This is a genomic window from Lysinibacillus composti, assembly GCF_016908465.1.
GTDB classification, from domain to species: Bacteria; Bacillota; Bacilli; order Bacillales_A; family Planococcaceae; genus Ureibacillus; species Ureibacillus composti_A.
Genome location: NZ_JAFBDY010000001.1, coordinates 576,714 through 692,056, shown reverse-complemented (window position 1 = coordinate 692,056; position 115,343 = coordinate 576,714). Strand labels below are relative to the sequence as shown.

118 protein-coding genes, 1 other RNA gene and 2 pseudogenes (1 of these 121 only partly in view) are annotated in these 115,343 nt (G+C 35.0%); 38 read left to right on the top strand and 83 right to left on the bottom strand.

What is annotated here, in order from left to right:
• Window positions 1–290: 290 nt before the first annotated feature.
• On the bottom strand, window positions 291–1,139 hold the full coding sequence (locus tag JOD29_RS03410; protein ID WP_124761399.1) for a sialate O-acetylesterase: 849 nt from the start codon (window positions 1,137–1,139) through the stop codon (window positions 291–293).
• Window positions 1,140–1,586: 447 nt separating this feature from the next.
• Window positions 1,587–2,564 (bottom strand): DUF4145 domain-containing protein, encoded by a 978-nt coding sequence (locus tag JOD29_RS03405; protein ID WP_124761401.1) that lies wholly within the window; start codon window positions 2,562–2,564, stop codon window positions 1,587–1,589.
• A gap of 243 nt (window positions 2,565–2,807) precedes the next feature.
• On the opposite strand from JOD29_RS03405, the gene sspO reads away from it, so the two are divergent.
• Window positions 2,808–2,963 carry a small acid-soluble spore protein O gene (sspO, locus tag JOD29_RS03400; protein WP_240033572.1) on the top strand — a complete coding sequence of 52 codons (156 nt, stop codon included), beginning with the start codon at window positions 2,808–2,810 and terminating at the stop codon, window positions 2,961–2,963.
• A 252-nt stretch (window positions 2,964–3,215) separates the two neighbouring features.
• Here sspO and JOD29_RS03395 read toward each other — a convergent pair whose 3' ends face one another.
• From JOD29_RS03395 to JOD29_RS03380, 4 genes are all read right to left on the bottom strand, one after another.
• A complete protein-coding gene (locus JOD29_RS03395) occupies window positions 3,216–4,400 on the bottom strand; it encodes a Bcr/CflA family efflux MFS transporter (RefSeq protein ID WP_124761405.1) in 1,185 nt (394 codons plus the stop codon).
• Window positions 4,401–4,933: 533 nt separating this feature from the next.
• Window positions 4,934–5,653, bottom strand: a complete 720-nt coding sequence (nagB, locus tag JOD29_RS03390) for a glucosamine-6-phosphate deaminase (RefSeq protein WP_124761407.1) — start codon at window positions 5,651–5,653, stop codon at window positions 4,934–4,936.
• Window positions 5,654–5,874: 221 nt separating this feature from the next.
• Window positions 5,875–6,237, bottom strand: a complete 363-nt coding sequence (locus JOD29_RS03385) for a hypothetical protein (protein WP_124761409.1) — start codon at window positions 6,235–6,237, stop codon at window positions 5,875–5,877.
• 310 nt (window positions 6,238–6,547) lie between these two features.
• Complete coding sequence (locus tag JOD29_RS03380) at window positions 6,548–6,931, bottom strand: ORF6N domain-containing protein (RefSeq protein WP_124761411.1); 384 nt, start codon at window positions 6,929–6,931, stop codon at window positions 6,548–6,550.
• A gap of 251 nt (window positions 6,932–7,182) precedes the next feature.
• Here JOD29_RS03380 and JOD29_RS03375 point away from each other — a divergent pair, with 251 nt between their 5' ends.
• On the top strand, window positions 7,183–7,395 hold the full coding sequence (locus tag JOD29_RS03375; protein ID WP_124761413.1) for an alpha/beta-type small acid-soluble spore protein: 213 nt from the start codon (window positions 7,183–7,185) through the stop codon (window positions 7,393–7,395).
• Window positions 7,396–7,713: 318 nt separating this feature from the next.
• On the opposite strand, the gene JOD29_RS03370 is transcribed toward JOD29_RS03375, so the two are convergent.
• Window positions 7,714–7,905: an ABC transporter permease gene (locus tag JOD29_RS03370; RefSeq protein WP_124761415.1), complete on the bottom strand. Its 192-nt coding sequence runs from the start codon at window positions 7,903–7,905 to the stop codon at window positions 7,714–7,716.
• 230 nt (window positions 7,906–8,135) lie between these two features.
• Window positions 8,136–8,957 carry a methyl-accepting chemotaxis protein gene (locus JOD29_RS20570; protein ID WP_124761417.1) on the bottom strand — a complete coding sequence of 274 codons (822 nt, stop codon included), beginning with the start codon at window positions 8,955–8,957 and terminating at the stop codon, window positions 8,136–8,138.
• Between the two features lie 280 nt (window positions 8,958–9,237).
• Between JOD29_RS20570 and JOD29_RS03360 the strand changes: the two genes are divergently transcribed.
• Complete coding sequence (locus tag JOD29_RS03360) at window positions 9,238–10,161, top strand: cation diffusion facilitator family transporter (RefSeq protein WP_124761419.1); 924 nt, start codon at window positions 9,238–9,240, stop codon at window positions 10,159–10,161.
• A 368-nt stretch (window positions 10,162–10,529) separates the two neighbouring features.
• Here the strand turns inward: JOD29_RS03360 and JOD29_RS03355 are convergent, their stop codons facing one another.
• Window positions 10,530–10,940 (bottom strand): hypothetical protein, encoded by a 411-nt coding sequence (locus tag JOD29_RS03355; protein ID WP_124761421.1) that lies wholly within the window; start codon window positions 10,938–10,940, stop codon window positions 10,530–10,532.
• Between the two features lie 291 nt (window positions 10,941–11,231).
• Between JOD29_RS03355 and ssrS the strand changes: the two genes are divergently transcribed.
• The 3 genes from ssrS (at window position 11,232) to JOD29_RS03340 (ending at window position 13,380) form a co-directional block, all read left to right on the top strand.
• A non-coding RNA gene (gene ssrS, locus JOD29_RS03350) (6S RNA) lies at window positions 11,232–11,422 on the top strand.
• A gap of 150 nt (window positions 11,423–11,572) precedes the next feature.
• A complete protein-coding gene (locus JOD29_RS03345; protein ID WP_124761423.1) occupies window positions 11,573–11,800 on the top strand; it encodes a hypothetical protein in 228 nt (75 codons plus the stop codon).
• A 206-nt stretch (window positions 11,801–12,006) separates the two neighbouring features.
• The gene (locus tag JOD29_RS03340; RefSeq protein WP_124762639.1) at window positions 12,007–13,380 is read left to right on the top strand and encodes an amino acid permease; all 1,374 of its coding nucleotides are present in this window, start codon (window positions 12,007–12,009) and stop codon (window positions 13,378–13,380) included.
• Here JOD29_RS03340 and JOD29_RS03335 read toward each other — a convergent pair.
• Window positions 13,377–14,003, bottom strand: coding sequence for a LysE family transporter (locus JOD29_RS03335; protein ID WP_124761425.1), 627 nt, complete (start codon window positions 14,001–14,003; stop codon window positions 13,377–13,379). The genes JOD29_RS03340 and JOD29_RS03335 overlap by 4 nt on opposite strands.
• A gap of 200 nt (window positions 14,004–14,203) precedes the next feature.
• Between JOD29_RS03335 and JOD29_RS03330 the strand changes: the two genes are divergently transcribed.
• On the top strand, window positions 14,204–14,539 hold the full coding sequence (locus JOD29_RS03330) for a hypothetical protein (protein ID WP_124761427.1): 336 nt from the start codon (window positions 14,204–14,206) through the stop codon (window positions 14,537–14,539).
• Between the two features lie 150 nt (window positions 14,540–14,689).
• Here the strand turns inward: JOD29_RS03330 and JOD29_RS03325 are convergent, their stop codons facing one another.
• The 6 genes from JOD29_RS03325 to JOD29_RS03300 all read right to left on the bottom strand — a co-directional run bounded on the left by JOD29_RS03325 (window position 14,690) and on the right by JOD29_RS03300 (window position 20,599).
• On the bottom strand, window positions 14,690–15,403 hold the full coding sequence (locus tag JOD29_RS03325; protein WP_124761429.1) for an RraA family protein: 714 nt from the start codon (window positions 15,401–15,403) through the stop codon (window positions 14,690–14,692).
• A gap of 45 nt (window positions 15,404–15,448) precedes the next feature.
• A complete protein-coding gene (locus JOD29_RS03320) occupies window positions 15,449–16,486 on the bottom strand; it encodes a tripartite tricarboxylate transporter substrate binding protein (RefSeq protein WP_158610491.1) in 1,038 nt (345 codons plus the stop codon).
• A gap of 49 nt (window positions 16,487–16,535) precedes the next feature.
• A complete protein-coding gene (locus JOD29_RS03315) occupies window positions 16,536–18,044 on the bottom strand; it encodes a tripartite tricarboxylate transporter permease (protein ID WP_124761433.1) in 1,509 nt (502 codons plus the stop codon).
• Between the two features lie 39 nt (window positions 18,045–18,083).
• A complete protein-coding gene (locus JOD29_RS03310) occupies window positions 18,084–18,533 on the bottom strand; it encodes a tripartite tricarboxylate transporter TctB family protein (protein WP_158610492.1) in 450 nt (149 codons plus the stop codon).
• A 37-nt stretch (window positions 18,534–18,570) separates the two neighbouring features.
• Complete coding sequence (locus JOD29_RS03305; protein ID WP_158610493.1) at window positions 18,571–19,224, bottom strand: GntR family transcriptional regulator; 654 nt, start codon at window positions 19,222–19,224, stop codon at window positions 18,571–18,573.
• Between the two features lie 244 nt (window positions 19,225–19,468).
• Entirely contained in the window at window positions 19,469–20,599 is a 1,131-nt protein-coding gene (locus JOD29_RS03300) for an alpha-hydroxy acid oxidase (protein ID WP_124761439.1), read from the bottom strand.
• A gap of 252 nt (window positions 20,600–20,851) precedes the next feature.
• Between JOD29_RS03300 and JOD29_RS03295 the strand changes: the two genes are divergently transcribed.
• Together JOD29_RS03295 and JOD29_RS20790 are read left to right on the top strand one after the other, a co-directional pair.
• Window positions 20,852–21,646: a sugar phosphate isomerase/epimerase family protein gene (locus JOD29_RS03295; RefSeq protein ID WP_124761441.1), complete on the top strand. Its 795-nt coding sequence runs from the start codon at window positions 20,852–20,854 to the stop codon at window positions 21,644–21,646.
• A 212-nt stretch (window positions 21,647–21,858) separates the two neighbouring features.
• A pseudogene (locus JOD29_RS20790) lies at window positions 21,859–21,984 on the top strand (HIG1 domain-containing protein); the annotation flags it as partial.
• 10 nt (window positions 21,985–21,994) lie between these two features.
• On the opposite strand, the gene JOD29_RS03285 reads toward JOD29_RS20790, so the two are convergent.
• Window positions 21,995–22,837 carry an aldo/keto reductase gene (locus JOD29_RS03285; protein WP_124761443.1) on the bottom strand — a complete coding sequence of 281 codons (843 nt, stop codon included), beginning with the start codon at window positions 22,835–22,837 and terminating at the stop codon, window positions 21,995–21,997.
• Window positions 22,838–22,910: 73 nt separating this feature from the next.
• A complete protein-coding gene (locus JOD29_RS03280; protein WP_124761445.1) occupies window positions 22,911–24,104 on the bottom strand; it encodes an MFS transporter in 1,194 nt (397 codons plus the stop codon).
• A gap of 182 nt (window positions 24,105–24,286) precedes the next feature.
• On the opposite strand from JOD29_RS03280, the gene JOD29_RS03275 reads away from it, so the two are divergent.
• On the top strand, window positions 24,287–24,649 hold the full coding sequence (locus JOD29_RS03275) for a winged helix-turn-helix transcriptional regulator (protein ID WP_124761447.1): 363 nt from the start codon (window positions 24,287–24,289) through the stop codon (window positions 24,647–24,649).
• A gap of 377 nt (window positions 24,650–25,026) precedes the next feature.
• Here the strand turns inward: JOD29_RS03275 and JOD29_RS03270 are convergent, their stop codons facing one another.
• Both JOD29_RS03270 and JOD29_RS03265 read right to left on the bottom strand, forming a co-directional pair.
• Entirely contained in the window at window positions 25,027–26,451 is a 1,425-nt protein-coding gene (locus JOD29_RS03270; protein WP_124761449.1) for an NAD-dependent succinate-semialdehyde dehydrogenase, read from the bottom strand.
• A 259-nt stretch (window positions 26,452–26,710) separates the two neighbouring features.
• The gene (locus tag JOD29_RS03265; RefSeq protein WP_124761451.1) at window positions 26,711–27,082 is read right to left on the bottom strand and encodes a cytochrome-c oxidase; all 372 of its coding nucleotides are present in this window, start codon (window positions 27,080–27,082) and stop codon (window positions 26,711–26,713) included.
• A gap of 290 nt (window positions 27,083–27,372) precedes the next feature.
• Between JOD29_RS03265 and JOD29_RS03260 the strand changes: the two genes are divergently transcribed.
• Complete coding sequence (locus JOD29_RS03260; protein WP_124761453.1) at window positions 27,373–27,927, top strand: metal-dependent hydrolase; 555 nt, start codon at window positions 27,373–27,375, stop codon at window positions 27,925–27,927.
• A gap of 226 nt (window positions 27,928–28,153) precedes the next feature.
• Here the strand turns inward: JOD29_RS03260 and JOD29_RS03255 are convergent, their stop codons facing one another.
• The 6 genes from JOD29_RS03255 to JOD29_RS03230 all read right to left on the bottom strand — a co-directional run bounded on the left by JOD29_RS03255 (window position 28,154) and on the right by JOD29_RS03230 (window position 35,441).
• Window positions 28,154–28,906 carry an SDR family NAD(P)-dependent oxidoreductase gene (locus JOD29_RS03255; protein ID WP_124761455.1) on the bottom strand — a complete coding sequence of 251 codons (753 nt, stop codon included), beginning with the start codon at window positions 28,904–28,906 and terminating at the stop codon, window positions 28,154–28,156.
• Between the two features lie 320 nt (window positions 28,907–29,226).
• Complete coding sequence (locus tag JOD29_RS03250; RefSeq protein ID WP_124761457.1) at window positions 29,227–30,429, bottom strand: MFS transporter; 1,203 nt, start codon at window positions 30,427–30,429, stop codon at window positions 29,227–29,229.
• 98 nt (window positions 30,430–30,527) lie between these two features.
• Window positions 30,528–31,691 (bottom strand): acyl-CoA dehydrogenase family protein, encoded by a 1,164-nt coding sequence (locus tag JOD29_RS03245; RefSeq protein WP_124761459.1) that lies wholly within the window; start codon window positions 31,689–31,691, stop codon window positions 30,528–30,530.
• Window positions 31,692–31,817: 126 nt separating this feature from the next.
• Window positions 31,818–32,813 (bottom strand): VOC family protein, encoded by a 996-nt coding sequence (locus tag JOD29_RS03240; protein WP_124761461.1) that lies wholly within the window; start codon window positions 32,811–32,813, stop codon window positions 31,818–31,820.
• A 176-nt stretch (window positions 32,814–32,989) separates the two neighbouring features.
• Complete coding sequence (locus JOD29_RS03235) at window positions 32,990–34,561, bottom strand: MFS transporter (protein WP_124761463.1); 1,572 nt, start codon at window positions 34,559–34,561, stop codon at window positions 32,990–32,992.
• 10 nt (window positions 34,562–34,571) lie between these two features.
• Window positions 34,572–35,441 carry an alpha/beta fold hydrolase gene (locus JOD29_RS03230; protein ID WP_124761465.1) on the bottom strand — a complete coding sequence of 290 codons (870 nt, stop codon included), beginning with the start codon at window positions 35,439–35,441 and terminating at the stop codon, window positions 34,572–34,574.
• A gap of 183 nt (window positions 35,442–35,624) precedes the next feature.
• Here JOD29_RS03230 and JOD29_RS03225 point away from each other — a divergent pair, with 183 nt between their 5' ends.
• A complete protein-coding gene (locus JOD29_RS03225) occupies window positions 35,625–37,430 on the top strand; it encodes a V4R domain-containing protein (protein WP_124761467.1) in 1,806 nt (601 codons plus the stop codon).
• Window positions 37,431–37,552: 122 nt separating this feature from the next.
• On the opposite strand, the gene JOD29_RS03220 is transcribed toward JOD29_RS03225, so the two are convergent.
• From JOD29_RS03220 to JOD29_RS03170, 11 genes are all read right to left on the bottom strand, one after another.
• The gene (locus JOD29_RS03220; RefSeq protein ID WP_124761469.1) at window positions 37,553–38,542 is read right to left on the bottom strand and encodes a zinc-binding dehydrogenase; all 990 of its coding nucleotides are present in this window, start codon (window positions 38,540–38,542) and stop codon (window positions 37,553–37,555) included.
• A 228-nt stretch (window positions 38,543–38,770) separates the two neighbouring features.
• Window positions 38,771–40,087, bottom strand: coding sequence for a TRAP transporter large permease (locus JOD29_RS03215; RefSeq protein WP_124761471.1), 1,317 nt, complete (start codon window positions 40,085–40,087; stop codon window positions 38,771–38,773).
• Window positions 40,084–40,659, bottom strand: coding sequence for a TRAP transporter small permease subunit (locus JOD29_RS03210; protein WP_124761473.1), 576 nt, complete (start codon window positions 40,657–40,659; stop codon window positions 40,084–40,086). Before JOD29_RS03210 ends, JOD29_RS03215 begins: the two co-directional genes overlap by 4 nt.
• A 97-nt stretch (window positions 40,660–40,756) precedes the next feature.
• Window positions 40,757–41,791, bottom strand: a complete 1,035-nt coding sequence (locus JOD29_RS03205) for a zinc-dependent alcohol dehydrogenase (protein WP_124761475.1) — start codon at window positions 41,789–41,791, stop codon at window positions 40,757–40,759.
• A gap of 102 nt (window positions 41,792–41,893) precedes the next feature.
• Complete coding sequence (locus JOD29_RS03200; RefSeq protein ID WP_124761477.1) at window positions 41,894–42,883, bottom strand: alpha-ketoacid dehydrogenase subunit beta; 990 nt, start codon at window positions 42,881–42,883, stop codon at window positions 41,894–41,896.
• A gap of 24 nt (window positions 42,884–42,907) precedes the next feature.
• Window positions 42,908–43,849 carry a pyruvate dehydrogenase (acetyl-transferring) E1 component subunit alpha gene (pdhA, locus tag JOD29_RS03195; protein ID WP_124762641.1) on the bottom strand — a complete coding sequence of 314 codons (942 nt, stop codon included), beginning with the start codon at window positions 43,847–43,849 and terminating at the stop codon, window positions 42,908–42,910.
• Window positions 43,850–44,126: 277 nt separating this feature from the next.
• Window positions 44,127–45,248 (bottom strand): TRAP transporter substrate-binding protein DctP, encoded by a 1,122-nt coding sequence (gene dctP / locus JOD29_RS03190; RefSeq protein ID WP_158610494.1) that lies wholly within the window; start codon window positions 45,246–45,248, stop codon window positions 44,127–44,129.
• 38 nt (window positions 45,249–45,286) lie between these two features.
• A complete protein-coding gene (locus JOD29_RS03185) occupies window positions 45,287–46,051 on the bottom strand; it encodes an SDR family NAD(P)-dependent oxidoreductase (protein ID WP_124761481.1) in 765 nt (254 codons plus the stop codon).
• Window positions 46,052–46,220: 169 nt separating this feature from the next.
• Entirely contained in the window at window positions 46,221–47,612 is a 1,392-nt protein-coding gene (gene lpdA / locus JOD29_RS03180; protein WP_124761483.1) for a dihydrolipoyl dehydrogenase, read from the bottom strand.
• Between the two features lie 12 nt (window positions 47,613–47,624).
• The gene (locus JOD29_RS03175; RefSeq protein ID WP_124761485.1) at window positions 47,625–48,980 is read right to left on the bottom strand and encodes a dihydrolipoamide acetyltransferase family protein; all 1,356 of its coding nucleotides are present in this window, start codon (window positions 48,978–48,980) and stop codon (window positions 47,625–47,627) included.
• A gap of 821 nt (window positions 48,981–49,801) precedes the next feature.
• A complete protein-coding gene (locus JOD29_RS03170) occupies window positions 49,802–49,972 on the bottom strand; it encodes an aspartyl-phosphate phosphatase Spo0E family protein (protein WP_124761487.1) in 171 nt (56 codons plus the stop codon).
• A gap of 381 nt (window positions 49,973–50,353) precedes the next feature.
• Here JOD29_RS03170 and JOD29_RS03165 point away from each other — a divergent pair, with 381 nt between their 5' ends.
• Window positions 50,354–50,575 (top strand): hypothetical protein, encoded by a 222-nt coding sequence (locus JOD29_RS03165; RefSeq protein WP_124761489.1) that lies wholly within the window; start codon window positions 50,354–50,356, stop codon window positions 50,573–50,575.
• Between the two features lie 73 nt (window positions 50,576–50,648).
• Entirely contained in the window at window positions 50,649–51,251 is a 603-nt protein-coding gene (locus JOD29_RS03160) for a class I SAM-dependent methyltransferase (protein ID WP_124761491.1), read from the top strand.
• On the opposite strand, the gene JOD29_RS03155 is transcribed toward JOD29_RS03160, so the two are convergent.
• The 4 genes from JOD29_RS03155 to JOD29_RS03140 all read right to left on the bottom strand — a co-directional run bounded on the left by JOD29_RS03155 (window position 51,243) and on the right by JOD29_RS03140 (window position 58,066).
• The gene (locus JOD29_RS03155) at window positions 51,243–51,863 is read right to left on the bottom strand and encodes an HAD hydrolase-like protein (protein ID WP_124761493.1); all 621 of its coding nucleotides are present in this window, start codon (window positions 51,861–51,863) and stop codon (window positions 51,243–51,245) included. The genes JOD29_RS03160 and JOD29_RS03155 overlap by 9 nt on opposite strands.
• Before the next feature lie 550 nt (window positions 51,864–52,413).
• Window positions 52,414–55,008: a cation-translocating P-type ATPase gene (locus JOD29_RS03150; protein WP_124762643.1), complete on the bottom strand. Its 2,595-nt coding sequence runs from the start codon at window positions 55,006–55,008 to the stop codon at window positions 52,414–52,416.
• A 599-nt stretch (window positions 55,009–55,607) separates the two neighbouring features.
• Complete coding sequence (epsC, locus tag JOD29_RS03145) at window positions 55,608–56,495, bottom strand: serine O-acetyltransferase EpsC (RefSeq protein WP_124761495.1); 888 nt, start codon at window positions 56,493–56,495, stop codon at window positions 55,608–55,610.
• 323 nt (window positions 56,496–56,818) lie between these two features.
• Window positions 56,819–58,066 (bottom strand): MFS transporter, encoded by a 1,248-nt coding sequence (locus JOD29_RS03140; protein WP_124761497.1) that lies wholly within the window; start codon window positions 58,064–58,066, stop codon window positions 56,819–56,821.
• 513 nt (window positions 58,067–58,579) lie between these two features.
• Between JOD29_RS03140 and JOD29_RS03135 the strand changes: the two genes are divergently transcribed.
• The 4 genes from JOD29_RS03135 (at window position 58,580) to JOD29_RS03120 (ending at window position 61,275) form a co-directional block, all read left to right on the top strand.
• Complete coding sequence (locus JOD29_RS03135; protein ID WP_124761499.1) at window positions 58,580–58,990, top strand: MerR family transcriptional regulator; 411 nt, start codon at window positions 58,580–58,582, stop codon at window positions 58,988–58,990.
• A 36-nt stretch (window positions 58,991–59,026) separates the two neighbouring features.
• On the top strand, window positions 59,027–60,337 hold the full coding sequence (locus tag JOD29_RS03130) for a hemolysin family protein (protein ID WP_124761501.1): 1,311 nt from the start codon (window positions 59,027–59,029) through the stop codon (window positions 60,335–60,337).
• 319 nt (window positions 60,338–60,656) lie between these two features.
• The gene (locus JOD29_RS03125) at window positions 60,657–60,839 is read left to right on the top strand and encodes a hypothetical protein (RefSeq protein ID WP_124761503.1); all 183 of its coding nucleotides are present in this window, start codon (window positions 60,657–60,659) and stop codon (window positions 60,837–60,839) included.
• A 283-nt stretch (window positions 60,840–61,122) separates the two neighbouring features.
• Complete coding sequence (locus tag JOD29_RS03120; RefSeq protein WP_124761505.1) at window positions 61,123–61,275, top strand: BH0509 family protein; 153 nt, start codon at window positions 61,123–61,125, stop codon at window positions 61,273–61,275.
• 133 nt (window positions 61,276–61,408) lie between these two features.
• Here JOD29_RS03120 and JOD29_RS03115 read toward each other — a convergent pair whose 3' ends face one another.
• The 5 genes from JOD29_RS03115 to JOD29_RS03095 form a co-directional block, all read right to left on the bottom strand.
• On the bottom strand, window positions 61,409–62,953 hold the full coding sequence (locus JOD29_RS03115) for a histidine kinase N-terminal 7TM domain-containing diguanylate cyclase (protein ID WP_239585523.1): 1,545 nt from the start codon (window positions 62,951–62,953) through the stop codon (window positions 61,409–61,411).
• Window positions 62,954–63,541: 588 nt separating this feature from the next.
• On the bottom strand, window positions 63,542–63,910 hold the full coding sequence (locus tag JOD29_RS03110; RefSeq protein ID WP_124761509.1) for a YhjD family protein: 369 nt from the start codon (window positions 63,908–63,910) through the stop codon (window positions 63,542–63,544).
• A 140-nt stretch (window positions 63,911–64,050) separates the two neighbouring features.
• Window positions 64,051–64,722, bottom strand: coding sequence for a protein kinase family protein (locus JOD29_RS03105; RefSeq protein ID WP_124761511.1), 672 nt, complete (start codon window positions 64,720–64,722; stop codon window positions 64,051–64,053).
• A gap of 210 nt (window positions 64,723–64,932) precedes the next feature.
• Complete coding sequence (locus JOD29_RS03100) at window positions 64,933–65,181, bottom strand: TetR/AcrR family transcriptional regulator (RefSeq protein WP_240033578.1); 249 nt, start codon at window positions 65,179–65,181, stop codon at window positions 64,933–64,935.
• 397 nt (window positions 65,182–65,578) lie between these two features.
• Window positions 65,579–67,081, bottom strand: coding sequence for a malate:quinone oxidoreductase (locus tag JOD29_RS03095; RefSeq protein WP_124761513.1), 1,503 nt, complete (start codon window positions 67,079–67,081; stop codon window positions 65,579–65,581).
• Between the two features lie 1,078 nt (window positions 67,082–68,159).
• Between JOD29_RS03095 and JOD29_RS03090 the strand changes: the two genes are divergently transcribed.
• From JOD29_RS03090 to qoxD, 5 genes are all read left to right on the top strand, one after another.
• Window positions 68,160–69,119, top strand: a complete 960-nt coding sequence (locus tag JOD29_RS03090) for an aldolase catalytic domain-containing protein (protein ID WP_124761515.1) — start codon at window positions 68,160–68,162, stop codon at window positions 69,117–69,119.
• A gap of 596 nt (window positions 69,120–69,715) precedes the next feature.
• A complete protein-coding gene (gene qoxA, locus JOD29_RS03085; protein WP_124762645.1) occupies window positions 69,716–70,609 on the top strand; it encodes a cytochrome aa3 quinol oxidase subunit II in 894 nt (297 codons plus the stop codon).
• Window positions 70,610–70,664: 55 nt separating this feature from the next.
• Complete coding sequence (gene qoxB, locus JOD29_RS03080; RefSeq protein WP_124761517.1) at window positions 70,665–72,647, top strand: cytochrome aa3 quinol oxidase subunit I; 1,983 nt, start codon at window positions 70,665–70,667, stop codon at window positions 72,645–72,647.
• A complete protein-coding gene (qoxC, locus tag JOD29_RS03075; RefSeq protein ID WP_124761519.1) occupies window positions 72,613–73,209 on the top strand; it encodes a cytochrome aa3 quinol oxidase subunit III in 597 nt (198 codons plus the stop codon). The genes qoxB and qoxC overlap by 35 nt, the downstream gene beginning before the upstream one ends.
• Window position 73,210: 1 nt before the next feature.
• Complete coding sequence (gene qoxD / locus JOD29_RS03070; protein WP_124761520.1) at window positions 73,211–73,492, top strand: cytochrome aa3 quinol oxidase subunit IV; 282 nt, start codon at window positions 73,211–73,213, stop codon at window positions 73,490–73,492.
• 103 nt (window positions 73,493–73,595) lie between these two features.
• Here the strand turns inward: qoxD and JOD29_RS03065 are convergent, their stop codons facing one another.
• On the bottom strand, window positions 73,596–73,808 hold the full coding sequence (locus JOD29_RS03065) for a hypothetical protein (RefSeq protein WP_124761522.1): 213 nt from the start codon (window positions 73,806–73,808) through the stop codon (window positions 73,596–73,598).
• A 367-nt stretch (window positions 73,809–74,175) separates the two neighbouring features.
• On the opposite strand from JOD29_RS03065, the gene JOD29_RS03060 reads away from it, so the two are divergent.
• The 3 genes from JOD29_RS03060 to JOD29_RS03050 all read left to right on the top strand — a co-directional run bounded on the left by JOD29_RS03060 (window position 74,176) and on the right by JOD29_RS03050 (window position 76,156).
• Window positions 74,176–75,099 (top strand): carbon-nitrogen hydrolase family protein, encoded by a 924-nt coding sequence (locus JOD29_RS03060; protein WP_420844537.1) that lies wholly within the window; start codon window positions 74,176–74,178, stop codon window positions 75,097–75,099.
• Between the two features lie 165 nt (window positions 75,100–75,264).
• Complete coding sequence (locus tag JOD29_RS03055; RefSeq protein ID WP_124761526.1) at window positions 75,265–75,510, top strand: YkuS family protein; 246 nt, start codon at window positions 75,265–75,267, stop codon at window positions 75,508–75,510.
• Window positions 75,511–75,952: 442 nt separating this feature from the next.
• Window positions 75,953–76,156 (top strand): alpha/beta-type small acid-soluble spore protein, encoded by a 204-nt coding sequence (locus tag JOD29_RS03050; protein ID WP_124761528.1) that lies wholly within the window; start codon window positions 75,953–75,955, stop codon window positions 76,154–76,156.
• Between the two features lie 113 nt (window positions 76,157–76,269).
• Here the strand turns inward: JOD29_RS03050 and JOD29_RS03045 are convergent, their stop codons facing one another.
• From JOD29_RS03045 to JOD29_RS20565, 8 genes and pseudogenes are all read right to left on the bottom strand, one after another.
• Window positions 76,270–76,626 carry a hypothetical protein gene (locus JOD29_RS03045; RefSeq protein WP_124761530.1) on the bottom strand — a complete coding sequence of 119 codons (357 nt, stop codon included), beginning with the start codon at window positions 76,624–76,626 and terminating at the stop codon, window positions 76,270–76,272.
• A 93-nt stretch (window positions 76,627–76,719) separates the two neighbouring features.
• Complete coding sequence (locus tag JOD29_RS03040) at window positions 76,720–77,295, bottom strand: DNA-3-methyladenine glycosylase I (protein ID WP_205101617.1); 576 nt, start codon at window positions 77,293–77,295, stop codon at window positions 76,720–76,722.
• A gap of 188 nt (window positions 77,296–77,483) precedes the next feature.
• Window positions 77,484–77,774: a hypothetical protein gene (locus JOD29_RS03035; protein WP_124761532.1), complete on the bottom strand. Its 291-nt coding sequence runs from the start codon at window positions 77,772–77,774 to the stop codon at window positions 77,484–77,486.
• 193 nt (window positions 77,775–77,967) lie between these two features.
• Window positions 77,968–78,414 carry a hypothetical protein gene (locus tag JOD29_RS03030; RefSeq protein ID WP_205101615.1) on the bottom strand — a complete coding sequence of 149 codons (447 nt, stop codon included), beginning with the start codon at window positions 78,412–78,414 and terminating at the stop codon, window positions 77,968–77,970.
• A gap of 20 nt (window positions 78,415–78,434) precedes the next feature.
• Complete coding sequence (locus JOD29_RS03025; protein WP_124761536.1) at window positions 78,435–78,581, bottom strand: hypothetical protein; 147 nt, start codon at window positions 78,579–78,581, stop codon at window positions 78,435–78,437.
• 21 nt (window positions 78,582–78,602) lie between these two features.
• Window positions 78,603–78,764, bottom strand: a pseudogene (locus tag JOD29_RS20785) (DUF4085 family protein); the annotation flags it as partial.
• A 1,105-nt stretch (window positions 78,765–79,869) separates the two neighbouring features.
• Window positions 79,870–81,594, bottom strand: a complete 1,725-nt coding sequence (locus tag JOD29_RS03015; protein ID WP_158610496.1) for a WG repeat-containing protein — start codon at window positions 81,592–81,594, stop codon at window positions 79,870–79,872.
• Between the two features lie 215 nt (window positions 81,595–81,809).
• Entirely contained in the window at window positions 81,810–81,935 is a 126-nt protein-coding gene (locus JOD29_RS20565) for a hypothetical protein (RefSeq protein WP_275579628.1), read from the bottom strand.
• Window positions 81,936–82,154: 219 nt separating this feature from the next.
• Here JOD29_RS20565 and JOD29_RS03010 point away from each other — a divergent pair, with 219 nt between their 5' ends.
• Window positions 82,155–82,334 (top strand): small acid-soluble spore protein H, encoded by a 180-nt coding sequence (locus tag JOD29_RS03010; RefSeq protein WP_124761540.1) that lies wholly within the window; start codon window positions 82,155–82,157, stop codon window positions 82,332–82,334.
• 224 nt (window positions 82,335–82,558) lie between these two features.
• Here the strand turns inward: JOD29_RS03010 and JOD29_RS03005 are convergent, their stop codons facing one another.
• From JOD29_RS03005 to JOD29_RS02990, 4 genes are all read right to left on the bottom strand, one after another.
• Window positions 82,559–85,087 carry an S-layer homology domain-containing protein gene (locus JOD29_RS03005; protein WP_124761542.1) on the bottom strand — a complete coding sequence of 843 codons (2,529 nt, stop codon included), beginning with the start codon at window positions 85,085–85,087 and terminating at the stop codon, window positions 82,559–82,561.
• 719 nt (window positions 85,088–85,806) lie between these two features.
• Window positions 85,807–86,493 carry a hypothetical protein gene (locus JOD29_RS03000; RefSeq protein ID WP_124761544.1) on the bottom strand — a complete coding sequence of 229 codons (687 nt, stop codon included), beginning with the start codon at window positions 86,491–86,493 and terminating at the stop codon, window positions 85,807–85,809.
• 75 nt (window positions 86,494–86,568) lie between these two features.
• Entirely contained in the window at window positions 86,569–86,844 is a 276-nt protein-coding gene (locus JOD29_RS02995) for a CC/Se motif family (seleno)protein (RefSeq protein WP_124761546.1), read from the bottom strand.
• 130 nt (window positions 86,845–86,974) lie between these two features.
• On the bottom strand, window positions 86,975–87,847 hold the full coding sequence (locus tag JOD29_RS02990; protein WP_124761548.1) for a YitT family protein: 873 nt from the start codon (window positions 87,845–87,847) through the stop codon (window positions 86,975–86,977).
• A gap of 254 nt (window positions 87,848–88,101) precedes the next feature.
• On the opposite strand from JOD29_RS02990, the gene JOD29_RS02985 reads away from it, so the two are divergent.
• Window positions 88,102–88,320 (top strand): hypothetical protein, encoded by a 219-nt coding sequence (locus JOD29_RS02985; RefSeq protein ID WP_124761550.1) that lies wholly within the window; start codon window positions 88,102–88,104, stop codon window positions 88,318–88,320.
• Between the two features lie 104 nt (window positions 88,321–88,424).
• Here the strand turns inward: JOD29_RS02985 and JOD29_RS02980 are convergent, their stop codons facing one another.
• The 5 genes from JOD29_RS02980 to nirB all read right to left on the bottom strand — a co-directional run bounded on the left by JOD29_RS02980 (window position 88,425) and on the right by nirB (window position 93,615).
• Entirely contained in the window at window positions 88,425–89,165 is a 741-nt protein-coding gene (locus JOD29_RS02980; RefSeq protein WP_124761551.1) for a sirohydrochlorin chelatase, read from the bottom strand.
• Window positions 89,166–89,936 (bottom strand): uroporphyrinogen-III C-methyltransferase, encoded by a 771-nt coding sequence (gene cobA, locus JOD29_RS02975; RefSeq protein ID WP_124761553.1) that lies wholly within the window; start codon window positions 89,934–89,936, stop codon window positions 89,166–89,168.
• Window positions 89,937–90,788, bottom strand: coding sequence for a formate/nitrite transporter family protein (locus tag JOD29_RS02970; RefSeq protein WP_124761555.1), 852 nt, complete (start codon window positions 90,786–90,788; stop codon window positions 89,937–89,939).
• A gap of 69 nt (window positions 90,789–90,857) precedes the next feature.
• Window positions 90,858–91,178, bottom strand: coding sequence for a nitrite reductase small subunit NirD (nirD, locus tag JOD29_RS02965; protein ID WP_124761557.1), 321 nt, complete (start codon window positions 91,176–91,178; stop codon window positions 90,858–90,860).
• Between the two features lie 22 nt (window positions 91,179–91,200).
• Window positions 91,201–93,615 carry a nitrite reductase large subunit NirB gene (gene nirB / locus JOD29_RS02960; protein ID WP_124761559.1) on the bottom strand — a complete coding sequence of 805 codons (2,415 nt, stop codon included), beginning with the start codon at window positions 93,613–93,615 and terminating at the stop codon, window positions 91,201–91,203.
• A gap of 290 nt (window positions 93,616–93,905) precedes the next feature.
• Here nirB and JOD29_RS02955 point away from each other — a divergent pair, with 290 nt between their 5' ends.
• Window positions 93,906–94,730, top strand: coding sequence for a uroporphyrinogen-III synthase (locus JOD29_RS02955; protein ID WP_124761561.1), 825 nt, complete (start codon window positions 93,906–93,908; stop codon window positions 94,728–94,730).
• 97 nt (window positions 94,731–94,827) lie between these two features.
• Here JOD29_RS02955 and JOD29_RS02950 read toward each other — a convergent pair whose 3' ends face one another.
• The gene (locus JOD29_RS02950) at window positions 94,828–95,187 is read right to left on the bottom strand and encodes a DUF378 domain-containing protein (protein WP_124761563.1); all 360 of its coding nucleotides are present in this window, start codon (window positions 95,185–95,187) and stop codon (window positions 94,828–94,830) included.
• Window positions 95,188–95,427: 240 nt separating this feature from the next.
• Between JOD29_RS02950 and cbpA the strand changes: the two genes are divergently transcribed.
• Complete coding sequence (cbpA, locus tag JOD29_RS02945; protein WP_124761565.1) at window positions 95,428–96,075, top strand: cyclic di-AMP binding protein CbpA; 648 nt, start codon at window positions 95,428–95,430, stop codon at window positions 96,073–96,075.
• Between the two features lie 65 nt (window positions 96,076–96,140).
• Here the strand turns inward: cbpA and JOD29_RS02940 are convergent, their stop codons facing one another.
• Window positions 96,141–96,950, bottom strand: a complete 810-nt coding sequence (locus JOD29_RS02940; RefSeq protein WP_124761567.1) for a carbonic anhydrase — start codon at window positions 96,948–96,950, stop codon at window positions 96,141–96,143.
• Window positions 96,951–97,138: 188 nt separating this feature from the next.
• Between JOD29_RS02940 and JOD29_RS02935 the strand changes: the two genes are divergently transcribed.
• A complete protein-coding gene (locus JOD29_RS02935) occupies window positions 97,139–97,375 on the top strand; it encodes a hypothetical protein (protein WP_124761569.1) in 237 nt (78 codons plus the stop codon).
• A 55-nt stretch (window positions 97,376–97,430) separates the two neighbouring features.
• On the opposite strand, the gene JOD29_RS02930 is transcribed toward JOD29_RS02935, so the two are convergent.
• From JOD29_RS02930 to JOD29_RS02865, 14 genes are all read right to left on the bottom strand, one after another.
• The gene (locus JOD29_RS02930) at window positions 97,431–98,855 is read right to left on the bottom strand and encodes a vWA domain-containing protein (protein WP_239585550.1); all 1,425 of its coding nucleotides are present in this window, start codon (window positions 98,853–98,855) and stop codon (window positions 97,431–97,433) included.
• Between the two features lie 175 nt (window positions 98,856–99,030).
• Window positions 99,031–99,570, bottom strand: a complete 540-nt coding sequence (gene resA, locus JOD29_RS02925) for a thiol-disulfide oxidoreductase ResA (RefSeq protein ID WP_192894171.1) — start codon at window positions 99,568–99,570, stop codon at window positions 99,031–99,033.
• Window positions 99,571–99,603: 33 nt separating this feature from the next.
• Complete coding sequence (locus tag JOD29_RS02920) at window positions 99,604–100,020, bottom strand: disulfide oxidoreductase (protein ID WP_239585522.1); 417 nt, start codon at window positions 100,018–100,020, stop codon at window positions 99,604–99,606.
• Complete coding sequence (locus tag JOD29_RS02915) at window positions 99,998–100,639, bottom strand: DsbA family protein (RefSeq protein WP_124761577.1); 642 nt, start codon at window positions 100,637–100,639, stop codon at window positions 99,998–100,000. Before JOD29_RS02915 ends, JOD29_RS02920 begins: the two co-directional genes overlap by 23 nt.
• A 51-nt stretch (window positions 100,640–100,690) precedes the next feature.
• Entirely contained in the window at window positions 100,691–101,539 is an 849-nt protein-coding gene (locus JOD29_RS02910; RefSeq protein ID WP_124761579.1) for a M56 family metallopeptidase, read from the bottom strand.
• 3 nt (window positions 101,540–101,542) lie between these two features.
• The gene (locus tag JOD29_RS02905; RefSeq protein WP_124761581.1) at window positions 101,543–101,962 is read right to left on the bottom strand and encodes a BlaI/MecI/CopY family transcriptional regulator; all 420 of its coding nucleotides are present in this window, start codon (window positions 101,960–101,962) and stop codon (window positions 101,543–101,545) included.
• Between the two features lie 154 nt (window positions 101,963–102,116).
• On the bottom strand, window positions 102,117–103,181 hold the full coding sequence (locus JOD29_RS02900) for a branched-chain amino acid aminotransferase (protein ID WP_420844536.1): 1,065 nt from the start codon (window positions 103,179–103,181) through the stop codon (window positions 102,117–102,119).
• A 576-nt stretch (window positions 103,182–103,757) separates the two neighbouring features.
• On the bottom strand, window positions 103,758–104,618 hold the full coding sequence (locus JOD29_RS02895) for an LppY/LpqO family protein (RefSeq protein ID WP_476738491.1): 861 nt from the start codon (window positions 104,616–104,618) through the stop codon (window positions 103,758–103,760).
• A 131-nt stretch (window positions 104,619–104,749) separates the two neighbouring features.
• Complete coding sequence (locus tag JOD29_RS02890; RefSeq protein WP_124761587.1) at window positions 104,750–105,517, bottom strand: YqhG family protein; 768 nt, start codon at window positions 105,515–105,517, stop codon at window positions 104,750–104,752.
• 100 nt (window positions 105,518–105,617) lie between these two features.
• Window positions 105,618–107,144, bottom strand: coding sequence for a DEAD/DEAH box helicase (locus JOD29_RS02885; RefSeq protein ID WP_124761589.1), 1,527 nt, complete (start codon window positions 107,142–107,144; stop codon window positions 105,618–105,620).
• Between the two features lie 294 nt (window positions 107,145–107,438).
• Entirely contained in the window at window positions 107,439–108,746 is a 1,308-nt protein-coding gene (locus JOD29_RS02880; RefSeq protein WP_124761591.1) for a hemolysin family protein, read from the bottom strand.
• A 38-nt stretch (window positions 108,747–108,784) separates the two neighbouring features.
• Window positions 108,785–109,204, bottom strand: a complete 420-nt coding sequence (locus tag JOD29_RS02875; protein ID WP_124761593.1) for a MerR family transcriptional regulator — start codon at window positions 109,202–109,204, stop codon at window positions 108,785–108,787.
• Between the two features lie 203 nt (window positions 109,205–109,407).
• Complete coding sequence (locus tag JOD29_RS02870) at window positions 109,408–110,136, bottom strand: YczE/YyaS/YitT family protein (protein WP_239585521.1); 729 nt, start codon at window positions 110,134–110,136, stop codon at window positions 109,408–109,410.
• A 53-nt stretch (window positions 110,137–110,189) separates the two neighbouring features.
• On the bottom strand, window positions 110,190–110,654 hold the full coding sequence (locus tag JOD29_RS02865) for an SRPBCC family protein (RefSeq protein WP_124761595.1): 465 nt from the start codon (window positions 110,652–110,654) through the stop codon (window positions 110,190–110,192).
• A gap of 217 nt (window positions 110,655–110,871) precedes the next feature.
• Here JOD29_RS02865 and JOD29_RS02860 point away from each other — a divergent pair, with 217 nt between their 5' ends.
• From JOD29_RS02860 to JOD29_RS02845, 4 genes are all read left to right on the top strand, one after another.
• Window positions 110,872–111,027: a hypothetical protein gene (locus JOD29_RS02860; protein ID WP_158610497.1), complete on the top strand. Its 156-nt coding sequence runs from the start codon at window positions 110,872–110,874 to the stop codon at window positions 111,025–111,027.
• A gap of 38 nt (window positions 111,028–111,065) precedes the next feature.
• Entirely contained in the window at window positions 111,066–111,233 is a 168-nt protein-coding gene (locus JOD29_RS02855) for a hypothetical protein (RefSeq protein ID WP_192894172.1), read from the top strand.
• A gap of 335 nt (window positions 111,234–111,568) precedes the next feature.
• Window positions 111,569–111,769 (top strand): hypothetical protein, encoded by a 201-nt coding sequence (locus tag JOD29_RS02850; protein WP_124761597.1) that lies wholly within the window; start codon window positions 111,569–111,571, stop codon window positions 111,767–111,769.
• Window positions 111,770–111,851: 82 nt separating this feature from the next.
• A complete protein-coding gene (locus JOD29_RS02845) occupies window positions 111,852–112,058 on the top strand; it encodes a hypothetical protein (RefSeq protein ID WP_124761599.1) in 207 nt (68 codons plus the stop codon).
• Between the two features lie 89 nt (window positions 112,059–112,147).
• Here JOD29_RS02845 and JOD29_RS02840 read toward each other — a convergent pair whose 3' ends face one another.
• A complete protein-coding gene (locus JOD29_RS02840) occupies window positions 112,148–112,903 on the bottom strand; it encodes a GTP cyclohydrolase II (RefSeq protein WP_124761601.1) in 756 nt (251 codons plus the stop codon).
• Between the two features lie 319 nt (window positions 112,904–113,222).
• Here JOD29_RS02840 and JOD29_RS20560 point away from each other — a divergent pair, with 319 nt between their 5' ends.
• Both JOD29_RS20560 and JOD29_RS20555 read left to right on the top strand, forming a co-directional pair.
• Window positions 113,223–113,351 (top strand): hypothetical protein, encoded by a 129-nt coding sequence (locus tag JOD29_RS20560; protein WP_275579627.1) that lies wholly within the window; start codon window positions 113,223–113,225, stop codon window positions 113,349–113,351.
• A gap of 83 nt (window positions 113,352–113,434) precedes the next feature.
• On the top strand, window positions 113,435–113,557 hold the full coding sequence (locus tag JOD29_RS20555; protein WP_275579626.1) for a hypothetical protein: 123 nt from the start codon (window positions 113,435–113,437) through the stop codon (window positions 113,555–113,557).
• A 140-nt stretch (window positions 113,558–113,697) separates the two neighbouring features.
• Here the strand turns inward: JOD29_RS20555 and JOD29_RS02835 are convergent, their stop codons facing one another.
• Window positions 113,698–114,072 carry a VOC family protein gene (locus JOD29_RS02835; RefSeq protein WP_124761603.1) on the bottom strand — a complete coding sequence of 125 codons (375 nt, stop codon included), beginning with the start codon at window positions 114,070–114,072 and terminating at the stop codon, window positions 113,698–113,700.
• Between the two features lie 215 nt (window positions 114,073–114,287).
• On the opposite strand from JOD29_RS02835, the gene JOD29_RS02830 reads away from it, so the two are divergent.
• On the top strand, window positions 114,288–114,677 hold the full coding sequence (locus tag JOD29_RS02830; protein ID WP_124761605.1) for a hypothetical protein: 390 nt from the start codon (window positions 114,288–114,290) through the stop codon (window positions 114,675–114,677).
• A 47-nt stretch (window positions 114,678–114,724) separates the two neighbouring features.
• Here JOD29_RS02830 and JOD29_RS02825 read toward each other — a convergent pair whose 3' ends face one another.
• Window positions 114,725–115,343: the 3' portion of a GNAT family N-acetyltransferase gene (locus JOD29_RS02825; protein WP_124761607.1), read on the bottom strand. The gene runs 56 nt beyond the window's last position; only the last 619 of its 675 coding nucleotides appear in the window; the start codon falls outside the window, past its right edge; it ends in the stop codon at window positions 114,725–114,727.

The following is a 115,343-nucleotide window of genomic DNA, read 5'->3' as shown; positions in this document are numbered from 1 at the left end:
ACTGACTATTTAAATGGAACACACCGAAAATAATTGAGTCAATATTTAGAATATTTATAAAATATAATTTGATGTGTGGTTATCCACCCACCTCAATTGAATACGCTTATCGAAAATGTAACGTAGTAAGAGTAAGTTGCACGCTTTTAAAATTAGTTGCGTGAAACAACTTTAAAAGCCTATTCGAATCATATGAAAATGTGTATTTTCCCCTCCTTTGTAGTCTTCCCTAAAAGCAAAAAGAACGCCAATTCCTTGAAGAATGGCGCCCTATGGTTTAACAATTTTATTTATTTGCTTTCATTAATATTGGAGATATTAATAGAAAATTCCTCAAAACTCAATTGTCCTAAAGCAAACATCGTACTTTGAACAAATATACGTTCTTTTTTCGTTAGTTCACGTTTTGGAGCCTTTTCAATCCATTCATCTTCCATGTCTAAAATATCTAAAACATGCTTTTGTTTTGAGAAAGCTTCATAGTATCTTAATCCAAATTTCCTTTGCGACATCGCATTAATATGTATGCCATCTGGATTGGCAGTTAGGCCTTTTGCTGTGACAAAATAGCAATTTTCTTCGGTTTGAGCAACTTTAGATAAGATCTCGTTTATTTGTTTATATTCTACAGCGCTTTTTCCAAATCCGACCTCTCCCAGATAATGTCCCAACTCACCGATTATAATTGGGATATCTGGTGCATTCAATTCTTCTCTCAAGTGTTTTAATAATGAAAGTAATTTATCTTCATATGTTTTATATCGTTCTCCGTAGCTGTCGCTTTCTCCTTGATGCCATAGTATTCCGACTAATTCACTTGTTTCCATAGCAAATTTTGCTTCAGAAATCGCATGTCTTGTTAATAGTCCATCAATTGCCCATTCATCAATAGAGCTTCCTCCCTCTGCACATGGTATGATCCCAATGGACTCACCCGGATGATCCGCCGTCCACGCCTGTGCAAAAGAGGCTGCCGGCCCAATACCAGATACGTGTCGATCAAAATTAATGGGCTCAGCCATCATTTGCCATCTACCGTTTCGCAACATATTGATATGCTCATTATAAATGGGTGATACATCCTCAATAAAACCTCTGCCTGCCATATTTGATTGTCCGATTAATAATATAGATTTCATAGAAAAACCTTCTTTCTTCATTTTCAAAGGTCTAATTAGATAAAAAAATGGTACGAACTTTTGTTGAGAGACCTCCAAATTATGTGTCTAGACCAAGTAGTCGGAGTTTAACGATAAGTAAAAGTGCCCCGACTCAGCAATGCAAATAATCTTTCTTCGTCTACACATTTTTTGAAAAGTCTTCTAAGACGACCAATTTTGTGAATTAACTCTAGAATTTTTAACTCCTAACACTATTTGGTATCACATTATTTACCCATAATAGTGTCTTTATAATAACTTATATACGTGGTTATTTTACAGGAACCCAGATTTCTGATTGGGCTTTGGGACTGTTTGGATCGTGGCTTTTGTGGACTTCCAGTGATGGATCGCCTCTATGTACAAAATCCTCAAAAATCTTGTTGAATTAGACCCACGCCTTTTAAACAAGATAAATCACATTTATTATTTTTCTAATTCACAGTTTCTAGACTGTAGTACTTCTACAATTCGAACTAATAACGATTCTAGCTCGCCTTTAGTTTGGAATGTGTATGTATAGCCGTAATTCGATTTAAGTGTGTTCTCCTCAACCTTTCTCGGAAACCTTCTTAAAGCCGTACTCTTAAGTGGTTTAGATGTCACGTCCACCCACTTCATTGTCTGTTCAATCAACGTAGGATGAACAGCTATTGTAGGAGTTACGTTATCTAACAGATAGACGTATGCCTCAGTGTCTTCTTCCTCAAACTCCTTATATTTGAATTCTGCAGCCTTTTTCGATAAATTTTTCCATTCAAAATTTGCTGTTTCAAATGTAACTTGAAATCTTTCAATCGGGACACTACGTTCACTATTATTAGTAGAGTTGGTGCTTATTCGAGAATTCATTTTCCGTTCTTCTTTGACTGAGATTTGTTGTTGCTTCTTTTCTTGCTTTAGTTGTTCCAGTTGTATTTCAATCTCGGCAATCCTGTCTTGATATTCTTCCATCCATTTCTTCACAATTTGTGGATCTTGAATTTGTTTAGATGGCAATTCATACTCTGGTGCAGTAAATGTATGGCTAACATAAACTTCCGCATACCAAACACTTAGATCAAAAAGGACTTGGTGGGCTTGTTTTGCCACTTCTAGATCCATTTCTGAAACTTGATGCACAGCAATATTACCATTTTTTCTTATGTATTCGAACTTTTTATACATGTCATCTTGAATTATGTCATGTCTATACAATCTATCTATCTTTTCCCATTGTTTCAGAGGGTACACTTCATTCATATTTTCTTGCTCAAAAATCATTGAGACTAATGTTTCCCCAAACAAGCGTGCCTTCATCATGGCTTCTTGTGGTTGGTCCCATAAAAGGTCCTCTACACGTAACGCTAGCTCTTCAAGCGTACTAGAAAATTCCCCAAGAAAATTAAATATACTAGCCTTCATTCACTTTCTACATCCTTTCCTTTAACCATCTATTCGTTTATCATTTTTATTTTATTGGAATCATTTTGAAATGACAAACTGATATGTTTCTTTTCGTTTATGTGCAAGATGCAAAAATATTTCAACAAATAAAACAAAAGAAATTCTCAAAGAAATCCTTCATGACATCTTTCCATTCATAATGTAACCAAAATGCATACTAAGAACACCACGTGGCAAACTAAAATCATGGAGGTGTTTAAAGTGACTAACAACCGGAAGAGCAATGTAAGTGATACTATTAGTGATAAACAAGCGGTAAGGAAGAATTTACCGAGGGAGTTTGATCATGAATTAGCAAACGATCCTTTGTCAGCCGCAGAGAGAGCTAATAATAAGAAAACTAAGAAGCGACAATAATACCACTGATAAATTGATGCAGTGGTCAACAACATACTAAATGACACCACGCCCCCATCTAGTATGGTGGGGGTTATTTTTCATCTAAAAATGCCCTATACTAGCGCAATAAAAAATCTATGATCCATTACATACTTTTCACCATCAGCTTTTCTTACTACTTGAATCATATAGAAAATATTATTTTCAAGATAAAAAAATATATACCAAGATTAAAAAACGAGCAGACGTATACTGAACTGCTCGTTTTTATTATATAGAAATCCAACTACGAGATTTTGAAATCAATAAAATAATGAGTGAAATAAGTGCGAAGCTTAAAATCGTGATGGCAATTCCATTTACATAGCTAGCCCATTCTAACGATCCTATTAGCATTGCTAAACTTCCAACAATGGTAAAACCGAAGTTCATCATTGCCGCAGCCGCACCAATATTTGTCGATTGCGACTGTAAAATTATCCCTGATATCATCGGGCGGAAGAACATAGATGCCATTGGAAATGGAACGAAACTTATTAGGAATAGGATGGGACTAATTTTACCAATTGTTAATAATAAGATGCCCACGATCATAATGACTGTAAAAATAATACTGTAGGTTTTCTTAAAAGATTGCGAACCAATCTTCATATACAATAGTGGACCCACTACTGCTAGTGCAGAAGTAATTGCAAAGTAAATACTAAATGCTGTTTCTGATATACCAAAGCCCTTCACGTAGACATAAGATGCAACTGCGATATAAGCCATAAACGGTGCCGTTAATATACTTCCGATCAGTAAATAGCTCGTAAACGTTTTGTTTTTCAACACTTTTGTAATACTCCAAATGGATTGAAAAATACCATCATTTGTACGTTTTTCTTGAGGAAGTGTTTCCTTTAGTAAAAGTGCAGCAACAAAAGAAATAGAGTTCAATAAAGCAAGTGCAATAAATGTCTTTCTCCAATCAAAATACGTTAATATTAAAGCACCTAAAAGTGGCGCAAGCATCGGTGCTAACATCCCTAACGATTGTGTGATTGATAACACTTGCGACATCTCCTTGCCGTCAAAGCTATCCTTGATGAGTGCAGATGCAATCGAAACCATCCCACCCGCACCAAGTGCTTGAATGGCCCTCGCAATAATTAAAAACGTAATTGTTGGCGCAAACGAACATGCCACACTAAATAAAAATGTTAATAAAATGGCATTGATCAACATAGGTTTACGCCCGAATTTATCGCTTAATGTACCGAATAGTAAAATACCAATGGCCATACAAACGAAGAAAATTGTCATCGTCAACGAGGTCATTGTCGTTGTCGTGTTAAAAACCGTCACCATTTCTGGCAATGCCGGCATGTATAAATCGGTAGCAAGTGGCGGAATCATCGATAAACTCGTAATAAAGGCCACAAAACCCCATTTTTTTAAATATGGTTGCGTCATAGTTTTCTCCTTATTTATTTTTTCACTATAATAATAGATTACAGAATTTTGCCCGATAATCGAATAATGTTTACCTTTTATTAGCTTTTAGTTAAACGAGAACCCCCATCTTACAAATGTTATTTTAGAATCCTTTCCTCTTCCAAAATCCATTTATTCTTATGTAATTCAAAAGATTTAATATCATCGTGGAAACAAAAATAAAGGAGATAGCAAAAGTAGTTCTTAGGCATCTCCTAAAAAAAATTTATGTACTAATATAGCATACTTTTTAGACACCTCATTCTAGCGTTTTTATTGTTAGAATAGTCAATTAATTATACAAAATTTCATTTCAATTATGCTAGCTATTTTTTTAAATAGTCTATCAACTATACAAAATTTTATTTCTAATATGCTTGCTTGTACTAATGAAAGTACTACAAAAATATCCCTTTAGATTGCAACGTCCAAAGGGGTATTTTTTCTTTTATAATCAAGCATCTAGAATCCAAACAGATTTTTTTATGGCTCAGTACCAAGATCTCAATCTATTAATTGACATCAGCAGCGTCAGCAATAACCGTAACTTTCTTATGTCTATGTAAAATGGATGCTGGAAACTCTTCACTTATTTCTCCATTTAACAATCGATTTAATGCAGCAGCTTTTTGTTCACCTGAAGCAAGTAGTAGTATTTCTTCGCTTTCCATAATCGTTTCAATCCCCATTGTAATGGCATGAGTTGGAACATCATCTATTGATGGGAAAAATTTTGCGTTCGCTTCTCGTGTTGACTCATCCAATGCTATGACATGAGTTCGACTTGTAAATGCTGTACCAGGCTCGTTAAAACCTATATGTCCATTTAAGCCGATTCCTAATATTTGAATATCGATTTTCCCCACTTGTTTAATTTTATTTTCATAATCTAGACACTCTGCCTCCAAATCTTGCGCTTTACCATTAGGAAGATGAATCTGTTCTTTTGGAATATCGATCCAATCAAATAAATGCTTTTTCATATAATAATAGTAGCTATTTGGATTCGTTTGATCGAGATGAATATACTCATCTAAATTAAAAGTTTTTACATTTTTAAATGATAGACTTCCATTTTTATATGCCTCAATCAATTGCCGATATAAGCCTTCCGGTGTTGATCCTGTAGCTAATCCAAGGACAGGTTGCTCAATGTTTCCCACTTTCTTTAATAAGTAAAAACATGCTGTTTTACTCATCTCTTCATAATCTTTTACTTGTATAATTTCCATCTACTTACTTCCTTTTTAGTAATTTTCTTATTTCTAATCCTTTTTACAACGGACTAGAAGTCATAAAAATATTAAATATCAACCCATTATACAATAATTTTCATTTTTCCAAATACTTCCATCAATTGTTACAATATTTAGGTAAACATGTTTCTTCTTATCCGATCTAGGAACATACCATGAAAAATATTTTGTTGGAGATTGTGGAAATAAAGCTTCATTCACGACTGACCCGCGTCCCTTGCCACCTCACAAACATAACAAGGAAATTGATGGGTTTCTTTTAGAAGGTCTCGAAAGGTTTTTGTTTGTTTTGTTTCTGGGAAATAATATAGAGATTTGTCCATCATTTGGTTATGACAGTTTGTTAGTTTTCTTACTTTTTGTCCGTAAAGCCTTTCATGGTAGGTTGCAACTTCAATTGCATTGTGGCCGAAATAAAATATGTAGTTGTTTTGTTGTTTCACCGTGTAGAGTTGAATTTGTCTTAACTTTAAGAAATCCTGTGTTCGCATTTGGTCGAACTCTATTTGTTCGCTTGAGGAAAGTTCTATGGTATCTAGTCGTTCATCTGAGTCATTCATGTTTAACTTCCCTTTTTGAACTACGTAATAGATGAAATAAGCAAGATAAAAGCCTTGGCAACGCAATTAACCAAATCCAAAAAGCAAACGAAAACCATACAAGACTTTTTCAGTTTGTTTTAGTCTTTTGAAGAGATAAAATATCCTTCTTGTTCCAGCTTGGTAATAATTCGAATAATCGTTCGCTCCGACCAAAATGGAAATTGTTTTTGCCACTGTTGAAACGTATGAAAAAACCAATTGTGACCGTCACATAGGATTGATGATTTTTGTAATAGATAGTGTAATTGCTGCAATACAAGTGCTTCGTTCAATCGTTTATGTTTTGTTTTAACTGTTCTATTTTTTGATTCAGTTCGTTAATGTAAGTTTTAATTAATTCTTCTGTACCATAAAAATAATCAATACACGAACAAAAACCTTTCCAGGCTTGATCACCTTTTAGGTTCTGTACTTGCAAATAGGCGCCATATTTTGTCCAAAGATAAAGTACCGATGTATGTTTCAAATCAATTTTGTTGGAAAACAGGCATTTAAGTTCGTCTAATTTCTCACCAGAACAGACAAAGTAATGGTGCCCGAGTTCATACTGATGTTTCCTTTTTACAAAATTTTGATTGATTCTTACGGATGTGGTACCAAACATGGCTGCTAATTTCTTTGTTGTCACTACTTGCACACCGTTATATTCCATTTCATCCCTCCTTTTATCCAGAGGACATTCTTTTCTATCCTCTTCACTTACTTATATAGGTTTTAAAATCCAAAAAAGAGACATCGATTTTAAAAAATTTTTTAAAAAAGAAAAAAGCTCTACTTCACAACGAAGTAAAGCCTTATATTATGTATATTTATCACTTAGGAATTGAAGAAATTTACCACTTAATTTTTGCGTATGAAAAATCTAATAAAGTGCATTCTATATTTCACAAGGAGGTGATAGACATGGCATCTAACAACAACGGTAACTCAAACAAACTTTTAGTACCTGGCGCAAACCAAGCTTTAGATCAAATGAAGTATGAAATCGCACAAGAGTTTGGTGTTCAACTCGGACCTGAAGCGTCTTCTCGTGCAAACGGATCAGTCGGAGGCGAAATCACTAAACGTCTTGTGCAAATGGCTGAATCACAATTACGTGGTACTTCTGGCCAATAACAGAAGTTAAAATTACAACTTTTGCAATTTTCACGAAAAAGTAAACTGCCGTGGTGTTCTACTACATTTATAGGCAGTTTGCTTTTTTTTAATCAAAAATTCAGATAATAACTTAAATAGTTTTTTATACATATAATGAAAATAAAATATTCAAATTAAAATTAATGTAAATAGAATTTTCCAAGTATTTTCATTACTGTAATTAAAATAATATGTATATAAATATTTAAAGGCGCTGCTCGTGTTTTCTATGCTTGAGCAGCGCCTTAATCAAATGAGTCTAAATCATCGTACAATTCAATTTGCTTTTTCAATTTTTTATGTTGCCTCCCTTAAGTATGTTTTGTTATTTTCTAGAATTTTGATAATTTGTTGAAGGATCTTTTCTTCTAAAATTGGTGAGGCATTCACCTCTTTTGCAATTATTTTGTTTAATTCTAAAATTGTGCTTACGTCGAGCTTATGTTTCTCAGCTAATTGAAACGCTCGCTCTAACTGACCGGTTATCATCGGCATTCCTCCCTAAAAGTGTATTACTCTAATTTTATGCTATTTTGAATAATATTTCACCTATAAACGCTGAAATTTTTAAAATTTTTCAACACTATTTCAAAGTATTAAACGCTTTTTTATCAGGATGTCTATTCCACTCCCCTTCTCTTCCTTGTTGATTTAGTATAGTTCGATCCCGATTTCTTATACTTTTCTCAACTTAAAGGAAAGACAACCAGGTTCCTGCCTTATAATTTATTCGCAAAAGCATTCAATTTTGTTGCCAGTTCTTGAATTTCCCCCATAAACGTGGATGTTTGTGAAATGGAATCTGCTTGCTCTTGACCGATTACGGCTATTTTCCGAATCGATTCACTCATAATATTTGTGACTTCCATCATTTGATTCATTGTTTCGTTGATACTTTGCGTGGATGTTACCGTTTCCTTTGAAAACCTTCGAATTTCATTGGCCACTACTTCAAACCCTCTACCCTTTTCTCCAGCACGTGCCGCTTCAATTGCTGCATTTAGTCCAAGTAGATTCGTTTGGTCCGCTACACGTTTCATCATCGATAATACTTCTGTCGTTTTCCCTACGTTTTCACCTGCTTGATGAGACTGATTCAATAATTCCTGTGAGAAATCTGCTAATGAATTTGAGCCTTTCATTACACTTAAAATTTGTTCATTTGCTTGGGATAAAGACTCCGAAATTTGATCTGCAATCTCTCTTAATTCAGTTTGTCTTCTTAATTGAACAGCAATTCCGCCGATGATTTGGCCTTTTTGATTATGTAACGGTGTTGCAGTTCCCGTGAACTCAAAACCATAGAAATCAGCTGGAACGTTCGCTTTTAAAGATTTATTCTCACGAAGTGCAATAGATAGTGGTTCTTCCGGATTTAATGGTTGATTTACTCGAATATGCAAATTTATGGACTTGCCTGGATAATAGGCAATAAATTTTTCCAAGTCACAAATAGCAATAGATAAATCGGCAGGAATGGATATTTTTAATAGTGGAATCAAACGGATAATATCTTCTAAAGAATCAATTTTGTTAAACATTAAGAGAACGTCCTCATTTCATTCAAAATATATCGGTGAATTTATAACCATATTCATTATATTTTAACATATTTATCATTTTTCTACTAAACCGACATACATATATAGATTTTTTCTATGTTAGTTCTGTTAATATATTTGGATTTAATCATATAGCATTTCTCCTTTACATACGCTAGAAAAGGTAATTTATCACTTAATCTTAGAAGCTTTTCATCCATTCACCAGAAAACTATCTTAACTAAACCCTATCTATATAAAACCAACTGGAGGAAATATTATGGCTCATCACCATCACCACCATCATCATCACCACACCCAAAATAAAAAGATTCTGTTCAAAAGTTTTGTGTTAATTACGGCTTTTATGATTTTGGAATTTTTCGGGGGCGTATTAACGAATAGTTTGGCGCTTCTGTCGGATGCTAGTCATATGTTCAGTGATTCGGTATCACTCGGCGTTGGGTTGCTTGCCTTTATTCTTGGGGAAAGAGCCGTGAATAGCCGGATGACGTTTGGTTATCGACGAATTGAAATTCTAGCGGCCTTGTTTAATGGATTATTGCTTGTAGGAATTTCTGTTTTTATTATATGGGAAGCTCTTGAGCGTTTTGCCGAACCACAAGCGATTGTCAGTACTGGTATGTTGGCGATCGCCATTATTGGTGCTTTGGTGAATATTTTTGTCGCATACATTATGACAAGAGGCGATACGAGCGATAATATCAATATGCGCGCAGCATTTATGCATGTCATTGGTGATTTACTCGGTTCTATTGGTGCCATTGTTGCTTCCTTACTTATTCTCCTGTTTGGATGGACGATTGCCGACCCAATAGCGAGTCTGATCATCTCCATTTTAATCTTGAAAAGTGGCGTCGAAATTATCATCATTACCTTCCATGTTTTGATGGAAGGCATTCCAATGAATATGAATGTGAAGAAGATTCGTACGGCATTACTTGAACTACCGGGCGTTGTCAGTATGCATGATTTTCATGTTTGGAGTATTACCTCGGAATTTTCCGCGCTGAGTTGTCATTTAGTTATTTCGAACAAAGAGCACGATCAAATCCTAAAAGAAGCATTGAGAATTTTGCATGATCAATTTCATATCGAACACGCTACCATTCAAGTGGAAAGTCAAGATGCAAATTTGGAGCAGTATGAGCATCACCGCTGTAATGAATTTGGTGGGAATTAAAAAGAAAGGAGGCAGGGACAAAGTAGAATTTTTAAGGAAAGCCACTATTATCTTTAATAAAATATTGATATTTTATAGTTTAGAGCAATAAGTGTTAGCCATTCTCCGAGAAACCGCGGCCTACCACTGTAAGCCTCGACGATTTCCGGAAAGTTTAGAAGGACAAATCCTATGTGAGCAGACCTTACACAAAGCACAAAGACAAGTCATAAAGACACGTACAACGTGGCTTTATGACTTGTGTGCTTAGTCCGCTCTCACCGGATCTTTAATAGGATTCATCAATAGAATTAACAGCAAAAAAACATCATTTTCTCATTTTGAGAAACTGATATTTTTTGGATCTGTCCCAGCATCTTTTTGTCGTCTTAATCATGTCTTTCCTCTAAAATATCCTGAATAATTTCAATATGTGAGGCAGCCCAAGCTTGCTCACGAAAATGTACAAATAAACTAAACGTAATCGCAATGAGGTAAATAAACATAAAAATAAAAAACATCCAATAGCCTCTACCCTCTGCGAAAAAAAGATCATGTAAATGATTAGACAAGATCATAAGTAAAAATGAAAAAGCAGACACGTAAATCGGGATCATGCCTGAGCCATTCTTTTCTTTAATGAGTCGATAAAAAATTAACCTTAAAACATCACTTTCAACGGAATCATAAAACTCTTGAACTTCTCGAACATCCTTTAAATATTTCGACTTTCTAATGTTGTCTGGGTTCTTTTTTAAACGACAATAAATTTTATGCGCATCGCCGCGAAACAAGTTCATAGAACACTTCCTTTGTATTCAACAGCTTTGTGATAAAGATTTTGAGAAATGCTGTGTTGATTTTTAAATTTATAGTGTGTTTCGTCAAAAATTTTATACTATCTAAATATGAGAACGAAATAAGCATTTGATGATGAACTCAAATTGCATTGCGATGAAGAATACTTTATGATAGTTAACTAAGTTGATGTTACTTTGCATAAATTCATCCTTCATTTCCAACAAAAAAATTTGACTTTTTTCTTTATTAATACTTACTTGCACAAGATAATACTTTTGTATAATATATAGTTAAAGCTGCGTTGTACGTAGAATATTAAGTTTTAACCTTTAAGCTGTAAAAGGGAGTTTTAGATCGAAGGTAGAATGGCGAGCGTCACACTGCGGTGAATGACGATATACAGGAAATCTTTTGCGAACACCCACTTTGAGGAGTGGTGGTTTAAAACTTTCTATAATAAATACGGCAAGGCGGCTTACCATACATAAACTTATTAACACTCCTAGCGAGTGTTTTTTTATTGCCTTTAAGGTAACTAAAAACTAATGTTCATATCAAAAAAGGGTTTAAATTTTATTGTATAAAAAACTCACCACTACTCACAATATATGAGCTGGAGGTGAGTAGAATCATGGATCAATATAACAAACAACCCCAAAAACAAAACAATCGTGAAGAGTTCGCTGAAGATTTAAACTTTAACCGCAATGAAAATCAAAAAGCAAATAATCGCGAAGAGTATGCAGAAGATTTAAACTTCAATCGCAATTTGAATCAAAACAATTATAACCGTGAAGAATTCGCTGAAGATCTGAACTTCAATAAAGATCAAATCGAACACAACCGTGAGGATCGCTAAGATACTTGGTGATTCTCCAAATTACCAATGTTATGTAAGTTGTTAGTAAAATGTACATGTCTTAACTAATTCCCGAACAGACACTTACTAAAAGTGATTGTTCGGGAATTTTTATATTGAATTACTTCTACTTGAACCAAGCGAAAACGCATAAACTTCTTCCGCACGCTCATAATAAGCTTGGATTTATAGGGAGGGAGTTTTTGATGGAAATACCAGCTCGTGCAGGTGGTAAAAATGACAAGAATGGAAAAAACGGTGAAGCAAAATTAAAGTGGTGGCAACTCTCTCTTATTGGTGTTGGCTGTACGATTGGAACAGGTTATTTTCTCGGTTCTGGAATTGGGATTGCCAAAACTGGACCGTCCATCATCATTTCCTTTATACTTGCCGGACTTACAGCGATGATTGTTTCACAATGTTTAGGAAAAATGTTTATTCAGGACCCACAAAAGGGATCATTTCGTGCTTATGCCAAGAAAGCTTTTGGTAGCTGGGCTGGGTTTAGTAGTGGTTGGGTTTATTGGGCATCCGAAATCCTAATCTCTAGTAGTCAACTAACCGCCCTGTCCATCCTTACCCGCTTTTGGTTTCCAAATATACCACTTTGGATTCTTGCATCCATTTACGCAGTATTAGGAATTATCGTCGTCCTAATTGGTACAAAAGGGTTTGAGCGGACCGAGAACCTTTTTGCCGTAATTAAAGTAGCTGCTATTTTAATGTTTATCATCCTTGCCATTTTAGTTCTTTTTGGTTTTTTCGGTGGAAGTAAGGATGATTTTACAATACCCAAAAAATCTGATGAAATATTTGCAGAAGGGTTCCTCGGTTTATGGTCATCCCTTATTTTTGGTTTCTATGCGTTTGGTGGAATTGAAATTATGGGGATTTTATCAGTAAGACTTCAGCAAAAAAAAGAAGTAGTCAAATCGACTACTGTCATGTTAATTATCTTAACAATGATTTATATCATTTCAATTTTTTTAGCATCCGGTTTTGTTGCTTATAATAAATTTAATGCAGAGGAAAGTCCGTTTGCGATGGCCCTTGCAGATTATAATTTATCCTTTTTCCCACATGTTTTTAATGGAGGAATTATTATAGCAGGTTTTTCTACAATGGCAGCCTCACTTTTTGCCGTTACGAGTATGCTCGTCATGATGGCAGAAGAAGGCGATGCACCGAAACTTTTTGCTAAAAAAGGAAAACTGAAGGTCCCTCCATTTGCTTTAGCCTTAACGATTTTTGTATTAGTCATTTCGATTATTATCTCAAGGCTCGTACCCGATCGAGTATATGAGTACATTACTACTGCTGCTGGGTTAATGCTTATTTATAATTGGTTTTTCATTCTTATATCATTTCCTAAACTCATAAAAGCAACTAAATTTGATCACGTAAAAAGATACTTAGCTATGCTCCTCATACTGCTTGCCGTAAGCGGTACCATCCTAGATAAAAATAACCGCATGGGGCTATTAGTGAGTGTACTCTTCATTGTCATCGTCGTAATTGTCATTCTAATAATGAATAAGACGAAGAAAAAGAATAAAAACGAGTATCCTAAAGGCATTTAGAAAAATAAAAGTTTGACTGCTTGTACACCAAAATACAACCCAAAACCAATTAACGATACCCCCGATAAAGCAGAAATAACAACAAGCAATTTGGACGTTAGGATTCTTCTGAAGGTACTCGCGATGGTCGCCATTGTAATATCCCAAACAAATAACCCAACAAAGATGGCGGCACTATAAAAAATGATATGATTCAAATCATATGTTGAAACAGTTTTTGCCAAAACGGATCCAAAAATCCCTAACCAGAACAACAATGATAATGGATTCGTGATGGATAATATAAAGCCATAAAGAAAAGATTTTCTTAAGGAATTTCCTTTAATAAATTTCATCTCTACCTTTTTTCTAGCACTCAAGATGCTATCAACGCCGGTATAAATAAGAACAAAACAGCCGAATGACCATAATAATGTTTGCATAAATGGGGTTTCTAAAAAGTGAAAAACACCCAAATATACGATGAGCATTAAGATAGCATCTGCTAACATGGCACCTAAACCAACTAACCAAGCATGCCAAAAGCCACCATAGATTCCTTTTGTTAATTGTGCCGCATTAACAGGACCAATAGGCGCTGCAAGGGAAATCCCGAGGAAAACGTAACCCAAAAATACACTCATTAATATGCTCCTTAAGTCTTGAAGAATCGTTTATACATCATATTCAAACCTTGTCCATAATAGGACAAGGTTTGTACTTAAGCTCATTTTGTCAGTTGTTTTTCTAAATCCCCTTCACTATTTGGTGATTCCCTAAAATCGGATACACTTTCCGAAAGCTCATTTGAATGTAATAACAATACACGTAAGGAGTAAAAGCAATGGCCGTTTATGTTTATCAAACTTTTGAAATTAAACAAGAGAAATTTAAAGAGGCAATTGAAAATTTACAAGAGATGAAGCAATACCGCAACGAAAATTACGACCATACAGTGGAAGTGCTCATTCCAATATCTGGTCATGATTATACGTACGCGATTCATGCCACATATGATGGTTTAGCTGAAATGGAAGTCCAAAATAAAAAGATGTATGACGATGATGAATATTTGAAGTTGGTCGGTAATTTCTTCTTAGATCATGTCGTTCAAGGGACGATGTATACACAAATTTATCGAGGAATTAATAAAAAGATTTCAAAAAAGGAGGAAAAATAAAGGGAAATTAATATTTTCCTATCATGATGAGTGAAAGCATTTTCAAACAATAAAAGATGCAATGCCATCATAGCACTGCATCTAAAACGTTTATTTCTTCATGCTTTTACGGCAAGTTAGCCACGCCCAAACCTTCCCACTCTACTCCCTCTACTTCACTTTCAATCGACTATATTCATTGAAACTTGCTTCAATTACTTCACATTGTTTATCCTTAAGCGTTTGGTCTACCCATGCTCGGTCCCATTCGCCTTTTGCGATTTGTTCCATGAACGTTGCTTCTGTTTTGTGAACAGCTTCTACCTTTTCGTATAAGGCTTCTGCATCCGCCTCACGGAATGCCACAATTCCATCTAAATCGCAACAAAGGATATCGCCAGGATTAATAATTTGACCACCAACACTCACCGGCACATTAATTTCACCAGGTCCATTTTTATAAGGACCATTTGGACTCACACCTCTTGCGTACACACCAAAATCCAGTTCCTGTGCAGTTTCAACATCGCGAATTAAACCATCAAGGACAAAGCCTTTAATGCCTTTAGTGATGGCGTATTTCATCATGATTTCGCCGGCTAGTGCGCGATCGATTACGCCATCACTTTGTACGACAATGATATCTCCTTCTTGTGCCATATCAAGTGCTTTATGCAACATTAAGTTATCTCCAGCTGGTGCTTTTACTGTGAAGGCAACACCGACCATTTTCACTCCATTTATAGATTTAATTCCACTATCAACTGCAGCAATTCTCCCCATACAATCATCTAAATTGGCAACTGGTACGTTTTCAAACTTCTTCACTAGTTCGGCAGAAGGACGATTGATCTTGCTAAAAATACGAAAACCTAGATTCGACATGAACATACCCCTTTTCATCATAAATTGAACCTAATAAACTCCAAATTACCAACCGAATAAATCAATTACTCCTTTCATTGCGGCTTCTTGTTCTTGTAATGACTGTAAGTATTCTTCGCCATTCATTCCGTCAATTTTCATACCCATTTCTTCAATTTTTGCTTTATGTTCAGGGTTGTTCATCGCATTTTCGATTGCCGTTGTTAATTTTTCTACAATCGCAGGATCCATGCCTTTCGGTCCCGCAATCCCACGACTTAATAGTTTCGCTACATTAGAACCCATTGCTTCGTTAACGGAAGGTACATCTGGTAAGTTAGGGTTTTGATCATTACCTAATGTAGCAAGAACTTTAATTTCCCCACTCTTAATTAATTCTTTTGATGCCGGATAATCAATGATTGCAACATCAATATGACCACCAAGGAGTTGTGTAATAGCTTCTGCACCACCATTTCCATGAACAAAACGTAATTTTGTGTCTAATTGGTCATTCAGTTGTACTCCAGCAAAATGTGGCGAAGAACCGACGCCGCCAGAGCTTGAAGCTAATTCATTTTCTTGTGCATACTTAATGAATTCTTCAATTGTATTGAAGCGATCATCGTCACCGCGCACTGCAATTAACCCGGAATCTTCATGGTGACTGATTAAGAATTCGTATGAATCCAATGTTTCAGTACGACCTGCAGTTGGATTTAAATACCCAGTAAAGATGTTTGGAAATACCATATATCCAAGTGTGTATCCGTCTGGTTTTGCATTAGCTAGTTCACCCCAGCCAATCCAACCACCGCCGCCTGTTACGTTTTCGACCACGACGGAAACACCTAGTTCATCTTCTAAATACGGTTGTAATGCCCTTGCTGCTAAATCTGTTCCTCCTCCTGCATTGAACGGAACGATGAAGCGAATTGTCTCTTTTGGCCAATCAATATCAGCAGAAGCTGTTTCTCCCGATCCTTCAGCAGTCACTTCTTTTGTGTCTTCATTTTCAGTAGCTGGCTTTGTAGTGCCCCCACCCGAACATGCAGCTAGCACAAAAACGAGTAACCCCATTAATAAAAACAAAACTTTCTTCATCATATTCCCCCTGTTATTTATTAAATTGTAATCTCCATTAAAGACGTCCTTAAATTTCTACGTCATCCACCCCCACTTTTTTGCCTCTAATCCCACCATAAATGCTCCACAGTAAGGAGATGATCGCTATAGCTAGAATCACTCCGGAAATTGGTCGAGTAAAGAATTCAAAGAAGTTGCCTTCAAACATCGTCAACGATTGAACTAATGTCTTTTCTAATACACTGCCGAGCACAAATGTTAAGATGACTGGCGCAAGCGGAATATCTATTTTTTTAAAGAAGTACCCGATCACTCCAAAAATTAACATCACCAATACATCGAATAAATTATTACGGATACTAAACGTTCCAACTATTGTCACCATTAGAAGAATTGGTAACAAGATTTTAAACGGAACTAACGTAATTTTCGCCCACACACCTGCTAAAGGCCAGTTCATAATGAGTAAGAGTAGATTTCCAATAAACATACTTGCAATAATACCCCAGATGACAGTCGGGTTCGTTTGATATAAAGTTGGCCCAGGTGTTAAACCATGCATTACAAACGCACCTAGTAAAACAGCGATTGTAGGTGATGTAGGAATACCTAAAGTTAATAACGGAATTAACGCACTTCCTGAATAAGCATTGTTCGCAGTTTCAGGTCCTGCAACACCTTCAATTGCACCTTTTCCAAATCTGTCAGGTGTTTTGGACATCTTTTTTTCCATTGAATAACTAATCATGGTCGGAATAACGGAATTTAATCCTGGAATTAGACCTAGTACGAACCCAAGCCCACTCCCTCTTCCTATCGCTTTTAATGAGGGGTACCATTCTTCTTTTTTCGGTAATAGACCTTTAATTTTAGCAGGGGTAGAATTTTTATTGTCTAATCCTTTTTCTATATTAAATAAAATTTCAGAAAATCCGAACAATCCCATTGCAATGGCTATAAACTCAATCCCACTCGTTAAGTTCGTGACACCAAAACTAAAACGAATATAGCCTGAGCCCGGATCTTGACCGATAAAGGCAAGAGATAATCCAAAAAGTGCCGCAATTAACCCTTTAATTAACGATTTCCCCATTAGTGCAACGAGTAAAGTTAATCCTAAAACGACTAAGGCAAAGAATTCTGGTGGTCCGAATTTTAGCACTTGGTTCGCTACAATTGGACCGAAGATAATTAGTCCTATAAGCGATAAAGTACCACCAATAAAAGATCCTATGGCAGCAATTGCTAGTGCTGCACCGGCACGTCCTTGCTGTGCAAGTGGATAACCATCTAGACAAGTAATAACCGACGCTGCCTCACCTGGTGTATTAATTAAGATTGACGTAATTGTCCCCCCGTACATGGAACCATAATAAATTCCAGCAAGCATAATAATGGCAGTAATCGGTTCTAATCCATACGTTAAGGGTAGAAGAATCGCTGTTCCTGCAGCTGGTCCTAATCCAGGAAGCACTCCTACGAGCATTCCAAAGAGAACACCAATTGCACAATAAAACAAATTATTCCAAGATAAAGCCGTTTCAAATCCTTGAAGTAATAATTGTAAACTCTCCATCGCAGCACCCCCTTGTGAGTGTTTTCAAAAGTCGACTTTTTACCAACCAAATTGATTAACAGGTAATGGAACACTTAATAATTCTTTGAACACAAAGAAAATGACAATAGATACAATAAACGCAAACGTTGCGCTCCAATACCATTTAAAACTTAAAACAAATAAACAAAATAGGACGAGGATGGAACTTAAAGTAAATCCTAAAAAATTTAAAGTGGTTAAAAATAAAATAGGAGATAAGATCGTAATGAGTAAGTGAAGACGCTCTTTGTGTTGTGGTAAAACATCTTTGATAAGTCGTATATCTTTTTTGAAGGACATGATGAAGAGAATAAAAGTTAGAATAAATAAAATGCCATTTACCCACACAGGTAAAAAACCAGCTCCCGGTCCATAATCGCCCCCATACTCGAGCTTGAATGAGTCAAAAAGCATGACCCCGGAGAAGATTAATAACACTAACGAAATATAAATCGAGATATTTTTCATAGGTTCACTCCCTCGATATAAACGTTTAAATTTGAATCTATTCATCTTTAAAATTAAATTGAGATCGATAGTCTACGAAATTACCTGCTCCACGACTGATGTGATATCTCATTGCTTCCGCTGCTCTTTCTGGAGAACCTGATTTTAATGCTTCGATTATCTTTTCATGCTCTTGAATTGATTTTTCCATATGACCCGGTACGAGCAGTGGGATATCGAACATAATGCCGTTGAAAGTTTGATTTAATAGCACTTTGAAACGATTCGACTGGGAATAATCCCAGATGGTTCCATGGAAATCTATATTTGCTTGGACATAGGTTTCTAAGTCTTGCTTTTTGATTGCTTCCTTCATTTTTTCTTGAATTTCTTCTAATCTAGAAAAATCTCTGTGATGAATACAAGCACGGGCTGCTGCTTCCCCCTCAATGACGCTTCGAATGAACATATTGTCCTTGAAATCATCCTCGGTGAATGCAAGGACCACTGCTTTTCTAGTCATGATTTTTAGTAATCCATCTGTTTCAAGAATTCTGAATGCTTCTCTGACAGGCATTCTTGAAATCCCTAGTTTATTAGCAATTTCTTCTTGCGTAATTTCCTGACCATCGACTAATTCACCTTCAAAAATTGCCTTTCTTAATGCGGTCACTACTTTTTCGCGAACAGGTTGCATTTCTATTTTTTCCACATTCATCTCCCCCTTCACTATGTTTACTGGATTGTGGATTTTGTATCCAAACTTAGCGTATAAAAAAGCGCTTTCAAAGCCGTTATTATTATCGGACAATTCAGAACAAAATACTTCGTGTGCTATATTTTGTGATTGAGGTTCTGTAGATTAAAAAATTAAAAGCCTACAAGAGTTGAATTTGTAAGCTTAATCTCATTCATATTCATAAAGTTTTCAAGTGATGACTTTATTAGAAAATTTTTTATCCGCGTTGAATCAACTCAATTTTCTGTAGTGACTCAATCGAACTTACACCAGCTAATTGCATTGTAGTAACTAATTCATCATAAAAGTTCGACATCACTGTCTCGACTCCCGTTTGGCCTGCATAAGCTAGTCCATATACATATGGTCTACCAACGCAAACTGCATCCGCGCCTAAAGCTAATGCTTTGAATGCGTCTAACCCACTATAGATTCCGCTATCAAAGAGTACTGGCACTTGACCGCCTACCACTTTTACAATGTTCGGTAGTGCATCTAGACTACCAATAACTCCATCTAATTGTCGTCCTCCGTGAGTAGAAACAATAAGACCATTCACTCCAATTTCCAAGGCTTTGACAGCATCATTTGGATGTAATACACCTTTTAGTAAAATTGGAAGTTTCGTATGTTTTCTTAATTTTTCTACATGGGACCAATTTAAATGTGGATGATTTACATTACGTAAAACCCCATCGACGAAATCTTTATATTTACCATTCTCTAAATCCTTTAGGAAGATTGGATCTTGTAAGTAATTCCCTTTTGCATAACCATGTAAAATTGGAGAGAATTGATTTTTTCGATCCCCTTCACGCCATCCGCTCACTGTAGTATCAATCGTTAAAATAATTGCTTCATACCCTGCTGCTTCAGCACGGGAAACCATATTTAACGCTAATTCATCCTCCTCCGACCAATATAATTGGAAGAATTTCGTATGTTCTGGGGCAGCGCTAGCTACTTCTTCAAGTGAATAACTTGAAACTGTGCTTAGTGAATACGGCATTTTTAATTTCGCTGCCGCCTTCACTACAGCCGGCTCACCATCTGGATGTTCTAATAAATTCATGCCGACAGGTGCGAATATAAAAGGTGTAGGATGAGTTTTTCCAAAAAGAGTAATGCTTGTATTTACAGCTGATGTGTCATTCAATAACTGAGGGATAAATGAATAGCTTTCAAAGGCTTGTCGGTTATTTCTCATCGTTTGACCTGAACCGGCTCCACCTTTTATGTAATCATAATTCGGTTTTGGAATCTTTTGTTCCACGGCTTCTTGTAGATCGTTAAAGTTTACTGGAAACACTTCTTTTACAATAGTAGTTGCATCATTTGATCGCTGCATCGAGTACCCTCCTTCAGGGGAATCTATTATATTACATTTCATTTTAAAGATTCTAACAATTCTAATTCTACGACTAAAGTTACAATAATATTAAGTGAAAATCAATAAACAGAAATTACATTCCCCCCTTCATCAAGCGAATTATCATACAATGCTAAATTCTAGTCATTTGACATAGATTGATATCATATTTTATTTTCATGGTTTATAAATGGAAAACACATCTTATTCATAGGTAAAGGAGAGGTGTAAATGAATTCTATCTTTCTAGTTGCTAATTCATTCGGTGTAGATCAGGTAAAGGAAAATGGTCATCAAGCCTACTTACCTGCCATTGGTAGTAGTGGAGCGAATGGATTGGAAGTTCGACGAGAGTTACTTAAGTTTGAACAGGCTGAATTAAGCAATTTACGAGAGGCCTTGAAATCTCATAGTTTAGCATGTATTTATTCTACACCGATTGAGTTGTGGAATGAGCAGTTTGAATTTAATGAATTTGAGTTTTTTACAGCGCTGATGGAAGCAAAACTATTAGGGGCACAACTTGTGAAGTTTTCTCTTGGTCATTACGATGAGAACCAATGTGACTTGGAATCTATTAAACTTGCATTTGAAGATGAACAGTTCCCTACTCAGTTGAAAATTACAATAGAAAATACACAAAAACAGCCAGCTGGTGATCTAGAAAAGATTCATGCGTTTTTAGTAAAATGTGATGAATCAAGCATTCCAATTAAATTCACATTTGATATTGGCAATTGGGTTTGGAATCATATTGACCCAGATGAAGCAACTTCAAAATTAAAAGACTATGTAGAATATGTTCATATTAAAGATGTCGACTGTACAACAAACCCGCCAACTGTTCAACCTCTGCGTCCACCTGGCGAAAATGAACTTGATCTTAAAAGAATTCTAAAACATTTTCGAAGTGACGTCCCAGTTGGTTTTGAATTTCCTATTGGGGAACCAACCACTCCCCCATCTGGATTAGATATGATTTCGAGAATTAATGGGTATGTTAACTTATTTAAGAGATATGTATGACATATAAAAGATAAAATAAGTGGAAAATTTCGGGGAATGTAACTATTGCTCATCATATTTTTTGCCCCACTTTATTTCATGTAATGATAAGTTGATTGGAATGGAGGGACCGCGACTCCCCCGGGAACAGCACGGGCGGGAGATCCACTAAATGGCGCCTCCCGATGAATCGCCATTTAGCTAGCTGAAGCCGTGCCCGGGGAAAGCGTCGGTACCGGAATGGAAATCAACAATTTAAAAAAACTGTAAACAAACTCTACTTTTTAAGAGTTTATTTACAGTTTGTCACCATTTTTTCTATAGTAAATGGTGTTGTCCAATGCTCAATTCAAACCTAACTATTCAATATTAAAAATCAAAATTGTCCGGGTCTGGACCTACACGAAGGTTTTGATTTAACCCATGAATAACTTCCATTTCCTCATTTGTTAATTCAAAATCAAATATATTGGCATTTTCAATAATTCGATGTTCTTTTGTTGACTTAGGAATCGTTACAACGCCATTTTGTAAGTCCCAACGCAAGATAATTTGTGCTACTGATTTATTGTGTTTAGATGCAATGTCTTGTAAAACTTCGTTATCCAGCAGTTGACCTTGCATTAATGGCGACCATGCTTCAAGTTGGATTCCATGTTCCTGACAAAATGCTTGTAGCTCTTTTTGAGATAATCTTGGATGGTATTCCACTTGATCGATCATTGGTTTGATTTCAGCATCTTTCATTAATTCTTCTAAGTGATGAATATGAAAATTACTTACACCGATTGCTTTCACTCGTCCTTCTTTATAAAGCGTTTCAAGTGCTCTCCATGCATCTTTGTATTTTCCTTCAACTGGCCAATGAATCAGATATAGATCTAAATACTCTAAGCCCAGTTTCTCTAAACTTTGTTCATATGCTGCAATTGTTGCATCGTATCCTAAATCTGAATTCCAAACCTTTGAAGTGACAAATAAGTCTTCTCTAGCGATCCCTACTTCTTTTAAGCCTGCTTGAATCCCTTTGCCGACTCCTACTTCATTTCCATAAATCGCTGCTGTATCCACACTTCGATATCCATTTTTGATCGCTGACTTCACAGCATTTTCCAATTCCGGACCTTCTTCTACTTTAAAAACACCAAGTCCAAACCAAGGCATTTTTACCCCATTATGCAAAGTTGTTGTATCTTGTAAATTTTTCATCATGTTTTATTCCTCCAAGTTTTTTGTTTATATTTTAAAAGTCCCACCATCATTAGATGCAACTCTCGATTTCAACTTAAGATGTTGCTTGTTGATCCTTTTTTTCAAAATTTCTACTTACCCAAGTTAGAATAGCTGCCACTAAAACCATGAGTGCCCCGATCCAAGAAGTATGGATAAGACCAATAGAATCTGTAATAAGCCCACCAAAATAAGAGCCCATCGCAATCCCTGCATTAAATGCTGCAATATTGATTGCTGACGCTACATCAACAGCACTTGGAACAAAGCGTTCTGCTAGCATCACCACATATACTTGAAGTCCTGGCACATTCATAAATGCAAACAGACCCATGAGAAGTATTGTAGCTAAACCAACAATTTTAAACGGTGCAGTAAACATCAAAATAAATAAGACAACTGCTTGTACAATAAACATATAAAACAAGGCGTTAATTGGATTTTTGTTGGATAATTTCCCTCCAATCATATTGCCTAATGCAATAGCGATTCCGTAAACTAATAAAATGACTGCCACACTTTGTTCTTTAAAACCTGTAATTTCTTGAAGTAAGGGTGAAAGATAAGTAAATACAACAAATGTTCCACCATAACCTAATGCTGTAATGATGAACACTAGTAATAAGCGACCATTTGTCACAAGCTTAACTTGATCGCGGAAGGATGTTTTTGTTCCTTTTCGTAAAGTCGATGGAATCAGAATGCCGTTTGCCAACAAAGCAATGACGCCAATGATAATAATGACAATAAACGCAGCTCTCCACCCCATTTGTTGCCCTATATACGTTCCAAATGGTACACCTGTAACGGTTGCTACGGTAAGACCTGTAAACATAATAGAAATTGCACTTGCTCTACGATCTTCAGGAACTAAATCCGCAGCAATCGTTGAACCAATTGACATAAAAATACCATGTGAAAATGATGAGATGACACGCGCAACTAGTAACATACCAATTGAAGTAGAAATAGCAGCAAGACTATTTCCGATAATAAATACAATCATAATTCCAAGTAGTAACGTCTTCCGTGGTATTTTCGATGTTAAAGATGTTAAAATAGGTGCTCCAAAAGTAATTCCTAGAGCATATAAAGAAACCGTTAACCCTGCAGTTGTTACCGGTATTGTTAAATCTTCAGCAATCAGTGGTAGTAATCCCACACTGATAAATTCGGTCGTACCTATTGCAAATGCACTAACTGCTAACGCGAGTAATGCCAAGGTACTCTGTTTTTTACCTAAAGCCATCATGTTACCTCCTTTTGTAAATGATTCATCCTAAACTTTTTAAAATGAAGTCTAGTAAGAATCAGCCGGCAAATGTTATTATGGATTATACAAACTACAAATAAAAGTACGCACTTTAAAGTGATATAGACACTTAAAAGTAATATAGGTACTTTTTAGTGCCTATACAGGAGGAGTCAAATTTGCAAAAAAAGAAATATAACATATCGGTAGAAGCTACATTAGAAGTGATTGGTGGTAAATGGAAATGCGTCATTCTTTGTCATCTTACACATGGTAAGAAACGAACAAGTGAACTAAAACGCCTTATGCCAAATATCACGCAAAAAATGCTCACACAACAACTGCGAGAACTTGAAGACGATGGCGTCATTAATCGCATTGTGTATAATCAAGTTCCACCAAAAGTTGAATACGAACTAAGTGAATATGGAAAGAGTTTAGAAGGAATTTTAAATTCTTTATGTAATTGGGGAGAAAATCATATCATGAAAGTTTATGGTGATAAATCAGAGGTTTTAGAGGACAGCATTTTAAATCAATAATCTTGCTTTTTTAAGTGGAATTAACAAAGTAGAAAGCCTGGGGACAAAACTAAAAAAACATTTTTCTTATCGAGAAAAATGTTTTCAGACTATAGACAAACCCTTAAAAATAGAGTTTGTCTATAGTTTTTTTATTTTACAATTGAGTGTAATCCTTGGAAACGTTGATTTCTATTCCGGGACCGACGCTTTCCCCGGGCACGGCTTCAGCTAACTAAATGGCGCCTATGACGAAAGGCACCATTTAGTGGATCTTCTGCTCGTGCTGTTCCCGGTGGAGTCGCGGTCCCTCCATTTCATTCAACTTAAAATTCTATAAAATAAAGTAAGGCCAATGTTCCATCCTCTTTAGTTATTTAAAATACACAACCGGAAAATTAAAACGCAATGGAGATATATTTTGTTTCTAAGTATTCTTCTATTCCCCAATGGCCACCTTCACGACCTAATCCACTTTCTTTAAAGCCGCCAAATGGTGCTTGAGCTGTTGAAGGAACTCCGTCATTTAAGCCTACAATTCCATATTCAACACCTTCAGAAATTTCAATCGCTTCTGCTAAATCTTGTGTAAAAATATAAGCAGCTAAGCCATATGGAGAGTTATTCGCTCTTTCAATTACTTCTTGATTCGTTTTATATGTTGTGATTGGTGCAATTGGTCCGAATGTTTCTTCCGTCATACATTTCATATCATCCGAAACATTTGTAAGAACAGCTGGAGTAACAAAATATCCTTTCTCTGAAGGGACACTTTCTCCACCTATTTCTAATGACGCTCCCTTGTTAACTGCATCCTCAAGATGGTCTTTTACCTTTTTGACTGCAGATTCATTAATAAGAGGTCCAATATCTACTTGCTCTGTTAGGCCATTCCCTACTTTTAATTTCCCTACTTCAGCTTTAAAGAATTCGATAAATTCTCTTTCAACCGATTCATGAACATACACACGATTTGCGCAAACACAAGTTTGACCCGCATTTCGATATTTAGAAGCAATTAAGCCTTTCGCCGCTTTTTCAAGGTCCGCATTTGCCGTAACAATAAATGGAGCGTGACCTCCAAGCTCTAATGATACTTTCTTTACTGTATCAGCCGCTTGTCGCATTAATAACTTCCCGACTTTTGTCGACCCTGTAAATGAAACTTTGCGGACTCGTGAATCTTCCATCCATGCTGAACCAATTTCCTGCGCATCACCTGTCACTACATTTAACACACCATCCGGAATACCTGCTTCTTTTGCAAGTTGAATTAATCGAATGGCTGTTAATGGCGTATATTCTGAAGGTTTGATAACAGCTGTACATCCAGCAGCTAAGGCAGGGGCTACTTTACGCGTAATCATGGCAGCTGGGAAATTCCAAGGTGTAATCGCCGCAATAACTCCAACAGGTTGCTTTTGAACAAGCAATCTTTTATTTAAGGCAGAAGCTGGCACTGTTTCTCCGTAAACACGCTTCCCTTCCTCTGCATACCAGGAAATGAAACTATTTGCGTAATTCACTTCGCCAATTGCCTCAGCTAAAGGCTTGCCTTGTTCTGTTGTCATAAGTTTACCGATTTCTTCCTTCTCTTGCTCAACTAAATGAAACCAATTCATTAATAACTGACCACGCTCATTGGCAGTCTTTTGTGACCATGCTTTCAATGCGTTTGCTGCAGCGTTTACTGCTTGCACTGCTTCAGCTTTTCCGCCATTAGGTATTGTAGCTATTACTTCTAAAGTAGCAGGATTGGATACTTCAATTTTTTCTTTTGTATCTACTTCTTTACCATTAATGATCATTTGCCAATGGTTCATATTAAACACCTCTTTAGTTTATGTTGACGAACTAACTGTTTAGATTTACTTTACAAAGACACGTCTTATATGGGTTAATTTGGAAGCCCAATATCAATAGTATAACAATTCAACTATACTTTGAGAATTGCATTTTACATTCTTAGCGTGCCTTTATTTTATATTCTATCGTACATCGCTTTTTCTACCTAATAAAACATATTTCAAACAAAAAGGCACTTTCTGTCCATTATGAACAGGAAGCACCTCTTCTATTACTCTAACTTGAACGTACATTATTTAATAGATTAAAGACAAATAACAATACACCTAATACTACAATCAGAGAACCGATGATAATTCCAATAGTTAATCCACCATTACCTGTGAGTATTTGTAAAAATAGAGACCCTTGCATAATAGGTAAGCCGATATTATGAAGCCAGAAGTGCGTGTTTGCCAATTTTGTTTTTCCTGCGTTTGGGAAAAGACAATAAATAATTCCGAAAAGAGCCATAGAAACCCATCCTAAGAGATTTATGTGGGCATGAACAGAGGAAAATGCAAAATTATGAATTATTCCCATTACAAGTCCTAATATCACCGCAATAGCAAAATAAACACTTGCTATTTTAATGAATCGAACTCCCATTCCCCATCCTCCTTTTTCACTAGTGATGATTAAATGTATAACTTTAGTTGTACGAATATACCTATATTTACTTTGTTTTTACAAAAAATTTATTCTTATTTTTTCAAAATCCTGATACAACGTTCATGCCACTTTCCCCTTAATTCTCACAAATAGTATTCAATTAACAAGTTTTCTAATATAATGAATACCCGAGGCCGATTCATCCTAAGAAAATAAACTTGAATCTCACTCCTCTTTTTCACCTAGTAGATTCACAGCAAATTATTAATTGAAGGAGAATATAATGAATGAATAAACCCGCGCATTTATCAGTGGGCTTGACAGTAGGAATTGCTACCGCTAAATATTTAATGGAAACAATTCAGTATAGTGGAATAGTGGAAGAGATTGTTGGCGTTACCGCTGTCATTTGTGGGGCACTTTTTGGCTCACTTCTCCCAGATATTGACCATCCAAAAAGCTATATTGGTAGAAGACTTAGAATGACTTCTTTCATGATTAGTAAAACTTTTGGGCATCGTGGAATTGTACATACTCCGATCGTTGTCATAGCATTTACAGCATTCCTGTATTTCCTAACGTTGCAATTAAGCGGCATCATGCAAGACGTTTCACTTTCCTTTGTCATAGGTTTAGGTGTTGGAATGCTCAGCCATTTGTTGTTAGACATGATGAATAAAAGAGGTATTCCGTTTTTCTATCCTTTTACCTCGAAAACCTTTCATATCGCAACATTTAAAACTGGTGGAATTGGTGATACGATTACCAATTCTGGATGTATTCTATTAATTATTTGGATGTTACAAGATTTAGTGGTCGGGTTAATCAATAGCTTGCTTTAGCTTTTACATTTTCAGATGATGATTTAGATTTCGAATGTATTAATTTATTTATGTATAATCCAATACGTACAAAAACAAGTGCATTAACCGCTGCCAATGAAGCACGAAAATGCACTTGTAGGTTTAAAATGGCATTGTTATTTTCTGTTTCATAGATAGGTCGAAAAATCGGAAAAGGGATGTGCTTAAAAAATCTTAAACGATGGCACTTTATATAAAATTTGGTCTAAACCATTGTGGAACCACCATCAACATTTAAACATACGCCTGTTATAAATGAACTTTCTTTGCTGACTAAAAAATTCACTGCTGTAGCAATATCTTGAGGCTCTCCCCATTTTTGAATAGGTTGATTTGAAAAATCATAATACGCATCTTTCGTCATCTCTGTTCGAATTACACCAGGTGCTATCGCATTACATGTGATACCATATTTCCCCACTTCTCTAGCTATCCATTTTGTCATATTAATCACACCTGCTTTTGAAGCTGCGTATGCGATGCCAGATCTCCCACCTGATCCATCTTCATATACCGGTCCTACACCACCTGTCAGGCCTGAAACAGAAGCAATGTTAACAATCCGTCCGAATCCAGCCTCTTTCATATAGGGATAGATTGCGGATTGACACATCAGAAATGTCCCGGTCATGTTTGTTGCAACATCCAAGTCCCAATCTTCTAATGTCATCTCAGAAAAGGCTTTTCTATTACATGTCCCTGCAACATTTACTAAAATATTTACGCTTCCGAAATGTGAGTTAACCTCTTCCATAAAACTTTTCACTTGATCTTTGTTACGGATATCTAGTTGATAGCCTTTGGCAGTTAGTTCATCACCAAATGACTCTCCCACAGTAAGCACATCTTCTAAAATATCAGCTAGTGCAACCTTATACCCTTTTTTAATTAGATTTTCGGCTATCCCTTTACCAATTCCTCTTCCTGCTCCAGTTACAATGGCTACTTGTTTATTCATTTATTATTCTCCTTTTCTTCTATTAGATTTGGGAGTTAACTATTAACACTTTATGTTTGATCGTGTCCTTTATATTATACAATTAATATTTTCAGAAATTACAGAATTATGAATGAACTTTGAAATAATTTCATCGAAGAAGTTTAAATCTAGAAATCCTAGGACCTATCGTTAATTAAATAAAAATCTCTCTTTTTTTCACTTTATGTTATCTTGTATATTTGGTTGGGATGATGATCACTAATCTGCGAAGATTTGCATTACAAAAAAATAAAGCCATCTCTTTTAAAGAGATAGCTTTTGTCAGAAAAATTGATAGCTTACTCATGAACCCCCTTCGTCTCTAACACAGGATGAATGGTTTTCTTCATGCTCCAAAAATATGTTAGTACAAAACAGCTTAATAGAATTAATGCGCCAAATATATAAGGTGACTCCATCTTCCAATCGTACAAGAACCCTGCACAAATTGGTCCAACCATGTTTCCAAGACTCATATACGCATTATTCATACCCGCTGCAAACCCTTGCTCGGCCCCAGCACTTTTACTTATGACCGTATTTACTGCAGGTCGAATAAACGTTGCTGCAACTGTGTTTAAGCTAGCTACCAATAAAATGATGAAAAAGTGATTCACATAGATGAGTAAGAATAATGTAACGGCAGCCATGACTAAATTAAATAGAATAATCTTCACTTCACCAAATCGGTTAAATAATCTATTCATTATGAATAATTGGAGAATGACCCCTGCAAATCCACCGACAGTAAAAATAATTGAAATTAAAAACGGTGTATATTGGAATTTATCATTTAAATATAACGACATCGTTGCTTGATAATTTGCAATCCCGAAACTAAAGGTGAAAACTACGATTAAAAAGACAAAATAGGGTACTTTGACGGAAGTGATTAATTGTTTCACTAAATTTTCGCGCGGTCGTATCACTTGGATGTTTGTATTGCGCTCAACATTTGGTATGTAAATCCATGAAAAAATTGCTGCCGCTATGGCCATCGCACCTGCAAAATAGAAAGGAAATTCTAAATTAATTCCCGATAAGCCTCCACCAATTCCTGGACCAACTGTAAAACCAAAACTGATGGCCGCACCAACTAAACTCATGCCCTTCCCACGTTCTTCCACCGTTGTAATATCAGCAACATATGCTAAAATCGTTGGCATGACAAATGCTGCTCCTACCCCACTAAGTAAACGAGAAACAAATAATAACCAAAGCGCATTTGCAACACCGAACAGGATCAGTGATATCCCATAGATGACTAGACCCATAACAATAAAATTCTTTCGGCCAAAACGATCAGACAAATCACCTACGACTGGAGACATAATTAATTGGGCAAAGGAAAAGGTCGCAATTAACAAACCATAAACCTGACCACCCGCGTTGAAAATATGCAAATAGGATGGCATGACAGGGATAATGATTCCTAACCCTCCCATGGTGATAAACGCATTAAACATTAATAAATAAAGAATTATTTTCGTATTGCGTGACATTCCCCTCACCCTTATCTTTTTAAAATAAGAAGAAGTTGTAAACACCCCCGAAATGCCCGAGTCTGTCTACAACTTAATCTCAAAATTACCTAAAATTATTACCCCAATACTGGTGATGGGTAATCGAATAAATGTTTACCATAAGCTTCTACAGCATCTTCATATAATGAAGTTACATGTGTTCCAATGGCAATTAAATCACGTGTAATCATTTCAACTGGATTCCCTTTGACTAAAGCAAAGGCTCCTAGTGTTAGGATCGTTTTTACACTAATATCTACACAGTTTTGAATAATTTCCGCGCGAATCGCTTTAAATTCACTCGGATGAACTCCTTCGTCATTCTCAAGCATTTCAATATATGTTTTCATTAAGCTTTTCGCTGATTGCAATTTTAGTGTTAAAGTTGCTAAAACCCGTTGACTTCGTGGACTTGCCACTTCTTGTTCCCCATTCATACGTACGCGCCCTTTTGTTGACTTTTTAAATTCGTCGAGTACTCGTTCTGCAGCACCAATTGCCATTGCAGGGAACCCAACAAAGAAAGCAGGATGAAATGGAGCATTATAGTATAAATAATCTTCATCATAATCCTTAAGGTCTGGTTTACGATTTGCCGCCATTGCCCCTAAATCAATAACCATATCATCTGGAACAAAAACATTGTCTACAATAATTGTATGACTTCCAGATCCTCTTAATCCCAAAGAATTCCAATTTTCGATTATTTCAAGTTCCTTCGTATTAATAACAAACCCGTGCATCGTCTTTTTATCTGAACCCTCGCTTTGATGTAAGGCACCCACACCAACCCAACCTGCATATTTAATACCGCTCACAAAATTGTATCTAGCACTAATGATAAATCCGCCATCAACCTTTTCAAGTTTTCCAATAGGAGCAAAGATATCTGCCAGTAAGCCTCCCGACTGAACAATTTCTTTTTGACGATGCTCTGGTAAATAGGCTACCCATGCATTATGAAGAGAGAAGAAGTACGTGATCCAAGCCGCCGATAAATTATAATAGCCAACTTCTTTCACCATATCTGCAAAAGTGGTGAAATCAATCTGTGGTCCACCGAAACGCTTCGGTAAGATTAATTTATTAATCCCCTCTTCACGTATTAAGTTGATGATATTTTCAGATATTGTTGAATTGAGATCTGCTTGCACTGACTCCGCTTCTGCTGCTTGCCCAATTCGTTTCGCACTTTCCATTAACGTTTTATAAACATCAACACTTTTCACTTCTAGAACCATTCTCATAACCCCTTTCACCTTTGTATTTATTCATAAATCGATTGTATTTGTAAGAAAAACGCAATTCCTTCATGCGACTGAATTGCGTTTTGTCCTTATTCGTTCCTATGCTTAAAGTCTCTGAACTTATTTCACACTCGATCTAATAAAGCCAGCAGTTAAAGTTGTTTCGTCATCTTTCGGGTTGTTTAAGCCTGATTGCTCTCCCCAATAAGTGAAGCCCGTTGACATTTCATCGAATGTCCATTTAATTGGCTTCCAATCTGGTTCGAAAATTAAGTAACCATTTGAGAAAATCTCTAAACGTACGCCACTGCCTGGGTCTTTTACATAAATGTACATCGCTTGAGAGATTCCATGCTTTCCTGGGCCAACAAAGACAATTTCATGTTCGCATAAAATATCTGCAGCACGTAATACATCTTGCGCATTATCTAGCCAATACGATAAGTGGTGCAATTCATGTGGTGTTTTTGCCGTTTGCGTTTTCATAATGGCTACATCATGCACTAATGGTGTAACACTCATCCAACCAGAAATTTGGCTATCATCTGGTGCTACTAAATATTCGCGCATTTTAAATCCTAGTTTTTCAGCTAAGAAGTCTGTAATAATTTTAGAATCCATACTTGTTGCTAGATTCACATGGTCAATTCTTCGTGGTGAAATCCCTTTTGCCCACGCTTTATACGTTTGATTTTTTAAGACGGCCTTGCGATGAAGCTCCGGCTCTGGTTTTTCCATCTCAAAGTAAATTTCAAAACGATGGCCACTTGGCAACTCGAAACGAATGGCATCCCCTTGACCGGCTTCCTCACCCGCAACAATTTTGTCTACTTCTACGCCTGCATCTTGAAGTAGCGTCGCAAAATTTTCTACATCTTCACTACGCTTTGCTTTCCAACCGATATGGTCAATACGAGATTCTGGTCCAGCTGTAATGGATAACGTATGGTGCTCGAAGTCCCCCCAAGCTCTTAAGTAATGAACGCCATCTACTTCTCTCGTTTCCTCTAGCCCGATCACATCTCTAAAGAACCATAATGATTTTTCTAAATCTGCGGACACTAATGCCACATGTCCTAACTTCGCGATTTCTGGTGGATAATTAAACTTTGTCATATAATCCCTCCAACTAATTGTCTATTATTCTTTTCTACCATTTACACGGTTTCATTAGAGTTCCAACTTTGATGAAGCAGCTTTACAGTCGCAGTACGATTAATGTGTGAACCCCCTGTCATGTAAAGTTCTTATTTGACAACGCTTACAAATTATTGTTTAGAAAAAATCCATCATTATGCCTTATCTAAAGCTGGTTCCGCCTCTACCGTTACATCCGGAATCTCTTCTGATAGCGGTTTCATTTTCATCAATCCTAAACTTAAGACTGTAATTCCAATAAAGACTACTAGATTAATAATCCCAAGCGTATTAATCCCCGCTGCCACACTCTCCGCTTGTGCAGAAGTTAATAAATCCGTAATTTGGACATTCACCTGCGATAAAATACCCTCTAATTCTGTTGGGACTTCTCCTGAATTTTTCGCTTGTATTAACATCGATGTTTGATCGGCATTTAAACCTAAATTGCTTGCTCTTTCTGATATTGCACTATCAAATCCACGAGAAGTTGATAGCCCATAAATTGTTAGACCAAGCGTCGAGCCAATTGGTAAGCCCAAATCTTTAAATAATGTAAATGTCCCAGTACTTACACCTTTCTTATCTTCAGGTGTATAGTTAATGACAATTTTCATTAGGGAAGCATTTAATAGACTCGAACAAAGCCCAACAAAGCCCATCACAATCAGAATCGATAACATCGTGGAGCTCATATCCACTCGAAGGTATAAAATGATGCCTACTATACCGGATATTAGAGATAGATAAACTAGGTAAATAGGATTGTATCGATCTAATAAGAACCCAATCAATGGTGAAACGACCATGGCAGTCGTGAATAAAACGGTTGTAATCATTCCCACTTGAAGAGCATTCAAGTTCGGATTACCAGATGCTAAAAACGTTAAGGACATTAAAATACTTAACATCATAAAGTTTTGAACTGCGATTAATATAGAAGGAATATAAACACCTTTAAGTTTTAATAACTTTAAATCAATCGTAGGATACTTCTCTTTTTTCTGTAGTTGTAAGAAGAACGTCAGTAATACAATAACGACCGCAGCCCCTCCTAATAACCAGCCCACTCCAAAATTACTAAATATGAGTGGTAATCCTACAAGGATCGAAATCGTAAGCAGGAAAATCGTGCTACCTTTATAATCCAGTTCTGATTTTCTACCTTTTTCACTTTTTGGTACGATAAGACTTATGAGAATTAATCCAATAGCTGAAAATGAAGCACTCACAGCATAGACTGAACGCCAGCCCCACGTTTCAATAAGTGCACCTGAAATGGCGCCACCTGTTCCTGTTGCGATATAACAAAATAACATAAATAAACCAATAGCTTTTCCTCGTTTTTCTTCTGGGAATAACTCAGGAATATAGGCAAAAATATTCGGGAAAATCAATGCATATCCAACGCCTTGGAATAATGCTCCAACTAAATAAAGTGATACATGCGGTGTGAACACTTTTAATGATTGTGCAGCAACAAAAATGATTAGACCAGCCACGATTACCTGTTTTCTCCCTATTTGATCGCCTAAACGACCAAATAATGGAGACAACGCAATCGCAGCTGCGCTTGCTAAAAGCGTTAAAACTCCGCTATTTGCAATGCTGATTCCAAAATCAGCACTGATATAAGGTGTAGCTGGAGTGGTGAATGCATTTGCCTCAAGTGCAACGAAGATCCCTAGCAACAAGATTGAAAGTATAAACCATGGATTTCTTCTCATATTTCACCTCTTATTTAGTTAGTTGTACTGCTTCTGTTTGACCGATAAATTGGTCGACTAACTGAATGAAACGGTCAAATTTCTCAATTTGTACCCAATGTCCACACTGCTTTAACAACACCAATTCCGCATTTGGAATATGTTCTAAAACCGCTAAACTTGACTCGTGAGGCACAAATTGATCTTCATACCCGTGAATTAATAATGTAGGTTGTTTAATGCGACGTAATGCACTTGGTGGAATTGTTAACTCATGTGGCATTGTCGGGAATAATTTTGGATATAACTCACGAACTTCTGGTTTCATAATGATTTCATAGCGTGTTTTCACAATATTCTCAAACTGTTCTTCCACAACCGACTCGTCGTACATAAACCAACTAATTAAATTACGGAAAGCTTGAATTGTTGGATCTTTAAAGAAGTTCGACATACGAACAATTTCAGGTGTCGGGCCAGCGTTGTTTCTTGCTCCTCCACCACTTCCCATTAACACGACTTTATCAAATCGACCCGAATCATATAAAAGGGCATTTAATGTAACAACCCCACCCATAGAATTTCCTACTAAATTGGCCGTTTTAATATTGTTATAGTCCATAATTTCAAGAATTTGTTGAACGCGAGCCGTTGTCCACTGCCAGAAAGTCAGGTTTGTATCATCCGGTAGATCTGTATTTCCGAACCCAACCATGTCCGGTGCAATGACGTGGTATTTCTCACTTAATTGATCTAGTACGCGGCTCCAGTTTGACTCTGAATTAGCTCCTGGGCCTGAACCATGTAAAAAGATAATCGTTTGGTCATTACCAACCCCGCCCTCACAATAAAAACTATTAAAACTACCAGTATTCACTTTTTTCGTTACATAACTTCCCATGTAATAAAACCCCCTTAAATTAGTTAACGTATGTCCGTTATTACTATTAATCTTACTTGGTTAAAAACTAGTTTTTAATACTTCTTTTCATTGTTTATTTAGAATATTTCGATAATTTTACTTGTTTTCTTTACAAAACTAAGTAAAATAAAGGATATATCTTGCTTGAGGAGGAAATTGAATTTGAACAACTCAATTTCAAATGTTGATTCTTCGGATTTAATCATTACGTCGCAAGGATTTGGACTTCTTCGAAAAGCTTTAATAGAAAATATGGGGAATGAAAGAGCCAAAGTCTTTTTATATCGGTTCGGTAAAGTTTTGGGGAATTCAAAAGTAGAAGAATTAAAAAAGCAATATACTTCAACAAAGGATTTAGTAGGACTTGCTTCTGAAGTACATACAAAACTCGGACATGTTTCGTCTATTGAATCTAATGGAGAAATCATTCAGTTAGAAGATGGTACATTAAAATTTGAAAACGTCCTCGGAAAGTGGTTTGATTCATTTGAGGCAAAACTACACGTTGAACATTATGGGAAGTCATCGGAATGTTCATGCTATACACTTGCAGGGTTTGCAAGTGGCTATTTATCTACCATTTTTAATAAAGAAATTTATGTAAAAGAAACTTATTGTCAATCAATGGGCTATGCAGAATGTACCTTCGAAATTAAAGAGTTGCAAGATTGGCTTAATGAAGATCCACAAATAGTAAATTACCTACAAAATCAAACCATCTATGAAGAACTAGAACTTACTTACGATACATTACTTGCTCAAAAAAGTATGTTAGATAAGATTGCAAATTATCATAGTGATTTAACACAATGTATTGCACGTGAAAACAGTTTTCACCACGTGTTAACAACTGCCTTTAACGCCTTAGAAATCCCCATCGTGATCAATAATTCTAATAATAAGCTCATCGCCACAACAGGAATCACTGAAACTGAATATTTGGAGTTGACGAATTCATCAAATAAAAAAAGTATTGTATGGCAACAAAATGAGACAATTTATCAAAAAATCGGTGACATACATGAATTAAGTACCCCTATCTATTTAGATCATAAATTATTTGCCACTTGCTCTTTCATCTATTTACAACAAGACCAGCTAGATGATCATGATTATCTATTTTTAGAACGACTCGCTTCTGTTGCAGCTCTTTGTTTTTTGAAAGAAAAAATTAGTATCGAGACGACGGAGCGCTTAAAACTTTCCATCTTAGATCGCCTAATTAATGAACAATATTCTTCCATTCAAGAAATCACATCACAACTCAAACTGTTATCAAGCAATTTTGAAAACCCGTATTATGCACTTTCCATCAATTGTTCAGCAACTAAAAACAAGGAGTTACCAATTGACATTTACGATCAATTACTCCAAATCTCGCAAACTTTCAAATTATTTTCGATTGATAGTTTATTAAGCATTTTACAGAATGAGATTGTTGTCCTCATTTATAATGGAAAATCCAAAAGTCAATTAGTGGAAGATATCGATAAGGCATTGGTCTATATCAAAAAAAATAATCCGACGATTCAATATAAAATTGGTGTCAGTACAGAGTTTTCTTCTTTAACGGAAATATCAAAACATCTACAACAAGCAAAACACGCAGCTCGATTACCTCGCGACCAACTCATTATTCAATATGAAGAACTCGGTATATTAGGACATTTTTTAAGCCATACAAACATTGACAATATTAAACGAACTGCTATTAACGAACTTGGGGACTTACTCAAGAAAGATCCGAAAAGTAAAGAACTACTCTATACTCTCTATACCTTCTTAATAAACGGAAAACGCTTAGAAAAGACGATGCAAGACTTAGCCCTTTCCATGGGCGGCATCCAATATCGAATCCGTAAAATCGAAGAAATTACCAACAAAAACTTAAAAGACTTTTATACCGCTTCATATTTATTGTTGTTAATTGAATCCTTAATTACTTTAGGGGAAATTGAGTGGGACTAAGTGACTTTTGAAGCTTGTTTTTCCTAAAAGTAATATTTTCATAGTGGAAATATTTACAAGACATAAAATATAAAAATGTAGAAAGCTGGCACAAGTTATTGGCCAGCTTTTCTAATGATTATTTAAATACAAAACCCAATTTTACCGAGCTGTTTTCCTTCATCCATTTTAGTAAATGCCTCTTCGAATTCTTTTATTGAAAAGATTTCATCGATAACAGGTTTTATTTGATGAGTTTCCATAAACTTTAACATTTCACGATATTCTGTCGCACTTCCCATCGTTGTACCTAATAGATTAAATTGACCATAGAAGAAATTACGTAGATTTATTTCTATTTGATCACCCGTTGTAGCACCGAACGTGACCATCGTACCGCCCTTACGTAATTGTTCTAGTGAACGATTAAAAGTGGCTTCGCCAATACTTTCAAAGACAACATCCACTTTTTCTCCGCCTAGTGCCTCAGACCAATCACTATTACTATTAATGGCGCAATCGGCTCCAAGTTCAAGTGCTTTTTGGCATTTAATTTCGGAACGGGAGGACACATAAACTTTTGCATTCACTGCTTTTGCAAATTGTAATAAAAAGAGAGCTACTCCACTACCAATTCCAGGAATAAATACCGTATCCCCCTCTTTTACACCTGCTCTTGTAAAGATTGCTCGATAAGCAGTTAAGGCTGCAAGGGAAAATACCCCTGCTTCTTCCCAAGATAGGTACGTTGGTTTCAATTCCACATTATCAGATGAGATCACAATTTTTTCTGCAAAAGTTCCATGGTCAGGATTTCCTAGTATTTCAAACTCTTTCGGGGGTGCTTCCGTTTTCTCAATCCATCTAAGACCAGGGTTTATAACGACCTCATCACCAATTTTAAAATTCTCCACTCGCTCTCCTACAGCATCAATAATACCAGCTCCATCAGAACCAATAATTAAAGGAGAATCTTGTTCATTTCGTCGACCAATAACAAATAAATCGCGATGATTTAATCCTGCTGTTTTTATCTTCACTCGTACTTCATGTGATTTAGGTTCTACCTCTTGGAAGGTAGTATACGATAATCCGGCTAAACCGGACTTCCCTGCATGTACAAGAGCCTTCAATTTTTTCATCCCCTAACTTAATTATTACGAAGAAAGAATCTAAAAAATATCTCCGTATATGCTACCCTGTTCTAAACATAAAAAGATTCCTTTATTATGGTAAAAGTCAGGTTTACACCCGTTCAAATCCATCTTAAAGGAACTAATTTATGGACAAGAGACCTCTTCAATCCACCTATTTCTTTAATTTTTTATGTCTTAAAAAAGAATAAACTTTATGGTATATAATTATTGGTCATCAATCATCCACATAATTAATTCTGGGAAGACCATGATCAAAACTAGCACAAACAACATAATAAAGACAAATGGTGTTACTCCCCTATAAATCGTTCCCATTTTAATTTCCTTCGGCACGATACCTTTCAAGTAGAACAAACTTCCTCCAACAGGCGGCGTTAAGAATGAAGTTTGTAGAGCAACGGCAACACATGTAATAACCCAAACCAAATTAAAGTCATATAACTTTAATAACGGAATAAAGATTGGGAATAAAATAGATACAATTCCTGGCCATTCCATAAATATTCCAAGAATGAACGCAGCAGCAATTAACGCAACAAAGATAGCCGTCCCAGACAATCCTAAAGATTCGATGATATGATGGATCGTTTGATCACCATTTAGTCCTAAGAACATCGAAGTAAAGGCATCTGCACCAATAATAATAAATAGAACCATCGCTGTTGTTTTGGCCGTGTCATAAACTGCCTCTTTTAACATTTTCATATTAAACTGTTTATAGAAAATCGTTAACAATAAGGCAACCGCCGCTCCAACTCCAGAAGCTTCAGTAGGTGTCGCAACCCCTGTGTAAATAGTCACTAATACAGCAACGATTAACAACGTCATCGGAACGGAACTCACAATAAAGTTTTTAATCATTTCCGATGTTGAAACTGTTGCAAGTTCTTCTTTACTAATGGCAGGTCCTAAACTAGGATTTTTCCAACAAATAAATAAGACATATATTGCATAACAGAGTGATAATAAAAGACCAGGCACAATGGCTGTTTTGAACAGATCCCCTACAGAAACTTGGGCATATGATGCCATCACAACCAACATAATACTTGGAGGGATCAGTATTCCTAGAGTACCACCTGCTGCAACAACCCCAGTAGTTAACTTTTGATCATAGCCATATTTCAATAACACCGGAATGGAAAGCATCCCAATTGTCACAACCGAAGCTCCTACAACACCCGTTGTTGCAGCAAAGATCGTTGAAACGATAACTACGGCAATAGCTAGTCCACCTGGTAGCCTACCGAGACTAAAGCGCAATGATTCAAATAGCCCATTCGCTATTCCTGAGTAAGACAAGAAATTCCCCATGAGAACAAATAAAGGTATGGCAATTAATGTGTAGTTATTCATAGAGGTGTATACCATATTTACAAATATGGAGATAGATTCTGGTCCCCATCCGATGACTGACAGGAGCACTGCAATTCCACCCATAGCAAACGCCATTGGATGCCCAGTCAATAGTGCAGCAAAGAGACCAACAAACATAATAATTAGGAAAATATCTTCAATCATCTTACTGCACCCCCTTCTTCAATCTGGGGATTTTCTGGATTTTCATTATCCGTGTCCTCGTCTGGATTTTTGCCAGTTTTTAAGATCAGCACTTGCTTTAGCATTTCAGAAATACCTTGTAGGATGAGTAACCCGAATACAATCGGTATAATCGTTTTATATAAGTAAACAGGTGCTGCAAGTAGAGAGTTTGACGTTTCTTTAATGGCCCATGCTTTTGATACAAATTCAAGGCTATAGAAAAATACCCCACCAACAAATGGGAAGTATAAAAAGATATATGAAAGGATATCTAATATTGCTCTATTTCTAGTTGAAAACTTTTCATAAATAGAGTCAACAGAGACCATTGCTTTATGAAGTAAAGCATATGCAGCCACAATCATAAAGTGGAATCCATATAACATTGTTAGTGTTTCGAATGTCCAAATTGTTGGTGCATTGAATACCCTTCTACTCACAACTTCGAAAACGACTAAAACCATAATAACTAAAATTGACCAAGACCCGATTTTCCCTACCCAATCACTGATACTGTCAATGACTTTTATGATTTTCTTAATTGCCCCCATGTGCTCCCTCCTTTATTATTTAATTTATTAGGATCTACTCGAAGTTTTGGTCGTGTTGATAGTTTAATAGAATTGAAAATTGAAACTCGAATGTTTATTATTCATCATAGAATAATAAAACTTTACCGCAGCTCTTATTCTCACAAAGTTCAAATGCCTCTTCCCAATCGTTTAGGGAATATTTATGTGTAATAAGTTCGGAAAGTTCCAACGAATTTTGGTTAAGAATTTTCATAACTCTTTCCCAAGTCTTCATTGAATGTCCACCAGATCCATAGACTTGTAGATGTTTATAGAGAATGGTATCAAAATTCAATTCAATACTTTTACCAATAATCCCCACTTGCACATATTTGCCCATCTTCTTTAAAGCTTCAAAGCAAGCGTTAACCGATGCTTGAGCACCTGCACATTCAAGGGCAGCATCTACCCCTTTACCTTGCGTCTCACGTTGAATTACTTCAGTTAAATTTCCATTGTTTACGTCTACAACAATGTCTGCACCTAATTTTTTAGCAAGGGCTAAACGGAAATCATCAGTTTCAGTACCTGTAACAATGACCTTGCAACCTTTCTTTTTGAGTAGGAGTAAACATAAAAGTCCGATTGGTCCAGGTCCGGATACTAAAACGGTATCACCTAACGAAATGTCTGCAAGCTCTTCAACCGCTTGCGTCACTACAGCAATGGGTTCTGCAAGAGCAGCAAATTCAAAAGATAAGTGGTCAGGAATCTTAAATACCATATCCTCTTGAACCACTACAAATTCCGTAAAGCAGCCATTCATCCCAATTCCTAAGCCTTTTCGGTGTTCACAAACCCAGTAATGACCTATTTTACAATACTCGCATTTTCTACAAGTCCCCGCGTTTGAAGGTAAAACCGAAACACGATCTCCTGGCTTCACCTTCGTAATGTTTTCACCCACTTCAGAGACAATTCCTGAGAATTCATGTCCTACGATGACAGGAGGTGAACTTGTAAATGTATCATGGTTAATATGCAGGTCTGTCCCACAGATCCCCGCATATACCACTTTTACTTTAATTTGATCTGATTGACATTCTGGCTCGGGAACATGTAATAATTCCATATTCCCATAACCACGTTTTGTTTTCATGAGAGCTTTCATATCTAAATTCCACCTTTACCTCTCATTTCAGTTTTCTTTATTTTCAGACACTTCTGTATAGAAATCTCTCTTAACTTAAAATAGTTTAGTAGTTTGAAGGTATTACACTGTCACTTTATTTAAAATGGATTGTGCTGCCTTTACAATATCATCGATTTGCGGAACAGCCTTTTGTTCTAGAATCGTGTTATATGGAATCGGAACAGCTGCCCCCCCTAAGCGAATAATAGGAGCATCTAAGTAATCAAATGCCTCACTCTCCGCAATTAGGCTAGCTATTTCAGCACCAAATCCACCACGTTTGACCGCTTCGTAAACAACAATGACTCTTCCTGTTTTCTTCACTGAATTAACGATTGTTTCTTCATCTAATGGGAATAACGTTCTCGGGTCTACTACTTCTACGCTAATGCCTTGAGCTTCCAGTAGTTTAGCTGCTTCAAGTGCTCTTTGAACCATAATGGAAGTTGCCACAATGGTAATATCTGACCCTTCTCTTTTGACATCCGCTTTTCCTAATGGAATTGAATATGATTCTTCAGGAACCTCACCTTTAAGACCATATAGAAGTTTATGTTCATAGAAAAGAACTGGATTATCGTCTTCAATAGCCGCTCGAAGTAACCCTTTTGCATCGTAAGGAGTTGAAGGCTGTACAACTTTTAAGCCAGGGACATGTGTAAACCACGCTTCTAAGCTTTGAGAGTGTTGGGCAGCAAAGCCTACACCTGATCCACTCGGTGTCCGTACAACGATTGGTACTTTCCCTTTACCACCAAACATATAACGTATTTTAGCTGCTTGGTTAACAATATTATCCATTGCCACAGTGATGAAATCTGAGAATTGAAGTTCGACGATTGGTCGCATGCCCATTAATGCAGCTCCAACCGCACTACCTGTCAGAGCAGATTCTGAAATGGGTGTATTACGTACTCGTTCAGGGCCGAATTCTTCAATCATTCCTTTCGTTAAACCAAATGGACCACCATAGATCCCTATATCTTCTCCCATAAGAAATACATCATTATTTACTCTCATTTCCTGCACCATTGCTTCGCGAACTGCTTCTAAATAAGTAATTTCTCTCAATTTAAAATCCTCCTAATTTATAGTTTAGGCATATACGTCATTTTCTAGTGAGTCAATTGACGGCATTGGACTATTTCGAGCAAATTCAACTGCATCATTAACTTCTTTCTGTACTTGCTCTACTAGATGTGCAAAGTCCTCTTCTGTGATGATTCCTTCCACAATCAACTTATTTTTAAATAATGCGATTGGATCTCGATTTTTTCTCCAGAACGCTTCTTCTTCGCGAGTTCGGTACTTCCTGGCATCACTTCTTGAGTGCCCTCTCCAGCGATATGTTTCAGCTTCAATAAGAGTAGGTCCTTCCCCACGACGAGCACGTTCAACTGCTTCTTGAACAGTCTCCATAACTTGGATGATGTCATTACCGTCAATTAATTTTCCAGGTATTCCATAGGAAGTTGCACGCGTAGCAATATGTTCGATATTGATCATTTCTTTTACCGAACCCGACATACCATACTGGTTATTTTCACAAATGAATACAACCGGTAAATCCCAAATAGATGCTAAGTTCAACGCCTCGTGGAATGCGCCTTCATTTGTCGCGCCATCACCGAAGAAACAAACAACAACGTATCCTAGATCTTTCATTTTTGATGCAAGAGCCGCACCTGTTGCAATTGGTAGCCCTGCCCCAACAATACCGTTTGCTCCAAGGTGTCCAACATCTAAATCAGCTATATGCATAGAACCGCCTTTTCCATGGCAATACCCTGTCTCTCTACCTAGAAGCTCTGCCATCATGCGACCAATATCCATTCCCTTTGCAATGCTATGTCCGTGTCCTCTATGTGTTGTAATAATTTTGTCTTTTCTCTCAAGCACTGAACATGCACCAACTGCAGAGGCTTCTTGACCGATACATAAATGCATTGTCCCGCCAATTTCACCCGCTTGGAATAACTTTTCCACTTGCTCTTCAAATGTTCGAATTACTTGCATTTGATGAAGTAACTCAAGCATTTCTTCTTTATTCGATAAAGTAGATTTCACTGTTTTTTCCACTACCTTTACCTCCTAGAATTAATTCAATCATTAGACACCTATTTAAGTGCAAATAATCTATCAATGGCGTTATAGAATTTATAGTTTTTAATCAAAAACTCTTGGCAAAGAATAGCAATCTTTAGGAATATTCATCAGTTGAAATCCGATTCATGAATGCTCCTTGCCAAGAGATACCAGTTAAAATGAATAATCTTTTTAACTATCTAAATAAATTCACACGTAATACCCTATATTATTTTGGAATAATCGCGTTCGAACCGAAATTCCATTCACCTTGCATGTCGCGGTAACGTTCATAGCTCTTTAAATAATCCACTTGGCTCTGTAACACTTTTTCATAATCTGGATTTTCTGAAGCTAATTTTTTAACGATGCCGTTTTTAATTTCTCTAATTTTTTCTAAATCAGCTTGTGGAAGCTGAGTTAATGTAATACCTGAGTCTGCAATTCTAATAGCAGCTTGAGAGTCACCATACGTATAATCTGCAGTTAAAGAAAGTAGGGCAGATTTACTTGCTTCTTCGATAACAGCTTTTAAGTCATCTGGTAGAGCTTTCCATTCTTCTTTATTCACCATAACGCCATACACAGAGCTTGTTTGGTGGAAACCTGGAGTTAACCAATAATCTGTTACTTCGTGCACTTTTAACATTTCATCTGCTTGAGGAGCACTATACTCGGCACCATCTACCACGCCTCTTTGTAATGCTTCATAAACTTCAGTTGTTGCAAGTGTTACAGGTGTTGCACCTAATTGTTGGATTAGTTCACTTTGAATTAACCCTGCCATACGAATCTTTAACCCTTTAAAGTCTGCAATTGATTTGATAGGTTTATTTGAACGAATTCCTGACTCCATGCCAGAAATAGAAGTTGGGAAGTAGACTGTATTATATTTTCCATAGATCTCGTTATAGATCTCACGTCCACCAGCTTGTTCAATCCATAATAAGTAGTCCCAGTTTGTTAAACCCATTGCTTGTGAACCTAATAAGTCGAATGCAGTATTTGTACCTGTCCAATAACTTGGCCAGTCAGAGCCCATTTCAACTGTTCCAGTGTTTACCATATTTAACACTTCTGTTGCAGGTGCTAATTCCCCAGCAGCATGTAATTTTATTTTTAAACGGCCATCGCTTAATTTATCTACAAGGTTGACAAAGTATTGATCGTATTCATATTGAAGCGATCCACCGCCCCATGTACTAACCATTTTCCAGTTATACACTTTACCATCCGATTCATCTTTAGCCTCTCCACTACTTGAACTATTACTTGGTGCATCTTGAGCGTTTAAGCAACCTGCAAGTAATAGAACGAAGATCATTCCCATAATTAATGATAATTTTTTCAAACTACTTCCCCCCATTTAGTTAAATTTATTTGATGGTATTAAACGCCTCGACCACCATCAACATCAATAAAGCTTCCTGTTATCATCGATGCATCATCTGAAGCTAAGAATAAAGCAGTCTTTGCAATATCTTCAGCGACAGCTAAACGTCCAAGTGGGATTGTTTCTAAAAACTTTTGCTTTCCTACCTCATATTCAGTGTCAGTAGGCATGAAGTCTCTTAGTAGACCCGTATCTGCTGCTACTGGGTTTATGCCAACCACGCGAATGCCGTGTTCAGCCAACTCTAAAGCTAGTGATTTTGTTAAAATAATAGATCCAGCCTTTGCAGCAGAATACATATTTTGCCCGATTCTTGGTCGAACACCTGTAATAGATGCCGTATTAATGATGACACCAGATCCTTGCTTTTTCATTTGAGGAATAACCGCTTGTGAACCCCAGAATACACCTTTTAAATTTACATCCACTAAAAGATTGACTAAATCTTCGGAAACTTCTTCTGTTTTTGTAAAAGGCATTGCAACTCCAGCATTATTAAATAGCACATCCACACGACCAAATTCATCGATGACGCCATTCACCAAGTTGAATACTTGTTCGCGTTTACTAACATCACATACTTTATCGATTGCTTGTCCATTTTCTGCTCGAATGATCTCGACAGTTTCTCTTGCTGCATGTTCCTTTAAATCTACAACAATCACATTTGCTCCTTCTCTAGCAAATAGAATAGCGGAAGCTCTTCCCATACCAGATCCTGCACCTGTGATAATAACTGTTTTACCTTCAAATCTTGTCATTGATCCACCCCATTAATATTATTTTGCAAACAAATAGTTTTGGTATTAATAAAAAAAATGAACTTTCTGACATCAAAATGTATAACTTTTGTACTTAAATTACATACAGGTTGTATACCAACAGCACACAAAAAAGGTATTAAATTGAAATGACTGCAAAGTTACAAGTCTACTTGTTGATGACATGAATTCCTTGATCTAACCAAGCTTCGGCTGTTTCAAATAATGCCTCAGAAAGGCTTGGATGTGGGTGAATTAGTTTACCTAATTCATCCATCGTACCTTCTAAATGGATAAATGCAGATGATTCTGAAATCATTTCCGTTACGTGAGGGCCTGCCATGACTACTCCTAAAATTTCTCCGTATTTCCGTTCAGCAATCACTTTTACAAAGCCAACTTTTTCATCCATCGTAAGTGCTTTTCCATTCCCAGCAAATTGATAGGTTTGTATTTTTATATCCAATCCTTTTTCTTTGGCTTCACGTTCCGTCATTCCCACACTTGCTACTTCTGGATTTGTATATATACAACGCGGTATCACTTTATAATCTACAATTTCAGAATGACCTGCAGCATTGCTAGCTGCAATGAGGCCTTCCGCGCTTGCAACATGAGCTAGTTGCCATCCTCCAATTAAATCCCCAATTGCATAAACATTCGGTATGCTCGTTTCTAAGTAATCATTTACTGCGACAAATGGTCCGTTCAAAGCCAAATCTAACTGGTGAGTTCCTGTAAAGTTTGGCTTTCTTCCCACTGCAACTAATACTTCATCGCATTCAAGTACTGTGACTTTTTTATCACCGTTCTCTATTTTCACATACTTACGAAGTCCTTCTTGCTGTAATTCTGTAACGCTTGAGCTTGTTAAAATTTGAATACCTTTCTTTTGTAATTCCTTTTGAAGTAACTGTATTGCATCAACATCTTCATTAGGAACAAGTCGGTCAGCCATCTCAATGATTGTGACCTTGACATCTAAACTTGCAAAAATGCTAGCAATTTCAACACCAATGATTCCCCCACCAATAATCACAAGGGTACTCGGGATTTCTTTTATATCAAAGATCGTATCACTCGTATGAACATTGACTTGGTCAATTCCAGGGATTGATGGAATAAACGGAGTTGAACCAGTTGCTAAAATAATTTTTTCAGCATGCAAAACTAGATTTTCATTTTCATTTTCAACAAGGATTCTTTGATCTTCCGTTACTGTACCTTGTCCATGATAATGGGTTATTTTTCCTGCCTTTAAAAGTGCGGCAATACCTGTTCGAAGGCGTTTAATTACTTGGTCTTTTCTTTTCATTATTTTTTCAATGGAAACGCTAACTTCTCCCGTTTCAATACCCCAACTACTTGCATTTTTAATTTGCTCTATCACTTCAGCGTGATGAAGTAACGTTTTCGAAGGAATACATCCACGATTTAAACACGTGCCACCTAACTCGTCCTTTTCCACTAAAGCAACAGATAAGCCTAAATTTGCAGCACGTATGGCGGCCACATATCCACCTGGCCCACCGCCAATAACAACTAGATTATATGAATTCATAGATACGACTCCTTAAACGAGTAGTCTGAAAGGGTTTTCTAAAATTGTTTTTAGGTCCGTTAAAAACTGTGCAGCAGGAGCTCCATCAATTACTCGATGGTCGAAAGATAGGCTAAGAACCATCATGGATCGGACTTCAATTTCTCCGCCATTCACAACTGGTTTTTCGATAATTCTTCCTACACCTAAGATCGCTGATTCAGGCTGATTAATAATTGGAGTAAATGCATCAACTGCATACATTCCTAAGTTACTAATTGTAAAAGTCCCACCTGTTATTTCATTGTGAGCAAGCTTGCCTTCTCGAGCTTTAACACCTAACGTTTTACAAGTTTTTGTAAGTTCTGCTAATCCCTTTTGCTCTACATGTCTAATAACTGGAACTACTAGTCCATTTTCTAATGCAACGGCAAGACCGATATGTGCATGTTGGTGTAAAACAATTTGATCATCCTGTATAGATGCATTGACCACTGGATTTTTTAGTAATGCTTGAGCAACAGCTTTGACGATAATTTCCGTGTAAGATAAACGATAGTCAACCTCTTGTTCGATAATTGGTAGAAGCTGCTTACGCAATTCAATCACTTGGTTCATATCAATTTCACTTGTAATCGTTACATGAGGTGCAGTAAATGCACTATTCGCCATACGCTGAGCAACAATTTTACGAACTCCCTGTAGCGGAATCGTATTTGTAGATTCTATTTTGTGTATTCCTATCTCTTGTGTTACCTGTGTACTTTGAATGACATCAGTACTACGGATTTTCCCATTGGAACCAGAGCCTTTTACTACAGATAAATCAACTTTATGTTCAGCAGCTATTTTTTGAGCTAATGGTGTTGCTTTGACGACACGCTCATTTTGCTCTAAAAACTTTTCAACATCTATGCGGTGAATACGTCCCAGTGGTCCTGAACCTGATACACTTTGTAAATCAACTCCTTTTTCTTCAGCTAGTACTCTTGCTGCTGGAGTTCTACGTGGTTTTTGTCCAATCTCACTTATTTGTTCCGAAGTTGTTGGAACTATTGAAGAAACTGATGCAGGTTGACTCTGCACTTCTACATCTTGAACAGCATTTGCATTTGCCGTCTCGTATGTAGAGTTTTCACTTATTTGCTCTCCTTCTGCACCGATATATGCGATGACTTCATTAACAGGAATCTTAGTATCCTTTTCATATAAAGCTTTTAATAGAATACCTGAAGCTGATGCCTCTACCTCAATTTCAATTTTATCTGTCAAAATTTCGACAAGCGGTTCACCTTCTTCAACGTGATCGCCTTCTTTTTTAAACCATTCCACAATCGTGCCAGACTCCATAGTGGCACCAAGTTTTGGCATAAGTACTTCTGTTGCCAAGTGTATCTCTCCCTTCTACATATTAAGAGGATGAAATGTAAGAATAAAAGATAAGTAAAATGCGCAAGTGATTTTCGGTCAATAAAGGCAAAGTGGTATTCATATTTTTGATAATCTTTTACAAAAGCTTTGATTTTTTAAAACTACTTAGACCACTATTAAAGCGGTTTCCAAAAATAATAGATTGTATTTCAGTTGCTTAATCTATAGACCGTAATCTCAACAATATTATTTTTTAAAAAGTATTAAAAAAACTTTCCCCAATACCTTGCAGTAAGATTATCTACCTTACAATATTTTCGAAAGAGATAATTTATGACAATAGTTCTATTTATTTTCTCTCTTAATCAATATTATTCTCGAATTTGCACACATTCGGTAGTTACCAAAATCCGACGTTTATACTTCATCGAACTAAATTCCTTTAACAAGCTATGTTTTCAATACTATTCTAATTACTGTTAATAACTGGAAATCAAATGGGATTTAGATTTTTGATACGCATTTTAATAAAATTGAAAAGTAAACATTGAATTTTTATCAAGTAATTGTGAGGGAGTAGGAGTATTACTAATAAGGGGTGTTAAGTAAAAATGTTATCGAATAAAGAAAAAAAAATTTAATAACTATTCGTAAGTCCTTATTTTCTATGTGATCTACTGCGAATTTTTATATTTGTCTAGAACATATATACAACAAAAAAATAGAGTATGAAAATCTCAACGATTTCACACCCTATTCGAATTTCCATATGAAGTATTGCACCCTGGAAGTTGGAAGTGCACCCTTTTCAAAGTTAAAGTTTTTTTATTAAGTTCGATTTATCTCATCTTTATATTTTGCAATCTATTCAGCACACGATCTAATTCTTGACTACACTTTACGGTCTCTGGATGAGAAAGCCCTTTGACTAGTCCTAAATCAATCATTTGAGCTTGAAGGTTGAATACTTTATTTTCTAATTCTATTAATGGTAAATGTTCTTTTGCCATAATAATCCCTCCCGTTCTTGGCCTCATCCCTCGTTAGAAAACTTAATTCCTTCTATTGAGGACCGTATTTCTTATGGTTTCTTTATTATCCATATTTTGTTTCGCCTTGAATATCACCCTTGTTTCTCATTTTTAATAGGAATTGGTTCTTAATTTAAAATTATTTAAGTCCTATTACGTTGTCAATATAATCGTGCTATAATATCCATCCAACTTTTTCATTGTTTTGTTGAACTAAAGCTTTGAATATGGTACCTTCAATTAGAAATTACTTCAAATTTTCCCTTATGAATGTCACTACATTAAAAGCGCACTCTTACACATTAAATTCAATATTAAGTATTAGCTAATAGATTTATTTATTAAATGGAGGAAACTTAATTGGACCAAAAGAAAAGTGGAAAAAGATTAGCAGTCATTTTTGTCGGAATTGTTGCTGCTGCGGCAATTGCAGTATTTACCATCGTAATGGTATTCTACAATTACTATGACCCGTCAAAATATGGAAGAAGTAATGGCGGTGTCGATGCAAATAACATTGGGATTCCACATGAAGCCGAAGAACAACGCGATAAAGTCGGTACACCAGGTACAGGTCAATAATTTCAGCCCCCTCCCCTTCCAAAGAGAGTTGGAAGGGGTTATTCATTTCTATTTCAAGAAACGAGGAACTTAAGTGAACGAAAAGTATTATGAAGAATTAATGAACATCGATACACGTGGAAATAAAGGTGAAGTGAACCATTCCATCCATTTTCATCCCTACGAACCTACTCCCTATTACGCGCTGGAAGAATTATTTAAACACTACGTTGTTCAAGCTAGCGATCATATTGTCGACTATGGCTGCGGTAAAGGTCGATTGAATTTTTACATTCACCATACATTTCAAGCAGTCGTTACAGGAATAGAAATGAATCATCATTTCTACCAAGATGCGATCAAAAATAAAACAAGTTATTTAAAGAAAACAAAGAGAAATCCAGATACCATTCAATTTAATTGTTGTACGGCTGAGGAATACGAGATACAACCAGATGACAACCGATTCTATTTTTTCAATCCTTTTTCCGTTCAAGTTTTTATGAGAGTGCTTCGCAATATTTTGCTTTCTCATGAGAAACACAACCGTCAAATCGATTTAATTTTTTATTATGCTTCGGATGATTATCGATATTATTTAGAAGATCATACATCCTTTGAATTATTTAAAGAAGTCCAACTTCCAACTTATGATAAAAATCCGTACGAACGATTTTTAATTTATCGCTTAGGATAAAGTATTAAGTATTTCACTAGGTGTATGGACGACATATTTCGGGTTTTCTTTTTCGATGATTTCAATACCGTCAATCCCCCAACTAACCCACATGAAAGGGATTTTTACTTTATTACATGCAAGAATGTCTCGTAATTCATCGCCTACATAGACGATTTGGTCAGGGGTTAGTTTTTGTTGTTTCATGAACTTTTTCAACACTACGTCCTTTGCAAAAATTCTACTTGAAGTTAATACCTCACTCACTGCGTTAATTTGTTCAGTTTGTAAAAGTAATTCGATATTCTCTTTAGCATTTGATGAAAGAATAGCAATTTTGTATCCTTCTCGATCAAGAGATTCCAACATTTCTTTAATACCATCAAAAAGATTCACTTCCTGTATATGGTCATTAAAATACTTGTAAACCTTAGGGATGATCATGGGTAGTTTGTGCATAGGGAAGTTAAACTGCTTCGCTCGTTGATGAAGAGTTAAATGTTTCGTTGCCAGCACATCCTCATATGTGATTGGATCATAATGATAGGTGTTGGCAAAAACATTCCAGGCTTTAATAAAAACATCACTTGAGTTCGCAAGTGTTCCATCAAAATCAAAAATAATATATTTCAATTTATTTTCCTCCAAATTCGATCACTCTAGTTTATGTTCTAGTTTAAACAATGACTATATTAAACTCAATCGCTTCCCTTCTCTTAATAAAACACTCTTGAAAAACACTTGCAAAAAAAGATGAAGAGGCTGGGACAAATCCAAAAAACATCAGTTTTCTCAAAAAGAAAACTGATGTTTTTTTGCTGTTAATTTTAATAATGAATCCTATTAAGTAACCGGTGAGAGCGGACTAAGCACACAAGCCGCAAAGCCACGTTGTACGTGTCTTTACGACTTGTCTCTGAGGCCGCTCGCGTGCTTGGTCATGGGGGCAAGACATGCGGACGTGGCGTTTTTGCCCCCGGCTTTGTGCAAGGTCCGCTCACATAAAATTTGTCCTTCAAAACTTTCCGGAAACTGGCGCGGCTTACAGTGGTAGGCCGCGTTTTTTCGGAGAATGGCTAACACTTATTGCGCTCAATCTAAAAATTATCAATATCTTATTATAGATAATTGTGGCTTTCCTTAAAAATTCTACTTATGTCCCAGCCTCTCCAATCACAAGCCATTATTTTTTCGAAGGTAATAACCTAAATAATTGGATGATGACTAATGGTAAAAAGGCTAGTCCATAAATCATCCCTAATTGCGCTCGAGTTAAGAAAGCCACTTCAAATAATCCAAAGATTAATACGATATTTAGGAGGAAAACCCCTATCAAAAATGCTAACCAACTAGCTATATTTGAAAAGATACCAATTTTAAAAATAGACTGATTCGAACGACAATTAAAGCCATGGAATAAACGAGCTAAACACAGTGTAGCAAAAGCCATTGTGCTAGCTACCATCGGATCTCCTGTCGATAGGCCAATTCTAAATGCTATAATCGTGACGGCTGCAATTAGTAAGCCTTCAATCCCAATCTTCGTGACAAACCTTTTATTTAATAAAGGCTCGTGAATATTTCTTGGTTTCTCTTTCATTACCTTTTTGTTATGAGGTTCTAACCCAATGGCAATGGCAGGTAAACTATCCGTTAATAAGTTGATAAACAATAAATGAACTGGTGCAAACGGTGCTGGTAGTGCGAGAAGTGTTGCATATAAAACAACTAAAATGGCGCCCGCGTTTCCTGATAATAAAAACCGAATGGCATTTTTAATATTCATGTAAAGACTTCGACCATTTGAGACAGCCTTCACTATCGTGGAGAAGTTGTCATCAGTTAAAATCATTGAGGAAGCATCCTTTGCAACTTCTGTACCTGTAACCCCCATTGCCACACCGATGTCTGCTTGCTTTAATGCCGGTGCATCATTAACACCATCTCCAGTCATCGCTACAACTTTCCCTTTTTTCTGCCAAGCATCTACAATACGGATTTTATGTTCAGGAGAAACACGTGCATAGACAGAAATGCTATCGACTTTTTCTTGTAATTCTTGATCTGTTAGATATTCAATATCTTTCCCTTCAATTGCTTCAGACGGGTCATTTAAAATCCCAATTTCTTTCGCGATGGCCACTGCAGTTATTTTGTGATCCCCTGTAATCATGACAGGTTTAATTCCTGCTTGGATACAGTCCTCTACAGCCTGTTTTGATTCATTTCGAGGTGGGTCCATCATTGCGATTAGTCCGATAAAGGTAAAACTATTTTCATCTTTTATACTAACATTTGGTGAATAAACATCTTTATAGGCAAGTGCAAGAACGCGAAGTCCTTCATTTGAGAATTGACTATTTGCTTCTTTTATTGCTTCAAGATGGCGCCTTGACATGGTTGTGATCCCTTGTGAAGTTTCAACTCTTACAATTCGAGGAAGTAACACATCGACAGCACCTTTAGTAATCATGACGATTCGATTTCCGTTCTCGATCCTGTTGACTGTACTCATTAATTTTCTATTGGAGTCAAATGGCAATTCTCCGATACGTTGATTTTGATCACGTAGTTCGAGTTCATTAAAATTATATAATTTCCCGATATTTACAAGGGCTAATTCTGTCGGATCTCCTATTCCTTTTCCATCAGCTGAAACAGAGTCATTACATAATAAAGCAAATTGCAATAATTTATTCTCTACTACATCGCTAGTTTGTAATTGATCGTGCTGGATGATTTCGTCATTGACAAACAATTTTTGAACAGTCATTTTATTTTGAGTGAGTGTACCTGTTTTATCTGAACAAATGACTGAAATACTACCAAGACTCTCAACAGCATGTAATTTACGAACAATCGCATTTTCTTTCGCCATTTTTTGTGTACCAAAAGCTAGAACTATAGTAACAATGGAACCTAATGCTTCAGGAATCGCTGCTACCGCCAAAGATACTGCGAACATAAAGGAATCTACTAAGTCACGACCTCTAATAATATCTAATGCAAAAATAATAAGACAGATGATGATAATGCCTAATGCAAGTCGTTTTCCGAATAGGTCTAGACTTACCTGAAGTGGCGTTTTCTTTTCTTTTGCAGTATCTAATAGGTTGGCAATTTTACCGATTTCCGTGTTCATGCCAATGGATGTAACAAGTACTTGTCCACGTCCATTTGTTACAAAACTACCTGCAAAGACCATATTTTTCTGATCCCCAAGCGCAACCTCTTTTGCATTTAATGATTGTACAATTTTACCGATTGCAAGTGACTCACCAGTTAACGAACTCTCGTTCACTTGTAAACTATGACTTTCAATAATTCGACCATCCGCGCTAATATAGTCTCCTGCATCTAAACATAAAATATCCCCTACCACGATTTCTCTTGATGGGATTTCAATGATTTGTCCTTCTCTTAACACCTTTGAAATGGGGGCTGCCATCTCTTTTAAACTATTTAAAGATTTTTCTGCTTTTACATGTTGAACAGTACCTAATACAGCATTTAACATGACAACAACGATAATGACGATTGAGCTTTGTACTTCTCCAAGTAAAGCAGAAATCACAGCGGCTACCATTAAGATCATGACTAAAAAATCCTTAAATTGCTCAAGAAACACTTGCGCTGCACTTTTCCTTTTACCTTCTTCTAATTCATTATACCCATGCTCTTTCCGTCTATATCGAGCTTCAAAGTCTGTTAATCCTTGATGTGTTACGTCAAATTCTTTCATCACTTTTTCTACGGGCTCTCGGTAGAATTCTGTCATGTTCATTAGAATAACCTCCATCTTTTGAATAGATTACTATTATGAATCTATCGTTTTGAACACACACCCAAAGGGACTAATTTTTGAAAATCTTGCTGAATACTCTTTCATATTAATCGCAACTAAATATCAAAATACAAACAAACTATACAAATTACTTCAATAATCTATGATGATTTATTTGATAATATGACCGACATTACTTTATAAGAACTTTTTAAATAGAAAAAACCTCGCACAAAAAATGCGAGGTTCATTCTAGATTAATATTAAAAACTAAGAATATTCTTACGATGATTCTAATAAAGAGATAGGCTCGTGCGGGCTAAGCACACAAGCCGCAAAGGCATGTGGTACATGTCTTTACAACTTGTCTCTGAGGCCAACACGACGTTGGTCATGAGGGCAATGCGCGCGCGTGTGGCGCTTTTGCCCTAGGCTTTATGTAAGGCCCGCTCACATTTTATATGTCCTTCTAAACTTTCCGGATAGATTACGCGGCTTACAGTGGTAGGCCGCGCTTACTAAGAAAGGCTAACTTTTTCTCTTATTGTATTAACTAAAATCTTTTGAAATTTTAATAACCTATGTTGTGGCAATTAATCATTTTTAATTTTTGGAGAAGGCTGTGATTGGTAGACGCGTGAGTTTGGTGGTACGGATTGAGTCAACCAGATATTCCCGCCAATCGTAGAATTACGTCCAATTTTTGTGTCTCCACCAAGGATTGTTGCACCAGCATAGATCACAACATGATCCTCAATATCAGGGTGGCGCTTGATTCCTTTAATTGGGTTACCTTGCTCATCAAGTGGGAAACTTTTCGCTCCTAATGTAACCCCTTGATAAATTTTCACATGTTTCCCGATTGTACATGTCTCCCCAATTACCACACCAGTACCATGGTCAATAAAGAAATATTCCCCTATTGTCGCACCAGGATGAATATCGATTCCCGTTTTTTGATGTGCAAATTCGTTCATAATTCTTGGGATGATTGGCACTCCTGATTTATAAAGTTCGTGCGCAATTCTATGTATGCTGATTGCTTGAATCGATGGATAACTAAAAAGTATTTCTTCTGTTGAAGTTGTAGCAGGGTCCCCATCATAGGCAGCCTGAATATCAGTTTGAATCATTCTACGTATTTCCGGAAATTTATTAATTAAATTGATGACAATTTCATCTGCATTTAATTGGCTATCACTAGAATTAGTAAATAGTACTTTTTCAATAATATCTCTTAAATCTAAAGCAGAAGTTCTTAATTTATTGCCAATCATGATATTTATGCGTGTTTCATCACTTGAGAAACGATCACATAAACATGGGAAAAGTGCCGAACGGAAATTTTGAAGAATCTTGTATATTCTTTCTACCCCTTCAAACCCGATTGTTCTTTCAATCGAATAATATTCTTTATGCACATCTTCTAATGATTTTGCGATGGTAGGAATTTCATTATTTAACCATTCGTTTAATTTCATAACTGTTCACCTCATTAAAATTGTAACAATCTTTTCTGGGACGAGTAACCGCAGTAGTTTTCATTACTTGAAACGCCTATATGGACTATTATAGTATTATTTGAATGAAGAAAATCAAATATTATATCTTATAATATTATTACCTATATTCTTTAAAATTGATAGTGTTATGTATTACATAAACTTGTAAGATCTTAACATCATTGAACGAACTTGTAAACGCTATACTCCTTCAACAGAGGGAAAAAACAAAACTTTATAGTAGCTCTCTTCTAGGTAATCCTTCCATCATAATGGAATCTCCTTTTTAAATAGGAAGCCACTTAAATTGTTTCTTCTTTTGATTCTTTTATTAAGAAGACACCAATTATACCCATAAAAGAAAATAGCAAAGGGATGATCAGCCCAAAATGATAGCCAAGTGAGAGGGCGTCTGGGAATAAATCAAGGACATTTCCGAAAAGAATCGGCAATAACACCGCGCTCAAGAATCCACCCGTATTTGCAAACCCTGTTACTACTCCAACTTCTGCTAATGGAAATGATTTTCGTACCACAGCAAACGTCAAAGCACTTGTGCCATTTCCAAAACCTATAATAAACAGCAGAATAACTACTATTATAAAAGAAGGTTTGATACCTAACATAAACATCCCAATCCAACTGGCAAAAACAATGAGATGGACAACGGAATAGATTTTTTTAATAGACTCAACTCGTTTAGTAATCCAACTAATTGAAAGTCCACCAAGGATTGCTCCAAAAAGACCATACATCATTAGTTGACTTGCTTCTAAACGAGATATTTCAAACACTTGTATTCCGTAAGGCACACCCCACGATCCAATAAATCCAATATACGCCCCTACTAATCCAAAATGACAAAGGAATGTTGCCCATGCCTGGCGCGAATAAACGGTTCTTCGTAAAATGAGCCAAAAACTTTCTCGAACAGGATTAGAAGTTTTCTTCGTTTCGGTATCATCGACAAAGATTTTTTTAGGCTTCACTACCAAAACAGTATATAAAAGATAGCTTCCTAATATTAAAATAATGGCAATTGTTAGGAAGGGTGTTCTCCAACCTGAAAATGAGATCCAAGTAGATAATGGGACCGTAGCAGTTAATGAACCAACACTCGCAACAAGCGAAACAACCCCCATCAATCTGATAAATTCTTGGGCTTTAAACCATTGACTTAAAATTAACACAAGGTTCACAAAAATCATGGAGTCCCCTATGCCTACGATTAGGCGAGAGGAAATTAATACGAATTCATTTGGTGCAAGACTAAAGAGTAAACTTCCAATCCCATTAAGCAGTGTCCCCAAAATGAGAAAGCGGTTGGGTCCATATCGGTCAGATAAAAGACCAATAGGAATTTGCAGCCCTGCATACGCAAAAAATTGAAAACTACTCATTAGCCCAATAATTGTTGCCTTCACATGAAAATCGCTCATTAATTGGTCCGTAATGATCCCTGGAGCAGTTCTCTGGCTAATAATGATAAAATAAGCAAACAAGGCAGTAGCCAGTACGACCCATCGATAACGACTTTCCTGTTTATTCATCTCTATGTATCCTCTTTCATATAAAAATATAAAGCATTCCGTTCAAAAACAAACAGAGTAGCGTTCATTCACTGCACCTAAAGAATACCATTTCTCCCCTAATCATTGGTATAGGTAAATAGAAATTACAAATAAAAATCAAGTTGTTTTTAACGACCATTTTCTTCATCATATGCATGTATTTGATAAGTTACAACAAAATCTCTGTTCTTTCTCTTTTCTTTAATATGATGGTATTCCAGTAGAAAATACAAAAGACCATTTCCTTGTGTTAAGTGTTACCAGCACCTAACGGAAACGGTCTTTCATTTCGAATCGCTTGTATTCTTATGTTATTTTACAATAATTTTAAGCATTTGTACACCCCCATTCTCAAACTTTTTTTATCTCCCTTACACATCCATCACGCTAAACCAACTACTACAATTCTATATAATTATTTAAATCACTAGATTAATTGTAAATAATCATATTTTCATATATAATAAAACTATCACGTGATAGTTTGGAGGGATGAACGTTGGGAACGAGAAACTAAAAATTGGTGAATTAGCAGAAGTAACAGGTATTACAAAACGAACGATTGATTATTACACGAATCTTGGTCTATTAAAAGCCGAACGTTCTACTTCGAACTATCGGTTTTACACATCAGAGACAATCGAACAACTTCACAAAATTGAAGAGATGAAAGCGTCCGGCATGAGTTTACAAGACATAAAAAAGTCGATTAAACAAGAAAATAAATATGAAGAAATTGACCTTCATGAAATTCGTCTACACATGCAAACTCTAAAAAATGAAATTTCTACTTTACTAGATCAAATGCAACAACAAGAACAAACAACACAAACATCGATTAAAAATAAAGTTTCATCCGAAAGTGTTGCTTTAATGCAAACACTATTATTATTGATAACCTAGGAGGTGAAGTCTTACTTTTTTAAGTAAGACATTTAGTTGACCGCAATAAATTTAACGATTTTTATTGTTTTAATCGCATTAACTGCATTTTTCGTTGCAACGGAATTTGCTATTGTAAAAGTAAGACAATCTAAAATAGATCAGTTAGTCGCTGAAGGAAAAAAAGGTGCTCTAGCCGCCAAACATGTTACAACTCATTTAGATGAATACCTGTCAGCCTGTCAATTAGGTATTACTGTAACAGCTCTTGGTATTGGTATGGTTGGTGAATCTACCTTTGAATTTATTTTACATCCTGCTTTTGAAGCAATCGGGATTCCTTCTGACTATGTTCACTTCTTTACAATTGGGGCTGCTTTTGTTATCGCGACATTTTTACACGTTGTAGTGGGTGAACTGGCTCCAAAAACAGCTGCGATCCAAAAATCTGAAACGATCACCCTTTTATTTGCAAAACCAATTATGATTTTCTATAAACTTTTATATCCATTTATCTGGTTCTTGAATGGTTCTGCACGTATCTTAGTTGGATTATTTGGCATGAAACCTGCTTCTGAACATGAGCTTTCTCACACAGAAGAAGAATTACGATTATTATTAACGGAAAGCTATAAAAGCGGCGAAATTAACCAAAATGAATTAAAATATGTAAACAACGTATTTGAATTTGATGATCGAATCGCCCGTGAAATCATGGTGCCTCGTACGGAGATTGTAGGATTTGAAAAACATATAACATTTAATGAAGTGTTAACAACAATCGAAGAAGAACGCTATACACGTTACCCTGTTTACGAAGAAGACCGAGATAATATTATCGGGTTTATCAATATAAAAGATTTCCTAACACAAGGCATCAATAATCGAATTTCAGCTGATACCTTTAAATTAGATCATTTCATGAATCCTGTCATAAAAGTACTTGAAACAACACCGATTCAAGTTTTATTAACAAAAATGCAAAAAGAACGTACACATATTGCTATTTTATTAGATGAATACGGCGGAACTTCTGGTTTAGTGACTGTTGAAGACATTTTAGAAGAATTAGTCGGCGAAATTCGAGACGAGTTTGATGATGATGAAATAGCTCAGATCCGAAAAGTAAAAGCTGGCCATTATATCATTCATGCAAAAGTATTATTAGAGGATGTTGCCACACTTCTAAATGTTCCATTAGAAAATCCAGATGTTGATACAATCGGTGGATGGTACTTCACTCAAGATATGGAATTAAACCAAGAAAATGTTATTGAATTTGAAGGCTATACGTTCTCTATTTTCGAAAAGGAAGACCACCATTTACAATTTATCGAAATCAAACAGAATGCAAATGTAGTGGTTTAGTTTAATACAAGTGAGCATCTCCATTAACGTGGGATGCTCTTTTTTTACACCTCTTCATAGAAGGTTTTTGATGAAGCGAATCATCATTCTCGGTATGAAAAGTAAGAGGTTGAATATCAACTCAAGAAAAATTGAATTTCTAATCTCAAACATAAGTTCTTTAAAGAATCCGTGCTTTCTCTCCCGTTTTTTCTTTTCCATCTATACAGCTTCCACTCACTTAGATATTTGTTCCCAATAATACTACACTAAAAGTCTGTTTATTTTGTACATAAACAAGAGGAAAATACTCATATTAGACATGAGAGGAGATGAATATATGAGAAATAATGAAAAAAAGGGAAAGAAAAGTCCAATTGATGTATCTAATGATGATATCCGTTATTCCAAAAATGAAGAGTTTGGATTAATAACAGTTTCTCACCCGGACAAAAATAATTCTCCAAAATTATCGGTAGAGGAAGCTATGAAAAAAATGAACAACAATCAGGGTGGACGTTAAAAATCCACTTTGATTCGTTAGTTCGTGGTTATAACATAAAGGTTAAAATGGATGTATTTAAACGGTGAGTGCTTCATGTACTCATCTTTTTTCATGCCCTCAACTTTTACGATTTCATTTCTTTTCGAACCACTTCCATCCCTTATCACCTTATTACCTGATCACCCCATTCATTTCCTACCTATGTAATTAAAAGAAAACATTTTATTAATTGGGCTTTTATCTGTTATACATCAGTTTACAAATGAATATATTGTTATATATCAATTAAGGGGATGAGAAAATGTTTTCAGAAAAAGAGCGAAAAAACATGATTCAGTTTTTAGTAATGTATTTTGGTGTGGACCTTATTCAGTTAGCAAATTTAAGCGACCGTATGTTAGAAGCTACATACGAATTTGCCTATAGAAGAAAAGAAATGGAAAGTGATTTTTAATAAAGGAAAATTCGATTTTATTTGCATTAAAAGGGAGTCGTTTCAACAATAGAAACGACTCCTTTAATTTATTTAATTGCCCTGTTCACGTTTTACAACATAAATAAACAACGTCTGGAGGCAGTTTTCTTCCTTATTTGAACTGCATGTTTTCCTTAAATACTTGAACTCTATTTCTTCCATCTCTCTTTGCTTCATAAAGGGCTTCATCAGCGTTCCGTATCGCCAGTTTAATAGCTTCCTGTTGGTTGGCTAATGTTACCTGTACTTGTGCGACCCCAAAACTAGCTGTTACACTAACATTATAGAAGTCATGATTACGGATGAAACTTTCTGAGATTTTAATTCTAATAGTATTCGTAATTTCAAACGCTTCATCTACATTCATATCAAATAATAGAACTATAAACTCTTCCCCACCATAACGACCAATTAAATCTTGTGGTCTTAAACAGTCCTTTACTAACTCGGCGATATGACTGAGGACTAAATCTCCTGTTTCATGTCCGTATGTATCATTAATTTTTTTAAAATGATCGATATCGAACAAAACTAAGCAAGCATTACGTTCTTTTCTTCCCTTTGAATCTAATTTTCTATTTGATTGTTCTAAAAAGTAAGTCCTATTATAAATTTTAGTTAACCCATCATAACTCGCAAGTTGCTTGAGCTTTTCTTGCAATTCTACTCTCTCGGTGATATTCACAAAAGTGATAATCGTCCCTATATTTGTACCATTCCCATTTACAACTTGTGAAAAACGAACTTGATAGTGTGCAATTTGAGTGCCTTTTACGCACTCATAGTCGCAGTCCATTCCAAGAATAATGAGTTCTCTAAGTTTTTCATCCTCATTTAACACCATTCCTATTGGTTTTCCTAAAGAAAACGTATTTAACATAGGCATTACTTTTTGAATGGACTTATTGTAATCGACAATAGTTCCATTTTGATCTAACACAATGACTCCTTCATTCATGCTTTCAAATACCTTTTCCCTGGCTATTGGCAGTACATTAAACATTTGAAAAGTAAATAATGCTATGCCGTGAAGGATAAAAGAAAGACTCATCGATACTGGACCTAAGTCTATTCCAAAGGGGCTTAAATCGTTTAAATAAAAGTGGTTTGCAGCGATTGGTACAAATAACCCTGCAACCATTGTTAAGATTTGCAATTTAAAACGAAACAATGACTTTTTTAATTGCAATAATAAGATGATCATACTAATTGAAAGACAAATGAATAGATATAGTGAATGAACATAAAAAAATGGGCCATATTCCATATCTGCAATTGGAAAAGGTGTGTCAGTTCGCAATCGAACAGATACATAATATAGATGATGAAGCTCATTCGTATGATGCGTAAACACCGTGATCAAAGGTATGCCAAACAGCGCATAATAAAATTTTTGTTTTAGTTTAACACCAACATATTCAAAACACATTAACAAAGTAAAAGCTGGAATAAATGGCATAACAAAATACTCTATGCCTAACCAAAAGTTAATCTCTTGCAATGTAGAACTAGACAATTCAAATGCATAAGAAAAAGTAAATATTGCCGATAGAAATGTAACAATAATATAGTGTCTTGCACCAGGCGAATCTTTAAGTTTTAAATAGGAGAATAGACATATTATAAGACTTAGAACACCTGCAAAAACAATAATCAAAATATAACTCCGCAATTCTTCGATCATATATTCTCCAAGTAATAAAAACAGTTTTAATCTATTATATAATTGTTTTTCATAAAATGTAATTTAAAATAATCACAATACACCATTTTATCTCTAATTCGAATATATCTCGTATTTAGATAAATTTAATCTCTTCTCTGACTAGATTATATAAATTCAATAAAGTATAATAAATTTAGTTGAAGTGCTACACTTCAACTAAAAGGCTCCGCCAAGCCTTTCCGCCTTTTTAATTAGTGATGATTTTAAATAGAAAAACCTCTCCTTGCCATTGGAGAGGTTTTTCCTTTATTAGGAACCAATCTCATTTTTAGAATGATTCACATAAAAGTCAAAAAAGCTAACTTAGTTTAAAAAGCAAAAATTGAACGTTTTTATCTAAATTTCGAAAATAAATTCGTTCATCCAAAGAATTTTAGTTAAACTTCCAAATATTTATACCGTTCATTACACTTTTCAATTTGGCTTAATGCTATTTCAATTTCTTTTTTTGAGTGATTTTTAAGTAAGGTCATCATTTGTTTTTTCTCTTCTGCGGAGAGCGACTTAGTTGTTCGGTGTTTACCCACATTCCACTTTCCCTTCCATTGATTGCCACGTAAGTTTTAACTTCCGCTCAACTTGTGTTTTTAATGTATCTCCATGGTAATGAAAAGGAACTACATCTCCCCTACACACAAAACTATATAAACAATCGTTAATACCAGTACGAAGGTACTTTTCAAATTTCACACCGTGTTTGTAGAGCAATTTTGTGACTAGTTTAAATTCTTTTTTTAATATTTCTAATTGTTGATCGCAGAAAGTTATATATGGTCGTTTTACTTTAAATGATTCAAATAGCTTTTTATCATGCTGTGTTGATTTAATGGCTAATTCCAGAATGACGTACAGATGAATATTTAATTTTATTTCATCCGTTATATTCATAATCCTCACTCACTTTTCGTTTGATCTTATATTTATTATAAGAACAAATGTTCCGTTTTACAAGTAGAAGATGATTATTTATTAATTCTTTTTGTGTAAACTTAAAAAGCATGTTTTGAATTAATCAAAACATGCTTCTCCTATTTTTTACATAGAAATTTCAAAATAATTTTTGTAAACTCCTCGAATTTAAATTGATTAGTTTGCTGATTATACCACTTTCGAACTGTTTCTACTAACCAAAACGGAACTGTTTTTCCATCTATTAAATGATAGTATTGCTCGTAGCCTTTTTTTAAATGCTCCCACCGAAAATCATTTCCCGGCATTACGTATTCCGAGACATCAAGTAATTTCGCTCTTCCGTCTTGTAATAAGATATTTTTTAAATGGATATCCCTTGGGTTAAGTCCCTTTGAACGAACATAATCCCGTGCAATTTCCACATCACTTATTACCTGTTCCGGAATATGAATACCTTGTAGTATGCAGTCAAATAATGTTTTCCCTTCCTCGTAGTTTAAGACGAGGTATTTGTCTGTAGCAGCAAAGCATGCTGAAAAATAAGGTGAGCCTTCTATTTTACTATAAACATTTGCCTCAATTTCCACTTTGTCTCTTTTATCCTCAGCATATAATTTAAATGCATAAGTCGGGGCAGATTGAGATTGAAAAACAGCCGCATCAGTTCCCACCCCAATACATTTCAAACCTTCAACGTCACCATATATGGAAACAGGCTCATTATTTGGATTTGATGTAACGGTTATTTTAGAAAGTGAAGAAATAGCTATGTCCCAGTCATAATTCATTTAATCTTCCTTTCAAAGTAACATCTTGTTGAAATGTACAAAGAGCGAATATAGAAATTTATGAACCATTTGCCGATTTTATAGAAGATGAAATATAAGTGTTTTCCCTGGTGCCATACCGAATTGTATGAAAATAACTCATTCAATGTGCATAACAATTCTTTATTTTTTTCAACTTCATACTTTTAACATAAAACTAGATTCAAAGCACTATTTGTTCGCTTTAATAATCTTTAGTAATTCTCTTGATACTACTCTTAGGGGGTGTATGGCTTTTTGAGTTAAGCTATGCATCATTGCTCCTTCAATCATTGCACTAGTTGCTTCTTCGGTAGTTGGATTTTCGTTAAAAATCCCTTCAATATCTATTGTAATCGCATCATTTAAAGAATCGAGATATGCAATAAGTAATTCTTCTTTTCCATTCGGAAAGTGATGATAGAGGGACCCTTTTGAAATATTACATACCTTTAGATTTCGTTTAATCCTACACCTAAATACCCCTTTTGTTGAAAAAGTCTTGTTGCAATCTGAATGATTAATGATTTAGTGTCCACACCAATCGTCTCCTTTCTCCTACCGACTGGTCTACTATATCAAAAGCAAATTCTTCACGAGAACCAACATAGCTCTAAATATTTTAAACAAAAAAGTTTAATTTTTTCTAAGAATGGACCTTTTCCATTCATAGAACTTTTTTAAACTAATATACCTTAATTGTAACATTTCATAGGGAACGTACGTTAACGCTTAACTCTGTGTTTTACTAAAGACATAATTTAAATATTAAAAAAGTGCATAAAAAAGAACCTTCAATCCAAAATAAATTGAAGGTTCTTGATATATCTAGTAAAAATTAGCTATGAACTTCCTCTTTTTTAGCTAAACCAAGAGTCTCTGAAGTTGAAGTAAAGACTTTTTCATATAAATCTGGGTTTTCTAATAAAGATTTACCATAAGACGGAATCATTTCTTTAATTTTTGGTTCCCAAGCTTTCATTTCTTGTGGGAAACATTTATTCATTACTTGAAGCATTACGTGAACAGCAGTTGAAGCACCAGGTGAAGCACCTAATAATGCTGCAATTGATCCGTCAGCTGCGCTAACAACCTCTGTACCGAATTGAAGCGTACCTTTACCACCAGCTTCAGTATCTTTAATTACTTGTACACGTTGACCTGCTACTACGATATCCCAATCATCGCTTTCAGCATTTGGGATAAATTCGCGTAATTCTTCCATACGTTGTTCTTTAGAAAGTAGAACTTGTTGAATTAAATATTTAGTTAATGCCATCTCTTTAACACCAGCCGCTAACAATGTCGTAATGTTATGCGGTTTTACAGTAGAGATTAAATCCATATTTGAACCTGTTTTTAGGAACTTAGGTGAGAAACCAGCAAACGGTCCGAATAGTAATGATTTTTTGTTGTCGATAAAGCGAGTGTCAAGATGCGGAACTGACATTGGTGGTGCACCAACTTTTGCTTTTCCGTATACTTTCGCATGATGTTTCTCAACAACTTCTTGATTTTTACAAACCATGAATAAACCGCTTACAGGGAATCCTCCAATATGTTTACCTTCAGGAATACCTGATTTTTGAAGTAACTCTAAGCTTCCTCCACCTGCACCAAGGAAGACGAATTTTGACTCATAGTATTTTGCTTTACAGCCAACAAGATCATTTACTTTAACTTGCCATAAGCCTTCTTTTGTACGTTTAACATCATAAACACTATGTTTATAGTTAATTTCAACGCCTTTAGACTCTAAATGGTCAATCAACATACGAGTTAAAGCACCAAAGTTAACATCTGTACCATACTCAACTTTTGTTGCTGCGATTGGTTCATTATCTGTACGACCTTCCATAATTAACGGGAACCATTCCATTAATTTTTTAGGGTCTTCAGTAAATTCCATACCTTTAAATAAAAGGTTTTTAGATAACGCTTCATAACGTTTCTTTAGGAAGTTCACATTATTAGAACCTTGCACCATACTCATGTGAGGTATTGGCATGATAAAATCTTGTGGATTTTGTATCAGCTTACGGTCAACTAAATAAGACCAAAATTGTCTTGATAGGTGGAACTGTTCGTTAATATTAATCGCTTTTTTAATATCAATTGAACCATCTGATTTTTCAGATGTATAGTTTAGTTCACATAGTGCTGAATGCCCTGTACCTGCATTATTCCACTCATTAGAACTTTCTTCTCCAGCTTTCTCAAGGCCTTCGAATACTTTAATTTCCCATTCAGGTTTTAACTCTTTAAGTAGTGTACCTAATGTAGCACTCATAATTCCAGCGCCAATTAAAATAACGTCTGTTTTAATTACTCTGTCGCTCATCTATACCAACCTTTTCCCCTAATATTTGCAAAAAAGATGCCGTGTACTTCTTAGGCATTTAATAACTTCACAAGACCTAGTCACTCAACTTTTTTGTAATAGTAATAATCATAGCGTATCTATTATATTACAATTATTTATAGATTCAACTATCTACTATTATATCATACTTAAATATTTTAATGTGTCGTAATACATCTATTATTATATCATAAAGCGATTACGTTCATATAACACAATGTTAAGAGTTTTTGGAGAACATTGCTATCTTTTGATGGATTTTACTATCAATTAATAAGATTATAGAGTTGAATATGTCATACTCATAAAAGTATCCTCCCATAGTAACAACTTCCAATCTAGCAAACCTTTCATTGAAAAAGGCCCCTATTAGTTTATAAAGTATTCCTATTAATAAATCAACATTTTTTTCAATAAATCGACACATATAGTGAAAATGTAGATAATATAGTTACTTAAATAGAATGGGAATCATTAAAGAAAGAATATGTAAGTTCAATACCTCAAGTTGTCTCCTAATACTCAATGATACCCCTCTCTAAATTAACAAATACATTTACAGCCACTTTGCCAGATTCAGTCAATATGTAAAGTTGATCAAGTTAAGTGGATTTAATGATCTCAATTGTATATTCTCTCAGATTCCAATCCAACTAATACTCTTTAATCGATAAAAAATAACACCTAAAATTGACAACGCTTTCATTTTTATAAGAAACACATCAAATTTATGATGAAAACCTTCTATTATATAGCTTTATTTTTTGAGTAATGAACTAATTATTCTGTAAATTTTTATCTTCTATTTTTTAAAATTAGGTTTGTGATTATCTATGTTAATTACGTTTGAAATTTTACCTGTGGTGAATACTAACTCGAAGTTTAACGAAATTAAATACGATAGTCTTTGAAAATACTTTAAAGATATGACATAATTTATTTAATTTAAGAAATGTCATAAAATTCTTACCCTTTTCCCAATTAAATCTCTATTTAATTAATTTAAAAAGCTAAACTATAGGAAAAGACGTAAAAATTAAAGGAGGATTTACTTATCATGGAAAATAATAAAAAAATTATTGACTGTACCATCCGTGACGGTGGTTTAGTAAACAATTGGGACTTTAGTGTTGAATTTGTTCAAGACCTATATAATTCCCTAAGCGATGCTGGTGTAGAATACATGGAGATCGGTTATAAAAATTCTGCAAAACTTTTAAATGCAACTGAACCAAATCATTGGAGATTTCTTGATGATCAATTTCTTAAAAAAATCATCCCAGAGAAAAAGTACACAAAATTATCCGCTTTAGTAGATATTGGACGTGTCGATCCGAACGACATTTTACCACGTGAAGAAAGTTTACTAGATATGATTCGTGTTGCATGTTATATCCGCGAAGTCGATAAAGGTTTAGAACTAATTCAAATGTTCCATGAATTAGGATATGAAACATCACTAAATATCATGGCTTTATCTAGTGTGCCAGAACATCAACTAATTGAAGCGTTTGATATGGTAAATAGTAGCCCAGTCGATGTTGTATATATTGTAGATTCTTTTGGAAGTCTAGATCCTGATAATATTGAACACCAAGTGAAAAAGTTCCAATCACTACTTCCAAATAAACAGCTTGGAATTCATACGCATAACAACATGCAATTAGCTTTCGCTAATACATTAACTGCAATTCGAAATGGTGTTACATTCATGGACTCCTCTGTATATGGTATGGGTCGCGCTGCAGGTAATTGTCACACTGAACTTCTTGTAAGTTATGTACAAAAAACAAGTTATGAGCTAAAACCTGTTCTTGGCTTCATCGAAAAACACATGTTAGAAATGCGTGAAAATTGGGAATGGGGTTATATTATTCCCTACATGATTTCAGGTGTACTAAATGAACACCCACGTGTTGCAATGGCATATCGTAATAGTCCAGAACGCGATCAATTCGTCAACTTTTACGACAAGGTGACAACACCGGAAGCATCTATATCGCCAAATTTAAAATAACATTTTACATTTAATAAATTTAAGGGGCGTCCTAATAATTAGGATGCCTTTTATTCTTGTCTCGCTTTAGTATTTAGTAATATGTGCCCTTTCCTCTTCGTTTTACCCCAACACCTGTTATAAATGGAAATCAAGTGTTCACTTTCTCTAAATGTTTTACATCTCCTTTCTACATCAAACTAGTCCTTAAAAAGCAAAAATGCGTAGATTTCGTGCAATAGTGATGACCTTTTCTTAAAGTTGCCTTAAATTTTCTCACTATCGTATATTTGAGTTTTTTTCTTTACTTTTTCAAAAAAACTTTGATAGAAACCATCAAAATTATTATTTTCCACGATAAATGTAAGCATTTTCATTTAAAATTTCTATAAGATTCCAATTGTGGATTGAAACTAGCTAAATAGTGAACACTTCGTGAAAAACCTATGACTAGTTGGTGAACCTTTTGTGAATTCGACAAATTTTACTCTCATTTTCATAGTGAAAACATTACAATAGCAATATAGCGTTGAGGGAATGTCATTTGATGATGTTCTTTCAATTTATAAGGAAGGTGTATAATCTTGTTAAGAAAAAAGTGGACATTTTTAGCGTCCATGATGGCACTTGTTCTGATTCTATCAGGCTGTGAACCTCTATTAGTTTTAGATCCTAAAGGACCACAGGCTGAACGCCAAGCAAGTGACATTATGTTGTCGATTGGTATCATGTCATTCATTGTTATTGTTGTTATGGTAATTTTGGCAGTCATATTATTCAAATATCGCGCTTCAAAATTACCTGACGATTATGAACCACCTCATATTGAGGGTAATCACATAGTAGAAGCAATTTGTGTAGGTATTCCAGTATTAATTGTTGCTTACTTATCATTTGTTTCTGTACAAAGTAACTATATTGTTGAGTCAGCACCTGTAGGTTATGAAGAACAAGAACCTTTAGTTGTTTATGCGTCTTCATCTGACTGGAAATGGCATTTTAGTTATCCAGAAGAAGGAATTGAGACAGTAAACTATTTATATGTTCCAACTGATCGCCCATTAGAATTCAAACTTTATTCATACGGGCCAATCACAAGTTTCTGGATTCCACAACTTGGTGGACAAAAATATGCGATGGCAGACATGGTGACTACTTTACACTTAGCAGCTGACGAACCAGGTGAAATGCTTGGACGAAATGCTAACTTCAGTGGTAAAGGCTTCGCAGAAAATACATTTAATGTAACAGCAATGTCACAAGCTGATTTTGATGATTGGGTTCAAGAAGTACATGAAACTGCAGAACCACTTACAGAATCAGAATTCCAAGAATTACTTGAACCAGGTCATTTAGGACAAATGACGTTTACTGGTACTCATTTAGAGTTTAGCCCTGCTCCTGAACATAATCATGATTCAGAAACTACTGATACAGAAGCAGATCACTCAGAGCATTCATCACATGATGAAAGCCACACAAACGAAGAAACTGATCACAGCGGTCATTAATTTTAATTAACTAACTAGATTCATATATTTATGGTCTAGAAAGGAGAAATAAAGGATGGAATTCTTCCAACGATTTGCCATACCTCATCCAAGTCCAGCGATTTATGCATCAATGGTTGCTATTGCGCTAGTTTCCATCGGGATAGTTGTTGGCCTAACATATTTTAAAAAATGGGGTTATTTATGGCGTGAATGGTTAACAACTGTTGACCATAAAAAAATTGGGATTATGTACTTACTTTCTGCCCTACTAATGCTTTTCCGTGGTGGCGCAGACGCAATTATGATGCGTGCACAACTTGCTACTCCAGAAGCAAAGTTATTAGATGCACAACACTATAATGAAATCTTTACAACACACGGGGTTGTTATGATCCTGTTCATGGCGATGCCATTTATCTTTGCTTTTATGAACTTAATTGTTCCTTTACAAATTGGGGCACGTGACGTAGCGTTCCCTCGATTAAATGCACTAAGCTTCTGGTTATTCTTTGTCGGAGCGATGTTATTTAATATTTCATTCGTAATTGGTGGTTCACCAGATGCTGGTTGGACATCTTACTTCCCTCTTGCTGGGAATGATTTCAGTACTTCAGTTGGTACAAACTATTACATGTTAGCTATTCAGATTTCAGGTATTGGGTCATTAATGACAGGTATCAACTTCTGTACGACAATTTTAAAAATGCGTGCACCAGGTATGACTTTAATGAAAATGCCAATGTTTACTTGGTCTGCATTCATTGCTAACGTTATTGTAGTATTTGCATTCCCTGTTTTAACAGTTGCCCTAATCATGGGTACAGCTGACCGTTTATTTGGTGCAAACTTCTTTACTACTTCAAACGGTGGTATGGATATGCTTTGGGCGAACTTCTTCTGGGTTTGGGGACATCCAGAGGTATATATTTTAATCTTGCCTGCATTCGGTCTTTACAGTGAAATTATTTCAACGTTCTCTGGCCGTAACTTATATGGTTATAAATCAATGGTATGGTCTATGATATTAATTTCCCTACTATCATTCTTAGTATGGACTCACCACTTCTTTACAATGGGTCAAGGTGCCCTTACAAACAGTATCTTCTCTATTACAACAATGGCGATTGCTGTTCCAACAGGGGTTAAGATCTTTAACTGGTTATTTACGATGTGGAAAGGGAAAATCCGCTTTACCACTCCAATGCTTTACTCAGTAGGATTTATTCCACTATTCACAATTGGTGGGGTTACTGGGGTAATGCTTGCGATGTCAGCTGCGGACTACCAATACCACAATACAATGTTCTTGGTAGCTCACTTCCATAACACAATTATTCCTGGTGTCGTATTTGCGATGCTAGCTGGTTTAACTTATTATTGGCCAAAATTCTTTGGCTTCATGCTAAATGAAAAAATCGGTAAAACTACTTTCTGGTTTATTGCTGTAGGTTTCGTCCTTGCCTTCTTCCCAATGTATATCACTGGTTTAGATGGTCAAGCACGTCGTATGTACACTTACTCAGAATCAACAGGCTTTGGTCCATTAAACATGGTATCATTCTTCGGTGGTGCTTTAATGGCAATTGCCTTCTTATTAATCGTATATAACATTTGGTATAGTTTCAAAAATTCACCAAGAGACATCGGTAGTGACCCATGGGATGCACGTTCTTTAGAATGGGCTACTCATACACCAGTACCAGAATATAACTTTGCTCGTCTACCACAAATTAGTTCAAGCCAAGCTTTCTGGGATTCAAAGAAAAATGGTCATGTATTATTCAAAGGTGAAATCGAAGACATTCACATGCCAAATAACAGTGGCGTACCTTTCGTAATGTCTTGTATTTTCTTCGTTGCAGGATTCTCATTTGTCTTCGCACTATGGGTTCCAGCAGTGATTGCTTTAATCGGAGTTTTCGTATGTATGACTCTTCGTTCATTCGAGCAAGATCATGGATACCATATCCATGCAAAAGAAGTTAAAGAAACAGAAGCAAAATATGGGGAGGTGCTAAATAATGAAGATCGATCACGCGCAACCTCTAGAGTATAGTACTGATCAAAATCAGTTAAATATTTTAGGATTTTGGATTTTCCTTGGAGCCGAAATTATGCTGTTCGCTACATTATTTACAGCATATTTCACACTATCACATCGTACAGGTAGTGGCCCAACACCAGCAGAAATTTTTGAAATCACGCCTGTTCTTATTGAAACATTCGTGCTTTTAACAAGTAGTTTTACAATTGGTCTTGGGGTTCACGCAATGAGACTTGGACGCAAAAATGCAATGGTTACTTTCTTTGGTATTACCCTTCTTCTTGGACTATGCTTCCTTGGAGTAGAGATCTTTGAATTCATGACTTACTATCATGAAGGCGCAACATACCAAACAAGTGCCTTTACATCAGCCCTAATGACAACATTAGGAACACACGGTGCTCACGTTACACTTGGATTCTTCTGGGGATTATTCATTATTATTCAAGTAGTTAAACGTGGACTTACACCACAAACAGCAAATAAAGCATTCATCTTCTCTCTTTACTGGCATTTCTTAGATGTAGTTTGGATCTTTATCTTCAGCTTCATCTATTTGAAAGGAATGATGTAATATGAAAGAATTATTTCCTGCCAAACAGGTGATGGGCTTTGTCTTTTCATTAGTTCTAACAGTGGTTGCCCTATTTGTTTACTACACTGATATGTCATTCAAAGCTGGTATGACACTCTTGTTAGTTACAGCTTTTATCCAAGCTTTCCTACAACTTGTAGTATTCATGCACGCTGGTGAATCAAAAGATGGTAAAGCAATTTACACAAACGTACTTTATGGTGTTATCATCGCTGTTGTTACGGTATTCGGTTCATTATTAATTTTACTTTGGGATATGTAAGACAAAAAAAGCTTGAGATTCAATCTCAAGCTTTTTTTTGTTTTACTACCCTTCTTCTCAGGCATTGCCGCCCGTAAGAAGACCCTTTTGTTTCTAATTTCATTTATAATATCTCTTCATAAGTCTTTCTAGCTTTTCTCTTTTTCATTTCCCCATCCAGTATGTCTATAAATAAACCAATCATAAAGACGAATACACTACCTCTAATTAGTTCAATTCCATACCAAATGGAAACGTTTCCAGTGACACTTAAAATTAAAAGACCTACACCAAGTACGAAAATTGTTGCAGTTAAATAGATAAAATAGTTTAACATTATCGTCACCCCGTCGCATGTTATTTATACTTATATTATAATTTATGCAGGGCGTTCACAAAATAGACATAAATTATTGAACTTTTTTCGAAATTTTATAAATTTACTAACATTTTTTATTTAATTTCTTATTTTATATGAATAAATTCACACTTTTTGAAAAAAAATATGACTTTTTTGAATTAATCCCCTTCTAATCAGAGGGGATACAACTATTTATATGATCAACATTTGTCCCTTTTGATATCGATCATGTATTTATCCCCTGACTATTATTAAGCCACTACAACTTCTCTCTTTAGAGTTAATTTCATATATTTACAATGGAATTTATTGTACCTAAAAAATGAGCAAGGGATGGATTTTTGTGTCAAGTTGCAAAGTAGCAGTAGTACAAGTTGGATCAATTGTCATGAATAAAGAGAAATGTATCGATAAAGCAATCGCTTACATCCAAGAAGCTGGGGCAAATGGTGCTAACATTATTGTTTTTCCTGAAGCTTTTATTCCAGCGTATCCTCGGGGATTGAGTTTTGGTGCAGTTGTTGGGAGTCGTTCAAGTGAGGGGCGAAACCAATTCTTACGCTACGCAAAAAATGCTATTACAGTGCCAGGTCCAGAAACTGAACAACTAGGTGAAGCAGTGAAAAAAGTTGGTGCTTATACGGTTACTGGCGTCATTGAACGGGATGATTATTCAAGTGGAGGTACTCTTTACTGCACAGCAATATTCTTTGGGCCAGACGGAACACTTCTGGGTAAACATCGAAAACTTAAACCTACAGGTAGTGAACGGCTCATTTGGGGTGAAGGTGATGGTAGTACACTTCCAGTCTTTGAAACGCCCTATGGTAAAATCGGCTCCCTCATTTGTTGGGAAAATTATATGCCTCTTGCACGTGCCGCTATGTATCAAAAAGGTATTCAAATTTATGTGATACCAACTGCTGATTCTCGTGATTCTTGGTTCGCTTCAATGCGACACATCGCACTTGAAGGGCGTTGCTTTGTTTTATCGTGCAATCAATATTCAACTAAGGATATGTATGAAGAAGAGGTATTAGTAACAGAGGAAATGAAGAATATGCCCTTCGAAATTACTCGCGGTGGCAGTTGCATCGTCAATCCATTAGGTGAATTTTTAGTTGAGCCTGTATTCGGAAAAGAAGATATTTTATACGCAACTTTAGATTTAGACGACATCACACGAGGTCATTTTGATTTTGATGTAGTTGGCCATTATGACCGAAAAGATGTATTTCAGCTAATTGTCAATGAACAACCAAGATAGAGTAGAATAATTTAAACTCGGGGGACAAGGTATTTACGAAATGTCAAAAAATAAAATTAAATTCATCAAATATACCATTTAAGCGAAATAAATAACAAAAAAACAAATAAAGTGAATAATTCACTTTCCAAAATGACACATTAACATTTGGGAGGTGTATGAAAAATGTCAAAAATCATCGGTGTTGAACAATCACTATCAAACGTTGAACAAGCTTTACAGGCTAAAGGTTATGAAGTAAAACAACTACGCAATGAGCAAGATGCACAGAATTGTGATTGCTGCGTAATCACTGGACAAGATGAAAACGTTATGGGAATTAGCAACATTGTAACAGAAGGATCTGTAATTAACGCTCATGGTCTATCTGCTGACGAAGTTTGCGAACGAGTTGAAAAGCTTTTAAATTAAAAAGCCAAAAGATGCTGTCACAAAGTGTTTTTCACCCTTCTGACAGCATCTTTTTAATGTTTAATTAAATTCTTAAATACATAATGATTTTTGATGTATTCAAAGAACTTCCCTTTTAATGAACGAATTTTCTTTTCATTTTTACACTCAATTGGTTGTTCTTCAGCTTATATGACAGAACAATGAGCATCACTACCTTTAACTGTTCTTCATTCTACATATAATCCCCAATGCCAAAAATCACAAAGAAACGCTCTTATTTATCAATTATAGAAAGCTTATATATTTACTTTTCTGCAATTCTGATGTTCGACATTATCAATTAAATAATATAAGTAAAAGTTGGAAGGTATTAACCAAGAATACTAGTATTTACCCTATTAATTTTTGCGTATTAAAAAAGAAATACAGCACATTCTATATGCACAAGGAGGTGAGAGACATGGCATCTAACAACAACGGTAACTCAAACAAACTTCTAGTACCTGGTGCAAACCAAGCATTAGACCAAATGAAATACGAAATCGCGCAAGAGTTTGGTGTTCAACTCGGACCTGAAGCGTCTTCTCGTGCAAACGGATCAGTCGGAGGCGAAATCACTAAACGCTTAGTGCAAATGGCTGAATCACAATTACGTGGTCGCTAATACCATAAATTACGTTTTAAAAGTAAACCGCCGAATTTTCTTCGGCTGGTTTACTTTTTTTATGCAAATCATATAAAAAGCGTAGCAAATTCACACTTAACGACACATGATGCTTACTCTAAAATAAACTCAGCAACTGTTTCTTTTTGATCCCCGATGGAGAATGTTTTAAACGTTACCTCCTGATCAATGTCAACTTCTTGATAAATGATTTGTTCTTTCGCTAAATCAGATAAACGATATTGTATATCTTGCCCTGATACTGTAATGATTGCCTCATCAGCATCCATTTGCTTTAAAGTTCCTATCATTTCAGGCGCCTCTTGGCCAGCTAGCGTAATGCCACTAGCATTCCCAGTTGGCGCATCCTCTATTACGGATTGTGGTTGTTCTTCAGTAACTCCACATGCGCTAATAATTGTTAAGAGAAAGCCGACAGCAACTACGATTTTTATGATCTTTATCATCATTTTCTACCTCCTTTATTTGATCCTATTTTCAAATTAGTCGGTAAAAATAATTTTTCGTTTCACATTAATATCTAATTGTGCAACTTACTTTTATTAATTTTTCATATTCAAATTTAATGGATGGCACATACAGTCTAATGTATGATCGTTTACCATTCCAACTGCTTGCATGAATGAATAGCAAATAGTGCTCCCTACAAATTTAAATCCATCTTTTTTCAACCTTTTACTCATTGCATCACTACGTTCAGTTGTTGCCGGAACATTCTGAAACGTTTCCCATTGGTTTAGAATAGGTTTATGATCAACAAAACTCCATATGTAGGATGAAAATGTACCGTATTCTTGTTGAATTTTTAAAAAGGCTTTTGCATTCGTCACAACACTTTGGATTTTTAACTTATTCCGAACGATACTAGGGTCTTCCATTAATGTTCGTAATTTTTCATCAGAATAGTTGATGATTTTTTCTGCATCGAACTGGTCAAACACCCTTCTGTAATTTTCTCTCTTTTGCAGAATTGTCCACCAACTAAGTCCAGCTTGTGCACCCTCTAGACAAAGCATCTCAAATAATTTCCTATCATCATGTACAGGTACGCCCCACTCCTGATCATGGTACTTAATATATAACGGCTCTTTCGTTACCCATTTACATCTATTTTTCATGACGTCTCCCCTTTTTTGAATTCCTAATCGGTTTATCAAATCAAATATTATCTATTATCTAAAATAAACACTTATAAGTAATAATTTAACGCCATAACGAGTTAGGACCCATTTCAGTTATTTTTCGGTAAAACTCTTTCCCTGCATAAAAAAACCGAAAACATGGTCGTTTTCGGTTTCATTAGATGTTATTGTTGATTCACTTCTTGTTCTTTTTCTTGATCGGCAATACTTAAGCACCAAGTGTAATTCTCCCAAGCAGAGAACCAGCCGATGAAGACTTCGATTGAATCATCCCATCGTACTTCGAATTTCTTTTGGCCGTCCACTTCTACTAAATATAAAGCAAGTGTTGGGTCCGCCTTTGAAACAACAATTTTCATACCGTTCTCTAATTGTTCTTCATTAAATTGAACGTCCGCTACCGAACGTACTTGAGCTTGTTCAAATACTAATTTGTTCACTATTTTGTATTTCATATGATTAATAAACCTCCAATTAACTTTCTGACTACCTGAAATTGAAATTCTAAATTCATTTTAGGACTTTAAAGGTTAATTTTATATCCATTCAGCTATAAAAACAATGAAAAGTTTAAGCCAAACACACTATTTTCAAAGTATTTTCTTCTAGTTATTTATGTTAAAGAACAAAACTTTCTCGAAAATACAGCTAATTAATTAAATGACGATATTTATCTAATACTTTTTCCGTCAAAATACCTTCTTGATCAAAATGACTTGTAAATACACTAATCATCAATTCATTGTCTTCTCGAATTTCTAACTTCCATAAGATACGATTGATTATTAAGGCCAGTTCTTTCGGATTCGCATACATCGTATTCCATGCCCTAACTTGTAATTCTAAATCTTCACCCAAAATTGCTTCTTCAAGATCTTCTGTTGGAACTGGGATGCTAAACTGGGCGTAAGGATCTTCATAAACATCAGTGTATATGAAATAAATTGGATTAAATTCATTGAAGTCATACGTAAAACTTTTATTGCCTACGGACACCACTAAGTCACTTTTTCCAATTTCAAGCTGACCATTGTCTAGTAAGATCGTTCTTTCAGATATATTTTTAATTGTACAAATGAGATCCGGAGTAATCAACCAATAATGATGATTGGGATTTAACTTCGCAATATAATCTGTAAAGGATGTAATTCAATTTGTCTTTCATCACGTACTTTTGCATAGTCAACTGGTCGATAATAATAAGCAGCATCTATTGTCTCCATCTCAATTGTCCATTCAGCTTCAGGACATTCAAATAACACCCGAAAGGCAAATCCTTTATCAGTTTTTTATAATTCATCATATACTAAGCATTGCCCAACTTATAGGGGTTCATCTGCATTTTCTGAAGTAATTTTTTGAAAAATGAGATGGATATAGGATTTTGTTGAAAAACCACCATCTGTATTGATATAAAGGTGAAGGTTGTTCCCAACTCGATTAATTCTATGAATGGTTGCATCATGTAAACTCTCAGCAAATACTTCTTATACTGGAGTTGATAAATATGTAACGGCATCCTTGGTATTTCTAAATCCTTTTGTACATTGCAAATTATAAGCTCTACTCTCTTTGTTAACCTCATTCATTCAACTACTTAAAAATTAGTAAAACTTAAAATTGACTAATTAAAACTACGACCAAGACAATTATACAACCATTTTTTAATACTCCACATAATTTATGAGTAATGAATGGGAGGTGAAAAAGTGAGAAAAAATTGCACATGTTGTGATTTTGGCCACCACGACAAAAGGGACCATGACTGTTATTGTAAAGAAAAACATTTTAACTGTTTTTGTGGTGAGCATGATAGAATGAAGGATCAACACCAAGATTGTGAGAAGAAAAATTTCCATTGTTTTAGTGATGAACTCGGCAGTTTGGATTTTCTCAATGGATGTTGTAGAAAACATTCTAATGATTGTTGCAACAAACGAAAGAATCAGCACCATTGTGGAAAAAAACGTTCACATTGCTTAGAAGATGAACATAGTAATTGGAATAATCACTGTTGCTCTTGTAGAAAACAATGCCATTGTTCCGAAAATAATCATAATAAATATAAATGTGAAAAAGTACATTTTCTATTTTAAGTTACGGTAGTTAGTAACAAACCTACATTTGAATATTCATTACAAATTCTAAATTTTATTAAGTTACACAATACAGTTGAAACTACAAAAACCAACGACAAATATTCCACAAAATGATATTAATACAGAATAACTTTGAGGATGACATAGATATCAAAACTGCATGCTAAAATTAGCATGCTTTCTTGTTAAGTAAAGATCATAGACTTATTTTTTCCATACCGAGGATTTAATTTCTGAATTTGCAGCCCTTAGATTCCTTATTCCTATTCTACTTTTGAATCAACAATCCCCACATTAAACACAGTAATAATTATCACCATGTATAGTATCTGTATAATTAGTTGTTGATTGTATCGTTCTGAATGGACTTTACTTAAAAATACCTTACATATGAATAAAGCGAATACCTTCAAAGGTAATCGCCCACAAAAGTTATATTCTATTACCCATTTTAATGTAGTGCTTGCCATAACTCCCCTTCTTCATTAATAAGCTCCATTATTTCTGAGAAAGGTATCGTAAACTTTGGAAATCCAACAGCATAGGCTGCAATTTCTCCACTGTCAAAATAAATGGTTAAAGTGTCTTCTGTTACTGTGAAATTCTGGTTCGGCTTGATTCCTTTATATAAATCAATTGAAAAATACTTCTCAGGTTCTTTTAACATCTGTTCTTTAATCATGTCACTGAGTTTTGTTATAAAATCACTTTGAGGTTTGAACAGCTCTTGTAATTCATAAAACTCGCCATTTTTCACATTTAATGTAACGAAATTCTGGATTCCCGTTCCATGTGCAGCGCCAAAATGATATTCATATCCAGTAAACTGCATCGTTAGTAAATCTTTTATCAGCGATTCTATTATAAAATCCCCTTCATACACATAAGATAATGCTTCATTTGGTGAAATCTTTTGCAAATTTGAAAGTCTTTTTAACTCTTGATTTGTTTTCTTCTGAACTTGTTTGTTCTGTATACCAACGATACGGGGATAATATACAAAAAAGTTCACATTTGGCTTATACTTTTCCTCGATAATTTGAATCTGCTCATTAATTGGAATGATTTTATGTTGTTGATAAATTACCGATCCATTTTCATGATAGTAATATACTCTATGATCCATATTGGCTGTAATGATATTGTCCTCTAAAGCGAGAGTTCCACTCCCCTCAACAGTCGGCAAATTCTTTAAGCGCTTCCCAACTAAATCAATAAAAAAAGTATTTCCTTTAATTGTAGCCGAAGCCTTCCCATCCTTAAAAACTTCTATATTATCAAACACAAAATCAGTTAAAAAATTTCCTTTTGTAGTAGCAAGTGCATAAACTGAACCGTAGTACGGATTTTCTTCATTCGAAGCTTTTCCAACTGCTATTCGATCTTCCCCTAATAATTTCACATCATTATATTTTGGTTGAATGATGATTTTGCCTTTTGGATCAATAACTCCTTCATCACTGTTTTGTCTAAAATTATCTGACATGCCAATTACTGCTCTTCCATTCATAAACTCATTTGCATATTTATATTGAGGTTTTATGACGACTTTTCCCGCTTCATTCATATAGCCAATTTTACGTTCGTCATCAAACCATTCTTGTTCCGAAAAGACGATTAACCCTTCAGATAATTTTCCAATATAGGGATAAGGATACTTTTGGAGTGTCTTTCCATTTACATCAAGTAGGTAGTAATAATTATCTGATAATTTCACAATCGCTTTGCCATCTGAAAAATGTTCCGCGCTTGTGTAAATTGGCGGAATGACTTCACGACCATTTCGAGTTAAGTAACCATATAAATGATCTTGTTGAAACACGGCTCTTCCATCATAGAATGATCCAATAAAGTTATAATATTTTTTTGTTATTCCCTTTCCTGTCTCATCAATCAATTTATAACTTGGGAGCTTCTCATTCACTGTTTGAACTGCAGCCCTGCCTTCAGAGAATGGCTCAATCCAACGATATCTAGGCTGCACAATGTAATTTCCTTGTAAATCGATCAAACCATATAAACCGTTTTTCTCAACTCTAGCAAGACCATTTTCTTGAAAATCAAAAACATAATCATATTGAGGCTCGATTACAAAGTCACCGGATTCATTGACAAAACCCCAGAATGTACCACCGATCTTTTTGATTGAGGCTGGGAGTAGCTTTGACGTGTCCAATATTCCACTCCTTTTCGGTTTTTGTAAATCGAAATTAATGATTTTATTCAATATACTTCCTAAACGCTGAGACAATTCCTAAAAATTGAGGGTTGTACTTTGTTTTTTAAAGAAAAAAGACAGCCTTAGTTCGGCTGCCTACGTGAAGAATACGTATTATTCACGGTTTTTCATTACGTCCTATGTATGTCGGGTTACTGACTGCCAAAGTTTAATTAAAATGTTAACCAGCCCTTCACATACGTTAATAAACCGATGAAAGCACCCACCCCGGCACCAAAAAAGACATATATAACAAGTGGCACTTCATACTTTTCTTTTTTACTTGGTAATTCGTTCATCCTTTAACCTCATTAACTAGGAAATATTTAATGCTATTTTATACGGATTAACTAAATAAAGGTTCCTAATTTTTAGAAATACTTTTTATCGTTAATGTTTGGAATGTCTCATGCTAAATTAAAATACTTACATTAATTATAAGTAAATTTTTAAGAAATATTTATCCCGTGATTGACAATACTAAATATGTAGGTGAAGAAAAAGGAGGATTTTTTCAGATGAATGTTCAAAGAGCACAAGAAATTGCGACTTCAGGAGTTATAGCGAACATTACGTTTAACGGCGTTCGCGTTTTCATCCAAAACGTAGATGAAAAAAATGAAACAGCTAGAATTTATCCTCTCGATGATCCACAAAAAGAACAGGACGTTCCATTAGCAAACTTGATGGAGCATTAAAAAACCCCATACATTGAAACTTGTGAGAACTATTGATTTTCAATAGTTCTCATTTTTATTTTATGTACCAAGTTTACTACCGTATGCGATAACTTGATATCATTTTTACATTAAAAATTAACCTTTCCTATACACAAAAAAGACTCTGCATGGGATTTCTCCAATGCAGAGCCTTTGAATTCATTCACTTTATTAAAATGTTAGAATTGTTGTGCCTGGTACAATTATTTTTTAACAGTTACTTTAGCTTCTTGAGCAACACCATTTAAGTCAGTGATGTTTGCTGTTTCAGTTTCTAAAGTTACTAAGCTTGCAACTTGAGTAGCATCTGCAACTGCTAATACTAATTTACCATCTTCAGTAACTTCAACTACTGTAAATTCCATTGCAACACCTTTGTCATCTACTAATGAAATTTCATCAGTGATATCTGCATCTTCTGCTGAAAGTTTAATTGCTTCAGAATAAGTTACCGTGATTTCATCTAAATCAGTTACTTTGAATGATTGAGCTACAGGAGCTGTGTTGTCAGTTACTGCAATAGTTTCAGAGAATTGGTTACTTACTTTGTTATCAAGTGTTTGAACAGCGTTTACACGGAATACTGCTTTGTTATCATCAGCTTCTACAAATCCATCTGGAAGTGTAATAAGAACTTTTGTTTGGTAAGCTGAATCTCCTTGAGCTGGTGCAAATTCAATTTCAGTATCTGATGGTAATGTAGTTCCGTTTAATTGGTAAGCTGAAGGATTTAAAGCTGAACCTGTGCCAGTAGCTTTAACTTTTGCACCAAAGTCAACAGTAATCACATTTCCTTCTGCAGTTGCGCCAACAATGTCAAATGAAGTTTCAACTGGTTGACCATCTTCAGTTACATCAACATTAAATGCATATTTAGCACTTTCATTTGGAGTTAATGCCGTATCAACTACAAATCCTTTTGCTAATTCAAAGCTATATTGATCTGTATCTACATCTTTAAGTGTGAATACTACAGTTTTATCATCTTCATCCGAAACTACTACACTTTCAACTACATCTGTTGCTGATAAGATTTCGCCTTTAGAGTTAACAACTGAAATTTTAGAAACATCTGGTGTTGCAACTTCAGCATCATAAGTTACAGCGAAAGAAGAAACTTTACCATCAGTTTTAGATGTAGCAACTTTAACTACTTCTGGTGCAATTACATCTTTTGATACTTCAACTGTTTTTGTGATTTCAGCTGAGTTAGTGTTTTCTAAAGCATCAACTAATGCATCTTTTGCTACAGTTAAAGTAACTGTGTCAGAGTTACCATTTTTAAATAAATAAGAATCTTTTAATGTTACAATATATTCTTTATTATTATCTGGGTTTACTACAGTACTTTCAACGATATCTGCATTAAACGTACCAACTTTTCCTGAAACTACTAATGTGTCATTTTTTAATTCTTCATCAACAGTTACTTTTACAGTGTTTTCACCAGTTGCTTCTACACCAACGATAGAAGGAGCTACGTTATCAACTGTTACAGTTAATGGAGCAACTTGAACGTCTTTCACATTACCAGCAAAGTCTTCAGCATTTACAACAGTTACTTCGTATGATTTTGTTGCATCGTCAATGTCAACAGTTACAGTTGCTTTATTTCCAACTGGAGTTACATCATAGTTAGTTCCGTTGATTTTTACTGTCTCGATTGAATCTACTTCTTCATCGAAAGTTAAAGTAATTTTTTGAATTCCATTTTCAGTATCTTTCACAGTAGATGTTGCAGCAGTTAAAACTGGAGCAGTTTGATCGTCTACAGTTACTTTAGAATTAGTTGGGCTAACGAATTCACCGTTAACATCTTTAACAGTCTCGAAAGGAACTTTTACAGTGTATTCACCTTTGAAGATATTTTGAGCTTTAAGTGTAAGTTTTTTACCATCTTCACTTAACTCTTTTGATACTGTACCAGCATTTAAAGCTTCTTCGCCTTTAACTACAGTAATAGCATCAATTGTTTCTTCGTCAACTGCATTATTGAATTCTACTTCAATTGTTTTAGCGTTGATTGCATTTACAGCAGTAACTGCAGTTGTAACTTGAGCTTCTTCAGCATCAACTTTAATAGTTGCGTTTAAGAATGAAGCGAATTGTCCACGAGTAACTTTGCCTGTTGGGTTGAAGTTAGCAGGTTTAGTAATACCTAAAGCTTTAAGAGCTAATACTTCATCACGGTAGTCAGCAGAAACTTTCTCGATATCTCCAACTGATACGTCTGAAGTATCTCCAGCAACCTCAACTAAAGATTTACCGTAAACAGCTTTGAAAGCACTGTTAAGTACTACAGCCATATGTTGACGAGAGATTTCTTGACCTGGGTTTAAAGATCCATTAGAACCTTCAAAGATACCAGCTGCTTTAACTAATGCGTACATTTTTTTGTTATCTTCTGTAGCAGATGCAGGAACATCATTGAAGTATGCTTTTGTTGCATAATCAGCAGGAACTTCAACGCCTTCTGCTTGAGCCCATTTACCAAGCATTAGAGCAACTTGTCCACGTGTTACTGAGTTACCTGGTTTGAATGTACCATCAGTGTATCCGCCGATAAAACCTAATTCCGCTAATTCTTTGATATTATTTTCGTGGTCGTTCCCAGCGATATCAGAGAATGAAGGAGTTGCTGCAGAAGCAACAGGTACGATTGCAGATGCAACTAAAGTAGCTGTAGCAGCTGTTGCTACGAATTTTTTGTATTTAGATTGTTGGTTAGCCATTATAAGAATTTCCTCCTAGAATATATAAAATAATTTAGTTGATAAACTATTACACTAAAAAAGTTAATATAAGATAAATAGAGAACCTTATCCTCTATTTCAACATTAAAAGTTGCACTAGCTATTGTGATTGCAGTATTTCATCACCAAGTTAACTTTCGATGTTTTTCTCTTACAAACCAATAATATACCAATACACATCATATATATATACCAAAAAGTTTGGTAATTTAGTAGAGATTATGGAGTGATTGGAGATTACTTGAAATCTATAAAATTCGCAAAAAATTGAGGAAGCTATTGCAGAGCCACTCTTAGTATGATAGTCCCGATAATGTGAATTTTCTGTTCTATATATTTTATACCACTTTTCAATAGGCACATATAATATTTGAACTATTTAAAAGCATATAAAAAAGACGCCTCTACTAAAATAGTAAAAACGTCCTCATATAGTTTACTTTTTAACGATTACTATTAGAAAGACAAATCTATAAGCCATTATTGCCATTCCAGCAACCCCGTCTCCTACACTCATCCCAAAAAGAATCCCTGCTACCATGATAAAAAGGGTGTTATGAAGAAAATCGTCGTGATCCCCCAAGTGAAATTTCCTTTATAATTTATTTCGATTAAGATCAACCGCTAACACTATCACTGCAATAACCAAGACTCTCATTACATTTACTTTATAACTAATTATTAGTGTATATGTATCATCATTTTCTTCTCAATTCTCTGATGATCTCCAAATATTGCGTATTACCTAACCCATAATGTTTAAATTCATTTAATAGTCCTAACAAAAGCTCATTTTCACTAGTATCAATATTTAATAGAATATATTCCATCAATTCACTATCTTTTTTTAGGTAAGATAAATACCATTCTACCCCTTTCAGCAAAGGTGATAATTCAATTGTTGAAGGCATTTTCCTATCCACTAACACTTGCTTATACATTAAATAATAACCTTCAGAAGTCAGTGAATATTCTTCAATCGGTTTAAACTGATCATCTATGAGATGAAGCTTAATCGAGCATTTATGATGTTCTTGGTCAAGCCAGCCAAGAACTGTTAACAAATTAATTTGACAAAACATATCAAAATCAAACCACAATTCGAGTTGGTTAAAATTCTTTAGAAAAAGTGGCTCCAAAGGTTTCAATGTCCGTTCTTTATACTCATCGACCGTTACATGATGAACTCTAGAGCGTGTCTTATTAAATAAAGGTGAAAATATATCAGCTGATGTCTTTCCATAACACATTGCTTCGTTAAAAGGAATTAACGTTTCCCCTTTAAGAAAGTGAGACTTATTAAAAATATGCAGCATACTTTCTCCATTTAGAAGATGTAGCACTTTTGCTGAATCATCTTCCCTTCCAATATTTTTTGTAACCACTATATCCACCTCTTTGTAAGTAGTACATCTCATACTTTCTCGTTCATAAGCTCCCGATTTAATTAGGTTGATCAATTAAACAATTTTAACTGATATCGCTTTAAAAAAACCAAAACCCGAAAGTTTTAAAATTAATTTTTCTTTCCTTGTAATATGCCTTTGAACGTAGATTAAAAGGCCACCCACCCGGAATTCATAATAGTTCCCTATATCTTTCGGTTTTCCAACGAGTGTTAGTAACTCTTGTACCCCCGGTGCACAACAAGCATTTACTCCAACTATTTTCACCATTAATTGTCCGCCCTTGGATTGAATCCATTGTTTCGCATCTTCATCAATTTCGAACTTCATGGTTTCTCTCCTTTATTAAGTGATTCTTACCTATATTATGCTGGATTTGACCCTAACTAGAAATAGAAATAACCCCGTCCAAATTAAAAAGAGTAGACGATACATTCCGTCTACTCTCTTATAACTTTGATTAGTGAATATTACGTTTTTTGAAGTTTCCGCCTCTTACTTCTGCTGTATCATACACTGTAACAAAAGCATTAGGGTCCAATTCATGAATAATTTCTTTCATTTTACTATCCTCTAAACGGTTAATAACACATGTGATTTCCTTAAATTCTTCATTTGAATAAGCTCCACGCACAATATTGTATGTGGCGCTACGTCCTAAACGGTCACGAATGGTTTCGACCATTTCTTCTGGCTCACTTGTAATAATTTTAAATGTTTTTGAACCACTTAGACCTTCTTCTACGATATGAATCACCTTGGATGCAATAAAGTAGGCAATCCCTGAAAGAATTGCTCCTTGAAGACCAAATACTGTCGAAACAATAATAAATACAAATAAATTTAGGAACAATATTAAATCACTAGTCCCAAATGGTAATTTCCTTGAAAGTAATACTGCCAACATATCAATGCCATCTAAGGCACCACCATTACGTAAGGCAAGACCCATCCCAAACCCGATGATAATCCCACCAACAACTGTAACTAATAATGTATCACCATGAATAATTGTTGGGACATGGTGCATCATACTTGTCCCTATGGCAAGGGAAACAATACCGAGCACCGAAAAAATCGCAAAACTTTTCCCAATTTGTTTGTAACCCAAAATAATAAAGGGGATATTTAATATCGCAATTAACACTCCTAGAGGTAAACCGAATAACTGCGATCCAACGATACTTATACCTGTTACCCCACCATCGGATACGTTATTTGGAATTAACACCGCTTCCAAACCGTACGCCGTAATAGCTCCACCAAGAATGATTAGTAATACTTTGGATAAGATCCTTCGTATTTTTGGCTTTTGCTTTCTAACTGGACTCATAAAAATTCCTCAATTCTATGTATTAAGTTCGATAATATTGATTAATGTATACTCTTCAATAGATCACATCAATCAATTCCTAATACTATTATACAAAAACATGGGAAATCTGACAAAGATATGGGCACTAGGACTTAAAAAATGCTTGTCTATAATTATTGAACGTTAATATAAGGATAGTTGGACAACTTACACTTCATCCCTATTTAACATACACTGTAACGATTAACTCTGGTAGATAAGGAGTTTTGCCCATGTATGTTGTTACTTTTTTTGAGAAAAATACGTTTTACTTAAGTCAATTGCTAAAAAAAGTTCCTCAAAAAGATGAAGCCATAAAAATTAAAGGTCGAAAAGGAACCGTTTTAAATGTTGAACAGATTGATGAAAAAAATATTCATGTCCGTGTCGAGTTAGAAAAAGTCGTTAAATTCCAACCTATGTTAAAAGATGATAAAAAAAGAAGACGATAACCTATAAGGCTGTAACAAAATTAAAACACCATTTTCTCAAGGAGAATGGTGTTTTCTATTTGGACTTGATTTGCGTTCCAGGGATGCCTTTAGTCATTAATTGATTAAGACACACTGCTAAGCATCATTTCATTTATCCGTTCATTTAATGCACTTACGATAACATCTGAACTTCCAAAATAATCACATATAATATATTCACAAGTACTTTTCTCTCTAGATTTCTCAATGTTTTTTTGAATTCCTTTCATTAATAACCCTGTAAATAAAAAGTACGGTAAAATAAAGACTTGATCTACTTCCTCATCTATCTTATTCACAACTTCGGTGAAATAAGGTTCACAACCAGTTAAAAAACAAGTCTCAACAGAATGATGGATCTTGGATTCAAGTGCCACTGCAATCGTACCTAAATCACGCTTCACATCTACATCTGTTGATCCCCGTCCAACAATTAAAACCTTCGAACGCGCTGTTACTTGCTTGCCTGTCTCTTTTATTCGCACAGCTAATAAGTCTACTAAACTTGTCTGCACACCGATAGGGTTGCCAAACTTTAATTCTACAAAGGCATACTCCTTCAACGCTTCTTCTAATTCTATTGGAATATCATGTTTCGCATGTGCTGCTGACAACAAAAGAACAGGAATTGCATGTATTTTCGTTGCTCCACGTTCTACACACATTTTTATAGCTTGGGTGATCGTCGGTTCAGCTAGTTCTAAAAAACAATGTACTTGAATTGGCTCAGTGCGTAATTTTTTACATTTCTCCACAAACGAAATTGCCTCATCGCACGCTTCTTTTAAACGACTTCCGTGACAAATATATAAGACAGCATCCATTTACATACCACCAACCGCAAGTAAATCTTGGCTATTTTCAAACCAACTTAAACTCTCACTTAATCGAACAACTTCACCTACAACAATCATGCTTGGATTTTTTACTTGTTCACGTTGTGCGGCTGCATAAATGGTCTCCAATGTAGCAATTACAGTGCGCTGTTTAGACGTAGTACCGTAATGAATCAAGGCGACTGGTGTGTCTTTACTTTTTCCATGTTGCATTAATTGTTCTGTAATGTAAGATAAATTCTTCATACCCATATAAATTGCGAGAGTATCAACACCTTTAGCTAACGCATCCCAATTTGTATGGTCTTTCTCCCCTTCTTTATGATGTCCTGTGACCATTGCAAAAGAGGAACTAAATTCACGGTGAGTGACTGGGATCCCCGCATACGCTGGAGAAGCGATACCAGATGTAATCCCTGGTATAATTTCAAAAGGCACACCCGCAACCTGACAGGCCATTGCTTCTTCACCTCCTCGTCCAAAGATGAACGGGTCACCGCCTTTTAAACGCGTGACTATTTTCCCTTGTTTTGCATACTTGACTAATTCTAAATTAATCGTATTTTGCTGCATAGAATGACAGTTTGGTAGTTTTCCACAAGAAATAAGCTGAGTGCCTTCCTTTGCATACTTTAATAATTCCTTATTTACCAAGCGATCGTATAGGATAACATCTGCTTGTTCAATACACTTCAAACCTTTCACAGTTATTAAATCAATATCTCCTGGTCCTGCTCCAACTATATATACAATCCCCATTTAGATTCCCCTCGCTTCACTCGCCTTATCTGCACTTTTGACAGATAAAATGTTAAGTTTTTTCTTTGGTTCTGTATGATAAGTCACATATAACGCAATACCCGTAAAGATCAACGCACCAAGTATATTCCCTAAAATTACAGGTAGTTGATTCCATAACCACCAATCAGCTACAGTTACATTCGCGCCAAGCAGCATACCAGCTGGAATTACAAACATATTAACAACAGCATGTTCAAAGCCTTGTGCAAAGAAAATTAAAATCGGTAACCACATTGCTACAATTTTTCCGATTGTCGATGTTGCTGTCATCGCCATAACAGCACCTAGCGAAACCATCCAGTTACATAGAATTGCTTTGACAATGACCACAACTAAACCTTTTCCACCTAACGCTTGATAAGCAAGTGTTTTTGCTTCTGCAACTTTTACAATCTTCTCTGCTACTGCATTGTCTGTAATGGTACCAAAATGTGTGACCGCAACTACAAATAATACAGCATATATTATGCCACCAATTAAGTGACCCACAATGACCCAAAACCAGTTATTCAACATGTTTTTCACTGTTGCTTTTTTCTCTAATACAGCTAATGGAATTAATGCAAAATTTCCTGTTACTAATTCAAGTCCTAATAAAATAATAATGACAAATGAAGTTGGAAAAAGGATCGCTCCTACAATCCCAAGTTTCGTTTGAATCTCAGCCGTAAATGCTAGCGTAGTCGCAAACCCTAATAACGCACCTGATAAAAGCCCACGAATGACTAAATCTTTTGTTGAGAGCTTTGCTTTTTCTGCCCCCACTTGAATCATATTTTTTACAACTTCTTTCGGTTTTACATACGACATTCCTTGTCCCCCTTAAATTACAAATAAGAAAAGGGCGCATGATTTAAGATAGAGCGCCCATTAAATTTGTTATTTCAACAAAATAAATACGTCATTTCCATTAACTTCAACATCATAAGTTTTCACACAACCATGATCAGGTTCTTGAACTTTGCCATCTGTTACATCGATTTTCCAATCATGCATCGGACAAAATACATATTGACCACTTACCATCCCTTCAACCAGTACTCCACCTTTATGTGGACAACGATTTTCTATCGCATAAAACTCACCATTTTTCAATCGAAATAAGGCAATTTCTAACTCTCCTATACGGAGTGTTTTTCCGAAATCCTTTGCTATATCTTCCACTTGTAAAACTTTAATACGCTCTGCAATTCGTTCCATCCTTATCCCTCCAATTTGGAAATTAATGTACTTCTACTTTCTCAAACAACTCGTTTCGTAGTTTTGGACTATTAATAATTTTTTTCCAAGGCTCATCATGAACGGTTAACGCAACATTTAATCGTTCATTTAACTCTCTTCGTTGTTTCGGATCATCAATAACCACTTTAATGTTTTCAAATCCTATACGCTCTAGCCACTTCGACGTGCGTTCCATGTAAATACCTGTTTCACGATAATATTGGAAATAGGCAGAAGCATATTCGATTACTTCTTCAGCAGTACTCACTTTGCCCAGTAAATCTGCAGAACGTAGATGCGTCCCACCATTACCACCAACATACATTTCCCAAGCTCCATCAACGCCGACAATTCCAAAATCTTTAATGCCTGATTCAGCGCAGTTACGAGGACAAGCAGATACTCCCATTTTAAATTTATGTGGTGTACCGACGCGTTCTAGTCGTTTCTCTAACGCAATTCCTAGACCAATTGAATCCTGTGTACCAAAACGACAAAAGCTTTCACCGACACAAGTTTTTACTGTACGAAGTGTTTTACCGTATGCGTAACCTGAAGGCATATCAAGCTCCTCCCACACTTTCGGTAAATCTTCCTTTTCAATTCCAAAGATATCGATTCGTTGCCCACCTGTAACTTTCAAAAGTTTAGCATTATATTTTTCAGCTACATCAGCAATTTTCCGAAGCTGATCTGGACTTGTCACCCCACCATACATTCGAGGTACAACACCGAACGATCCATCTTTTTGAATATTGGCATGCAAACGTTCGTTTACATAACGCGATTCATTTTCATCTTCATATTCAGTTGGATAAACCATCCCTAAATAATAGTTCAAAGCGGGACGGCATTTAGAACAACCATCAGATGTATTCCAGTTTAGGACGTTCATCACTTCACGGGTATGCATTAACCCTTTTTCTTTGATTGCTTCAACAACCTCATCACGAGATAAAGTGGTACAACTACACATTGTTTCTTTTTGTGCACTAGCGTCAAAACTGTCTCCAAGTGTTAATTCAAGTAAATCTGACACCATCGATTTACATCCGCCACATGAACGCCCCGCGCTTGTACATCCCTTAATTTGATTGACAGTAGTACAACCTTGCTCATGGATGGCTTGTACAATTGCCCCTTTTGAAACTCCATTACAGCCACAAACCAATTCGTCTGCTGCCATAGATGCTACGAGATTCTCACCTGAATCCCCACCAATTGGTTGTAGGATACTTATCTTTGCAGTATCTGAAATATCTGCTTGTTTCTTGATTAACGAAAATAAACGATTCCCCTCTTGACTATCACCAAACAGTACAGCGCCAACCAATTGATTGTTACGGAAAACTAATTTTTTATAGATTCCATCTTGTTCATCTAATACTTTAAGGGCTTTTTTATCGTCACCTTCGATAAATTCACCAGCAGAAAATACTTCCACACCAGATACTTTAAGTTGAGTAAAAGTAACGGATCCTTCATAAGGAGTTGTTTCAACATTACAAATCTTTTTCGCTAGTATTTTAGCTTGTTCAAAGAGTGGAGCGACTAATCCATAGGTAATATGGTTATGTTCCACACACTCCCCAACAGCATAAATATGAGGAATGTTCGTTTCTAAATAGTCGCTAACAATGATTCCACGATTCACCCATAGCCCTGTACTTTGCGCCAGTTCTACATTTGGTCGTATTCCAACTGCCATCACGACTAAATCACATTCTAACTCCTCGCCATCAGAGAAACATAAACGCTCTACTCTTTCACCACCTAATATTTCAGTTGTATTCTTTTCTAAAAGGAAACGCATGCCCTGTTTTTCCAGCTCTTCTTTTAATAACTCTGCTGCAGTGGCATCCAATTGACGGTCCATTAGACTCTTACCTAGGTGAATTACAGACACTTGCATTCCTAAATTTAGTAGCCCTCGTGCCGCCTCTAATCCTAGTAAGCCACCACCAATAACAGCGGCCTTTTTATAAGTTTTCGAAGCCTTAAGCATTTCATCCGTATCTTTTATATCACGGAATGTCGTAACACCTTCTTTATCTACTCCAGCAATTGGAAGAATAAAAGGCTGTGATCCTGTTGCAAGTATCAGCTCATCATATGAGATTACTGTCCCCGCATTTGTTGTAACTGTTTGATCAGCAGTACAAATATGTTCAACCTTTTCATTGGTGATCAAGCGAATACCATTTTCCTCATACCAAGACCAATCGTTTATTGTAATATCTTCTACCGTCGTATCTCCTTGCAGAACTTTTGATAATAAAATTCGGTTATAATTTGGGTGAGGCTCTTCTCCGATAATTGTAATCTCAAACTTCTCTTTGGAGATTTTAAGAATTTCTTCAATTGTTTTAACCCCCGCCATACCATTTCCAATAAGTACTAGTCTATTTTTTTTCATAGGAACTCCCCCTTGTTCAACTCAAAAAAAATCAATGCTTTTTTGAATTTACTGAAAATTCAAACCTCATGTAAGATAATATCACATGAATTTAATTTGTAAAACATTGTTTTTTCCTAAAATAGGAAGAAAACGTTTACAACGTAATATTTTGTTACAAAAATCAATCTAATTATTCTTTTTTTTAAAATTAGGCGTAAATTTAATGTTATATCTTTTAACATTAGTTGTTTATTTCGAATTAATTTCTGGTAATATAAGTAATAACATTAAATTAGAGGAGGATTTTTATGGGAGGATTAACTAATCGGCGAGTTGCATTACTTGGTACAAGAAAAATAGAAGAGCAAACTACAATTATTCAACATTTAGGTGGGACTGCTGTGCATCGTCCTGCACAAGGAACTATTTACTTTGATGCACAATATATTGGTGACGAAATTAAAAAGATTATAGATGGACAATTCCAATGGATTATTTTCACAACAAGTATAGGAATCGAGAAACTTTTTCAAATTGCAGAGGAAATGTGGATTGATCGAGAGTTGCTTCTTGCATTAAAAAAGATGAACATCGTAGCACGTGGTTATAAAACAATTAACGCTTTAAAAAAACGCGAACTTAAGGCAATTGTTAGAGATGATGATGGAAGTATTGAAGGATTAATTCGCTCTTTAAAACCTTACCACTTAAAAAATCAACATATTGCAGTACAATTGTACGGAGAACCATCCCCATTACTAATTGATTGGTTATCTGAACAACAAACAACAATTCAAGAGATTTTGCCTTATCAACACATCCCACCTAAACAAGAAACTTTAACGCAATTACTAGAAGAAGTATTATCACAAAAAGTGGATGCACTTAGCTTTACAAGCACATCACAAGTTCGTTATTTATTTAACTTTGCTGAAGAATTAAATCAAAAAGATGTTCTTCTTGATGCACTAGAAACCAAGACAATAGCACTAGCTGTGGGGAAAGTTACTGGTAAAGCCCTTCAAGATGTAGGAGTAAAACGGATGCTCATCCCTCATGACGAACGTATTGGCAGTGCTCTAATGACGTTAAGTCAATATTATAAACAGCAAAGTCCGTACATTGTATCTTAAAATTTTAAACCACTTAAAAATATTTTAAAGCCTAAGATTCACGGTTTCTTGAATTTTAGGCTTTTCACATAAAAAAACGAACCCCAATAAGGGCTCGTCATTTAATTTCATCTTCATCTTTCTTTGCGTCTCTTTTAATTTGTTCTAACTCTGCAAAATCTACTTCTTCCGCTACTTCTGTTTGGTAATTGTAATTATTCCTCATTAATAGACGATCTCGTTCAACATCAGTTGTATCAGCCTCATCTACTACAGGTTCTTCCTCTGTACGCATGAATAAGAGTGGTAAACAAACTAATCCACTAAAACCTACTAGTGAATAAATAATTCTTGAAATAAGACTATCTTGACCGCCAAATATAGTTGCCACTAAATCGAAATTAAATAATCCGATTAACCCCCAGTTAATCGCACCGATAATCGCAAGTGTAAGTGCAATTCTAGTTAATGTACTCAAAATTGTGTTCCTCCTAAGTAAAAAATTATAAATACTAATTCTTCAAAATTGGTTGAGAATTAGCTTTAGAATTTACAATTAACCAGAAATTATTCAAAAAATACTTACGAATTAATATGTAAACTGCATCAAATTTTCATTTTAGGGATGAATTAATCAGAATACCTGACATATTGTAGTAATGTTTCACTATTCGAACAAAAATATGTTCGCGCATTTGATATGAGAAGGGATGAATACATGCTTGTTAAGCAAAGATATGTAGACAAAAAAGATGTTGTCTGGTGTAAAGAAACTGATTCTTTATCTGAGGTACTCGACAAACTAAATGAATCAGGATATCGATGCATCCCAATTCTCGATGAAGCTGGAGAGAGATTTATTGGAAATGCTTATCGCGTGACCATTTTAGAACATCTAATTATCGATTTTAATCAAGATGTGGCAATTAGCGCACTTTTATTAGATAAAGAGGGTACGATTGCAGAGGAAAGTTCCTTTTTTGAAGTATTCTTCTCGATTAAACGTCTACCATATTTAGCAGTTGTCAATAAAGAAGGTCAATTCTCAGGAATCTTAACGCATTCTAAAGTAATTGAGCTTTTAGAGGAGGCATGGGGTTATAAAACCGGTAGCTGCGCCTTAACAATTTCCTTACCAGATGCAGAAGGAATTTTAGCAAAAACTTTAACACTTATTAAGAAAAAATGGCCTGTACATTGTGTTTTCTCCCTTGATGACAGCGGTTGGTACTTGAGAAGAATCATTGTAACCCTAGCAAAAGGCGCTACCCAATCAACTGTAAAAGAAATTGAAAGTGTTCTATATAAAGTTGGAGCGCGACTAATTGATGTTGAAGTGTTCAACAAAGAATCTTTTAATAAATAGTGCAATAAATGCGACCAGAGTTTCGAACTCCGGTCGCATCAGGTATGCTAACATAAATTCAAAAGTTATTTCAAATTCATCTCATAAATTTTGCGGTCATTTAAAGATTGTACTGGTCGATGATTGTTTGGGAAGATATTCTTGAACAGTTGTATTTGTTCTTTGGACATTTGGATTGGTTTTTCTAAAACAAACCACCCAACACCCTCTGTACAAGGTGGAGTTGTTAATGAACCAACATATTGGAAACCACTTTTATCTTCAGGTATTAGGTTTTGTAACTGGATCGAATCCTCTACTAAGATTTCTTCATTATGATGTTTAGGTAAAATTGACCATATAGGTGCAAGTTCAGTATTTGTTCGCCCCTCTTCGATAAACAATCCTATAACTGCCAGTTCTCCTTTTTCATCTTCATGTATTAGATGTGCTTCCATATCATAATTTTTACCATTTAGTTGATGTTCACTTGGCTGATGGAAATGCATTTCTACTAAATTAAAGCTTTTATCACCAACCGTCAAAGATTGACCTTCTGGTTTTACATTTGCTTGAATGGTATGCCCGTTATTTAGAATGGCAATTGTTGCGTTATGATATTGTAATTGTATTTCCGAAATGCTTGATTGCTGTTCAATATTAGTCACGTCAATATTTATTGGAGATTGCGCCTCTCCTCTTTCACAAGCTTCATAAGCTGCATCAACCGGCTCCCACTGATTAGGATTTTTTTCACCTTCATATGTCCAATATACTTCGTGATCAGACAATTCATCTTGTTTACTATTTTCATTAAACGAATTCAAGTAAACATATACAATGAGTGAAATAACTAATGATGATGCCATCGTTGCCAAAAGAAAACTCCTTGTCATCCCTTTTCTCCTTTACTACAGTTTTTCTTACTTATAAAATAGCCAGACATAATTCAACATTATTCAACTCGTTCATAAAATACTTTAGGATATTTAAAAAACATTAACTAATTTGCACATTTACTGTGCATACTACTTAAATAAGTAAGTGTTTCCACATATTAATTTTGAGAAAAGGAGGTATGGCCATGATTCATTTTTTTAAAGCAGCATTAGGAATAATCATCTTCATTTTAGGTTTTTATATGTTAAATACAAAAAATTTCGAGTTGAATTTCATTACATTTGCTCTATTAGGCATCTTAATGATTTTAACTGCTTCTACTGAATTTCAAAAAGATCAAAAATCTGTTTTCGGGTATTTCTTTACTGGCGGTGCCGTGTTAATTTTATATTTTTCACTTATTAATGTGTACCATTTGTAAACCACTACAATAAAACGCAAAGAAGGCTTGCCACAAAAAGCAAGCCCACTATTTCCTATATATTTTCATTATACTGTTCATTGATTTCATTGAGCGTATTATTATAAGTATCATTAATTTGTTGTAATCTGGCATTGTAAATATCATTTGTTTCCTTCAGTATGGCATTGTAAAAACCTTTAACATCTTGATAAACCAGGTTATATACATCACTATCTAATTGGTATTGTTGATTTAAATCAATAATCACTTGAATTGCATGTCGATCAAACGCAATTAAATCGTTAATAGTTTCTCTGTGCAACTCTATTAATTTATTTTTATCTTCTTGCAATTGATTAATAGCCTCACCTGTATTTTGTCTATGCCAATCAATCCACTGTGATATTGATTGATTTGACTCCTGGAATTCTTGATCTAACTGTTGCTGATTACGAGCTGTAATATAACGACCTTCTGCATTTTTAGCTATTTGTTCAAGTGCTTTTGCATCTTCATTCTTTACTGCTAAGCCAATAACATTAATAATTGGCTCGATATCAGTAGCTGCTAATGTCTTAGCTACTTCTGCTGGATTACCATCACAAGTTTCTTTTCCATCTGACACTAAGTAAATGACATTTGTAGAATTCTCTGCATTCTCATTAGCTAGTTTTTCTCCAACTTGTTTTAGCGATGCGCCCATAGATGTCCAACCACTCGGTACAATCCCATTTACTTTTGAAGTAAATTCTCCAGCATTATACACTCCTAAAGGATAAACTTCCTCAATACCCGAACAAGAAAGCTGTTTATCTGCTTCGGATCCCGTTCCCTTATGACCATAAATAGTTAATGAAACATTTGCCTTTTCCGGGAGGTTCGATGCAAATTCACGAATCGACTCTTTAGCAATATCCATTAACGTTTTGCCATCTTGAATATTCTTCATTGAACCTGACGCATCAAGTATAATGGCTACATTAACATTTTCTTTAACCTCACGACCATTTAATTTTATATTGGATTTTTCTTCAACTTCCCCTAAATTAATTTTCCCACGAGGAGTAAATGTTGTCATAGAAGGAAAATCTGGAAAATAAGTTTCAGTAACAAAACGCTTTATCAAGTCTGCTTGTTGTTTTTTATCTTTCCCCTCAAGTAATGAGCCTAAATGGGCAACTGCCGCTTCCTTGTCCTCTGAAAAGAGTTCTGCTTCTTCAGCATTTCCCCACCATTTTCCCTTAATCATGTTCTCTGAATCGGCTAGCGTAGATGGAAATTCAAAACTTACATCATTTGCTTTAAAAGCTTCTGGCCAAAGTTTCTCTTCACCTTCTGTTTGTTTTTCAACACTTTCAGATTGTTCATCCTTTTCTTGTTCTTCCGCTGTTACTCCAATTACCGCATCTCCTTTTTCCACCTCTTTTCCTTCATCTGTTTTTTCGTCATTGCTACATCCTGTTAATATTATAAATAGGAAGCACATGCTTAAAATCATACGTTTCAAATAAATCACACCTTTTCTAGTTATCCATCTATAATTCTAATCTTTCTTTCCTCATTCTTTAAATAGATGAATAGACATAAAATGCTTCATAAGAAACGTTACCTTTCCACTATTAGGAAATAAAAAAAAACAGGTATAACGTTTTAAACGTTCACCTGTTTCAACATTAAATCTCGGTTGGCTTTATTACATTCATATAGTTACGAATCATTGAATCCGTCATCTCTCCAGTAATAATCTTGATAATTTCACCTTTCGGATTAATTAAAAATGTAGTAGGTAATGGATTAATATTATAGGCGGTCATGACACTTTTTTGTTTGTCGATTACGACTGGAAACGTTAAACTTTTGCGTTCGATATAATGTTGAACAGCAAAATCTGATTCAGCAATATTAACTGCTAATACTTGAATTCCATCATTTTGGTATTCTTGATAATATCGATCGATAATTGGAAACTCTCGTTCACATGGTTTACACCACGTTCCCCAGAAGTTTAAGAAGACACCCTGTCCTTTATATTCAGAAAGTCTATGGGTTTGTCCATTCATATCTACTAATTCAAAATCAGGTGCGCTGTCCCCTTCCTGCAACACTTTCACCTTTTCTTTTGTTAGTGAAGAATAAACCGTAAAAACTATGGCTACAAACAAAATCACTAATATTACAGATCGAATAAGACGACGCTGTTTCTTCTTTTCCATTCCTCTCACTTCCTTCAAACACATTTCCATTAATTATTTCTTTTTGCAAAGTAAGATCATCATCACCGTGATGAATGTAAATGCAACGAACGCTAAAAACGGAATTGTAATAAAACCAAGCCAATTAATATATTGACCTGAACATGGAACCCCATTAGTGCACGTACTGAACTCATGTAAAGATGGAATTTTTTGTAGGGCATAATGATAGCCTGAAATCACTATCCCTATGACAGACAATGGTAGAATATATTTGAAAATATCTCGGTCATTGCGATAAAATGCAATCCCCAGGAATATTACTAGAGGGTACATAAGAATACGCTGATACCAGCAAAGTGTACATGGAATAAAACCCATTTTCTCACTAAAGAATAGACTCCCTGTCATAGCTATAATAGATACAATCCACGCTGATAATAAAGGTTTATTGACCATTTGCTTTTTCATCTACCATTTCAATTAAGTCCGCAATTGTTTGTCCAGTAAACTCTTCTCCCCCAATATAAACAGTAGGCGTTGAGTTAACCCCAAGATTATTCCCTATATTTAAATCTAGCTCCAAAGCTTCTTTCCCTTTTCCTTCAGAAAATGCTTTACCTACTTGTTCTGTTTCTTCTGGTGTGGATACTTTTGCTAATACTGACTTTAAGAATTCCTCAGACATCAAATTTTCTTGACCTGCTTCATTGGTTTGGTTTTCAAATAAGAGATGGTGAAATTTCCAAAACATTTCATTTCCAAGTTCTTGATAAACCGTTTCCGCGAATTGTGCAGAAATCGTCGAATCAGGTGCTATAAACGCATAATTCATAAAATAGAATTTAGCATATCCTTTATCTACTAATTCTTCTTTGATTATTGGATAGATCGCATTATTGAAATCTCCACAATGAGGACATTTGTAGTCTCCAAATTCCACAATTTCAACTGGTGCAGACTCTACTCCAATAAATGGTTGACCATCATAATTAATCTCTGCTGATTTTGAAGAAGTATTTGTTAACAAAATGATCCCAATGACACAAACAGCTATTACTCCTACAATCCAAAATATTTTCTTTGACAAATTAAACACTCCTTTTAACACTACACTTTGTAGTGTGAATGGGTAAAAAATTTACGCAAAAGCGTAAATAAAAAAAGCACAGATAATTGTAAAAATGGCTGTTGATACAAAAGCTTCTTTTAAAGGTATTTTCCACTGTATATCTGTTAACGGATTTAATAGATATTCAATCCGATAGTTCAAAGATGTATCGGCAAATGATACATAAGCAAATGGCATTTTTATTGGCCTTCCTACTTTCAACATTTTCAATAGCGCACTACCTAAATTCACAGTCGTCTCTTGTTTTTTTATTGCGAATTCATCTGCTAATACTTCCTGAATGATACGATATTGCTGGGTAAACCATTTTAAAATCGGTATGTACCACATGGTTGAAGCACAAAGGGAAAGTATAAATATTTTTAATGGGTCACGGTTTTCCAAATGGTAGTATTCATGTGAAATGACAGCCTTTAATTCTTCTTCAGTTAATAAATTGATTAACGCTGTTGAGAGAACGATTTTGGGGCGAATGAATCCCATAGTAATCGCAATCGTAGCAGGGTATGAAACTACCAACAAACGTTCTTGTTCATTTCGATATTTTTCATTTAGTTCAGTCGTGAATCTATGATCTTTATAAGAATGAAATTTATGATTCAAACGTAGTGAATGAAATAATTGGGTGCTAATCTTCAAGAATATAAAAGCCATCGTGTAAATAACTAATAAATCGAGAATGAACTGTAGTGAAGATAAACCAATGGATTTTAATAAACTATGACATGCAATCACTAAGTTAAACTTGACATTCCAATCAAATAATATAGAGACGAAGTATAATGCCATTTGAATAAAAAGCGTCCCAGAAATAATAAGCGGCAATATAAAAGTAATTGTTGAATGACGTTTAGACATACTTTAATGGTCCTTTTTCTTCAATTCTTCAATTTTTTGTTCTAGTTTTGCAACTAAGTCTTCATCGACATCTTCTAATGCATCTAACATATGACTGACCACGACATTTCCAAACTCGTCCATCAATTCTTGAGTCATCTCTTTCGATTGTTCATTCAAAAATGCATTTCTAGTTTGCACTGGATGGTAAAGCGATCCTCTACCTTCTGCTCGTTTTTGAAGTATACCCTTGTCAACAAGGCGGTTCATTACGGTCATCACTGTATTAAAATTCGTTGTTTTTTCCTGATCAAGCACATGTTGTACATCTTTAATGCTCATCTCTTTAGAAGCATTCCATAAGATATCCATAATCTTTGCTTCAAGTGGTCCAAAAAAGCGATTCAATCCGCTTTCTTTCATCTTAAACTTTCGAATTAACACAATATTCACCTCACATTACACATTGTAGTGTTTGCCTGCAAACGAGTCAAGAAGATTATCTCAAACTCAGAGTAATAAATCTTAATAGAATTTAAGTTATGTAGATAAGAAAAAGCACCCATTAAAAAGTAATGAGTGCTTGAATTCTATTTTCTTATAATTTAATTGTCCAACCGAATGTATCTTCAATTGTTCCGTTTTGGATACCTGTTAATGTATCATATAACATTTGTGAAACTTCACCAATTTCTCCATTGTTAATGATCATTTTTTCATCACGCCATTTTAATTCGCCAACTGGTGAAATAACTGCTGCAGTACCAGTTCCGAACGCTTCTTCTAAAGTACCATTTTGATAAGCTTCCACTACTTCATCGATTGAAATAAGGCGCTCTTCAACTGGAATATTTTTAGATTTTAACACTTGAATCATAGAATCACGTGTAATCCCCGGTAAAATACTTCCATTTAAAGCAGGTGTAATCACTGTACCATTAATTTTGAAGAAGATATTCATGCTCCCTACTTCCTCAATATAGCGGTTTTCTTTTCCATCTAACCATAAAGTTTGAGCATATCCTTCACGGTCAGCAATTTCTTGACCTTTTAACGCACTTGCGTAGTTACCACCAGTTTTTGCTTCACCAGTACCACCTACAACCGCACGAACAAATTGTTGTTCAACCATAATTTTCACCGGATTAATTCCACCTTTATAGTAAGAACCAGACGGTGACATAATGATCATAAATAAGTAGTTTTTCGCAGGGTGAACACCTAAATGTGGCTCAGTTGCGATAATAAATGGACGAACATAAAGCGATGTTCCAGGTGCATTAGGAATCCATTCACGATCGATAGTTACTAATTTCTTTAACCCTTCTAAAGCAAGTTCTTCATCAATTGCAGGAATCACTAAACGATCATTTGAATTATTTAAACGATTAAAGTTACGATCCGGGCGGAATAATAACGTTTCATTATTAACTGTAAGATAAGCTTTTAACCCTTCAAATACTGATTGACCATAATGGAATACCATTGATGAAGGCTCTAGAGAAAGTGGTTGATAAGGAATGATGCGTGGGTCATGCCAACCTTGCCCCTCTGTGTAATCCATAATAAACATATGATCAGTAAAAACTTGACCAAACCCAAGTTGATCTACTGCTGGTTTTTCTTTTGGATTTGTTGTTAATTCAATTTTGATTTCTGACATCTTCATGGCCTCCATATAGCAATAGTTGAAAATTCTGAAAAAGGCAACTATTAACTTTAACAATTATTTTCTTACATCATATCATACATTTTTGAACTAAAAAACATCATATTTATATAACATTCTGAATATTTTGTTGTTTCCTCCATAACTATCTCGAAAGTGATAGAATCTTATATTTATTGATTAAAATTTTCTATTTAATTTTATTATGTAATTTTATTACAATAATTTTATACAACAATTTTTCATAAGCAGATGTAAATAAAAAGGCTATTTTCTTAATGAAAACGGCCCGCAAAAATTATCCTGAATATATAAAATAATTATTGAACATAAAACCATTATGATTCATTCTTTGACTATATGCCAAGAGGAAAAGCAAACATAATTCTACACCACCATGATACTTACTGAAGATTTCCTTTTTTTATTTTTACGTAAGTAATTTCATCTCCCTGATTCAGTTAACAGTTACCTTCTTATATCAACTTGGTAGTTAATTACAAAAAAAGTGTAGATAAAGTCATCCTTGACCTTACCTACACTCTCTAGGCAATTCTTAGTTTTCACATTTTAGAAGCTTACTTTTTTATCAGTAAGTACTTCTAGGGCGTCTTTAACGTCTTTAGCAAATTTCACTGGATGATCAATTTTTACAAAATGAATGTACATTAATCTTGGATCTTCAAATAACCAATGATTATGGAATGCCGTAACGAAAATATTATGTTTACGAAGTTTAGTTAGAAATGGATTTAGCTCTTCTTGTAGTATGACGGTTTCTCCACTACACAGTGCTGTTCCATCTTTCGATAAAGATTCAAAAACAAACATTTGCGGTATTGTAAGGAAGGATCTACTTTTTCTCTCTAAAATGCGTGTTTTTATATTCAATCTTGAATCCATCACAGTACAAACACCGTCTTCAAATGTATGCATGCCTCCAAGAATTTTATGGAATTCTTCGCAAATTTCTTCGGCGTGTTTAGGTGTCCATACTTTCCGAACGCCACCAATGTTTCTAGTTGTTAATACTCTTAGTGCTTTTCTAACTTTTCGAGCAAACGCCAGAGGTTCATCAATAGATTCGAAATGGATATATAAAAGACGTGGGTTTTCAAACAACCAGTGATTGTGTAAGGCTGTGACAATAATATCGTGATCTCTTAAAACAGAAATAAAAGGATTAACCTCGTCTTCTAGGATCACAGTTTCTCCAAGACAAAGTGCCTTCCCGTGCCTATCAATATTCTCAAATGAAAACGCTTGAGGAACAAACATGAATGATTCAGCGGGACGCCCTAATACGATTGGTTTAATATTTGTCCGTGAACGTGTTGCTGTGCAAACGCCATTAATAACAGAAGGAGTCGCATCTAAAATTCTTGCAAACTCCTGACATAGTTCACTTGGTTGATTATGATCCATTTCCATATCTTGCATTAACACCTTTCCCTTTCCAAAGAAATTTTCAAATCATTTTAAAATATTCATTGGAATAGAAAAGATAAGGGTAATAGCGGATAAGTCATTAAAAAAGGAAGCACCTATGCTTCCTAAGTATTTTATTTCAAATAAAACAGTCCACCACTCACAATCTCCATTTTAATTCGTGGTGTATAGCGTTCTTCAATGGCCTTAACTTCAATTTCATAGCGTTCTGGTTTTTCTTTTTCATCTTCATAGAAATAGTCGAGAACATGTATTTCTTTTTTCCATCGAGTTCTTGCTTCTTCCGCCCATGAATGATCATCTTGTTGAATAATTCGCTCAATCGATTCTTCCAATCGTTCCATTGCTCGCTTCGGCTTAACAATAATAGGCAAGCAAAAAACAGTTCTAGGCATGTCTTCCACAAGTTCTACCCCCATGAGTCGATCATGGAAATTGTCCTCAATTGTCCCTGTTACTAAATTAATTCCATATGAAAAAATCATTTCTTTTGTTCGGTCACATTGATACGAAATTTTATAATTCATACCTAACCATGGGACTAAATTATAATCTTCAACATTTTCATACATTTTGACCATCGAACCAAGCTCATGATTCGCTTTAAAAATTTGATTCAATCTTGGTGAGCCAAAGTGAATAACCTCACCCCAAATCCCTTCGTCTAATGCATCTCGATTCGTAATGAGCGTAATTTGCGATGGATTTGGTTCACCGCCTGTCGCTTCTATATATTGCCAATAGAATGGACGGTTCATAATTTTCTTATCAATATCATTAGTTAATTGGACAGATAGAAAGTTCGGTTGATTTTTTAAAATTTCACAATCTGTTTCTCTGAAAAAAGACTCTAAATATTGATGGATCTGTTGAGCATACAATTGGATTCCTCCTCTGATCACAATAAAGCTAGTTTACATTTGACCAATCGAACGATTTTTAGACTAAAAAATATAGTTTGCAAAGCCACTAAATCATTCATTACGCTCTCTTTGTTAAAATATCATCCAATTCACCAACAACTTTTTCAAAAACATTAATTTTATCATTCAATAAATTTAATATATTGTCTTCAATTGTATTTTTAATAGCTAAATTGTAAATTTGGACATCATGTTCTTGACCCAAACGATGTACACGCCCAATTCTTTGTTCAAGCTTCATTGGATTCCATGGCAAATCATAGTTAATGACATGATGACAGAATTGAAGGTTGATCCCTTCACCACCGGATTCAGTCGCAATCAGTACCTGTGCCCGGTCTTTAAACAATTGCTGCATCCAATCTTTTTTGTTTTTACTAAACTTCCCGTTAAAGAGAACACTCGTAATCCCTTTTGTGTGCAAATACCATTGAAGGTAAGCCTGTGTTGAACGATATTCTGTAAAGATAATAACTTTATCGTCACCTGCATTTTGCACAATTTCATATGTTTTTTCAGCCTTTGCATTAATTTGTAAAGCTGCTAATTTATTAATAATTTCATCGATATATGCAACTTCTTCTGGATTTACAACTTTTTGTTTCATCTTTTCTAAAGTTAAATACGTAGCTTCTTTACTACTACACATTTCTTTTTGTAAAGTAATCATTGAGAAGGAACCAGAAAATACAGATGATATATTTTTTAGTTCACAAAGCATGTCATAGACTTGTCGTTCTTCTTCAGTAAAATCAATTTGGAAAGTTTCTACCTGGCGACTCGTCCAATCAAAGCCAGTATCGTTTCGTCGATTACGAATCATCACCTTATTTACAAGTTCTTTTAGAAATTCCTCTTGTTCAAAACTTCTCTTCTTTGCAGAAAAGGCGGTTTGGAAAGCTTCGTAATTCCCTAGGTGACCAGGTTTTAATAAGGACACAAGATAAAAGATCTCAAAAATATCGTTTTGGATCGGTGTAGCCGTTAATAATAGACAAAATTTCTTTTTTATACTTTGGACAAATTCATAAATTTGTGTTTTGTGATTTTTTAATTTATGTGCCTCATCGATAATAATCATGTCGTAGTCCTGTTCAATAATTTGCTCCCGATGTGGACTTTTCTTAGCCGTATCCATACTCATCACAACAACGTCATATTGGTCAATTGCTACTTTCTTTTTGTATCCAATAGCCGGTATATAAAATTTCTTATTCAATTCGTCTACCCATTGTTTCAGAAGTGATGCAGGCACAAGGATTAACGCCTTTTTTACTAATCCACGAATGAGATATTCTTTTAACACTAGTCCAGCTTCAATTGTTTTACCAAGACCTACCTCATCAGCTAAAATCGCTTTCCCGTGCATTTCTTCTATAACTGTTTGAGCGACCTCTAATTGATGGTCAAGTATATTTAAATCCTTTAAAAATTTTGGTGCTTGTAACCCTGAAAATTCAGTGATTAGTTTTGACTTTTGCACTTCAGCGTTCATTTGATAAAGTGTAAAGCGGTCCCACGGTCCATCATTTTCCAATCGTTCTAAGAAATTATCTTTCCATGTTGACGACTTTTCAATAATCATGATGACACCTCACAGGTTTTTAAATCTTATATTGTCCAAAATTCAAATTCCTATTATAAATTACTAGTATCAAAATTTACCATTTTATTACCGAAATCAATTTCATGTTTACTAAGAGCATATGTCCACTTGAGAAAAATGTTTATTCTTTGTCATTTTTCTCATCTTATAAAAACAAAGAAATTACATTTGAAAAGACTTTTTCATTATATTTAGTTTGCCCAATAAAAATATGATTACCAATTCCTTTTAACAACAAAAAAGAGCTCACGTTAACCATGAACTCTTTTTACTCTATATAGAATTTACTAATCTCTTCACTTCAAGATAGTGTAAACGTAAATCTTCTTTTTCTAGAATTTTAAACAAATATCCTTCATGTTCAATTGCGTTCTGTTCATTTAGCTCCATATCTTTTGTAAAGTACCAACCACCAATCGTATCAACATCGAGTTGTTCAAATGGGATCTTTAAAAACTTGGCTAAATCATCTAATAACACTTTTGCATGAATAATATAATGTCCTTCTTGCACTTTACGAACTTCTGCAACTTCATCATCATCAAATTCATCACGAATTTCTCCTACTAATTCCTCTAAAATATCCTCAACAGTTACTAGACCCGAAGTTCCGCCATATTCATCTAATAATATAGCAAGATGCGTTCGTTCTTTTTGCATTTTAGTAAATAAGACTTGGATTGGAGTAGAGTCAATTGTTTTTATTACTGGATTAGTAAAGTCACGAATTTTAAATGTTTCTGATGTCACTCGGTTATTTAGCCCTTGAGTTAAAAAGTCTTTAATATTCAGGAATCCTATAATATTATCTCGATCCTCAATAAAGACTGGGTAACGAGTATAACGTTCCTCAGAAATAGTTGTTAATACTTCATTAAATGACGCATTTATTTCGAATCCCACAATTTGTGTTCGTGGCACCATAATTTCACGAGCAATTCGGTCATCGAATTCAAATACATTATTAACATATTTTAGTTCGTTTTGGTTGATCTCACCATTTTCAAAACTTTCTGTCAACAACAAACGTAACTCTTCCTCAGTGTGTGAAAGTTCATGCTCAGAAGCTGGCTTCATTCCAAATATTCCGACTAATAATCGTGCAGATCCATTTAAAAACCAAATGAACGGATATAATACTTTATAAAACACCATAATCGGTTTTGCGAATAGTAAGCTAATCTTTTCAGCCTTTTGAATCGCTGCAGTTTTTGGAGCTAATTCACCAACAACTACATGTAAAAATGTAGCAATAATAAAGGCTGCTGCAATTGTGAAGAAGTGTATATAATTTGTAGGTATTCCGATAACATCAAACATCGGATGAAGGATAAACTCAAATGTCGACTCACCTACCATACCGATTCCAAGCGCAGTTACCGTAATCCCCAACTGACAAGCTGATAAATATTCATCTAAATGCGTCGTTACGTGTTTGGCAGCAAGCGCCCCTTTCTTTTCTTCAGCAACCAATTGATCAATTCGAGATGATCGCACCTTTACAATCGCAAATTCAGTTGCTACAAAAAAGCCGGTTAAAGCAAGTAGAAGAATAAAAATCGATAAATTTAATATGGTCAATCAAGCGCCTTACTTTGTAAAAGTAAGACGTTCACCTCCTAGGTAATAAGTAATATTAACGATTTCATTAAAGCAGCACTTTCATTTGATATCTTATTTTTTATGAATTCTTTTGATGTTTTTTCTTGTCGTTCAATTTGTTTTAGTAATTGAGATACTTCATTTTCTAACGTTTGCATATGCAAGCGAATTTCTTGAATGTCAATTCCTTCGCACTCAATTTTCTTGTGAAATTCCTTTTTGATATCCTCTAAAGTCATTCCTTGAGCTTTCATATCTTCTATGGTTTGTAGTCTTGTAATTACATCAGAGGAATAATAACGATAATTTGAGGCTGAGCGTTCGGCATCTAAAAGTCCAATATTTGTGTAGTAATCAATTGTACGTTTTGTAATTCCTGTTCTTTCTGCCACTTCACCAATTCTTAGTTTCTCGATCCCATCATTATTCCCTCCCAACTGTAACGTATTACTTCTATATTATTATAGTACATCAAAAAAAATCAAATATTCGAGATAAATATATTCTTATGTTCATATTTTCATTTATTTTCTATGCTTTAGAGGCAATCCCTATTCTGCAGTTAAAACAAGTATCGTAAATTAACACGTGATGGTTTTATCTCGCTGGACATTCCTACATAAAAAAACACGAACGATTATTATGGTACGTTCGTGCTTTCTTGTTCTTCAATTTGATTATTTAGCGTGATTTCTGATTCCTTAACATGATCAATAAACACCCAGTGATGTAAGCATGCTTGAAAATGACGCATCAACAAACCTAAAATTTTCCCAATGAAATAAGCTGCAATAAGCGTGCCAATTCCAACTGCTCCAAATGAATGATTAAATATTAAACAAATAGCGCCTGCAACAAAAACATTTAACAAATCACTCGTAATTTTCGCTTTACTGAATTTTAATTTAAATCGTTCACTAATTACATAAGTTAACGCATCGTAAGGCATTAATGGAAACTTCGCCGTAAAATAACCGAGTAATCCAATTGCAACGACAAACAAACTTACTATTAAAAATACAATTCGCATAAAAATTGTCTCTGGAGTTGGGAATAATTGAATAAGGAATAATGTGGCGTCCATAAAGAAGCCAAATAATAGTAAAATAATCAATTGTATAGAAAATTCTTTTACATCAAGTCTTTTGGATAGTATGATTTGCACAATAACAAATAGAATATTAGCAACAATTGTCATTAACCCAACTGAAAAACTAGATGCTAAAGAAAGAGCATAGGCGAGTGATGATACAGGTGAAACACCAAATGCAGCTTGAATAGAGAAACTAACTCCTAACGATAGAAAAAATAAACCGAACAAGTATAATAAAATTCGCTTTATCGTGACATTCATATGATTATTTTTCATATAACTCTTCTTTCCAATTAAGTATTTGTGAAACATTGTAATAAAGCAGTGAGTTAAACTTCACTCACTGCTAGTTCTTCCTCTGCCACTCTCTTTACACGTTCCACAAATTCAATCACTACATGATCATTACCAAATAACAACATCATTTTTGAAAAGAACCGCAAAGGACGATTTGTCGCTGTATATAGTAATGTAGTAGTGGTTTCATTAACTTTCTTCAGTTCATAATAAGCCGTTATTTCAAACATTTTCGCTAATGTAAATCCTATTTTAAGCTTTTTTAGGTCAGGTGTATTTTCGTATTCTAATGTCTCTACATCGTATTCTTGAACACGTTTTCCTTCCCGATAAGCCTGACGAAAGACACTACCTACTTTATTCTCCGTTACTTTTACAGGTTCATTCTTATCCACTTGTGGCATGATCTTTTGCATATCCTCTAAAGTTCCATCGAAATATTTCCAAACGTGATCAATAGGTGCATTAATTACTATTTCTTTCGTCCATATATTCATTACAAAACTCCCTTGTTCTTGTTTTTATTAGCTACAATTTTCTTTTATTCTTTATATAAATAAATTCCCCTAATTAAGAAGGAATCCTTGTGGAATAACAAAAATTAATAAAACATTAAATACTTAAAATCAATTTCAATTATTATTTACAAAAAAAAACAGCGAATAAAGCCATTTCATTCTACACACAATACTTTTTGTGGAGGTGAATGAGACAATGGCTAAACGAAACAACAACAACAACAATAACAACAATAATAACAATAACAACAACCGTGAAGAGTTCGCAGTTGACCAAGACTTCAATCAAGTACGTCAACAAAACCAAAAAGAAAACAACAACCAACAACGTAATAATAACCGTAAAAAATAATTACTAAAAAAACTTTTTATGTAGAGGAGAGCTTAAAAATGGCTAAAAACAACAATAATAATCAAAATCGCAACAACAACAACAACAACAACAACAACAACAACCGTGAAGAGTTTGCAGTTGATCAAGACTTTAACCAAGCTCGCCAACAAAACCAAAAAGAAAACAATAACCAACGCAACAACAACCGTAATAACAATCGTTAATAGATTCCCCCCTTTGGTATAGGCTTAGCCTATACCTTTATTTTTATAAAAAAAATATTGAAAAAAGGAAGTCTAATTCAATCACTTTCTCCTACTCCAAAGGATATGTGTTGCAGCTGTGTTGGATCCTCAATACAATACATAGTAGTAGCATGTTCAACTATTTATATCTCAATTATTTTAATAATCCCCTCAAGTTAGAATTTATTATATATATTTCATATATTTCACAATAAGCTAATTAAATATAGTTATTATTGATAATAATATTAAAAGATATTGATGATATTGATTTTTATAAATCACTTTTTATAATATAAACTAGGTGAAAAGATATGGAATTAACAAATAAAGAGCTTGCTAATTTATATACAAAGGTAAAAAAGCAAAAAAAGTATTATAAAGAAAAACATAGACAATCTTTGTATGATCTGAATAAATACCTAGAATACAAAGAATGCTTAGCCTTAATTAAGTTAGAAATGAAACGGCGCGGTTTAAAGAAAAAAGAAGCAAAAAAACTTTGTAATTTTTAGCTTCCACACATACTTATTAAAGTTTCGTTTAAGAATAAAACCTCCAATACTGAGCACATTAGACTCTAGGAGGTGATTTTTGGTGAGCAAAAATAATAAAAAGACGTTGAATGAAAGAACTCATAACCCTTTTGAGACTTATAAACACTTACATCAAAATACGACAAGCCATTCAGATAACCCAGAAGACAATACAGCGGAAATTGCAGAGGAATTTGACTCAAAAATTAAAAACAAAAATAATGCAACAAATCATGATAAGAATCAACAATCAAATAAAAATAGATAAATTATTAATGGCGAGAAATAAAGCTCGCCATTTTTGTTTGTTCCCAAAAAAATAGACTATACTCCCTACTTAGAGCATAGTCTTGTATCTTAATCGTTACAACAAGTATCATCTTCGTTAATATGACCAGAACGCTTAATTTTAGTTAGTAAATAATTACGATTGTATTCTGAGATGTCTCCCCAAATCTCTTGTCTTCCCGAAACAGGCAATCCTGAATTTTTTAGTGCTTCTAATTTTTTAGGATTATTTGTAATTAGTGTTACAGGTTTTGTTCTAATCGCTTTCAATACACGAATTGCGTCATCGTAATTTCTTGAATCATCAACAAAACCTAAACCTTGGTTTGCCTCCACTGTATCAAACCCATTTTCTTGTAGAATGTATGCCATCGCTTTGCTAAATAAACCTATTCCCCTGCCCTCATGATTGGCTAAATAAAATAATGCACCCGTACCATGATCTACAATCATTTTCATTGATTGTTTTAATTGATAGCCACAATCACATCGTTTACTTCCAAAAATGTCTCCTGTATGACAGATTGAATGCATTCGCATAATTGCTTTCTCTCCATTTTCAAAATCTCCATAAACAAGGACACTTGATTGTTGATGTTCTGCCAAATTCGCTGAAGATAATTTATCAATAATTTTTTGATAGTCTTCTGTTACTTCATCACAATTTAACCAACAATACCATTGAAACGTTACAGTCTCATTATATAAATTGACAGGTAATTTTATTGGCCCGACTAAATAAATGGCTCCTTCATCTGAATGGATTAATTTTATTTTATCTTCCAATATGGAAAGTACTTTATTATCTAGTTTTATTGAACTCACTTGTAATCCATCCTCCTTTATCGATAGTTTGGATAATGCAAGGAAATTTATGATTCTTTGAAGCAATATTCTATTGTGTACGTATTATTCTTGAATGCAAATAGACGTCTTATTAAAAATATGCATGTTTTTTAAGAAATAAATTTTGTAAGCGACATCAATTTGAACAATATGTGAAAACTTTCACTTCCTCTTTTATTTTCAGCATCATGGGTGTACAATAGAATCACCAAGTTGATATATAACACGTTTCAAAAAATTTTAAATTAAGCCCTTGTGTTATATAACAAAATTACGTACAATATGAGGAGGAAATACCATGTGGGTTATTACAGTATTTGATCAAAATACAGTTCGTATGTTTGAATTTGAAAACAAAAACGAGGCAAAATTAGCACTTGTAGGTTTCAACGGCAACGGCTCAGCAATTCTTTCGTATACAAAGTAATACCCTGCATGGCTTAGCTTCAGCATTTTCGAGCCAACCATTAATTAAAATCGTTTTTTTAAAAGTCAAGGAGGTGACCCCAGATGTGGGTACTAACAGTATTCGAACAAGATACATTCCGTATTTTTGAATTTGACAATCAAAACGAAGCAACAATGGCTATTAAGAACTTCAAACAACCAACTATCTTAACTTTTACAATGTAAGATTAGAATTTTCATATAATAATAAAGCTCAGAGTAGAAATCGATACTCTGAGCTTTTTCTTATAACAAAACTTCAACTTGTACTATTCCTTCTTTCCCCTGTTTGTAGGACTTAGAAAGCCTTCATACAAAACATACTATTAATAACTATTTTGTGTGTAATTCAATAACCAACCAATACCAAAGCGATCAATTAGGTTTGCATGGAACCCTCCCCAAAACGTTTGTTGAAGTGGAACTGTAATCGTTGCATCTTCACTCAGTGACTCATATACTCGTTTTAGTTCATCTTCACTTTCACAAACTAATGAAATTCGAACTTGATTCCCCGCATCCGTTTTCCCAAATGTATCTGAAAAGTGAATTATACTTTCCCCAATATGTAGTTCACCATAAAAACATTTGCCAGAATCGTCAAGCTGCAGATTCTTCACTTTACAATTAAATAAACCTTTATAGTACGTCATCACTTCCACACATTGATCAACAAAGATATATGGATTTGCACTTTTCAACTAATTACCTCCAATATCATTATATTATCTCTTCATCTATTCCACTTTTGACAAGTTCCTAAAGCACCATAACAAATAAAATCCCCCTTTAATAGTTTAAATCACGCTTTATTATAGAAAAAAGTTAAATAAATTAATCTATTAGGTCATATGAACAAGAAACATTCTAGTAATTTCATATTTATATTAATAGAAAAACGAAAGGGGGGAAAGAAATGACAAGAAAATGTCACGGTTGTTGTAGACCTGGTTGTCACAAAGAACACAAACACCACGACAATAAGAATTGTAAATGTGAATGTGTTGACGCATTAGCAGAAGCACTTAAAGATAATGAGAATGAATTTGTAGTTGTCTTTGAGAAGAATGCTATTGTTATTGGTAGAATCGATGAAGTAAGAGATGACAAAGTCCTAGTATTGGATGTTGTTATTGCAAAATTTGCATTCTTCGGTGATAGAGTTGTGCCGTTTTTCCCAATTGTTGGTGTAATCACATTTGACGCTTATATTAGCATTTGTGAAATTACAGAGTTCTTAACAGTTGATGGACCTGGTGGAGCTGAAACATTTGCAAATAATCTGCAAACTCAGCTTCAACCTTAATTAACATGGAAAGAACGTGCTAGTTTTAGCACGCTCTTTCCTAATATTTATAGAGGAAGTAAACTCACTGTTTCTTTTTCTTTTAGATCTTCAATCATTTGAATCCAATCTTTTGGTTTATTTGATAATACCGAATAATAATCCATTAAGAAATCTACAACAAGGCTCGTTGGTATTTGTTGAATATTTTCATCTGTTGGCATAAAGCAAAAATCTAAACCTTTAACAGCCTCCCCATCATTTTTCCAAGATGGATGTACATATTGAAAATCAAGTCTTTGATATCCAAGATGTGATAATACTTCACGACGAACATAAGGATTCATAGGCGCAACCCCACCAAAATTAAAATCTTCTTTTTCGTAAGGGTCATAAATTTCAGCAAACATTCCAAATAATGTTTTGCCGTTTTCACTCGCGAGACGATGTAAATCCTTTTCACGATTTCTTGCTAAAAATCTACCAAGACCATGTCCAGGTTGGCCTATGATGGTAAAGTCAGTCATGGCAATATTCCACCTAGGATAGTAACGATATTCTGTTGCCCCTACTACTTCCTCGTTTTCGTCGACCGCAACAAAAACACGAATACCTGGGTCTTCCAGAGGCTCTTTCCACAAGTTAAATTCTAGTACTTCTTCTGGTGGAAAAATTTCGCCCAATAGC

Excerpts from the sequence above, each read along its gene's own strand:
- JOD29_RS03385 (WP_124761409.1), bottom strand. The coding sequence starts at position 6,237 with ATGAATGACTCAGATGAACGACTAGATACCATAGAACTTTCCTCAAGC.
- cbpA (WP_124761565.1), top strand. The coding sequence starts at position 95,428 with ATGCTTGTTAAGCAAAGATATGTAGACAAAAAAGATGTTGTCTGGTGT.
- JOD29_RS02910 (WP_124761579.1), bottom strand. The coding sequence starts at position 101,539 with ATGTCTAAACGTCATTCAACAATTACTTTTATATTGCCGCTTATTATT.
- resA (WP_192894171.1), bottom strand. The coding sequence starts at position 99,570 with ATGGAAAAGAAGAAACAGCGTCGTCTTATTCGATCTGTAATATTAGTG.
- lpdA (WP_124761483.1), bottom strand. The coding sequence starts at position 47,612 with ATGAATTCATATAATCTAGTTGTTATTGGCGGTGGGCCAGGTGGATAT.
- JOD29_RS03125 (WP_124761503.1), top strand. The coding sequence starts at position 60,657 with ATGAGAAATAATGAAAAAAAGGGAAAGAAAAGTCCAATTGATGTATCT.
- pdhA (WP_124762641.1), bottom strand. The coding sequence starts at position 43,849 with ATGCTTGAGTTACTTCATCAAATGCAAGTAATTCGAACATTTGAAGAG.
- qoxC (WP_124761519.1), top strand. The coding sequence starts at position 72,613 with ATGAAGATCGATCACGCGCAACCTCTAGAGTATAGTACTGATCAAAAT.
- JOD29_RS03135 (WP_124761499.1), top strand. The coding sequence starts at position 58,580 with ATGAACGTTGGGAACGAGAAACTAAAAATTGGTGAATTAGCAGAAGTA.
- JOD29_RS03370 (WP_124761415.1), bottom strand. The coding sequence starts at position 7,905 with ATGATAACCGGTCAGTTAGAGCGAGCGTTTCAATTAGCTGAGAAACAT.
- JOD29_RS03255 (WP_124761455.1), bottom strand. The coding sequence starts at position 28,906 with ATGAATAAACAAGTAGCCATTGTAACTGGAGCAGGAAGAGGAATTGGT.
- JOD29_RS03325 (WP_124761429.1), bottom strand. The coding sequence starts at position 15,403 with ATGTCGAATCTAGGTTTTCGTATTTTTAGCAAGATCAATCGTCCTTCT.
- JOD29_RS03065 (WP_124761522.1), bottom strand. The coding sequence starts at position 73,808 with ATGTTAAACTATTTTATCTATTTAACTGCAACAATTTTCGTACTTGGT.
- JOD29_RS20565 (WP_275579628.1), bottom strand. The coding sequence starts at position 81,935 with ATGAACGAATTACCAAGTAAAAAAGAAAAGTATGAAGTGCCACTTGTT.
- JOD29_RS02980 (WP_124761551.1), bottom strand. The coding sequence starts at position 89,165 with ATGGATGCTGTCTTATATATTTGTCACGGAAGTCGTTTAAAAGAAGCG.
- cobA (WP_124761553.1), bottom strand. The coding sequence starts at position 89,936 with ATGGGGATTGTATATATAGTTGGAGCAGGACCAGGAGATATTGATTTA.
- JOD29_RS03410 (WP_124761399.1), bottom strand. The coding sequence starts at position 1,139 with ATGAAATCTATATTATTAATCGGACAATCAAATATGGCAGGCAGAGGT.
- JOD29_RS02935 (WP_124761569.1), top strand. The coding sequence starts at position 97,139 with ATGATTCATTTTTTTAAAGCAGCATTAGGAATAATCATCTTCATTTTA.
- JOD29_RS03345 (WP_124761423.1), top strand. The coding sequence starts at position 11,573 with ATGGATCAATATAACAAACAACCCCAAAAACAAAACAATCGTGAAGAG.
- qoxA (WP_124762645.1), top strand. The coding sequence starts at position 69,716 with ATGATGGCACTTGTTCTGATTCTATCAGGCTGTGAACCTCTATTAGTT.
- JOD29_RS03120 (WP_124761505.1), top strand. The coding sequence starts at position 61,123 with ATGTTTTCAGAAAAAGAGCGAAAAAACATGATTCAGTTTTTAGTAATG.
- nagB (WP_124761407.1), bottom strand. The coding sequence starts at position 5,653 with ATGGAAATTATACAAGTAAAAGATTATGAAGAGATGAGTAAAACAGCA.
- JOD29_RS03330 (WP_124761427.1), top strand. The coding sequence starts at position 14,204 with ATGGCCGTTTATGTTTATCAAACTTTTGAAATTAAACAAGAGAAATTT.
- JOD29_RS02850 (WP_124761597.1), top strand. The coding sequence starts at position 111,569 with ATGGAATTAACAAATAAAGAGCTTGCTAATTTATATACAAAGGTAAAA.
- JOD29_RS03295 (WP_124761441.1), top strand. The coding sequence starts at position 20,852 with ATGAATTCTATCTTTCTAGTTGCTAATTCATTCGGTGTAGATCAGGTA.
- JOD29_RS20570 (WP_124761417.1), bottom strand. The coding sequence starts at position 8,957 with ATGTTTAACAAAATTGATTCTTTAGAAGATATTATCCGTTTGATTCCA.
- JOD29_RS03040 (WP_205101617.1), bottom strand. The coding sequence starts at position 77,295 with ATGAAAAATAGATGTAAATGGGTAACGAAAGAGCCGTTATATATTAAG.
- JOD29_RS03090 (WP_124761515.1), top strand. The coding sequence starts at position 68,160 with ATGGAAAATAATAAAAAAATTATTGACTGTACCATCCGTGACGGTGGT.
- JOD29_RS02955 (WP_124761561.1), top strand. The coding sequence starts at position 93,906 with ATGGGAGGATTAACTAATCGGCGAGTTGCATTACTTGGTACAAGAAAA.
- JOD29_RS03245 (WP_124761459.1), bottom strand. The coding sequence starts at position 31,691 with ATGGTTCTAGAAGTGAAAAGTGTTGATGTTTATAAAACGTTAATGGAA.
- JOD29_RS03280 (WP_124761445.1), bottom strand. The coding sequence starts at position 24,104 with ATGGCTTTAGGTAAAAAACAGAGTACCTTGGCATTACTCGCGTTAGCA.
- JOD29_RS03140 (WP_124761497.1), bottom strand. The coding sequence starts at position 58,066 with ATGAATAAACAGGAAAGTCGTTATCGATGGGTCGTACTGGCTACTGCC.
- JOD29_RS02990 (WP_124761548.1), bottom strand. The coding sequence starts at position 87,847 with ATGAGTCCAGTTAGAAAGCAAAAGCCAAAAATACGAAGGATCTTATCC.
- JOD29_RS03010 (WP_124761540.1), top strand. The coding sequence starts at position 82,155 with ATGAATGTTCAAAGAGCACAAGAAATTGCGACTTCAGGAGTTATAGCG.
- JOD29_RS03300 (WP_124761439.1), bottom strand. The coding sequence starts at position 20,599 with ATGCAGCGATCAAATGATGCAACTACTATTGTAAAAGAAGTGTTTCCA.
- JOD29_RS02865 (WP_124761595.1), bottom strand. The coding sequence starts at position 110,654 with ATGAATATATGGACGAAAGAAATAGTAATTAATGCACCTATTGATCAC.
- JOD29_RS03050 (WP_124761528.1), top strand. The coding sequence starts at position 75,953 with ATGGCATCTAACAACAACGGTAACTCAAACAAACTTCTAGTACCTGGT.
- JOD29_RS03215 (WP_124761471.1), bottom strand. The coding sequence starts at position 40,087 with ATGATTGAAGATATTTTCCTAATTATTATGTTTGTTGGTCTCTTTGCT.
- JOD29_RS03250 (WP_124761457.1), bottom strand. The coding sequence starts at position 30,429 with ATGTCACGCAATACGAAAATAATTCTTTATTTATTAATGTTTAATGCG.
- JOD29_RS03315 (WP_124761433.1), bottom strand. The coding sequence starts at position 18,044 with ATGGAGAGTTTACAATTATTACTTCAAGGATTTGAAACGGCTTTATCT.
- JOD29_RS03110 (WP_124761509.1), bottom strand. The coding sequence starts at position 63,910 with ATGAATATAACGGATGAAATAAAATTAAATATTCATCTGTACGTCATT.
- JOD29_RS03205 (WP_124761475.1), bottom strand. The coding sequence starts at position 41,791 with ATGAAAGCTCTCATGAAAACAAAACGTGGTTATGGGAATATGGAATTA.
- JOD29_RS02830 (WP_124761605.1), top strand. The coding sequence starts at position 114,288 with ATGACAAGAAAATGTCACGGTTGTTGTAGACCTGGTTGTCACAAAGAA.
- JOD29_RS03230 (WP_124761465.1), bottom strand. The coding sequence starts at position 35,441 with ATGGGAAGTTATGTAACGAAAAAAGTGAATACTGGTAGTTTTAATAGT.
- JOD29_RS02940 (WP_124761567.1), bottom strand. The coding sequence starts at position 96,950 with ATGACAAGGAGTTTTCTTTTGGCAACGATGGCATCATCATTAGTTATT.
- JOD29_RS02900 (WP_420844536.1), bottom strand. The coding sequence starts at position 103,181 with ATGTCAGAAATCAAAATTGAATTAACAACAAATCCAAAAGAAAAACCA.
- JOD29_RS02995 (WP_124761546.1), bottom strand. The coding sequence starts at position 86,844 with ATGAAGTTCGAAATTGATGAAGATGCGAAACAATGGATTCAATCCAAG.
- JOD29_RS02895 (WP_476738491.1), bottom strand. The coding sequence starts at position 104,618 with ATGGAAATGGATCATAATCAACCAAGTGAACTATGTCAGGAGTTTGCA.
- JOD29_RS03395 (WP_124761405.1), bottom strand. The coding sequence starts at position 4,400 with ATGACGCAACCATATTTAAAAAAATGGGGTTTTGTGGCCTTTATTACG.
- JOD29_RS03380 (WP_124761411.1), bottom strand. The coding sequence starts at position 6,931 with ATGGAATATAACGGTGTGCAAGTAGTGACAACAAAGAAATTAGCAGCC.
- JOD29_RS03235 (WP_124761463.1), bottom strand. The coding sequence starts at position 34,561 with ATGAGAAGAAATCCATGGTTTATACTTTCAATCTTGTTGCTAGGGATC.
- JOD29_RS02920 (WP_239585522.1), bottom strand. The coding sequence starts at position 100,020 with ATGAAAAAGCAAATGGTCAATAAACCTTTATTATCAGCGTGGATTGTA.
- JOD29_RS03095 (WP_124761513.1), bottom strand. The coding sequence starts at position 67,081 with ATGAGCGACAGAGTAATTAAAACAGACGTTATTTTAATTGGCGCTGGA.
- JOD29_RS02870 (WP_239585521.1), bottom strand. The coding sequence starts at position 110,136 with ATGAAAAATAATCATATGAATGTCACGATAAAGCGAATTTTATTATAC.
- JOD29_RS03335 (WP_124761425.1), bottom strand. The coding sequence starts at position 14,003 with ATGAGTGTATTTTTGGGTTACGTTTTCCTCGGGATTTCCCTTGCAGCG.
- JOD29_RS03035 (WP_124761532.1), bottom strand. The coding sequence starts at position 77,774 with ATGAAATACAAAATAGTGAACAAATTAGTATTTGAACAAGCTCAAGTA.
- JOD29_RS03285 (WP_124761443.1), bottom strand. The coding sequence starts at position 22,837 with ATGATGAAAAATTTACAAGATACAACAACTTTGCATAATGGGGTAAAA.
- JOD29_RS20555 (WP_275579626.1), top strand. The coding sequence starts at position 113,435 with ATGTGGGTACTAACAGTATTCGAACAAGATACATTCCGTATTTTTGAA.
- JOD29_RS20560 (WP_275579627.1), top strand. The coding sequence starts at position 113,223 with ATGTGGGTTATTACAGTATTTGATCAAAATACAGTTCGTATGTTTGAA.
- JOD29_RS03320 (WP_158610491.1), bottom strand. The coding sequence starts at position 16,486 with ATGAAGAAAGTTTTGTTTTTATTAATGGGGTTACTCGTTTTTGTGCTA.
- JOD29_RS02860 (WP_158610497.1), top strand. The coding sequence starts at position 110,872 with ATGGCTAAACGAAACAACAACAACAACAATAACAACAATAATAACAAT.
- JOD29_RS03055 (WP_124761526.1), top strand. The coding sequence starts at position 75,265 with ATGTCAAAAATCATCGGTGTTGAACAATCACTATCAAACGTTGAACAA.
- JOD29_RS03340 (WP_124762639.1), top strand. The coding sequence starts at position 12,007 with ATGGAAATACCAGCTCGTGCAGGTGGTAAAAATGACAAGAATGGAAAA.
- epsC (WP_124761495.1), bottom strand. The coding sequence starts at position 56,495 with ATGAAATTAAACGAATGGTTAAATAATGAAATTCCTACCATCGCAAAA.
- JOD29_RS03355 (WP_124761421.1), bottom strand. The coding sequence starts at position 10,940 with ATGAACTTGTTTCGCGGCGATGCGCATAAAATTTATTGTCGTTTAAAA.
- JOD29_RS03150 (WP_124762643.1), bottom strand. The coding sequence starts at position 55,008 with ATGACAGAATTCTACCGAGAGCCCGTAGAAAAAGTGATGAAAGAATTT.
- JOD29_RS03310 (WP_158610492.1), bottom strand. The coding sequence starts at position 18,533 with ATGAAAAATATCTCGATTTATATTTCGTTAGTGTTATTAATCTTCTCC.
- JOD29_RS03185 (WP_124761481.1), bottom strand. The coding sequence starts at position 46,051 with ATGACAAGATTTGAAGGTAAAACAGTTATTATCACAGGTGCAGGATCT.
- JOD29_RS03105 (WP_124761511.1), bottom strand. The coding sequence starts at position 64,722 with ATGAATTATGACTGGGACATAGCTATTTCTTCACTTTCTAAAATAACC.
- JOD29_RS03375 (WP_124761413.1), top strand. The coding sequence starts at position 7,183 with ATGGCATCTAACAACAACGGTAACTCAAACAAACTTTTAGTACCTGGC.
- JOD29_RS03260 (WP_124761453.1), top strand. The coding sequence starts at position 27,373 with ATGAATAAACCCGCGCATTTATCAGTGGGCTTGACAGTAGGAATTGCT.
- JOD29_RS03270 (WP_124761449.1), bottom strand. The coding sequence starts at position 26,451 with ATGAACCATTGGCAAATGATCATTAATGGTAAAGAAGTAGATACAAAA.
- nirB (WP_124761559.1), bottom strand. The coding sequence starts at position 93,615 with ATGAAAAAAAATAGACTAGTACTTATTGGAAATGGTATGGCGGGGGTT.
- JOD29_RS03005 (WP_124761542.1), bottom strand. The coding sequence starts at position 85,087 with ATGGCTAACCAACAATCTAAATACAAAAAATTCGTAGCAACAGCTGCT.
- JOD29_RS03265 (WP_124761451.1), bottom strand. The coding sequence starts at position 27,082 with ATGGGAGTTCGATTCATTAAAATAGCAAGTGTTTATTTTGCTATTGCG.
- qoxD (WP_124761520.1), top strand. The coding sequence starts at position 73,211 with ATGAAAGAATTATTTCCTGCCAAACAGGTGATGGGCTTTGTCTTTTCA.
- JOD29_RS03210 (WP_124761473.1), bottom strand. The coding sequence starts at position 40,659 with ATGGGGGCAATTAAGAAAATCATAAAAGTCATTGACAGTATCAGTGAT.
- JOD29_RS02885 (WP_124761589.1), bottom strand. The coding sequence starts at position 107,144 with ATGATTATTGAAAAGTCGTCAACATGGAAAGATAATTTCTTAGAACGA.
- qoxB (WP_124761517.1), top strand. The coding sequence starts at position 70,665 with ATGGAATTCTTCCAACGATTTGCCATACCTCATCCAAGTCCAGCGATT.
- JOD29_RS02855 (WP_192894172.1), top strand. The coding sequence starts at position 111,066 with ATGGCTAAAAACAACAATAATAATCAAAATCGCAACAACAACAACAAC.
- JOD29_RS02930 (WP_239585550.1), bottom strand. The coding sequence starts at position 98,855 with ATGATTTTAAGCATGTGCTTCCTATTTATAATATTAACAGGATGTAGC.
- JOD29_RS03360 (WP_124761419.1), top strand. The coding sequence starts at position 9,238 with ATGGCTCATCACCATCACCACCATCATCATCACCACACCCAAAATAAA.
- JOD29_RS02985 (WP_124761550.1), top strand. The coding sequence starts at position 88,102 with ATGTATGTTGTTACTTTTTTTGAGAAAAATACGTTTTACTTAAGTCAA.
- JOD29_RS03170 (WP_124761487.1), bottom strand. The coding sequence starts at position 49,972 with ATGGCAAAAGAACATTTACCATTAATAGAATTAGAAAATAAAGTATTC.
- JOD29_RS02970 (WP_124761555.1), bottom strand. The coding sequence starts at position 90,788 with ATGTCGTATGTAAAACCGAAAGAAGTTGTAAAAAATATGATTCAAGTG.
- JOD29_RS03045 (WP_124761530.1), bottom strand. The coding sequence starts at position 76,626 with ATGATGATAAAGATCATAAAAATCGTAGTTGCTGTCGGCTTTCTCTTA.
- nirD (WP_124761557.1), bottom strand. The coding sequence starts at position 91,178 with ATGGAACGAATTGCAGAGCGTATTAAAGTTTTACAAGTGGAAGATATA.
- JOD29_RS03240 (WP_124761461.1), bottom strand. The coding sequence starts at position 32,813 with ATGACAAAGTTTAATTATCCACCAGAAATCGCGAAGTTAGGACATGTG.
- JOD29_RS03405 (WP_124761401.1), bottom strand. The coding sequence starts at position 2,564 with ATGAAGGCTAGTATATTTAATTTTCTTGGGGAATTTTCTAGTACGCTT.